Origin of the sequence: Pseudomonas fluorescens (assembly GCF_003732425.1) — a bacterium.
GTDB lineage: Bacteria > Pseudomonadota > Gammaproteobacteria > Pseudomonadales > Pseudomonadaceae > Aquipseudomonas > Aquipseudomonas fluorescens_BE.
Genome location: NZ_MOBX01000014.1, coordinates 757,207 through 872,013 on the forward strand (window position 1 = coordinate 757,207; position 114,807 = coordinate 872,013).

At 58.4% G+C, this 114,807-nt stretch carries 103 protein-coding genes (1 of these 103 only partly in view); 57 read left to right on the forward strand and 46 right to left on the reverse strand.

Going from position 1 to position 114,807, the window contains the following annotated elements:
• Nucleotides 1–2,026, forward strand: partial view of a glycosyltransferase gene (locus BK670_RS20670; protein ID WP_123452436.1) — the 3' portion only. It extends 1,475 nt beyond the left edge of the window; the window shows 2,026 of its 3,501 coding nt (coding positions 1,476–3,501); its start codon lies off the left edge, out of view; the stop codon is at nucleotides 2,024–2,026.
• Nucleotides 2,027–2,143: 117 nt separating this feature from the next.
• On the opposite strand, the gene BK670_RS20675 is transcribed toward BK670_RS20670, so the two are convergent.
• A complete protein-coding gene (locus tag BK670_RS20675) occupies nucleotides 2,144–2,335 on the reverse strand; it encodes a YegP family protein (RefSeq protein WP_095119102.1) in 192 nt (63 codons plus the stop codon).
• Nucleotides 2,336–2,613: 278 nt separating this feature from the next.
• Between BK670_RS20675 and BK670_RS20680 the strand changes: the two genes are divergently transcribed.
• From BK670_RS20680 to BK670_RS20705, 6 genes are all read left to right on the forward strand, one after another.
• Nucleotides 2,614–3,579 (forward strand): glycosyltransferase family 2 protein, encoded by a 966-nt coding sequence (locus BK670_RS20680; protein ID WP_123452438.1) that lies wholly within the window; start codon nucleotides 2,614–2,616, stop codon nucleotides 3,577–3,579.
• 3 nt (nucleotides 3,580–3,582) lie between these two features.
• The gene (locus BK670_RS20685; RefSeq protein ID WP_123452440.1) at nucleotides 3,583–4,293 is read left to right on the forward strand and encodes a class I SAM-dependent methyltransferase; all 711 of its coding nucleotides are present in this window, start codon (nucleotides 3,583–3,585) and stop codon (nucleotides 4,291–4,293) included.
• Complete coding sequence (locus tag BK670_RS20690) at nucleotides 4,290–4,676, forward strand: GtrA family protein (protein ID WP_123452442.1); 387 nt, start codon at nucleotides 4,290–4,292, stop codon at nucleotides 4,674–4,676. The genes BK670_RS20685 and BK670_RS20690 overlap by 4 nt, the downstream gene beginning before the upstream one ends.
• Nucleotides 4,673–6,778: a DUF6311 domain-containing protein gene (locus BK670_RS20695; RefSeq protein WP_123452444.1), complete on the forward strand. Its 2,106-nt coding sequence runs from the start codon at nucleotides 4,673–4,675 to the stop codon at nucleotides 6,776–6,778. Before BK670_RS20690 ends, BK670_RS20695 begins: the two co-directional genes overlap by 4 nt.
• 93 nt (nucleotides 6,779–6,871) lie before the next feature.
• Nucleotides 6,872–7,792, forward strand: a complete 921-nt coding sequence (locus BK670_RS20700) for a LysR substrate-binding domain-containing protein (protein ID WP_034153162.1) — start codon at nucleotides 6,872–6,874, stop codon at nucleotides 7,790–7,792.
• A gap of 165 nt (nucleotides 7,793–7,957) precedes the next feature.
• Entirely contained in the window at nucleotides 7,958–8,323 is a 366-nt protein-coding gene (locus BK670_RS20705) for a 5-carboxymethyl-2-hydroxymuconate Delta-isomerase (protein ID WP_123452446.1), read from the forward strand.
• Nucleotides 8,324–8,326: 3 nt separating this feature from the next.
• On the opposite strand, the gene BK670_RS20710 is transcribed toward BK670_RS20705, so the two are convergent.
• Both BK670_RS20710 and BK670_RS20715 read right to left on the reverse strand, forming a co-directional pair.
• Entirely contained in the window at nucleotides 8,327–9,262 is a 936-nt protein-coding gene (locus BK670_RS20710) for a LysR family transcriptional regulator (protein WP_123452448.1), read from the reverse strand.
• A 185-nt stretch (nucleotides 9,263–9,447) separates the two neighbouring features.
• Nucleotides 9,448–10,632, reverse strand: coding sequence for a cyanate transporter (locus BK670_RS20715; protein WP_123452450.1), 1,185 nt, complete (start codon nucleotides 10,630–10,632; stop codon nucleotides 9,448–9,450).
• A gap of 412 nt (nucleotides 10,633–11,044) precedes the next feature.
• On the opposite strand from BK670_RS20715, the gene BK670_RS20720 reads away from it, so the two are divergent.
• The 4 genes from BK670_RS20720 (at nucleotide 11,045) to BK670_RS20735 (ending at nucleotide 15,318) form a co-directional block, all read left to right on the forward strand.
• Entirely contained in the window at nucleotides 11,045–12,694 is a 1,650-nt protein-coding gene (locus BK670_RS20720; RefSeq protein ID WP_123452452.1) for a phosphoethanolamine transferase, read from the forward strand.
• A gap of 163 nt (nucleotides 12,695–12,857) precedes the next feature.
• On the forward strand, nucleotides 12,858–13,991 hold the full coding sequence (rnd, locus tag BK670_RS20725) for a ribonuclease D (RefSeq protein ID WP_123452454.1): 1,134 nt from the start codon (nucleotides 12,858–12,860) through the stop codon (nucleotides 13,989–13,991).
• Nucleotides 13,988–14,281, forward strand: coding sequence for a YcgL domain-containing protein (locus tag BK670_RS20730; protein ID WP_122608866.1), 294 nt, complete (start codon nucleotides 13,988–13,990; stop codon nucleotides 14,279–14,281). The genes rnd and BK670_RS20730 overlap by 4 nt, the downstream gene beginning before the upstream one ends.
• Before the next feature lie 104 nt (nucleotides 14,282–14,385).
• On the forward strand, nucleotides 14,386–15,318 hold the full coding sequence (locus tag BK670_RS20735; RefSeq protein WP_123452456.1) for a D-2-hydroxyacid dehydrogenase: 933 nt from the start codon (nucleotides 14,386–14,388) through the stop codon (nucleotides 15,316–15,318).
• Between the two features lie 126 nt (nucleotides 15,319–15,444).
• Here the strand turns inward: BK670_RS20735 and BK670_RS20740 are convergent, their stop codons facing one another.
• Nucleotides 15,445–16,038 carry a nitroreductase family protein gene (locus BK670_RS20740; RefSeq protein ID WP_123452458.1) on the reverse strand — a complete coding sequence of 198 codons (594 nt, stop codon included), beginning with the start codon at nucleotides 16,036–16,038 and terminating at the stop codon, nucleotides 15,445–15,447.
• A gap of 279 nt (nucleotides 16,039–16,317) precedes the next feature.
• On the opposite strand from BK670_RS20740, the gene BK670_RS20745 reads away from it, so the two are divergent.
• Together BK670_RS20745 and BK670_RS20750 are read left to right on the forward strand one after the other, a co-directional pair.
• Nucleotides 16,318–16,767 (forward strand): YcgN family cysteine cluster protein, encoded by a 450-nt coding sequence (locus tag BK670_RS20745; protein ID WP_003222605.1) that lies wholly within the window; start codon nucleotides 16,318–16,320, stop codon nucleotides 16,765–16,767.
• A gap of 35 nt (nucleotides 16,768–16,802) precedes the next feature.
• A complete protein-coding gene (locus BK670_RS20750; RefSeq protein WP_123452460.1) occupies nucleotides 16,803–18,032 on the forward strand; it encodes a hypothetical protein in 1,230 nt (409 codons plus the stop codon).
• Between the two features lie 95 nt (nucleotides 18,033–18,127).
• Here BK670_RS20750 and BK670_RS20755 read toward each other — a convergent pair whose 3' ends face one another.
• From BK670_RS20755 to BK670_RS20770, 4 genes are all read right to left on the reverse strand, one after another.
• Nucleotides 18,128–18,505 carry a YgaP family membrane protein gene (locus BK670_RS20755; RefSeq protein WP_093438222.1) on the reverse strand — a complete coding sequence of 126 codons (378 nt, stop codon included), beginning with the start codon at nucleotides 18,503–18,505 and terminating at the stop codon, nucleotides 18,128–18,130.
• A gap of 81 nt (nucleotides 18,506–18,586) precedes the next feature.
• On the reverse strand, nucleotides 18,587–19,057 hold the full coding sequence (locus BK670_RS20760; protein WP_007911337.1) for an RNA methyltransferase: 471 nt from the start codon (nucleotides 19,055–19,057) through the stop codon (nucleotides 18,587–18,589).
• A 131-nt stretch (nucleotides 19,058–19,188) separates the two neighbouring features.
• Nucleotides 19,189–19,560 carry a YajD family HNH nuclease gene (locus tag BK670_RS20765; protein WP_007911336.1) on the reverse strand — a complete coding sequence of 124 codons (372 nt, stop codon included), beginning with the start codon at nucleotides 19,558–19,560 and terminating at the stop codon, nucleotides 19,189–19,191.
• Between the two features lie 48 nt (nucleotides 19,561–19,608).
• Nucleotides 19,609–20,295 carry a spermidine synthase gene (locus BK670_RS20770; RefSeq protein ID WP_123452462.1) on the reverse strand — a complete coding sequence of 229 codons (687 nt, stop codon included), beginning with the start codon at nucleotides 20,293–20,295 and terminating at the stop codon, nucleotides 19,609–19,611.
• 79 nt (nucleotides 20,296–20,374) lie between these two features.
• Here BK670_RS20770 and BK670_RS20775 point away from each other — a divergent pair, with 79 nt between their 5' ends.
• Complete coding sequence (locus BK670_RS20775; protein ID WP_123452464.1) at nucleotides 20,375–20,659, forward strand: hypothetical protein; 285 nt, start codon at nucleotides 20,375–20,377, stop codon at nucleotides 20,657–20,659.
• Here BK670_RS20775 and BK670_RS20780 read toward each other — a convergent pair.
• A complete protein-coding gene (locus BK670_RS20780; protein WP_123452466.1) occupies nucleotides 20,656–21,129 on the reverse strand; it encodes a cyclic nucleotide-binding domain-containing protein in 474 nt (157 codons plus the stop codon). The two genes, BK670_RS20775 and BK670_RS20780, sit on opposite strands and share 4 nt — an antisense overlap.
• 199 nt (nucleotides 21,130–21,328) lie before the next feature.
• Complete coding sequence (locus BK670_RS20785) at nucleotides 21,329–23,383, reverse strand: S9 family peptidase (protein WP_123452468.1); 2,055 nt, start codon at nucleotides 23,381–23,383, stop codon at nucleotides 21,329–21,331.
• A 226-nt stretch (nucleotides 23,384–23,609) separates the two neighbouring features.
• Between BK670_RS20785 and BK670_RS20795 the strand changes: the two genes are divergently transcribed.
• The 3 genes from BK670_RS20795 to BK670_RS20805 are packed head-to-tail and all read left to right on the forward strand — an operon-like array spanning nucleotide 23,610 to nucleotide 25,454.
• Nucleotides 23,610–24,107 (forward strand): MFS transporter, encoded by a 498-nt coding sequence (locus BK670_RS20795; RefSeq protein ID WP_123452470.1) that lies wholly within the window; start codon nucleotides 23,610–23,612, stop codon nucleotides 24,105–24,107.
• A 15-nt stretch (nucleotides 24,108–24,122) separates the two neighbouring features.
• Entirely contained in the window at nucleotides 24,123–24,899 is a 777-nt protein-coding gene (locus BK670_RS20800) for a class II glutamine amidotransferase (RefSeq protein ID WP_007911322.1), read from the forward strand.
• A gap of 12 nt (nucleotides 24,900–24,911) precedes the next feature.
• Nucleotides 24,912–25,454, forward strand: a complete 543-nt coding sequence (locus BK670_RS20805; protein ID WP_123452472.1) for a DUF2937 family protein — start codon at nucleotides 24,912–24,914, stop codon at nucleotides 25,452–25,454.
• 158 nt (nucleotides 25,455–25,612) lie between these two features.
• Here the strand turns inward: BK670_RS20805 and BK670_RS20810 are convergent, their stop codons facing one another.
• Nucleotides 25,613–26,527: a LysR family transcriptional regulator gene (locus BK670_RS20810; RefSeq protein WP_123452474.1), complete on the reverse strand. Its 915-nt coding sequence runs from the start codon at nucleotides 26,525–26,527 to the stop codon at nucleotides 25,613–25,615.
• A gap of 158 nt (nucleotides 26,528–26,685) precedes the next feature.
• On the opposite strand from BK670_RS20810, the gene BK670_RS20815 reads away from it, so the two are divergent.
• The 4 genes from BK670_RS20815 (at nucleotide 26,686) to BK670_RS20830 (ending at nucleotide 30,408) form a co-directional block, all read left to right on the forward strand.
• The gene (locus BK670_RS20815) at nucleotides 26,686–27,972 is read left to right on the forward strand and encodes an MFS transporter (RefSeq protein ID WP_064119655.1); all 1,287 of its coding nucleotides are present in this window, start codon (nucleotides 26,686–26,688) and stop codon (nucleotides 27,970–27,972) included.
• A gap of 62 nt (nucleotides 27,973–28,034) precedes the next feature.
• Nucleotides 28,035–28,787, forward strand: coding sequence for a 5-oxoprolinase subunit PxpA (locus BK670_RS20820; RefSeq protein ID WP_123452476.1), 753 nt, complete (start codon nucleotides 28,035–28,037; stop codon nucleotides 28,785–28,787).
• Nucleotides 28,784–29,488 carry a 5-oxoprolinase subunit B family protein gene (locus BK670_RS20825; RefSeq protein WP_123452478.1) on the forward strand — a complete coding sequence of 235 codons (705 nt, stop codon included), beginning with the start codon at nucleotides 28,784–28,786 and terminating at the stop codon, nucleotides 29,486–29,488. The genes BK670_RS20820 and BK670_RS20825 overlap by 4 nt, the downstream gene beginning before the upstream one ends.
• On the forward strand, nucleotides 29,485–30,408 hold the full coding sequence (locus BK670_RS20830; RefSeq protein WP_123452480.1) for a 5-oxoprolinase subunit C family protein: 924 nt from the start codon (nucleotides 29,485–29,487) through the stop codon (nucleotides 30,406–30,408). Before BK670_RS20825 ends, BK670_RS20830 begins: the two co-directional genes overlap by 4 nt.
• Before the next feature lie 106 nt (nucleotides 30,409–30,514).
• Here the strand turns inward: BK670_RS20830 and BK670_RS20835 are convergent, their stop codons facing one another.
• From BK670_RS20835 to BK670_RS20845, 3 genes are all read right to left on the reverse strand, one after another.
• The gene (locus tag BK670_RS20835; protein WP_007956512.1) at nucleotides 30,515–31,693 is read right to left on the reverse strand and encodes a vWA domain-containing protein; all 1,179 of its coding nucleotides are present in this window, start codon (nucleotides 31,691–31,693) and stop codon (nucleotides 30,515–30,517) included.
• Between the two features lie 12 nt (nucleotides 31,694–31,705).
• Nucleotides 31,706–32,551 (reverse strand): AAA family ATPase, encoded by an 846-nt coding sequence (locus tag BK670_RS20840; RefSeq protein ID WP_123452482.1) that lies wholly within the window; start codon nucleotides 32,549–32,551, stop codon nucleotides 31,706–31,708.
• Between the two features lie 205 nt (nucleotides 32,552–32,756).
• Nucleotides 32,757–33,833 (reverse strand): DUF748 domain-containing protein, encoded by a 1,077-nt coding sequence (locus BK670_RS20845; RefSeq protein ID WP_123452485.1) that lies wholly within the window; start codon nucleotides 33,831–33,833, stop codon nucleotides 32,757–32,759.
• A 127-nt stretch (nucleotides 33,834–33,960) separates the two neighbouring features.
• Here BK670_RS20845 and cysK point away from each other — a divergent pair, with 127 nt between their 5' ends.
• A complete protein-coding gene (cysK, locus tag BK670_RS20850; RefSeq protein WP_007911289.1) occupies nucleotides 33,961–34,935 on the forward strand; it encodes a cysteine synthase A in 975 nt (324 codons plus the stop codon).
• A 182-nt stretch (nucleotides 34,936–35,117) separates the two neighbouring features.
• Nucleotides 35,118–36,056: an aspartyl/asparaginyl beta-hydroxylase domain-containing protein gene (locus BK670_RS20855; RefSeq protein ID WP_123452487.1), complete on the forward strand. Its 939-nt coding sequence runs from the start codon at nucleotides 35,118–35,120 to the stop codon at nucleotides 36,054–36,056.
• Nucleotides 36,057–36,113: 57 nt separating this feature from the next.
• Here the strand turns inward: BK670_RS20855 and BK670_RS20860 are convergent, their stop codons facing one another.
• Together BK670_RS20860 and BK670_RS20865 are read right to left on the reverse strand one after the other, a co-directional pair.
• Nucleotides 36,114–36,314: a hypothetical protein gene (locus tag BK670_RS20860; protein WP_148047035.1), complete on the reverse strand. Its 201-nt coding sequence runs from the start codon at nucleotides 36,312–36,314 to the stop codon at nucleotides 36,114–36,116.
• A 4-nt stretch (nucleotides 36,315–36,318) separates the two neighbouring features.
• Complete coding sequence (locus tag BK670_RS20865) at nucleotides 36,319–36,837, reverse strand: hypothetical protein (RefSeq protein ID WP_123452491.1); 519 nt, start codon at nucleotides 36,835–36,837, stop codon at nucleotides 36,319–36,321.
• Nucleotides 36,838–37,027: 190 nt separating this feature from the next.
• On the opposite strand from BK670_RS20865, the gene BK670_RS29670 reads away from it, so the two are divergent.
• Complete coding sequence (locus BK670_RS29670; protein WP_162835961.1) at nucleotides 37,028–37,192, forward strand: hypothetical protein; 165 nt, start codon at nucleotides 37,028–37,030, stop codon at nucleotides 37,190–37,192.
• A 95-nt stretch (nucleotides 37,193–37,287) separates the two neighbouring features.
• Complete coding sequence (locus BK670_RS20870) at nucleotides 37,288–38,151, forward strand: DMT family transporter (RefSeq protein WP_123452494.1); 864 nt, start codon at nucleotides 37,288–37,290, stop codon at nucleotides 38,149–38,151.
• A gap of 88 nt (nucleotides 38,152–38,239) precedes the next feature.
• Here the strand turns inward: BK670_RS20870 and BK670_RS20875 are convergent, their stop codons facing one another.
• Nucleotides 38,240–39,148 carry a DMT family transporter gene (locus tag BK670_RS20875; protein WP_123452496.1) on the reverse strand — a complete coding sequence of 303 codons (909 nt, stop codon included), beginning with the start codon at nucleotides 39,146–39,148 and terminating at the stop codon, nucleotides 38,240–38,242.
• Between the two features lie 85 nt (nucleotides 39,149–39,233).
• Nucleotides 39,234–40,859 (reverse strand): methyl-accepting chemotaxis protein, encoded by a 1,626-nt coding sequence (locus BK670_RS20880; protein WP_123452498.1) that lies wholly within the window; start codon nucleotides 40,857–40,859, stop codon nucleotides 39,234–39,236.
• A 396-nt stretch (nucleotides 40,860–41,255) separates the two neighbouring features.
• Between BK670_RS20880 and aceK the strand changes: the two genes are divergently transcribed.
• From aceK to BK670_RS20905, 5 genes are all read left to right on the forward strand, one after another.
• Nucleotides 41,256–42,977, forward strand: coding sequence for a bifunctional isocitrate dehydrogenase kinase/phosphatase (gene aceK / locus BK670_RS20885; protein ID WP_123452500.1), 1,722 nt, complete (start codon nucleotides 41,256–41,258; stop codon nucleotides 42,975–42,977).
• A gap of 289 nt (nucleotides 42,978–43,266) precedes the next feature.
• Entirely contained in the window at nucleotides 43,267–47,178 is a 3,912-nt protein-coding gene (gene hrpA, locus BK670_RS20890; protein ID WP_123452502.1) for an ATP-dependent RNA helicase HrpA, read from the forward strand.
• A 329-nt stretch (nucleotides 47,179–47,507) separates the two neighbouring features.
• The gene (locus tag BK670_RS20895) at nucleotides 47,508–48,629 is read left to right on the forward strand and encodes a beta-ketoacyl-ACP synthase III (RefSeq protein WP_123452504.1); all 1,122 of its coding nucleotides are present in this window, start codon (nucleotides 47,508–47,510) and stop codon (nucleotides 48,627–48,629) included.
• Between the two features lie 137 nt (nucleotides 48,630–48,766).
• Nucleotides 48,767–49,378 (forward strand): RNA polymerase sigma factor, encoded by a 612-nt coding sequence (locus tag BK670_RS20900; protein WP_123452506.1) that lies wholly within the window; start codon nucleotides 48,767–48,769, stop codon nucleotides 49,376–49,378.
• Nucleotides 49,372–49,611, forward strand: coding sequence for an anti-sigma factor family protein (locus BK670_RS20905; RefSeq protein WP_123452508.1), 240 nt, complete (start codon nucleotides 49,372–49,374; stop codon nucleotides 49,609–49,611). The genes BK670_RS20900 and BK670_RS20905 overlap by 7 nt, the downstream gene beginning before the upstream one ends.
• Before the next feature lie 271 nt (nucleotides 49,612–49,882).
• On the opposite strand, the gene BK670_RS20910 is transcribed toward BK670_RS20905, so the two are convergent.
• A complete protein-coding gene (locus BK670_RS20910) occupies nucleotides 49,883–51,205 on the reverse strand; it encodes a putative porin (RefSeq protein ID WP_123452510.1) in 1,323 nt (440 codons plus the stop codon).
• Nucleotides 51,206–51,488: 283 nt separating this feature from the next.
• Here BK670_RS20910 and BK670_RS20915 point away from each other — a divergent pair, with 283 nt between their 5' ends.
• Nucleotides 51,489–52,613: a GNAT family N-acetyltransferase gene (locus tag BK670_RS20915; protein WP_123452512.1), complete on the forward strand. Its 1,125-nt coding sequence runs from the start codon at nucleotides 51,489–51,491 to the stop codon at nucleotides 52,611–52,613.
• A 103-nt stretch (nucleotides 52,614–52,716) separates the two neighbouring features.
• Here BK670_RS20915 and aqpZ read toward each other — a convergent pair whose 3' ends face one another.
• The 5 genes from aqpZ to BK670_RS20945 form a co-directional block, all read right to left on the reverse strand.
• Nucleotides 52,717–53,412, reverse strand: coding sequence for an aquaporin Z (gene aqpZ, locus BK670_RS20925; protein WP_123452514.1), 696 nt, complete (start codon nucleotides 53,410–53,412; stop codon nucleotides 52,717–52,719).
• Between the two features lie 353 nt (nucleotides 53,413–53,765).
• A complete protein-coding gene (locus BK670_RS20930; protein ID WP_123452516.1) occupies nucleotides 53,766–55,598 on the reverse strand; it encodes an ABC transporter ATP-binding protein in 1,833 nt (610 codons plus the stop codon).
• Nucleotides 55,599–55,686: 88 nt separating this feature from the next.
• Nucleotides 55,687–56,250 carry a peptidylprolyl isomerase gene (locus BK670_RS20935; protein ID WP_122608913.1) on the reverse strand — a complete coding sequence of 188 codons (564 nt, stop codon included), beginning with the start codon at nucleotides 56,248–56,250 and terminating at the stop codon, nucleotides 55,687–55,689.
• 3 nt (nucleotides 56,251–56,253) lie between these two features.
• The gene (locus BK670_RS20940; protein ID WP_123452518.1) at nucleotides 56,254–57,057 is read right to left on the reverse strand and encodes an alpha/beta fold hydrolase; all 804 of its coding nucleotides are present in this window, start codon (nucleotides 57,055–57,057) and stop codon (nucleotides 56,254–56,256) included.
• A 14-nt stretch (nucleotides 57,058–57,071) separates the two neighbouring features.
• A complete protein-coding gene (locus tag BK670_RS20945) occupies nucleotides 57,072–57,995 on the reverse strand; it encodes a PA3225 family LysR-type transcriptional regulator (RefSeq protein ID WP_123452520.1) in 924 nt (307 codons plus the stop codon).
• A 49-nt stretch (nucleotides 57,996–58,044) separates the two neighbouring features.
• Between BK670_RS20945 and BK670_RS20950 the strand changes: the two genes are divergently transcribed.
• The 4 genes from BK670_RS20950 to BK670_RS20965 all read left to right on the forward strand — a co-directional run bounded on the left by BK670_RS20950 (nucleotide 58,045) and on the right by BK670_RS20965 (nucleotide 60,906).
• Nucleotides 58,045–58,359 carry a 3-phosphoglycerate kinase gene (locus BK670_RS20950; RefSeq protein ID WP_123452522.1) on the forward strand — a complete coding sequence of 105 codons (315 nt, stop codon included), beginning with the start codon at nucleotides 58,045–58,047 and terminating at the stop codon, nucleotides 58,357–58,359.
• A 230-nt stretch (nucleotides 58,360–58,589) separates the two neighbouring features.
• Nucleotides 58,590–59,189, forward strand: a complete 600-nt coding sequence (locus BK670_RS20955; RefSeq protein WP_123452525.1) for an FMN-dependent NADH-azoreductase — start codon at nucleotides 58,590–58,592, stop codon at nucleotides 59,187–59,189.
• A gap of 319 nt (nucleotides 59,190–59,508) precedes the next feature.
• Nucleotides 59,509–59,931, forward strand: a complete 423-nt coding sequence (locus tag BK670_RS20960) for a hypothetical protein (RefSeq protein WP_123452527.1) — start codon at nucleotides 59,509–59,511, stop codon at nucleotides 59,929–59,931.
• A gap of 117 nt (nucleotides 59,932–60,048) precedes the next feature.
• Nucleotides 60,049–60,906, forward strand: coding sequence for a carboxylate/amino acid/amine transporter (locus tag BK670_RS20965; RefSeq protein ID WP_123452529.1), 858 nt, complete (start codon nucleotides 60,049–60,051; stop codon nucleotides 60,904–60,906).
• A gap of 90 nt (nucleotides 60,907–60,996) precedes the next feature.
• Here the strand turns inward: BK670_RS20965 and BK670_RS20970 are convergent, their stop codons facing one another.
• A complete protein-coding gene (locus BK670_RS20970; RefSeq protein ID WP_123452531.1) occupies nucleotides 60,997–62,295 on the reverse strand; it encodes a mechanosensitive ion channel family protein in 1,299 nt (432 codons plus the stop codon).
• A gap of 295 nt (nucleotides 62,296–62,590) precedes the next feature.
• Between BK670_RS20970 and BK670_RS29675 the strand changes: the two genes are divergently transcribed.
• From BK670_RS29675 to BK670_RS21020, 10 genes are all read left to right on the forward strand, one after another.
• Nucleotides 62,591–62,758 (forward strand): hypothetical protein, encoded by a 168-nt coding sequence (locus tag BK670_RS29675; RefSeq protein WP_185036803.1) that lies wholly within the window; start codon nucleotides 62,591–62,593, stop codon nucleotides 62,756–62,758.
• 66 nt (nucleotides 62,759–62,824) lie between these two features.
• A complete protein-coding gene (locus BK670_RS20975; protein ID WP_185036804.1) occupies nucleotides 62,825–64,345 on the forward strand; it encodes a M3 family metallopeptidase in 1,521 nt (506 codons plus the stop codon).
• 40 nt (nucleotides 64,346–64,385) lie between these two features.
• Nucleotides 64,386–65,618, forward strand: a complete 1,233-nt coding sequence (locus BK670_RS20980; protein ID WP_123452535.1) for a tetratricopeptide repeat protein — start codon at nucleotides 64,386–64,388, stop codon at nucleotides 65,616–65,618.
• Between the two features lie 19 nt (nucleotides 65,619–65,637).
• Entirely contained in the window at nucleotides 65,638–66,015 is a 378-nt protein-coding gene (locus BK670_RS20985) for a VOC family protein (protein WP_123452537.1), read from the forward strand.
• Nucleotides 66,016–66,023: 8 nt separating this feature from the next.
• Nucleotides 66,024–67,373: an MATE family efflux transporter gene (locus tag BK670_RS20990; protein WP_123452549.1), complete on the forward strand. Its 1,350-nt coding sequence runs from the start codon at nucleotides 66,024–66,026 to the stop codon at nucleotides 67,371–67,373.
• A gap of 13 nt (nucleotides 67,374–67,386) precedes the next feature.
• Nucleotides 67,387–68,541: an outer membrane protein assembly factor BamB family protein gene (locus BK670_RS20995; RefSeq protein WP_123452551.1), complete on the forward strand. Its 1,155-nt coding sequence runs from the start codon at nucleotides 67,387–67,389 to the stop codon at nucleotides 68,539–68,541.
• Nucleotides 68,542–68,712: 171 nt separating this feature from the next.
• Nucleotides 68,713–69,981 carry an arginase family protein gene (locus BK670_RS21005; RefSeq protein WP_123452555.1) on the forward strand — a complete coding sequence of 423 codons (1,269 nt, stop codon included), beginning with the start codon at nucleotides 68,713–68,715 and terminating at the stop codon, nucleotides 69,979–69,981.
• Nucleotides 69,974–70,666 (forward strand): O-methyltransferase, encoded by a 693-nt coding sequence (locus BK670_RS21010; RefSeq protein ID WP_123452557.1) that lies wholly within the window; start codon nucleotides 69,974–69,976, stop codon nucleotides 70,664–70,666. The genes BK670_RS21005 and BK670_RS21010 overlap by 8 nt, the downstream gene beginning before the upstream one ends.
• Before the next feature lie 17 nt (nucleotides 70,667–70,683).
• On the forward strand, nucleotides 70,684–71,598 hold the full coding sequence (locus BK670_RS21015; protein ID WP_185036805.1) for a cupin-like domain-containing protein: 915 nt from the start codon (nucleotides 70,684–70,686) through the stop codon (nucleotides 71,596–71,598).
• A 131-nt stretch (nucleotides 71,599–71,729) separates the two neighbouring features.
• Entirely contained in the window at nucleotides 71,730–73,070 is a 1,341-nt protein-coding gene (locus BK670_RS21020; RefSeq protein ID WP_103306179.1) for a DEAD/DEAH box helicase, read from the forward strand.
• Between the two features lie 55 nt (nucleotides 73,071–73,125).
• Here the strand turns inward: BK670_RS21020 and BK670_RS21025 are convergent, their stop codons facing one another.
• From BK670_RS21025 to BK670_RS21040, 4 genes are all read right to left on the reverse strand, one after another.
• A complete protein-coding gene (locus BK670_RS21025) occupies nucleotides 73,126–73,725 on the reverse strand; it encodes a hypothetical protein (RefSeq protein WP_123452561.1) in 600 nt (199 codons plus the stop codon).
• A gap of 12 nt (nucleotides 73,726–73,737) precedes the next feature.
• On the reverse strand, nucleotides 73,738–74,322 hold the full coding sequence (locus BK670_RS21030; protein ID WP_123452563.1) for a papain-like cysteine protease family protein: 585 nt from the start codon (nucleotides 74,320–74,322) through the stop codon (nucleotides 73,738–73,740).
• Nucleotides 74,323–74,577: 255 nt separating this feature from the next.
• Entirely contained in the window at nucleotides 74,578–74,853 is a 276-nt protein-coding gene (locus BK670_RS21035) for a hypothetical protein (RefSeq protein ID WP_123452565.1), read from the reverse strand.
• Between the two features lie 74 nt (nucleotides 74,854–74,927).
• Nucleotides 74,928–75,662: a DUF899 domain-containing protein gene (locus BK670_RS21040; protein WP_123452567.1), complete on the reverse strand. Its 735-nt coding sequence runs from the start codon at nucleotides 75,660–75,662 to the stop codon at nucleotides 74,928–74,930.
• Between the two features lie 175 nt (nucleotides 75,663–75,837).
• Here BK670_RS21040 and BK670_RS21045 point away from each other — a divergent pair, with 175 nt between their 5' ends.
• Complete coding sequence (locus tag BK670_RS21045) at nucleotides 75,838–76,230, forward strand: transcriptional regulator (protein WP_123452569.1); 393 nt, start codon at nucleotides 75,838–75,840, stop codon at nucleotides 76,228–76,230.
• A gap of 122 nt (nucleotides 76,231–76,352) precedes the next feature.
• On the opposite strand, the gene BK670_RS21050 is transcribed toward BK670_RS21045, so the two are convergent.
• The 3 genes from BK670_RS21050 to BK670_RS21060 form a co-directional block, all read right to left on the reverse strand.
• Nucleotides 76,353–77,222 carry a DUF6279 family lipoprotein gene (locus tag BK670_RS21050; protein WP_123452571.1) on the reverse strand — a complete coding sequence of 290 codons (870 nt, stop codon included), beginning with the start codon at nucleotides 77,220–77,222 and terminating at the stop codon, nucleotides 76,353–76,355.
• A gap of 79 nt (nucleotides 77,223–77,301) precedes the next feature.
• Nucleotides 77,302–78,018: a TorF family putative porin gene (locus BK670_RS21055; protein ID WP_123452573.1), complete on the reverse strand. Its 717-nt coding sequence runs from the start codon at nucleotides 78,016–78,018 to the stop codon at nucleotides 77,302–77,304.
• A gap of 207 nt (nucleotides 78,019–78,225) precedes the next feature.
• The gene (locus tag BK670_RS21060; RefSeq protein WP_016985943.1) at nucleotides 78,226–78,414 is read right to left on the reverse strand and encodes a hypothetical protein; all 189 of its coding nucleotides are present in this window, start codon (nucleotides 78,412–78,414) and stop codon (nucleotides 78,226–78,228) included.
• Between the two features lie 340 nt (nucleotides 78,415–78,754).
• On the opposite strand from BK670_RS21060, the gene BK670_RS21065 reads away from it, so the two are divergent.
• The 3 genes from BK670_RS21065 to BK670_RS21075 all read left to right on the forward strand — a co-directional run bounded on the left by BK670_RS21065 (nucleotide 78,755) and on the right by BK670_RS21075 (nucleotide 81,274).
• Nucleotides 78,755–79,591: a CvfB family protein gene (locus BK670_RS21065; RefSeq protein WP_123452575.1), complete on the forward strand. Its 837-nt coding sequence runs from the start codon at nucleotides 78,755–78,757 to the stop codon at nucleotides 79,589–79,591.
• A gap of 103 nt (nucleotides 79,592–79,694) precedes the next feature.
• Nucleotides 79,695–80,093 carry a DUF2177 family protein gene (locus tag BK670_RS21070; RefSeq protein ID WP_123452577.1) on the forward strand — a complete coding sequence of 133 codons (399 nt, stop codon included), beginning with the start codon at nucleotides 79,695–79,697 and terminating at the stop codon, nucleotides 80,091–80,093.
• 248 nt (nucleotides 80,094–80,341) lie between these two features.
• Nucleotides 80,342–81,274, forward strand: a complete 933-nt coding sequence (locus BK670_RS21075) for a DMT family transporter (RefSeq protein WP_123452579.1) — start codon at nucleotides 80,342–80,344, stop codon at nucleotides 81,272–81,274.
• Here BK670_RS21075 and BK670_RS21080 read toward each other — a convergent pair.
• Nucleotides 81,219–82,400 carry an MFS transporter gene (locus BK670_RS21080; RefSeq protein ID WP_123452582.1) on the reverse strand — a complete coding sequence of 394 codons (1,182 nt, stop codon included), beginning with the start codon at nucleotides 82,398–82,400 and terminating at the stop codon, nucleotides 81,219–81,221. The two genes, BK670_RS21075 and BK670_RS21080, sit on opposite strands and share 56 nt — an antisense overlap.
• A gap of 104 nt (nucleotides 82,401–82,504) precedes the next feature.
• On the opposite strand from BK670_RS21080, the gene ptrR reads away from it, so the two are divergent.
• Nucleotides 82,505–83,398, forward strand: a complete 894-nt coding sequence (gene ptrR / locus BK670_RS21085; RefSeq protein WP_123452584.1) for a putrescine utilization regulator PtrR — start codon at nucleotides 82,505–82,507, stop codon at nucleotides 83,396–83,398.
• A 142-nt stretch (nucleotides 83,399–83,540) separates the two neighbouring features.
• Nucleotides 83,541–83,669: a PA1414 family protein gene (locus BK670_RS30000; RefSeq protein WP_007914492.1), complete on the forward strand. Its 129-nt coding sequence runs from the start codon at nucleotides 83,541–83,543 to the stop codon at nucleotides 83,667–83,669.
• 104 nt (nucleotides 83,670–83,773) lie between these two features.
• Here BK670_RS30000 and BK670_RS21090 read toward each other — a convergent pair whose 3' ends face one another.
• The 6 genes from BK670_RS21090 to speB all read right to left on the reverse strand — a co-directional run bounded on the left by BK670_RS21090 (nucleotide 83,774) and on the right by speB (nucleotide 89,388).
• Entirely contained in the window at nucleotides 83,774–84,022 is a 249-nt protein-coding gene (locus BK670_RS21090; RefSeq protein ID WP_123452586.1) for an acyl carrier protein, read from the reverse strand.
• Between the two features lie 43 nt (nucleotides 84,023–84,065).
• Nucleotides 84,066–84,791, reverse strand: coding sequence for an MBL fold metallo-hydrolase (locus BK670_RS21095; protein ID WP_123452588.1), 726 nt, complete (start codon nucleotides 84,789–84,791; stop codon nucleotides 84,066–84,068).
• A gap of 86 nt (nucleotides 84,792–84,877) precedes the next feature.
• Nucleotides 84,878–86,257 carry a sodium:solute symporter family protein gene (locus BK670_RS21100; protein ID WP_123452591.1) on the reverse strand — a complete coding sequence of 460 codons (1,380 nt, stop codon included), beginning with the start codon at nucleotides 86,255–86,257 and terminating at the stop codon, nucleotides 84,878–84,880.
• A 186-nt stretch (nucleotides 86,258–86,443) separates the two neighbouring features.
• Complete coding sequence (locus BK670_RS21105) at nucleotides 86,444–87,949, reverse strand: purine-cytosine permease family protein (RefSeq protein WP_123452593.1); 1,506 nt, start codon at nucleotides 87,947–87,949, stop codon at nucleotides 86,444–86,446.
• Between the two features lie 55 nt (nucleotides 87,950–88,004).
• Nucleotides 88,005–88,427 (reverse strand): YybH family protein, encoded by a 423-nt coding sequence (locus tag BK670_RS21110; protein ID WP_123452595.1) that lies wholly within the window; start codon nucleotides 88,425–88,427, stop codon nucleotides 88,005–88,007.
• A 10-nt stretch (nucleotides 88,428–88,437) separates the two neighbouring features.
• Nucleotides 88,438–89,388, reverse strand: coding sequence for an agmatinase (gene speB / locus BK670_RS21115; RefSeq protein WP_003222717.1), 951 nt, complete (start codon nucleotides 89,386–89,388; stop codon nucleotides 88,438–88,440).
• Between the two features lie 367 nt (nucleotides 89,389–89,755).
• Here speB and BK670_RS21120 point away from each other — a divergent pair, with 367 nt between their 5' ends.
• A complete protein-coding gene (locus BK670_RS21120; RefSeq protein WP_007956593.1) occupies nucleotides 89,756–90,649 on the forward strand; it encodes a LysR family transcriptional regulator in 894 nt (297 codons plus the stop codon).
• 18 nt (nucleotides 90,650–90,667) lie between these two features.
• Entirely contained in the window at nucleotides 90,668–91,264 is a 597-nt protein-coding gene (locus BK670_RS21125; protein ID WP_123452598.1) for a tRNA-uridine aminocarboxypropyltransferase, read from the forward strand.
• A gap of 147 nt (nucleotides 91,265–91,411) precedes the next feature.
• Here BK670_RS21125 and BK670_RS21130 read toward each other — a convergent pair whose 3' ends face one another.
• The 3 genes from BK670_RS21130 to BK670_RS21140 form a co-directional block, all read right to left on the reverse strand.
• Complete coding sequence (locus BK670_RS21130; RefSeq protein ID WP_123452600.1) at nucleotides 91,412–92,770, reverse strand: HlyD family type I secretion periplasmic adaptor subunit; 1,359 nt, start codon at nucleotides 92,768–92,770, stop codon at nucleotides 91,412–91,414.
• A 160-nt stretch (nucleotides 92,771–92,930) separates the two neighbouring features.
• The gene (locus tag BK670_RS21135) at nucleotides 92,931–95,090 is read right to left on the reverse strand and encodes a type I secretion system permease/ATPase (RefSeq protein ID WP_123452602.1); all 2,160 of its coding nucleotides are present in this window, start codon (nucleotides 95,088–95,090) and stop codon (nucleotides 92,931–92,933) included.
• 149 nt (nucleotides 95,091–95,239) lie between these two features.
• Nucleotides 95,240–96,598 (reverse strand): TolC family outer membrane protein, encoded by a 1,359-nt coding sequence (locus BK670_RS21140; protein WP_123452603.1) that lies wholly within the window; start codon nucleotides 96,596–96,598, stop codon nucleotides 95,240–95,242.
• 533 nt (nucleotides 96,599–97,131) lie between these two features.
• On the opposite strand from BK670_RS21140, the gene BK670_RS21145 reads away from it, so the two are divergent.
• On the forward strand, nucleotides 97,132–105,732 hold the full coding sequence (locus tag BK670_RS21145; RefSeq protein ID WP_123452605.1) for a retention module-containing protein: 8,601 nt from the start codon (nucleotides 97,132–97,134) through the stop codon (nucleotides 105,730–105,732).
• 360 nt (nucleotides 105,733–106,092) lie between these two features.
• Here the strand turns inward: BK670_RS21145 and BK670_RS21150 are convergent, their stop codons facing one another.
• From BK670_RS21150 to BK670_RS21165, 4 genes are all read right to left on the reverse strand, one after another.
• Complete coding sequence (locus BK670_RS21150; protein WP_123452607.1) at nucleotides 106,093–107,571, reverse strand: hypothetical protein; 1,479 nt, start codon at nucleotides 107,569–107,571, stop codon at nucleotides 106,093–106,095.
• A gap of 375 nt (nucleotides 107,572–107,946) precedes the next feature.
• Nucleotides 107,947–108,306, reverse strand: a complete 360-nt coding sequence (locus tag BK670_RS21155; protein ID WP_042558150.1) for a DUF6124 family protein — start codon at nucleotides 108,304–108,306, stop codon at nucleotides 107,947–107,949.
• A gap of 407 nt (nucleotides 108,307–108,713) precedes the next feature.
• Nucleotides 108,714–109,109: a YbaN family protein gene (locus BK670_RS21160; RefSeq protein ID WP_123452609.1), complete on the reverse strand. Its 396-nt coding sequence runs from the start codon at nucleotides 109,107–109,109 to the stop codon at nucleotides 108,714–108,716.
• A gap of 10 nt (nucleotides 109,110–109,119) precedes the next feature.
• Nucleotides 109,120–109,707: a UPF0149 family protein gene (locus BK670_RS21165; RefSeq protein ID WP_016984205.1), complete on the reverse strand. Its 588-nt coding sequence runs from the start codon at nucleotides 109,705–109,707 to the stop codon at nucleotides 109,120–109,122.
• Nucleotides 109,708–110,105: 398 nt separating this feature from the next.
• Here BK670_RS21165 and recQ point away from each other — a divergent pair, with 398 nt between their 5' ends.
• The 3 genes from recQ to BK670_RS21180 all read left to right on the forward strand — a co-directional run bounded on the left by recQ (nucleotide 110,106) and on the right by BK670_RS21180 (nucleotide 114,699).
• Nucleotides 110,106–112,235 (forward strand): DNA helicase RecQ, encoded by a 2,130-nt coding sequence (gene recQ / locus BK670_RS21170; RefSeq protein WP_123452611.1) that lies wholly within the window; start codon nucleotides 110,106–110,108, stop codon nucleotides 112,233–112,235.
• A gap of 132 nt (nucleotides 112,236–112,367) precedes the next feature.
• Nucleotides 112,368–112,802 (forward strand): MarR family transcriptional regulator, encoded by a 435-nt coding sequence (locus BK670_RS21175; RefSeq protein ID WP_016984207.1) that lies wholly within the window; start codon nucleotides 112,368–112,370, stop codon nucleotides 112,800–112,802.
• 127 nt (nucleotides 112,803–112,929) lie between these two features.
• Complete coding sequence (locus tag BK670_RS21180) at nucleotides 112,930–114,699, forward strand: motility hub landmark protein FimV (protein WP_123452849.1); 1,770 nt, start codon at nucleotides 112,930–112,932, stop codon at nucleotides 114,697–114,699.
• Nucleotides 114,700–114,807 lie beyond the last annotated feature (108 nt).

A 114,807-nucleotide genomic window follows, 5' to 3' on the forward strand; every position in this document is an offset into this window, starting at 1 on the left:
GGTGCACCAGGCAATCAATTTCCCCCAGTGGCTCGGTGAGCCCGAAGTCATCGCGAACTCCGCAGCCATCGTCGCGGCGCATTTGCAGCGCCTGGGCGTGGCTCATGAGCTGCAGGCCGGACCTTTGCCTATGGCCAACCGTGTGGTCTACCAACATGCGGAACAGCCGCTGGTCTCGATCCTTATTCCTACCAAGGACTGCTTGCCGATGCTGCTGCGCTGCATCGAAAGCATCATGGAGAAAACCAGCTATACGAATTACGAACTGATCATTGTCGACAACAACAGCGAAACCGCCGAAGCCCGGGACTGGTTCAACGGTATGGAGCTGTTGAACAATCCCAAGGTGCGCATCCTGCGTTATCCGCACCCGTTCAACTATTCGGCGATCAATAATTTTGCTGCCAGCCATGCCCGCGGCGATTACCTGGTGCTGCTCAACAATGACACGGCGATCATTGATGGCGACTGGCTTGGTGCACTGCTTCATCACGCCCAGCGGCCAGAAGTGGGGATAGTGGGCGCCAAACTGCTATTCCTCGACGGGACGGTTCAGCATGCAGGCGTGGTACTCGGGTTACGTGGCGTTGCAGACCACCCGTTTATCGGCGATTCAATGCAGTCCAACGGCTACCTTCACCGCTTGCATCTTGATCAGAACTACAGCGCGGTCACCGCCGCCTGCCTGATGATCAGCGCCGAGCTGTACCAGCAAGTGGGTGGAATGGACGAGGTCGGCCTGGCCGTTTCCTTTAACGATGTGGATCTGTGCCTGAAAGTCGGTGAGGCCGGGCGGTTGATTGTCTGGACGCCTTACGCGGTGCTCGTTCACGAAGCCAGCGTGAGCCAGAACAACGTCGACACGACCAAGGAAGAAGCCAAGCGCAAACGGTTCAAGGGCGAGCAGTCGGTGATGTACCAGCGTTGGCTTACGCAAATCGCCAACGATCCGGCCTACAACCGCAACCTGACCCTGGAGGGCAGCGGCTTCTCCTCCAAATACCGCACCGATACTGACTGGCACCCGTTTGCCAGTCGTGAGTTGCCTCACGTGCTGTGCCACCCCCTCGACTCTTTCGGCAGCGGACACTACCGCGTGCGTCAGCCTTTCGCTGCCCTGAAAGCCGCGCAGATGATCGGCGGAGCGGTGAGCGATGAGGGACTGCAACCGACAGCACTGGAGCGCATGGCGCCGGACACGATCATTTTCCAGGGGCAGCTCACAACGCCTCATCTGGAATACATGCAGGACACCAAGGCATTCTCCAGAGCCTTCAAGGTTTACGAGCTGGACGACTATATTCTTGACGTGCCAGTTGGCAATTTGAACCACGAATTGCTGCCTAAAGACATCACCAAACGCTTGAAGAAAGCCGTAGGGCTGTGCGATCGGTTGGTGGTATCGACCGAGCCGCTGGCCAATGCACTGAAGGGGTTCAACGCTGACATTCGGGTAGTGGAAAACCGTCTGCCGGGCCACTGGTGGAGCGGCCTGACCGGCCATCGCCAACAGGGTCGCAAGCCTCGAGTCGGCTGGGCCGGCGGCTCGAGTCACAGCGCCGACCTGCAAGTCCTTGCCGAAGTGGTTCGTGCGCTGGAGGGGGAAGTTGAATGGGTGTTCATGGGGATGTGCCCACCGGCACTGCGGCCCTATGTCCATGAATTCCATAGGGGGGTGAGTATTGAAAAATACCCGCAAAGAGTGGCCGGTTTGAACCTGGACCTGGCTTTGGCACCTCTGAAAGACAACTTTTTCAACGCCTGCAAAAGCAATTTGCGCTTGTTGGAATATGGCGCTTGTGGTTTCCCCGTGATCTGCTCGGACATCCCTTGTTATCGTGGTGACTTCCCGGTGACAAGGGTCAGTAACAGATCGCAAGACTGGATTGCCGCTATTCGCGAACATCTGGCTGAACCCGATGCCAGCGCCAAGGCTGGCGAGGCCCTGCGCAGCGTTGTACTCGATCACTGGATGCTCAAGGACGAACATCTGTTGGCGTGGCGAAACGCCTGGCTAGCGGACTGAACAAGAAGCCAGCGTTGCGCGCTACTTCTTCAATGTCTTTCGATACCAGCCCGAAAAAAAGCCTCACAGCCTTAAAGCTGTGGGGCTTTTTCATATCTGCAGGATCGTGCTGAGCGGCTAGATCTCCTTGATCGGTGTCTCCCCCTGCACAGCCTTGATCAACCCGATCACATGCAAACAATCCGCCTTGTTCACATACGACTCGCCACTGGCGATGGTCTCGTGGTTACCCGCCCGCAATCTCCAGCGCCATTGTCCTTTGCCGGTGCTCGGGGTGCCTCTGGATTGCCTGTAAATCTCGAAATACATTCAGTTCGCTCCATGCGATTTTATTTGTGCGACAGCCTGTGTGGCGCATGGTCGCAAGCCTAGCGCAGACGGTTTTTTTGGCTATCGGACATTTGTTTCCAATCGTTCGCGGATGTTTCTGAAGGGCGCGGCCCAGAGCGCGGCAATAGGCCTGTGGATTGGCCAATATGACGCCGTCTGATCCTTGCAAGCCCGTTGACGCTGCTGCTTAATACGGGACGGCTCATGGCGTCGAATATCGTTCGGCGACTGACAAACACTATAAAAAGAGCACTCCCTTGACTGAGCACGGAACGCAACAGGCCGGGCAGGTAACGTTATCGCTGGTGATCCCCGTTTTTAACGAGGAGGACAGCCTTGACACGTTTCTGCGGCGCATCAATGAAGTCTTTCAGACGCAGGCGTTGATCGATCTTGAGCTGGTGTTCGTCAACGACGGCAGCACCGATGCCACGCTCGAACGTCTGCTCGATCAGCAGCGGCACGATGCGCGCCTGCGTATCGTCGACCTGAGCCGTAACTTCGGCAAAGAAGCAGCGTTGTCCGCCGGTTTGCAGATCGCGACCGGGCAGGTCGTGGTGCCAATTGACGCCGATTTGCAGGACCCGCCGGAGGTCATTCTGCAGATGATCGAGCGCTGGCGAGAAGGTTTTGAAGTGGTGCTCGGTCACCGCATCAGCCGTCGCAGCGACACTTGGGCCAAGCAGACGTCGGCGCACTGGTTCTATCGTTTGCACAACAAGATTGCCGAGCAGCCTTTACCCGAGAATGTCGGCGATTTCCGCCTGATGGATCGCTGCGTGGTCAATGCGTTGCTGACCTTGCCCGAATCCCGGCGCTTCATGAAAGGCCTGTTCGCCTGGGTCGGCTTTCGCACTACCCACGTCGATTACGAGCGCCCGGAGCGCGTAGCGGGGCAGAGCAAGTTCAATGGCTGGCGCCTGTGGAACTTCGCGCTGGAGGGCATCACCAGTTTCAGTACCGAGCCGCTGCGGATCTGGACGTATGTCGGCGCGCTGGTGTCGCTGGTGTCTTTCGCCTTCGCCATGTTCATTGTCGTGCGCACGTTGATCCACGGTGTCGACATGCCCGGTTATGCCTCGCTGATGGTGGCGGTGACTTTTCTCGGCGGGCTGCAATTGATCGGTATCGGCGTACTCGGCGAGTACCTGGGCCGCACGTATATCGAATCCAAACGCCGGCCGGTTTTTCTGGTGCGTCGCGTCTACGACTCCAAGGACTGACTCATGGATCTCAAGGAAACCGACATCCTCGGCGACAGCATTAACGAGCATTGGTATTACTGCTCGAAAGCCGCAGCCACCCGGCGTTTGCTGGGTGATGCGCCGATCAGCCGAATCCTTGATGTCGGCGCCGGTTCGGGGTTTTTCTCCCACCATTTGCTGACGCATACCGATGCCCGCGAAGCGTGGTGCGTGGATATCAGCTATCCCGCCGACTCCAGTGCGACCACCGCTGGCAAACCGGTGCACTACCGCCGCGGGATCGAAACCATCGATGCCGATCTGGTGTTATTGATGGACGTGCTGGAACACGTCGATGACGATCTCGGCCTGCTCAAAATGTATGTCGATAAAGTGCCGTCGGGCAGCCGATTCCTGATGACGGTGCCGGCGTTCCAGTTCTTGTGGAGTGGTCATGATGACTTCCTTGAGCACAAGCGCCGCTACACCCTGGCGCAGTTCGAAACCCTGGCGCGGGATGCCGGTTTGACGGTGCAGCGCGGCGCTTATTATTTCGGTGCAGTGTTCCCGCTGGCGGCGGCGTTGCGCTTGCTACCGCAAGGCGCGCACGCTCAAGCGCCGCGTTCGCAGCTCAAGCGTCATCATCCGCTGGTCAACAGCACGCTGAAAACCCTGTGCCGCCTGGAACTGCCGTTGATGGGCATGAACCGTCTGGCGGGTTTGAGTGTTTTCGTGCTGGCGCAAAAACCGTGACTTCAACCGAAAAATCAGCGCTGGTTAAGCGCGGTTTGCGCTTTGCTGTGACCGGTTTGTTTGTCACGGCTTTGCATGCGCTGGTGGCGGTGCTGTTCATCAATTTCATCAGCCAGCAGCCACCGCTCGCCAATGGCGTGGCGTTCATCGTGGCGACGGTGATGTCCTACGTGATCAATACCACCTGGAGTTTCTCGGCACGTTTGCATGGCAGAACGTTACTGCGTTTTCTGCTGGTGTCGGCGTGCGGGTTTCTATTGGCGATGCTGGTCGCCTGGGTGGCGCAGATGGCCGGGTTGAATTATCTGTTGGGGATCGTCGCCGTGGCACTGACGATACCGGCATTCACTTTTGTCTTGCATAACTTCTGGACGTATCGATGAAGCTCTCCGCAACATATCGGGCGACTGCGTTGCTGCCTGTGCTTTTGGGAATTCTGGCGTTTTTCATTGTGGTCGGCCCGCGTGCCCTGAATCCGATGAATATTGCATGGTTGGGTGATGGCGATCCCGCGACCCACTATCAGGGCTGGGTTTTTTTCAGGCATTCGCCGTGGACATTTCCGCTCGGGCTCAATCCTTCCTACGGGCTGGAATTGAGCAACGGGGTGATTTTCTCCGATTCCAATCCGCTGTTTGCCTTGTTGTTCAAACCGTTTTCGGCGCTGCTGCCTGAGCCATTCCAGTATTTCGGGCTGTGGCTGCTGACGTGTTTCGTTCTGCAGAGCTGGTTTGCCTGGAAACTGATCGGCTTGTTCAGTCGCGATGTTGCGTTGCGACTGGTAGGCGCCGGGCTGTTTTTGTTTGTTCCGGCGATGATTATCCGCATGGGCGTGCATTTGTCTCTCGGTGGACATTTTCTGGTATTGGCGGCGCTTTACCTGGCACTGCGCCCTTTTACGCCAAAACGCTGCCTGGCTTGGGGCGCGCTGCTGGGGGCGGCAGCACTGGTGCATGCTTATCTGCTGGCGATGATTGCTTTGATCTGGCTCGCAGACCTCGCGGCCAAAGCGTTGCAGCGACGCCTGACTCCGGGCAAAGCGATGATCGAGTTGATTGGCCTGTTTGCGCTGGTCAGTATCTGTTGCTGGCAGGCCGGATATTTCAGTGTCGGGGACGGCGGACTGGCGCTGATGGGGTATGGCCTGTTTCGGGCCAATGTCTTGACCTTTTTCGATGCCGGTGTGTGGTCCTACGCCTTGCAGGACATGCCCGGGGTCTTGGGGGATGGTGACGGGTTCGCGTTTCTGGGGCTAGGGATGCTTTTTTTGGGCATTTGCGCGTTGGTGCCGGTGCTGCAGGGGGCGACCGACCTTGGGGCCAAGTCTCGCCGCTATCCACTGTTGCTCCTCGCCTTGGCGGGGCTGGCGATTTTCGCCATTTCCAACAATATCGGTGTGGGGCCATTTGAATTGCAGATTCCGCTACCGGATGCGGTGGTTGCCGTGGCCACTGTTTTTCGCGGCTCGGGACGAATGATCTGGCCGATCATGTACATGGCCATATTGCTCATTCTGTATGTGGTGGTACGCGGGCATGCGTCGCGCACCGCGCTGATGTTGTTGAGCATTGCCCTGGTCATTCAGGTAGTCGATACGCGTGCGGGTTGGGCAGTGTCGCGCAATCTCTTCATGACCACGCCGTCACCAAAATGGAAAACGCCCCTCGTCGATCCTTTCTGGGAGCAAGCCGCGAAGCAGTATCAAGCGGTGCGCTGGCTGCGCCCGCAGAATTACTCGCCGTACTGGATGACCCTGGCCAACTACGCCGGCACCCATCACCTGGCGACAAACGCCGTCTATCTTGGCCGGGTCAGCACCGGGGCCACGGAAGCAGCGCAGGCCCAGGCGGACCAGATGGTCAGTGCTGGACGCTATGCTCCAGACACCTTGTACGTGCTGGATAATCGCACCTTGCTGGAAGCAGCCTTGACCTTGAACCGCGATACCGATGTGCTCGCACGGATTGACGGCTTGAACGTTTTGGCGCCGGGATGGAAGCGTTGTGCCGAATGCGCGCCGATATCGGCACCTGATCCGTTGTCGTTGATTGCGCAGCTCAAGGCGGGCGAACGAGTGGAATTCAATGCCACCAGTCTTGCGACGGTTTATCTGGGCAAAGGGTGGTCGCTCAGCGAGCCGTGGGGGACGTGGTCTGACGGGACGGAGTCGCAAATCGTTCTGCGGCCCCTGGCTCCGGTGCATTCCTTGTCGCTGGAAACCACTGCATTGCTCGCGCCCACACATGCCGAGCAATCTCTGGAAATTTTCGTCAACGATGTACGCGTGCTGTCGACGCGGCTGATCAAGCCTGAGGCGAACCAAATCAACATCGATCTGCCCGCCGATGTGCGAGAGTTGGTGGCGCGTCAAGGTGTACTGAATATCCGTTTCAAATACGCCAACGCCATCAGTCCCGGGGAGCTTGGCATGAGCAAGGACACGCGTAAGCTTGCCATCGGCATACAGGCGCTGACGGTGAATTGATCCGACATTGTTTTTTTGTCTGTGCAAAGGCCCATAGACGTTGTCCGTGGGCCTTTCTACACTGCCGGTATTCCGGGGGGCAGGGGGCAATGGATGAACCGCAATGAACTTCGCAAGGCCGACATCAACCTGATGGTGGTGTTTGAGACCTTGATGCTCGAACGCAATGTGACCCGCGCGGCCGAGAAGCTGTTTCTCGGCCAGCCGACCATCAGCTCGGCGCTCAATCGCTTGCGCACCATGCTCAATGATCCGCTGTTCATCCGCGTCGGCCATCGCATGGAACCGACGGCCCGTGCCGAAGATATTTTCCGCCACCTCAAGCCTGCGCTGGATTCGTTGTCGGTCGCACTGAGCCTGACCCGCGATTTCGACCCGGCCGTGAGCACCATGACTTTCCGCATCGGCTTGTCCGATGACGTCGAGTTCGGTCTGCTGCCGCCGCTGCTGCGTGCGCTGCGTCAGGAAGCGCCGAACGTGGTGTTCGTGGTGCAACACGTCGATTACTGGCGTATCCCCGATCTGCTCGCGGCGGGTGATATCACGGTCGGCATCAGCCAGACCCGTGGTTTGCCGGCCAATGCCAAGCGCAAACTGCTGCGGCACATCCAGCCGAGCATCCTGCGCGCCGACGCCAGCGATACACCGCTGACGCTGGATGAATATTGCGCACGTCCTCACGTACTGGTTTCGCACACGGCCAACGTCAGTGGTTTTGCCGATGAGTGGCTGGCCGAACTGGGTCGTACCCGTCAGGTGGTGCTGTCGGTGCCGCAATACAGCGCGTTGCCGGCGCTGCTGGCCGGCACCGACCTGATCGCCAGTCTGCCGGATTACACGGCGGCGGCCATGGCTACATCCGGATTACTGTTCAAGGAACCGTTCCCGTTCAAGACGCCGACGCTGGACCTGTCGATGGTCTGGCTCAGCCACGTGGACAGCGATCCGGCGGAGCGCTGGTTGCGTTCGCGGCTGGAGCAGTTCATGAGCGAACGACCGCTGACTTCGTCCTGAGCCACAACACCGTGTAGAAGCTGCGGCACGCTGCGATCTTTTGATCTTCAAATCTCAAGATCAAAAAATCGCAGCCTCGTTTCACTCGACAGCTCCTACAGGGATTAGTGATGAGCTGCATGTGCTATATGTACGACCTTTCTGCCAACTGACTGGGGACCTGCAATGCCACACCTGCACATGGAGTACACCGCCAACCTGCCGCAGTTGAACGCCGACGTCGCGTTGATGCGGCTCAATAACGCCCTGGTGGGCTCCGGTCAGTTCGCCGCTGAGTTCGATATCAAGAGTCGCGCAGTGAAAGTCGAGACCTTCAAGGTCGGAACCGCCATGGCCGAGCGCGCCTTCGTCTATGTGAAGCTGGCGCTGCTCAGTGGACGCTCGCCGCAGGTCAAGAAGCAGTTGTCAGAAAGCCTGTTGGCAGTCTTGCAGGACCTGTGCGAATGGCCGGCCGGTGTCGAGGTGCAGTTGTGTGTCGAACTGGTCGACATGGATCGCGAGTCCTACAGCAAAACCGCCATTGGCGTGTAGGACTCAGACCGCTTCGAGTTCGCGGCACACCTTGACCACCTGCTCGCGCAACCACAGGTTGGCGCTGTCCTGATCCACGCTTTGGCTCCACTGCATGTCGAGGGTGAACCCCGGCAGGCCGTTCGGCGCCTCACAGTGATTGAACACGGCCTCGTTGGTCAGCAAGCGCTGGATGCGGCGGGGCAGGGTGAGGATGAAGTCGGTCCCCGTGATCATTTTCAACGCCGCGCTGTAGCTGTTCGAGCGCGCGACGATCTGACGCTTCTGCGCCTGCCGCGCCAGCCAGCCATCGACCATGTTGGTGGTCGACGTCCATGGAGTCGGGAACACGTGTCGGCGTTCGGTAAAGGCCTGCAGGCTCAGGCGCGGTTCCAGTGGTGTGGCGCGTTTGTCGAAGACGCAGACCAGATCGTCCTCCAGCAGCATTTGTGATTTCAGGTCAGCGTGATGGCGATGGAAGTTGGGGCCGAAGCTGATCACCAGATCGAGGCTGCCGTCACGCAGCTCATCCGCCGGGACGTCGGTCTCGAACTTGTGCATGTTGACCATTACCGGCAAATCATCGAAGTCGAAACGCTTCAACAGGCGCGGCAGGATCAGTTGCTCGAAGTATTCCGGGGCGCAGATATTGAAGGTGACGGCTTGTCGGGTCGGGTCGAACGTGGGGGCGCCGGCGTGACACAGGTTGATGCTTTCGAGGATTTTCTGCACATGGCCGTACATGGTGCTGGCCTTGTACGTCGGACGCATGCCGGTGCGGGTGTTGATAAACAGTTCGTCTTCGAAACTGGTGCGCAGTTTTTTCAAGCAGTAACTGACCGTGGACTGGCTGACGAACAGGGTTTCTGACACATCGGTGACGCTGCTCTGCTCATAAACAGCGATAAACACCATGAGATCCTGCATGTCGAGCTTTCGAAGCAAGTTACTGTTCAGCATCCGTTCTGTCTCGCTGTGCTCCTTGCGCTGAATCCGCGCAAACGTGTGCGAATGATCCTAACGGAACGATGGTGCCAGGACAAAGCCCTATAGGACGTTTCACAGTCAGTTGTGGGACAGAAAGTTTTACGAACACGACGTCACGGGGCAAACCGCAGAAAGATGGCCAGAGGCCTTTAGCCCGCTCAGGAAAAGTACCTTGCGTAATGCCGGGGATCGAAGCGCCACACCATCAACAGCATCACCACCATTACCGCCGTCAACGACCACCACGCCCACTCGAAGCTACCGAGTTGATCGCGAATCATCCCGGCCATCAGCGGCGAGAGGCCAGCAATCAGATAGCCGATGCCCTGCACGAAGGCGGTCAGGCCGCCCGCGCGTTGCGGGTTGTCGAGGTGATCGAGCGAGACAATCAGGCTCATCGGAAACAGACCGCCAATGCCCAACCCTAACAGGCACGGCCACAGCAGGCTGAATTGTTGCGGGCTGAGAATCAGGCCGCAAAAGCCACCGATGATCAGCGTCAGCAGCGCCATCAGAATCAAGCGTCGATCGCGGCTGCGATTGGCGATAGCAGGAACCACCAGGCCGGAAATCACCTCCATGGCCGTCAGAAAACCTAACAGCAGCCCGGCGTTTTGTTCGCTCCAGCCTTTTTCCACGTAGTACGGCGCGAGCCAGGCGAGTACACAGGTGTAGGACGCGGTTCCCAGACCAAAGAAGATGGCCAGTAACCAGGCGCGGGAATTGGTGAAGAACCAATCTTTGCCGGTTGTCGCCGTCACCGTGGAGGACAGCTGACGGCGTTGCGACCACCAGAACAGCAGCGCGATGAATGCCAGGATCGCCCAGATGGCCAAGCCGCTGCGCCAGCTCCCGGTTTGCCACATCACCAGCGGTGCGAACGAGGCTGCAATGGCCGCCCCAGCCATGATCGATGTGACATATAAACCCATGCACAGCGCGACATTGTCGGCGAAGCGCGCCTTGATCAGCGCCGGCATCAACGCCTGAATCAGTGCAATGCCGAGGCCGGCCAGCACCGCGCTGACGATCAACTGGGGGGCCGAGTCGACAAATAGCCGTGACAACGTCGCCAAGCCGATGATCAGCAAGGACAGCAACACCGTCCGTTGCTCGCCGAGCCGCTGACTGATGCCAATACCGAAAAACATCGCCAGCCCCATCGCCATTACCGGCAGCATGGTCAGCAGCGACGCGACGCTGAAGCTCAGCGGGATGTCAGCGCGAATGGCCGACAGTAACGGGCCGACTGCGGCCATCGACGGGCGTAGATTGAGGGCGACCAGCATGATCGCGAGGATTAACCAGACAGCGGGGCGAGCGGTGGCGCGGACGTTTTCCATCATCAGACCTTTGGGCGGGACGGATGATTAAGCGCGGAGCGTTCTGGTCCGGGCAAACCAGAAAATCCACAGTGGTATTTAAAAACTCGATACCCCCGTCCCCCTGTGGGAGCGAGCCTGCTCGCGAAAGCGGATTGTCTGTGAACCAAAATGTTGAATGTGACGGCCTCTTCGCGAGCAGGCTCGCTCCCACAATGAACCGCCGTATTGTTTTTCTGAATCAAACCTGAACCATTCTCAAATACTTCACAAGTTTCATCGCATTGCTGAAAGCCAACTAATCGTTGGCGTCTTTTTCACAAAAAATTGATGGTTGCCTGCTTAAAGTTTGTCGTGCCTAAGTTAATGAAATTTTCACAATTGAATGTTCTGTCATTGACCGAGGCTCTTCTTTTCAGGAATCGCCCCTTCTATGTTGAAGTTAAAAGCCGTGCGCCCGGAATGGGTGACGTTGATTGCCAGTGCCTTTCTTTTAATTGGCTGCAATGTTGTCCTCTGGCAGCACCTGTTCGAGATCACCGCCGCTGATGGCAAGGGCATCGCCATGCGCGTGGCGTTCGGGGTGATGATTCTCGCGGCATTCAACATCGTGCTGACGGTCCTCGCTTTCCGTCCGGTGCTCAAACCGCTGTTGACCGTGATATTTCTGATCAGCGCCGGTGTGGCTTATTTCATGAGTCAATATGGCGTCATGATCGATGCCGGCATGTTGCGCAACTTTGCCGAAACTAATGCAACGGAAGTGCGAGATCTGCTCTCGTTGAAGTTGTTTGCTTATATTCTTTTGCTCGGAATGTTGCCGTCCTGGTTGTTGTGGAAAGTTCCAGTCAACTATCGTCGTTGGCACCGTGAGTTAATCAGCAAAGTTATAGTCGGTGTTGCTTCGGTGGCGGTGATTGGCGGGGTGGCACTGGCCAACTATCAGGGTTTGTCGTCGCTGTTTCGCAATCACCACGAAATTCGCCTGATGCTGGTGCCCAGCAACTACATCGGTGCTTCGGCGGGTTATCTACGTGAACAAGTTGTCTCGGCGCGGCAGCCCTTCATCAAGATCGGCGAGGACGCCGAGCGCAATCCGGATGTGAAACTTCAACCGCGTAAATCCCTGACTGTGCTGGTGGTGGGTGAAAGTGCTCGCGCGGAGAACTTCGGCATCCTCGGTTACCACCGTGACACCACGCCGACACTCGACAAGGAAGCCGGGCTGATCGCCTTCACTGACGTGCATTCCTGCGGCACAGAAACGGCGGTATCGGTTCCGTGCATGTTCTCCAACATGGGCCGCAAGGATTACGACGCCAGTAAGGCCAAGAATGAAGAAGGCCTGCTCGATGTGCTCAAGCGTGCCGGTATCGACGTGATCTGGCGCGACAACCAGTCCGGCTGTAAAGGCACCTGTGATCGAGTGACCCTGCAAGATGTCAGCAACCTGAAAGACCCGGCGCTGTGTGCCAACAGCGAGTGCCGCGATGAGATTCTGCTGCAGGGGCTGCAAAGCTTTATCGATCATCTGGACAAGGACACCGTGCTGGTTTTGCACCAGATGGGCAGTCACGGCCCGGAATACTTCAAACGCTACCCGAAGGAATACGAGCACTTCACCCCGGTGTGTGAAAGTAACGCACTGAACAATTGCAGTCGCGAAAGTATCGTCAACGGCTACGACAATACGCTGGTGTATACCGACCATGTGCTGTCGAGCCTCATTGATGTATTGCGCAGCAATCAGGACAAAGTCGATACCGCCATGTTGTATCTGTCGGACCACGGCGAGTCACTCGGCGAGTACAACTTGTTCCTGCATGGAACGCCTTACATGCTGGCGCCTGAACAACAAAAGCATGTAGCGATGCTGGCGTGGTTCTCCGACAACTATCAGAAGGCTTATTCGGTCGACACGCATTGCCTGCAGATGAGCCGCGACAAACCGCTGAGCCAGGACAACCTGTTCCACTCGATGCTTGGCCTGCTCGAGGTCAAGAGCAAGGTCTATCAGCCGGATCTGGACATGTTTGCCGGTTGCCGTGGCGCGGTGATTGACGGCGTGCTGGCCAAGGACTGAGCCCCATCGGCTCCGTCGCTCTGATGCGACGGAGCCGTCTGTTTCCTCTGTCAGACTATTCTTGCTCTTTGGCAGGACATTTCGTTACAGCTCTTGTCCTTCGCAGGCGCGTAAATCGCCAGTGGCGATATATACTGCGCGCCATTCTTCAAGGGAGAGCCGTGTGGCCATCGATATTCACTGGATTCGCGACAACGAAAGCCTCGCGCAGTTTTGCGCCGAGTGGCAGCAGCTGCCGTTCGTTGCCCTCGACACCGAATTCATGCGGGTCGACACCTTCTACCCGATTGCCGGCCTGTTGCAGGTGGGCGACGGCAAACGCGCCTACCTGATCGATCCGCTGACCATCAACGCCTGGCAACCGCTGGCCGCATTGCTGGAAAACCCGGCGGTGCTGAAAGTACTGCACGCTTGCAGTGAAGACCTCGAAGTGCTGTTGCGCCTGACCGGCAGCCTGCCGGCGCCGATGTTCGACACGCAACTGGCCGCCGCTTACCTGAACCTCGGGTTCTCGATGGGCTATTCGCGACTGGTGCAGGAAGTGCTCGGCATTGAACTGCCGAAGGGCGAGACCCGTTCCGACTGGTTGCAGCGTCCGCTGTCCGACACGCAAATCAGCTATGCCGCCGAAGATGCCGTGCATCTGGCGGAGGTTTTCGTACAGCTGCGGCCGAAACTGTCTGACGACAAATTCGCCTGGGTGCTGGAGGACGGCGCTGAACTGGTCGCCAACCTGCGCCGCGAAACCGACCCGTACGAGGTCTATCGCGAGGCCAAACTGGCGTGGAAACTCTCGCGTGCGCAACTGGCGGTCCTGCGCGAGCTGTGCGCCTGGCGTGAAAAGGAAGCCCGCGCCCGCGATCTGCCACGCAACCGCATCGTCCGCGAGCATTCGCTGTGGCCGCTGGCCCGCACACAACCGGACAACCTCGCGGCGTTGGGCAAGATCGAAGACATGCACCCGCGTACCGTGCGTCAGGACGGCCAATTTCTGCTTGATCTGATCAAGCGCTCTGGCAGTGTGGGGCCTGATCAATGGCCACCCGCCGTACCGGAGCCGTTGCCGATCGAAGCCGCTGCATTGATCAAACAACTGCGCGCATTGGGCCAGGCTGAGGCCGAGCGTCTGGGCATTGCCCCGGAACTGATGCTGCGCAAGAAAACCCTCGAAGCCCTGGTCAAAAGCGGCTTTCCCGAGGGTCCTTACCAATTGCCTGAGTCGTTGCGTGGCTGGCGCCGCGAACTCATGGGTCAGAAGCTGCTCGACAGCCTGGCCACCGCCGGAGAACAGCCTTGAAACGTATTTGTTCCATCTACCAAAGCTCCAAGCGCAGCGGCATGTACCTTTATGTGCTCAAAAGTGATGCGCTGGAGCGTGTGCCGGAGGCGCTGATGCTGGCGTTCGGCAAGCCGAAGCATGCCTTCGACCTGGTGCTGTCGCCCGAGCGCAAACTGGCCAGCGAGGACATCGTCGTGGTCCTGGAAAACCTCGACAAGCAGGGCTACCACTTGCAAATGCCGCCGGCCGAGGACGAGTACATCGAGCACTTGCCCGAAGAGTTGCTGCGACGCAACGACCCGGTCTGATCTGCGAGGCTCTGTTCTGAGTCTCGGTTTACCCTGGAACTGTTTTTACCGCGATGGCCGGCCGAATCCGGCGGCCGTCTGCACGGTTTGCGAAAGGTTTGAAGATGCGCGTTCTGATTGCCGAACACGACCACGCGATATACGCCCGGCTGCTGCGTCAGGCAGCACCCGAGCTTGAAGTACTGACCAGCGGTGATTCCGCCGAACTGGCCCGTCAGGCGGCTGATTGCCCGGTGTGGCTGGGCCAGCCGGATCTGCTGGCGACCCTGTTGCGCCAGGGCCATCAACCGCAATGGCTGCAATCGACCTGGGCCGGCATTACGCCGCTGCTCGCTGACGGCTTGCGCCGCGATTATCGCCTGACCCGGGCGGTGGGGATTTTCGGTCAGGTGATGGCCGAGTACGTGCTGACCTACATCCTCGGCCATGAGCGCGAAGTGCTGGCGCGACTGGTCAGCCAGGTCGAGCGCAAGTGGGACAACCGCAGCGGCCAGAGCCTGGTCGGGCGCAAAGTGCTGATCGTCGGTACTGGTGACATCGGCCAGAGCGTGGCGCAGTTCCTGCTGCCGTTTGGCATCGAGCTGTATGGCATCGCCAGTAGCGCCCGTGCGCAGGCGCCGTTTGTCGAAGTCGGTTCGATGGCCGATCTGCCACGGCTGGTGGGCGAGGTGGATTACGTGGTCAATCTGCTGCCGAACACCGAACACACCCACGATATCTACGACGCGGCGCTGTTCAAGCAATTCAAGCCGACCGGGTTGTTCATCAACGCCGGACGCGGTGTCGCGGTGGTCGATGCCGATCTGGTGGACGCGTTGAAGGAAGGCCATCTGGCGGGTGCGGTGATCGACGTTTGCCGTCAGGAACCACTGCCGCAACGCCATCCATTCTGGACCGCGTGGGGCTTGCTGCTGACCGGGCACAGCTCGGCACCGACGTCGCCGGCGCTGATGGTGCAGTTGTTTGTCGAGAACCTGAAGGCGTATCAGGCGAGCGAGGCGTTGCGCGGGGAAGTGGATTTCAGTCGCGGCTACTGACACACCGCATTAAAAAAATGTAGGAGTGAGCCTGCTCGCGATAGCGGTGTGTCAGACAGCATTAATGTCGACTGACACGGCCTCATCGCGAGCAGGCTCACTCCTACACTTGGTTTTGCGGTGTGCTTAGAGGGTGAAGTCGCCTTCCGCCGCCAATTCATTCAGCGGGCGGCGCGGGCTCGGCTCTTCACGAGCCTGCAGGTTTTCAGCCAGCGTGGCCTTGTCACCGAGCTTGCCAACGGCCACCGCCGCATGCAGCGCGTAACCTTCAGGAATGTTCAGCTCTTTGCGAGTCAATTCCTGATCGAACCCGGCCATGCCGTGGGTGTGCCAGCCACTGATGCTCGCTTGCAGCGCCAGATGGCCCCACGCCGAACCGGTGTCGAAGGTGTGCCACAGCGCCGGCGTTTCTTCACTGGCGCCCGGTGCGGTGAAGGTGGTTTTCGAAATCACGATCACCAGTGCCGAGGCATGCTGCGCCCAGCTCCGGTTGAATTCGTTGAGCAGGCCCAGATAGCGCTGCCAGTTTGGCGTATCGCGACGCGCATAAAGGAAACGCCAAGGCTGCGAGTTGTAAGCCGAGGGTGCCCAGCGTGCCGCTTCGAAGAAGCTCAGCAGGGTTTCTTCCGGGATCGCTTCGCCAGTGAAGGCGCGTGGCGACCAGCGGTCGGTGAATTGCGGGTGAATGGCGTAATCGGCAACGCGAGGGTTGGCACTCATCAAGAGATTCCTTGTTACGTTTGAGTCAGAGATTCGAATGAAAACCCGGCGGGATCAGTTGCGCTGAACGATGGGGTTTTCCGAGCCTGAGGGTTCACCACAATGCAACGCGGTCGAGCGTCAATGGCTTGCGGGCAAGGCTCCTTGCGACTGGCAAAGCTACGCGCCGCCACAAAAACTGACAAGTCCTGCGCAACCGGCAGTCGCCAGCGCTTGGCCCACAAGGCCTTGGGCACTAGACTGGCGGCCTTTTCACCACCTGATGTTGATGCTTGAGCCATGGCCGCCAAAGTCGAACCGTTCTGGAAACGCAAAACCCTCGATCAACTCGATCACGAGGAATGGGAATCGCTGTGCGACGGCTGTGGTCTGTGCTGCCTGCAAAAGCTCGAGGATGAAGAGGACAACAGCGTTTATTACACGCGCATCGCCTGCAAACTGCTGGACTTGAAAACCTGCCAGTGCAGCGATTACCCGAACCGCATCAAGTTCGTCCCGGATTGCATTCAGCTCACCCCGGGCCAGGCCGAAGAGTTCAAATGGCTGCCGCCGACCTGCGGGTATCGACTGGTCAGCGAGGGCAAGGATCTGCCGTTGTGGCATCACTTGGTGTGTGGCGATCGCGACGCGGTGCACCACGAGCGGATCTCACAATCAGGGCGCATGCTCGCCGAGGGCAGCGTGCCGGAGGATGACTGGGAAGATCACCTGATTTTCCGCGCGGGCTGAACATCTGCGGACTCAAGCTTGACCAAGGAGTGTGTATGGCTGTCGGATTGCAGCGAGCATTGATGATGGCGCTGCTGACGCTGAGCGCGCCGGTGTGGGCGGCGAAGAAAGTCGATCTGGATTATCACGTGCGCCTGTTGCCGCAAAGCGATCAGGCCGAGGTGCGCCTGACCCTGGCCAAAGGCGAGGCGGTGCGCAGTCTCGATTTCGACCTTGGCGACGGCAGCCATTACAGCGACTTCAAGGCCGACGGCCAATGGCTGCTGACCCCGGGCAAAAACGCACGGGGCGTCTGGCGCCCGACCAGTGACAAAGCCACCCTGACTTACCGCGTGCGCATCAGCCACGGGCGCAAGAACGGCAGCTTCGACACACGTATGACCCCGAACTGGGCATTGATACGTGGCGATGAACTGGTGCCGCCAGCCAAACTCGATCAGCAGGACGGCACCGAGCTGGTCGCGCGCCTGCAAGTCGAATTGCCAGATGGCTGGAAAAGCATCGAAACCGCCTGGCCGCGGATCGGCAAAAACAAATTCCGCATCGACAACCCGTCACGCCTGTTTGATCGTCCGACGGGCTGGATGCTCGCCGGCCATCTCGGCAGCCGCCGTACGCGCCTGGGCGAAACCGAAGTCACCGTGGCCTCGCCGCAAGGGCAGGGCATGCGCCGGATGGACGTGCTGACCTTGCTGACATTCGTCTGGCCACAGGTGCAGGCGGTTTATCCACGCCATCCCGCGAAACTGTTGATCGTCGGCGCCAATGACCCGATGTGGCGTGGCAGCCTCGGCGCGCATGAATCCATCTACGTGAACACGCGATTGCCGCTGGTCAGCGAAAGCGGCAGCAGCGCGCTGGTACGTGAACTGGCGCAGGTGTTTGGGCGGATTAACGACGAGCAGCGCAGCGACTGGATCAGCGAGGGGTTTGCCGAGTATTACGCCATTGAACTGGTGCGCCGTGCCGGCGGCATGAGCGATGAGCGTTATCAGGCGTTACAGGCGAAACTGGCCAAGGACGGCCAGAAAGTCACGACGTTGCGCGGCGAACAGATCAGCCCGGCGCAGGTGGCGAAAGCGGTGGTGCTATTGCAGGAACTGGATGGCGAGATTCGTTTGAAGACGCGCAACAAACGCTCGCTGGATGACGTGTTGCGCGGGGCGATGCATTTGGGAACGGTGAGCACCAAGGAATTTGTGCAACTGGCCGAGAGCGTTCTCGGTGAGTCCTCCAAAGTCCTTGATACCGCGTTGCTACAGTAAAGATCAAAAGATCGCAGCCTTCGGCAGCTCCTACCTTTGGAATGCGTTTTCCCTGTAGGAGCTGCCGAAGGCTGCGATCTTTTGCTTTTAAGCGATCAAACCCCGGCTTTGGGCGATTTCACCGAATCATTGCCGGTCACGGTGGCGGTGCTGGTCGCCGCTTCCGCATTGGCCTTGAGCTTGCTCAACTCCTCCCCGGCCCGCTCGATCTTCGCCCGCACATTGTTCATGTCCTGACGACTCTTTTCGATCAGGCTTTTCATCGAGCTGTGCCCGGTAATCCCGCGCGCCATGGCCACACCGCCAATCGCCACCTGAATCAACCCGAACACCCCGCCACGGCGCAGGCCCTTGCCGACCATGATCACGCCACCGGCCAATGAGCCGATGCGCTCCCAGCCTTCGACGTTCTGCTCGGAACGGCTCTGGAACGGGGTGGATTCGATACGTTCGACGCGTTTGAGCTCGGTCATGATCTTTCTCCAGGCAATGAGTAATGGATAAACAAGCTGACTGCCAGAGCGGTCAGCTCGTTCCATCGGATGTGCGACGCTTCAGCGGAATTTCGGCCCGGAGCGGGTGTTCAGACCCTTGGCCATGCGATCGTAGAGCACGACGTTGACTGTGGCGGCAAGGTTCATGCAGCCGGTAGTCGGGATGTACACGACGTCTTCGCACCAGTCGCGGATCTCTTTATCGAGCGAGCCGTCTTCAGGGCCGAAGATGTACAGGGCGCGATCCGGATGGGTGTATTCCGGCAGCGGGCGAGCGCCCTCGACCAATTCCACGGCGACGGGCACGCAGTTGAGCGGGAGGATCTTTTTCAGATCATCAATGCCGATCAGCGGGATGTCGTAGTGCACGCGTTTGGTGTCAGTGACGAAGTCGGCGGCACGTTCATAACGCTTGCCGGTGTAGAACACCGAGGCCACGCCATAGCAGCCTGCGGCGCGCATCACCGAACCGACGTTTTCCGGTGATTTGGGGTTATACAAACCAATGCAGCTGTACCGTTTGTCTGCCACGAGCGGGGTGCCTTCGGGAAAAAGAGCGCGATTATACGGGGATAAGATCAAAAGATCGCAGCCTTCGGCAGCTCCTACAGTTGGATGGCGTACACCCTGTAGGAGCTGCCGAAGGCTGCGATCTTTTGCTTTTAGTCTTCTTTTTTCATCAACCCGGCCAGGGCGGCAAACGGGTTGTGCGTGGCCTTGGCGATCTTCGGCGTGCTCAGCGAGCCTTCGCTGAAATACTGCTGATCGGTGTACCGCGAGTGTTCGTTGTCATGGCAATACAGGCACAACAATTCCCAGTTCGAGCCATCCTGCGGGTTGTTGTCGTGGTTGTGGTCGCGGTGGTGCACGGTCAGTTCGCTCAGGCGCTTGCCGGAAAACTCCCGGGTGCAGCGGCCACAGACGTGCGGGTACATCTTCAGGGCTTTGTCGCGGTAGCCCATTTCCTTGTCGCGCTGGTTGTCGGCGAGGATGCGATCCAGCTTCGACGTATTGGTTGGGGTGGACGAACTCATGGGTTCACCTTTGTAAAAGACTGATGACGGTTATGTGCAGAGTTTAGCTCAGCCCTTGAGCTTCTCGGCAATCCATATCGTGTGGCGCGTGCCCTTGTTGCCGTGGGCGAAGACCTGGACTTCTTCTGCCTTGAAGCCAGCCTTCTTCAATTTGTCGGAAAACTGCCGGTCAGCACTGGCCGACCACACGGCGAGCACGCCTTTGGGACGCAGGGCCTTGGCACAGGCATTCAGACCAGCGGCGGAGTACAGCCAGCTGTTGGCCTTCTGCGTCAGGCCTTCGGGGCCGTTGTCGACGTCGAGCATGATCGCGTCGAAACCGTTCGGCTCACTTTGCAGCACATTGGCCACATCGTCCTGGCGGATCACCGTGCGTGGATCAAGCAGTGGCCGACCGGACTTTTCCCCGAGCGGGCCACGGTTCCACTCAACTACCCCAGGCACCAGCTCAGCGACCACTACTTCAGCGGTCTTGCCCAGATGCTTCAGCGCGGAGGCGAGGGTGAAGCCCATGCCCAGGCCACCGATCAACACCCGCGAATCCGGCCGGCCGACGACCTTGCGGCAAGGGATCTCGGCCAGCGCATCTTCGGAGCCATGCATGCGTGTGTTCATCAATTGCCCGCCGTCGCCGCCCTGGATCTTGATGACGAAGTCCTCGCCATACTCGAAAAGGCACAGGGCACCGCCGCTTTCAGGGATTGGGGTGGTGTCGAGCAGAACGAAACGTTTCATGGAAATCTCTACAAGGGGGAAGGCAAGCAGGCGCGTTGGGAGTAGCCTGAGCGCAGACTAAGGCCAAACGGAGCCCTTGATGAAGCGCACCATTCTAACGGTCATTGCCCTGGCCGCGCTCTCGATTACTGCAGTGCAGGCGCAGCAGGCCATTCCGGTCAGCCCGGCGCCGCAACCCGGCTCGCCCGGCACCGCGACACCGACGCCGTATCCGCAGATCACGCCAATCAACATTCCCAAGTCCGGTGCCGGCAGTGGCAGCCCGCCGCTGGTGCCGATCGAAATGCCCAGCCCGCCGAGCAAGGATCAACCGGTGCCGGGCATCGAGCCGAGCGGCACCAAGGCGAAAACGCCCGGGGGTTAAACCTGTTGCGCCGCCAGTTGGCCGTCGGCCATGCGCAGACGTTTCGACAGGGAAACGGCGAGGGCGCGGATGATCTTCGCGGCGATCTTCGGCGCGTCGTTGAGCATTTTTTCCAGTGAGTCTTTGCCGAGGTTGAGCAGTTGGCAATGGCTCGCGGCGATGCAGGTGGCAGAACGCCGTTCGCCGTCGAGCACGGCCATTTCGCCGAACGCCCGACCACTGCGCAGGGTGGCCATGGTAATGACCTGACCATCGGCGCCGGTTTTTTGCACGGCGACCTGGCCGGTGTGGATGATGCACATGAAACTGCCGGCGTCGCCCTCGCGGAAAATCGCCTCGCCTTCGGCCACGGTGCTGATGCTGAAGTAGCCGGCAGCGGCCGCAAAGTCAGCCAGTTGCAATTGATCGAACAGGCCGCAGTCCATCAGCCAGTCGCGGATTTCGTTGTTCAGGAAGGTCGGTTCTGACATGTCGTCACGGTCTTTTTGTTTTCACTGTTTCAGGCTTCACACTTCCCAGGTAGGAGCTGCCGAAGGCTGCGATCTGTTGATCTTGCCTTTGAAAAAATCAAAATCAAAAGATCGCAGCCTTCGGCAGCTCCTACAGGGGATCTGTGTGGTATGGGCCTCTCGGGTCTGGAATTAAGACCCGAGTGGCCGACGGAGTTCCTCAGACCAGGCCCAAAACCTTGAACACAAATGCATATTCGAGCGCTACGTCACGTAATCCCTGATAACGCCCGCTCATTCCGCCGTGCCCGGCCCCCAATTCAGTCTTGAGCAGCAGCACATTGTTGTCGGTCTTGGTCGCGCGCAATTTCGCCACCCACTTGGCCGCTTCCCAGTACTGCACGCGGCTGTCGTTGTAGCCGGCGATCACCAGTGTCGCCGGATAATTCTGTGCGCTGACGTTTTCGTACGGTGCGTAAGCCTTGATCCGCTCGTAAACCTCCGGCTCTTCGGGATTGCCCCACTCGTCGTACTCGGTGACGGTCAGCGGTAGATCCGGGTCGAGCATGGTGTTGAGCACGTCGACGAATGGGACTTCAGCGATCGCCACGCCGAACAGATCCGGACGCTGGTTAAGCACGGCACCAATCAGCAAACCACCAGCGCTGCCGCCACTGATCGCCAGTTTGTCGGCAGTGGTGATGCCGTTGAGGATCAAGAACTCGGCGCAGGCAATGAAGTCGCTGAAGGTGTTGTGCTTGTGCTCCTGCTTGCCGGCGCGATACCAGGCTTCGCCCAACTCACCGCCGCCACGCACGTGTGCAATGGCGAAGGCCATGCCGCGATCCAAAAGGCTCAGGCGCGCGTGGGAGAACCACGGATCAAGGCTTGAGCCGTAAGCGCCGTAACCGTACAGATACAGCGGCACCGCTTTGCCGACCATTTCACGTTTCATCACCAGACTGATTGGCACTTGCGTGCCGTCCGGTGCAGTCGCCCATAGGCGCTGGCTGACGTAGGCGTCGGCGTCGAACGGGCCGAGTACCGGGGTTTCTTTCAACACCGTTTGCTCGCCGCTGGCGAGGATCAGTTGGCGCACCTGCGCCGGGCGGTTCAACGCCTCGTAGCGCAGGCGAATGCGGTCGCTCTCAAATTCCAGGCTGTTTTGCACATAGAGGCTGTAGGCCGCGTCCGGCAATTGCACGCGATAAGGCGTCAGTCCGTGTGGGTGAACTTCGATGATCGGCAAGCCACCTTCGCGCAGGCTCAGGGTCATCGCCTCGCTGTTCAGGCTGACTCCATCGAGCATCACTGTATCGCTGTGGGGGATCAGGTTTTGCCACTCGGTTTCAGTCGGCGCGGTGCCGGTGTCCGGCGCCTGATACAGGGCGTAATTGATGCCGTCACGGTTGGTGCGGATAAACCACGTCCACACGCCATCGAGCAGGCCGTGATCGACATCGTATTCATGATCCTCGACCCGTGGCGCCAGGCAGGTGAACGGCAGGTGCGGCTGGTTGGCGTCGAGCGCCCAGACTTCGCTGGTGGTCTTGCTGCCCAGCGACAACAGCAATTGCTGCTCGGAGCTGGAACGGTAGCAGTGCAGGAAGAAACGCCCATCCGCCTCGTGGAACACTTCTTCGGCAGCGGTGCCGTCGAGGCGATAGCGGAACAGTTTGTGCGGGCGATGGGTGTCATCGAGTACACCAAAAAACAGGGTCAGGCTGTCATTGGCCCAGGTCATGCTGCCGTCGCAGTCTTCGAATTCCAGTTCGCTGACTTTGTCGTTGGCCAGTTCCTTGACGAACAGCGTGTAGATCTCATCGCCCGAGGCGTCGACGCTGTAGGCCAGGCGCTGGTGGTCCGGGCTGATACTGAAAGCGCCCAGTGAGAAGAAACCACCATTGGCCAGCACATTCGGGTCGAGCAGCAGTTGTTCGCGGCTTTCGTCGAGGGTCAGGCTGTCGTCCGCCGGACGCGGGCAGCGGTAGTGCCGGGCGTATTCGTCGCCCGCCGTGGTGCGCGTGTAATACAGGTATGGCCCCCAAGGCGAGGGCAGGGACAGGTCAGTTTCAAGAATCCGGCCCTTGATCTCTTCGAACAGGCTTTCACGCAGCTCGGCCTGATCGGCGGTTTGCGCTTCCTGGTAGGCGTTTTCGGCCTTGAGGTAATCGAGCACCACGTCGGTGTCGCGCTCCTGCAGCCAGGCATACGGGTCGGCGCCGGCAGCCTTGTGGGCGATCGGGGCACTGATGACGTTGGCGGATTGGGGCATGGAAGGCTCTCGGACAATGTACGGAAATAGGGTTTTCGCAGCTCTTGAAACCGTCGCAGACCCTGTAGGAGTGAGCCTGCTCGCGATAAGGCCGGCACATTCAACATCAATGTTGCCAGGCTGTCCGTCATCGCGAGCAGGCTCACTCCCACAGGTCGCATGTCTATTGGGACAAGCCTGACGGGCGAAAAGTCGTTACTATAAGCGCCTCTTTGCCTGCCTTGCCATGGACACCATGACCGAGAACGACTATCTGATCGCCTGGGGCCTCTACGCCTTTGCCGCTGTGGGCTGCCTGTTGGTATGGATGCGCCTGACCACCTGGATGTGGCGCTGGTTGCGCGAACCGCTGCGGGTGTTGATGGCGGTGTTGCTGTTCAGCCCGACCATCATTGATCCGGTGAAAGCCAAAGTTGCGCCGTCCATCGCCATTACTGCGCTGGATCTGGCCTTCAAGGTCGGCAACAACGCCTGGCGAGCGGTCTCCGATCTGTTTATGTACGGCATGATCGCGTTCGGCATCTACCTGATTTTCGTGCTGATCCGCTTCCCGATCGAGCGTGCCTCGCGCGCGCGCCGTGAACAGGCGGAAGCAGCCAAAGCCGCCGCTCGCGCCGATGATCGCGATGACGATCAACCGTTTGGCGGCGCCGGCGATGACCGCTATGGCCGTCCCCCTCTGCCGAATAATCCGCAGCGTACGCGGGTCGAGCCGCGCCTGTAACCCGAGAGTCCGCACATGTGTGAATTACTGGGCATGAGTGCCAACGTGCCGACCGATATCGTGTTCAGCTTCACCGGCCTGATGCAGCGCGGCGGTCGCACCGGCCCGCACCGCGACGGCTGGGGTATCGCCTTTTATGAAGGCCGTGGCTTGCGTCTGTTTCAGGATCCAGCGGCGAGTTGCGAGTCGGAAGTTGCCAATCTGGTGCAGCGTTATCCGATCAAGAGCGAAGTGGTCATCGGCCACATCCGCCAGGCCAACGTCGGCAAAGTCTGCCTGTCCAACACTCACCCGTTCGTCCGCGAACTGTGGGGGCGCAACTGGTGTTTCGCGCACAACGGCCAGCTCGCCGACTTCACCCCGATCAAGAGTTTCTACCGCCCGGTCGGTGATACCGACAGCGAAGCGGCGTTCTGCGATCTGCTCAACCGCGTGCGTGCAGCTTTTCCGGAGCCGGTCGATATAGAAGAACTGCTGCCGGATCTGGTCGCCGCGTGCGCCGAATACCGCAGCAAAGGCGTATTCAACTGCCTGCTCAGCGATGGCGACTGGCTGTTCTGCTATTGCTCGACCAAACTCGCACAGATCACCCGCCGCGCACCGTTCGGCCCGGCGCGCCTGAAGGACGTCGATGTCATCGTCGATTTCCAGGCCGAAACCACGCCCAACGACGTGGTCACGGTGATCGCCACCGAGCCTTTGACCGAAAACGAAACCTGGACCCGCTACGAACCGGGCCAATGGAGCCTGTGGCGACGCGGCGAATGCGTCAGTCAGGGCAAGACCGAATAAGGATTGCACCTCATGTTGCTCAGTTATGTACGGCTGGTGTTGTTTGCGGCGGGCCTGTTGATCGGTGTCCAGGTGCCGGGGTTCATCAACGATTACGCCAAACGTGTCGAGGCGCACCTGATCGAGGCGCAGACCGGTCTGCGCGGTTTTCAGGGCACGGCCGAGCAGTTTTTCAAGGGGGATATGCAGGCGCTGGTGGCGCATTATCGCGCCAGTGAAGACCCGATATTCCGCAGCGATGCCGACAGCCTGAACACTTTGCTCAATCGTCAGGTTGCGCTGGATAAACAGTTCCAGGCGATGCAGGGCCCGTGGTACATCCGCTTCCTGCAAGTGGTGCTGGCCGCCGACCCGGATATTCGCAAGGAAACCTGGAGTGGCTACAGCTATCAGATCCTGCTGACCCCGGAAGCCATGATCTGGGGCATGAGCGGTGCGCTGTTGTTGTCGTTCGGTATCGAGTGCCTGTTCCGTTTGATCGACTGGGTGGTTCTCGGTGGCCGCCGCCTGCGCCAGAGCCGACCGATCGAAGACCGCGACGTGCGCGGCCTCTAAGACTTTCACAGGGTCCTGTGGTGAGAGGCTTTTGTGGCGAGGGGATTTATCCCCGTTCGGCTGCGCAGCAGTCGTAATCCGCTACATGCGTTAATTCAGAAAGAATGCAGGGGAGCGCTTCGCACTCCAGCGGGAGCAAGCTCCCTCGCCACAAAGTGTCAGTCAGTGAGGGTGATGTAGTCCTTGCCGACTTTGTGCGCATACCCCGCCAACACCTGCTGACACAACGTCACAATCTCCTCGACCCACTCAACCCCCACCCGCCACGACACCACCACCTGCAGGTTCGGCGGTCGCTGATCGATGTCGAGCAAGGTCAACTCGCCCCGCGCCAATTCCTCAGCCACTAACACGGGTGGCAGCACGCCAATACCAAACCCATCGCGCAGCAACCGCGTGATCGCCGACACCGAATTCACACAATTGAGCCGTGGCGTCAGCACGCCGTTGGCCTGCATCAATGCGAGGAGGTCCTGATGCGGCCGGGAGTTTTTCGAGTAGGTGATGATCCGTTCCTGGGCCAGTTCGGCAAGGTCAGCGTAATCGCGGTTGTAGATTGAGTTACTGGCCACAATCCAGCCCAACGGATGACTGGCCAGCTCCAGACTGCGCACGCTTTCATGGCGGATCAGGTCGGTTTGCAGAACGATGTCGAGAAAACCTTTTTGCAGCTGATCGCAGAGGTTCAACGAGGTATCCGCCACCAGTTCGATTTCCACTCGCGGATACAGATCGGTCATCTGTGCCACCAACGGGCTGAGCCAAGTGTGAATCACCGTGTCCATCACGCCGATACGTACACGGCCGACCTTGCTTGAGCGGGTCTCGATCGATTGCTTGAGTGCAGACATCGTGTCGAGCATCTGCTCGGCATACTCCAGCACTTTCAGACCTTCGGGCGTCAGGCTGACACCGCGCGAATCGCGCAGAAACAGCTTCACCCCCAGCTCGCCTTCCAGCACCGCAATGCGGCTGGAAATCGACGCCTGAGTGGTGAACAGCTTGTCGGCGGTCAGGCGAAAACTCTTCAGTCGGGCGACCCAGACAAAGGTCTCGAGAAACTTCAGGTTCATGGGCAAGGCTCGGGTGACAAATTTTTCTTATGGCTAAGGCGGGTTTTTATTCGTTGGACGCAGCAGGGCCGCGCGACGAAAAATCGACGCATCCGGTCCCCACGATAGGCGTCGTCGGGGCTACGAACAAGACCAATAAAAACCTGCGGAGATAAGCCATGCGTGCTCCCGACACCCTAGAAGTACCCAAGGCAACGGCGCGTCCGGGGCCGTTCGATTGGTATCGCAACATCAACCAGCAGGAGCGCCGCACGTTCTGGAGCTGCAAGATCGGCTACGGTCTGGACGGCATGGACACGCAGATGCTCAGCTTCGTCGTGCCGACGCTGATTGCGATGTGGGGCATCACCACCGGCGAAGCGGGGCTGATTCATACCAGCACGCTGATCGCTTCAGCCATCGGCGGTTGGGTCGCCGGGATTCTCTCTGACCGCATCGGTCGCGTGCGCACTCTGCAACTCACCGTGTTGTGGTTCGCCTTCTTCACGTTCCTCTGCGGCTTCGCGCAAAACTACGAACAATTGCTGATCGCGCGCACGTTGATGGGCTTCGGTTTCGGCGGCGAATGGACCGCCGGTGCGGTACTGATCGGCGAGGTGATCCGCGCCAAGGACCGTGGCAAAGCGGTGGGCATGGTGCAATCCGGTTGGGCACTGGGTTGGGGGCTGACGGCGATTCTGTACGCGCTGTTGTTCTCGGTGTTGCCGCCGGAAGACGCCTGGCGCGCACTGTTCATCCTCGGCATCGTGCCGGCGATTTTTGTGATTTTCGTCCGTCGTCTGGTCAAGGATCCGGAGATCTATCGCGAGGCCAAAGCCCAACAAACGCCGGAGACTCAGTCGAAGTTCTACGAGATCTTCGCCCCCGGCATGCTCTTCACCACGTTGCGCGCTTCACTGCTGACCACCGGTGCGCTGGGCGGCTATTACGCGATCACTTCCTGGCTACCGACCTTTCTGAAAAACGAACGCGGCTTGAGCGTACTCGGCACGGGTGGTTATCTGGCGATGGTGATTGTCGGCTCCTACGTCGGCTATGTGATCAGCGCTTATCTCACCGACCTGCTGGGGCGTAAGAAGAACTTCATCCTCTTCGCGGTCGGCTCGTTCACCATCGTTCTGCTTTATACGCAACTGCCAGTGAGCAACGGCGTGATGCTGTGGCTGGGCTTCCCGCTAGGCTTCTTTGCTTCGGGGATTTTCAGCGGTATGGGCGCGTTTCTGACTGAACTGTTTCCTACGCGAATCCGCGGTTCGGGGCAGGGCTTCTGCTACAACATCGGCCGCGCGCTGGCAGCCTTGTTTCCGCTGCTGATCGGCCTGCTCAGCCAGAAAGTACCGTTGAGCGTCGGCATTGGCGCATTTGCAGCGGTGTCTTACGGCGTGGTGATTATCGCGGCGTTGAGCCTGCCGGAAACCCGCGGCAAGCAACTCGATGCGCAGTAACTGATAACCTGCGCAGCAAAGTCCTACAGATAAAAAGAAAAGCACCTACAGGAGTGTTCACCGTGAGCCGCCTGCTATTGAATTGCGACATTGGCGAGAGCTTCGGCAGCTGGACCATGGGTCTGGACGCCGAGGTCATGCCCTTCATCGATTGCGCCAACGTGGCCTGTGGTTTCCACGCCGGCGATCCGAGCATCATGCGCAAGACCGTCAGCCTGGCCCTGAGCCACGGCGTGCAAATCGGCGCACACCCGGCCTATCAGGATCTGGTCGGTTTCGGCCGCCGCTCGATGGCGTACTCCGCGCAAGAGCTGCAGGACATCCTGCATTACCAGATCGGTGCCCTCGACGGCATTTGCAAAGCCCAGGGCGGGCGCGTCAGTTACGTCAAACCCCATGGCGCGATGTACAACGACATGATGGCCAACCCGGCGCAATTGCGTGCGGTGGTGCAGGCGGTGGCCGCTTACGATCGCAGCCTGCCGTTGATGCTGATGGCCACACGCGACAACTCGACAGCGCAGCAGATCGGCGATGAGTATGGCGTGACCCTGTGGTTCGAAGCCTTTGCCGATCGCGCTTACGACAGCGCCGGCAAACTGGTTTCACGGCAACTGCCGGGCGCGGTGCATCACGACCCGGAAAAAATCATCGAGCAAGCCCTGACCATTGCCCGTGGCGACAACCTCACCGCCAGCGACGGCAGCGCCTTGCTTCTGCACGCCAATACCCTCTGCGTACACGGCGACAATGCCAGTTCAGTAGCCGCCGTGCAGCGCATTCGCGAGGCCTTGAATCAGCAGCGTGCCTCATGAACCCAAGGGTTGAAGTGGTGGCACTGGATTGTCTGATGCTGCGTCTGTTCGATGAAATCGCCGAAGCCAACATGCCGTGGATGCTCGCTGCCAGTGAGCGTTTGCGTGCGGCATTCGGCAAGCAACTGATTGATCTGGTGCCGTCTTACACGACGTTGATGGTGCACTACGATCTGACTGCACTGAGCCCGAACCAGGCGCGGGAATTGATCGCCGAAGCGTTGATCGACCTGTCGCCGAATGCGCGAGCCGCTGGCCAGTGCCATGTGCTGCCGGTCTGGTATGACTTGAGCGTCGGCCCTGAGTTGAGCCTGCTCGCCGAGCGCAGCGGTCTGGCGCTGGCGGAGGTGATCCGGCGGCACAGTGCGCGGGAGTATCAGGTGTTCGCCCTCGGTTTTGCCCCGGGCTTCGCCTTCATGGGACTGGTCGAAGAGGTTCTGGCCGCGCCACGTCTGAACACACCCCGCAAGAAAGTCGCTGCCGGCAGCGTCGGCATTGCCGAGCGGCAAACGGCGGCCTACCCGGTGGTATCCCCCGGTGGCTGGAACCTGATTGGCCGCACCCCGGCAAAACTGTTCGACCGCGATCGCGATGGCTACAGCCTGATGCAACCGGGTGACACGGTGCGATTCGAAGCGGTCAGTCATGCCGAGTTCATCAATCTGGGCGGCGATGACACGCCACTGGAGGTGCAGGCATGAGCCGACTGAGGATTGAGGCAAGTACGCCGCTGTGTCTGTTGCAGGACGCGGGACGTTTTGGCGTGCGGCATCTGGGCGTGACTCAGGGCGGGTCGGCAGACTGGTGCTCGATGAGCTGGGCCAATTGGTTGTTAGGCAACGGCTTGGATGTGCCGGTGATCGAAATCACCCTCGGCGGATTTACCGTCATCGCGGAGGACGACTGCTTGCTGGCGCTGGCGGGGGCGAATCTTGGAGCGCAGATTGACGGGCAGCCGTTGGCGCCGTGGTGCAGTTTCAAATTGAGCAAAGGGCAGAAGTTGCAGTTCACGCAGCCTTTGCTCGGCGCCCGGGCATACCTGGCGGCGCCCGGTGGCTTCGAAGCGCCGAAGGTGTTGGGCAGTAGCGCCACGGTTGTGCGTGAAGAACTCGGTGGGCTGGACGGCATGGGCCTGCCGTTGGTCAAGGGCGCGACGCTGAGTTATCGCGGTGAATCGCTGTTGGTTCGCGAGGTGCCTTTGGGTTTACGACCGGATTTGAAATCGACCGCGCCTCTGGATCTGGTGCTTGGTGCACAGATCGGCGAGTTCAGCGGACAGAGTCTGTTTGACGTGTTCAACAGCGCCTGGATGCTGGACAGCCGCGCTGATCGCATGGGTATTCGCTTGCTGGGCAAGGCGTTGCAGTATCAGGGCCAGCCGATGATTTCCGAAGGGATTCCGTTGGGCGCGGTGCAGGTACCGCCGGACGGGCAGCCGATTGTGCTGCTCAATGATCGGCAGACGATTGGCGGGTATCCACGGTTAGGGGCGTTGACGCCGCTGGCACTGGCACGGTTGGCGCAGTGTCTGCCGGGGGCGCAGGTGCGGTTGCGGCCGGTGGTGCAAGACGCCGCGCACCGTGAGCATCTCGAATATCTGCAGCGTTTTCTGAGTAGCTAAAAGCTTCGCCGGAACGCCGCCCGGAGCAGGCTCGCTCCCACAATTGAAATACATTCCAATGTGGGAGCGAGCCTGCTCGCGAAGGGGCCATTACTGACAAAACAGATTATTTGGACAAAAAGCGCATCCCTTCCTCAAGCCCGCGCAACGTCAACGGATACATCTGATCCTCGATCAAATCGCGCACGATATTGGTCGATGAGGTATAGCCCCAGGTGTCTTTCGGGTACGGGTTGATCCAGATGAGCTTCTTGTACTTCTCCATGAAACGCTGCATCCACACGTAACCCGGCTCTTCGTTCCAGTGTTCGACGCTGCCGCCGGCCTGGGTGATTTCATAAGGCGCCATGGCGGCGTCACCGATGAAGATCACTTTGTAGTCGGCGCCGTACTTGTGCAGCAGGTCTTGGGTCGAGGTACGTTCGGAGGTACGGCGCATGTTGTTCTTCCACACCGATTCATAAATGAAGTTGTGGAAGTAGAAATACTCCAGATGCTTGAACTCGGTCTTGCAGGCCGAGAACAACTCCTCGCAGATCTTCACATGGGCGTCCATCGAGCCGCCGATGTCGAAGAGCAACAACAGCTTCACCGTGTTGCGTCGTTCCGGGCGCATCTGGATGTTCAGCAGACCGGCATCCTTGGCGGTATGGTCGATGGTGCCGTCGATATCCAGTTCTTCCGCTGCGCCCTGACGGGCGAATTTGCGCAGGCGGCGCAGGGCCACTTTGATGTTGCGCGTGCCCAGCTCCACCGAATCATCGAGGTTCTTGTACTCGCGCTGATCCCAGACCTTCACCGCTTTGCCCTGGCGTTTGCCGGCATCGCCGACCCGAATCCCTTCCGGGTTGAAGCCGCCGGAGCCGAACGGACTGGTGCCGCCGGTGCCGATCCACTTGTTGCCGCCGGCGTGGCGTTCCTTCTGTTCTTCCAGGCGCTTCTTGAATTCTTCGATGAGCTTGTCCAGACCGCCGAGGGACTGGATCTGCGCGCGTTCCTCGTCAGTCAGCGAACGCTCGAATTCCTTGCGCAACCAGTCTTCGGGAATCAGCGCCTGCAAGTGATCGTCGAGTTTTTCCAGGCCATTGAAGTAGGCGCCGAACGCACGGTCGAACTTGTCGAAATGGCGTTCGTCCTTCACCAGAATCGCCCGCGACAAGTAATAGAACTCGTCCATGTCGGCGAAGGTCACGCGCTGTTTCAGCGCGTTGATCAGGTCGAGCAGTTCGCGCACCGACACCGGCACCTTGGCGGCGCGCATTTCATTGAACAGGTTGAGCAACATGGCATCAGCCTCTTAGCGGGTGCCGCGCCGGCTCATGAACGCCAGGCGCTCAAGCAGTTGCACGTCCTGTTCGTTCTTCACCAGCGCACCGGCCAGCGGCGGAATCGCTTTGGTCGGATCACGTTCGCGCAGCACCGCTTCGCCGATGTTGTCGGCCATCAGCAGCTTCAGCCAGTCGACCAGCTCCGAGGTCGACGGCTTCTTCTTCAGACCCGGTACCTTGCGCACGTCGAAGAACACGTCCAGCGCTTCGCTGACCAGATCCTTCTTGATGTCCGGGTAGTGCACGTCGACGATTTTCTGCAGGGTGGTGCGGTCGGGGAAGGCGATGTAGTGGAAGAAGCAGCGGCGCAGGAAAGCGTCCGGCAGCTCTTTCTCGTTGTTGGAGGTAATGATGATGATCGGACGTTTCTTGGCCTTGATGGTCTCGTCGATTTCGTAAACGTAGAACTCCATCTTGTCGAGTTCTTGCAGCAAGTCGTTGGGGAACTCGATGTCGGCCTTGTCGATTTCGTCGATCAGCAGAATGACCCGCTCCTCGGACTCGAACGCCTCCCAGAGCTTGCCCTTCTTCAAGTAGTTGCGCACGTCGTGGACTTTTTCGTTGCCCAATTGCGAATCGCGCAGACGGCTGACCGCATCGTACTCGTAGAGACCCTGATGGGCCTTGGTGGTGGACTTGATGTGCCAGGTGATCAACCTGGCGCCGAACGATTCGGCCAGTTGCTCGGCGAGCATGGTCTTGCCGGTGCCCGGCTCGCCCTTGACCAGCAGCGGCCGCTCCAGGGTGATAGCGGCGTTGACCGCCAGCTTCAGGTCATCGGTGGCGACGTAGGCCTGGGTGCCTTCGAACTTCATCTGCTAATCCTCGAACGGTAACGCCGACCTGACGGGCAGGGCGGGGGCGAAATAATCGAATGCCCGACTATAACGCGCGGCCCGGTCGACTGTGAACGCAGACGGCTTATTCAGTCTCTGAATGGGGCGTCACATGGTGACTCGGTCTCGGCCTGACGCCAGACAACACGGTTGTGGCGAGGGAATGGGTCTCCCATTAAAAAAACTAACCCGCATCCGGCTTCGGCCGTTCATACCGCGCATTGAATGCCTGTATGAAACCATTGCGCAAAATCTGCAAAAACGCTTCGAATGCGCTGATATTTTGCTGATGTACGTTGCCGCTGAGTTCGACCTTGGTGGCGAACTGGTTTTTCGCCTGATTCTTCAGCACGGTTTCCGAGCCGCCGACGATGGCCTCCCAGACCGAGCGGAAGATGCTCTTGTTCTTGTTTTCCACGTCCTGCTGCCAGTTGAACACTTCGACGTCACGCAGCAGTGGTTTGATGTAGCCGTTGACTTGGGCTTTTTTGGCCTGTGCTTCGATCACCACATCACCGTGGCCGGCGTTGAAGTCGAACTTGCCGTAGGCCGAGGCGAAGTCGTTCATGCTTTTGAGTTCGATGTCTTTGGCGCGCAGGCGGAACTGGAAGTCTTCGAAGTTGCTTAGCGGGTCGAACGTGGCAGTGGTTTCCAGCGGCGCATGACCCAGCAACAGCGCCTTGCCTTCGAAGCGGGCATCGCGTTTGCCCTGTTTGTCGACCACGTTGGTCAGGTTATAGATGCTGGCTTCGACGTTGGTGGCATTCATGTTGACCGGTGGCTTGGAATTGAAATTGCGGAAACTGATTTTGCCTTCGTGAATCTGGACCTCGTCGAGGGTAATCGGCAGCAATTTGCCCAGTTGTGCGCGCCAGTCGGTGCCTTGACCGGTTTGAGAGTTCTGCTTGTTAGCACCACCGTCGACGAAGTTGACTTCAGGTTTGACGAATTTCACTTGTGCGACGACGGCATGGTCGTACCACAGCGAATGCCAACTGACCGCCAGATCGATCAGCGGTGCATTGACGAACGGTACCGGTACCTTGCCGTCGACCTTGACGATCTTTAGCCCATTGATCTTGTAGGCGCCGCGCCAAAGGGCCAGATCGACATCAGTGATCTGGCCTCGGTAGTCACCCATGTCTGCCAGTTTGCCGTTCAGGTAGTCGCGCACCATGTAAGGCAAAGCGATGTGCAGCGCGATCAGCAGCACAACGACGACGGCGAAAATCCCTAGTGGCCAACTGTAGCGACGCTTCATGACGGCAATTCCCTGACGATGTAAGCGATTGACTGTTACGTCGCGCAGTCGTTCGACCCGACTGGACTGCGCCAGGCAACAGGCATACCTTGGAAGGCTGAATTCAACGCTGCATAAGGACCCAGCCATGAGCCGTATTTTCGCTGACAACGCCCATTCCATCGGTAATACGCCGCTGGTGCAGATCAACCGCATCGCACCGCGTGGCGTGACCATTCTGGCCAAGATCGAGGGGCGCAACCCCGGTTATTCGGTCAAGTGCCGGATCGGCGCCAACATGATCTGGGACGCCGAAAGCAGCGGCAAACTCAAGCCGGGCATGACCATTGTCGAACCTACGTCGGGCAACACGGGGATCGGCCTGGCGTTCGTCGCTGCGGCCCGTGGTTACAAATTGATGCTGACCATGCCGGCCTCAATGAGTATCGAGCGCCGCAAGGTTCTCAAGGCTCTGGGCGCCGAATTGGTGTTGACCGAGCCGGCCAAGGGCATGAAAGGCGCGATCGAGAAAGCTGCCGAAATCGTCGCCAGCGATGCCGACAAATATTTCATGCCGGCGCAGTTCGATAACCCGGCCAACCCGGCGATTCACGAAAAGACCACCGGTCCTGAAATCTGGAACGACACCGACGGCGCCGTCGACGTACTCGTGGCGGGCGTCGGCACCGGCGGAACCATCACGGGCGTTTCGCGGTATATCAAGAATACCCAGGGCAAACCGATTCTCTCGGTGGCCGTGGAGCCAATGTCGTCACCCGTGATCACCCAGGCGTTGGCGGGTGAAGAGATCAAACCAAGCCCGCACAAAATTCAGGGGATCGGTGCTGGCTTTGTGCCGAAGAACCTGGATCTGTCGATGGTTGACCGGGTCGAGCAGGTCACCGACGAAGAGTCCAAGGCCATGGCCCTGCGGTTGATGCAGGAAGAAGGGATTTTGTGCGGTATTTCCTGCGGTGCGGCGATGGCGGTGGCGGTGCGTCTGGCCGAGACGCCAGAAATGCAGGGCAAGACCATCGTCGTGATTCTGCCGGACTCCGGCGAGCGTTATCTGTCGAGCATGTTGTTCAGCGATCTGTTCACTGAGCAGGAGACTCAGCAGTAATCCAGTTGATTCAGATCAGCCGGGGTTCAGGATGGTTATGCTAATAAATGCTTTGTTGCGCAATTCTTAACACTGAATCTTGTAAGGCGGGTTTTGCCCGAGGCCGGTAGTGTTTATCATGGCCGGCTGCCATGCCGGGTAAAGGGCATTGCGCAGCGTTGTTTTTATTCAAGGAGTCGTTGATGACCTTTTCGTTAGCCGCCAAGGTGTCGGTGTTGCTGCTGTTTGTGGGCAGCATCCTCTATGTGCATTTGCGCGGCAAGGCGCGTTTGCCGGTTCTGCGCCAGTTCGTCAACCACTCGGCGCTGTTCGCCCCGTACAACGCCCTGATGTACCTGTTCTCCGGTGTGCCGTCCAAGCCCTATCTGGATCGCAGCAAGTTTCCGGAACTGGACGTGCTGCGCGACAATTGGGAAACCATTCGCGACGAGGCCATGCATCTGTTCGACGAGGGTTATATTCGCGCGGCAGAAAAGAACAACGACGCCGGTTTCGGCTCGTTCTTCAAGAAGGGCTGGAAGCGTTTCTACCTCAAGTGGTACGACAAACCACTGCCGTCGGCTGAAACCCTGTGCCCGAAAACCGTGGCGCTGGTCAGTGCGATTCCCAACGTCAAAGGCGCGATGTTCGCGCTGTTGCCGGGTGGCAGCCACTTGAACCCGCACCGTGATCCGTTCGCCGGCTCCCTGCGTTACCACCTCGGCTTATCGACGCCGAACTCCGACGATTGCCGGATCTTCGTTGATGGTCAGGTCTACGCCTGGCGTGACGGCGAAGACGTGATGTTCGACGAGACCTACGTGCATTGGGTCAAGAATGAAACCGAGCAGACTCGGGTAATCCTGTTCTGCGACGTCGAGCGTCCGCTGAGCAACCGCTTGATGACCCGCATCAACCGCTCCATCAGCGCCTGGCTCGGCCGCGCCACCGCACCGCAGAACCTTGATGACGAGCGCGTCGGCGGTATCAACCAGGCCTACGCCTGGAGCAAGAGCTTCAGCGACAAGTTCAGTGGCGTGGTCAAACAGTGGAAACGCCGTCATCCGAAGGCCTACCGCGTGATGCGGCCGGTGTTGGCGGTGGTGGTGTTGACGTTGTTGGGGTATTGGCTGTTTGGTTGAGGCTGGATCAGGCAATAAAAAACCGCTCCTTGTGAGCGGTTTTTTATTGTCTGCGAATCAGCGTCGTCCAGCGAGAACGTTGGGTTCATCCACGTCAATGCCATCGACCAGAACTTGCAGAAACCGTTGCTGGTTGGTGGATAACACGAAATCACCCAGCTTTTCATCGGCTTTGCGTGATCGCTTCCTTGAGGGGGCTTTTTTAACAACCTTACGCATTTTTTTGCCCTCGCTGATCATTAATTGAACAGTTTTCACAATACTAATCCTCCACTGCGAGCACAAGGCGGCCATCCAAATCAAATGTGAAGCCGAGCTGTCTATATTTCGGAATGGCTCCTTGCATGGGCTCCTGAACTTCAATCAATCTGCTGCCAATAATTTGGGCAAATTCGTCAATGGCCAACATCGCCAACGCCGCGATACGGTTTTTAAGTGGATGCGCTTCCCCTGGTCTTCCCTCTAGCCGCACGATTCGAATTCGCTGACGGCTATTGTTTGGAATGACAAAACACAGCCCGCAAAGCTCTTGTTCAAACCAGATCGCGACATCGAGAGACAAGGGTTCTCGGGTCTTCCAGGTGACGACCTCTCCCCAGGAAAAATGCGGGTTATCCCAAAGCTCAAAAGCATTTATTGCCTGAGTATCGATGGGTTCGAAGCGTACTTTCGAAAAGTCTGCTCCCTCATGAAAAAGCATTCTCTTGGTGGTGATACTAGCCGCCTTTCTAGCCTCTGACCGATACAACTGATACCGCAAATACGTCCGTTCTCTTGGCATATGATTTCGAGCATTCCATGTCTCCCCATCGATAGGTGTAGCCGTTGCTCAACAGCCTATTCAGCTCTCATGCATCCGTCGCTACTGGCCCTTTGTCCAAATCATTGCAATCCATGTCGCCCGCTGGTTATAGTCGGCGCACGTGAGTCGTATGCCTCACCCTCCAACCCTTCAAAAAAGATCTGCGCCAATGCCTGCATCCCTCATCAACGCGGTAGTCGATTCAGCGGTCAACGCTGGCGTCGTGCCGTGCGGGAATCAGCAGCCCAAGCAGATCAGTCATTACCCTCCACCTGTCAGTAGCACGCCGGTGTGCGCAGTCGTATCACCGCCGGGCGTTGGCGTTTCGGGCTGATTGGCAGTTTTTGCTGACCCCTGCGCCCGCCAGAAAAACCTACTGAATTTCAGCTTCGGCTGAGTTGGCTTCTTGCCTGACTACAGGTGGTATTCATGTTTGTCCTGTCGAAAAAATCCGCGCTCGCGGCGATGTCCACGAGCCTGTTCGTTCTGCTGTGGAGCAGCGGCGCGATCTTCTCCAAATGGGGCCTGGCCCATGCTTCACCGTTTGCCTTTCTGCTGATTCGCTTTGCGATCGCCTTGTGCGGATTGGTACTGCTGGCGCCGTTGCTCAAACTGAAGTTGCCCAAGGACGGCAAACCAATGCTTTATGCGATCGCCACCGGCGTGGTGTTGTTAGGGGCTTATCAGATTTTCTATCTGCTGGCACTGAACAGCAAAGTCACCCCGGGGGTGATGGCGACCATCATGGGTGTGCAGCCGATTCTCACGGTGGTGTTGATGGAACGGCAACGCTCGGCGAGCCGGATGTTCGGGCTGGCGCTGGGGCTGGCGGGTCTGATCATGGTGGTTTACCAAGGCATCGGTCTGGCCGGGATGTCCTGGGCGGGAATGTTGTTCGGGTTGCTGGCGCTGGCGAGCATGACGCTTGGCTCGATCATGCAGAAGCGCATCACGGAAAATCCCCTCGGCACACTGCCGGTGCAGTATCTGGCCGGGCTGTTGCTGTGCGGGATTTTCGTACCGTTCCAGCCGTTCCACTTTGAGCACAGCACAGGTTTTATCGTGCCGGTGTTGTGGATGGGGCTGGTGGTCTCAGTGCTGGCGACGCTGTTGCTGTATCGGCTGATCGCACGGGGCAATCTGGTCAACGTCACCAGTCTGTTTTACCTGGTGCCAGCGGTGACGGCGGTGATGGACTATTTGATTTTCGGCAATCGTCTGGCGGTGTTGAGTGTGCTGGGGATGCTGTTGATCATTGTCGGTCTGGCGTTTGTATTCCGTAAAACCGACTAGCTGACAGGCGGGCTCACTCCCACATTGGAATGCATTCCCCTGTAGGAGTGAGCCTGCTCGCGATAGCCATTTCAGCAGCGCCAGACGTCTAACGGGCTGTCACCTGAGAAGGTTTCACCGCCGCCGGCTTCAACACCAGCCACAACGCCGCCGCAATCAACACCCCGCCATAAATGTGCGCCATCGACAGCGGCTCATCCAGCAGCAACGCGCCCCACAGCACGCCGAACGGCGGAATCATAAAGGTCACCGTCATCGATTTCACCGGCCCGATCGAACTGAGCAGGCGGAAATAAATGATGTAGGCGAACGCCGTGCAACCGAGGCCCAGGCCCAGCAGCGACAGCCAGACATTCCAGCCGCCCCAACTGACCGGCGGCGCGGTAATCACGCTGTAGGTAAACAGCGGCAACAGGAACAACGTCGCGCCGAGCATGCTGCCCAGCGCCGACAGACGGCTGTCCAGCCCGCCGGCCTGATCCAGCCAGCGCCGCGCGAGGAAACCGGCAAAACCATAGCAAGTGGTCGCGAGCAAACAGGCGAGGGCGCCCATCAACAGGTGCAAGTCGAACGCCACAGGGCCGGCGCGGGTCAGCACGCCAACGCCGAACAGGCCGAGGAACACCCCACCCAGCTTGGCAGCAGTGAGTTTTTCACTGAAGAACAACCCGCCAATCAGCACGCCCATCAACGGCGTGGTGGCATTGAAAATCGCCGAGTAACCGGCCGGCAACACCTGGGCCGCAACGGAGTACAGCGTCGCCGGAATACCCGAATTGATCACGCCCAGCAGCATCACGGTTTTCAGTTTGCCTTTGAAATCCCAGCGCACGCGCATCAGCCCGAGGATCACCAGCAGGCCAACGGCCGCAATCGAGACGCGAAAGAATCCGGTCGGGATCGTGCCGACCACCGGTGCAATAATGCGCATGAACAGAAAACTCGCGCCCCAGATGGCCGCCAGCGACAACATACGGAAAATATCGACAGGGCTCACGGCGGGTCTCCTTCCTTGATCGGGACGAGAGTGTTGCCGAGCGCCCTGACGAAGGCAACCGCTATTCGGGCATGCAACTGTCCGTTCAGATCACAAAGCGTGTCACCAGGCCGTTAAGGTCGACGGCCAGACGCGACAGTTCCTGGCTTGCGGCCGAGGTCTGGGTGGCGCCGGCGGCGGTTTGAGTCGAGAGGTCGCGGATGGTCACCAGATTCTGATCGACTTCACGCGCCACCAAGGCCTGTTGTTCGGCAGCGCTGGCGATCACCAGATTGCGTTGGTTGATCTGCGAGATCGACGCGGTGATCTTCTCCAGCGCATGACCTGCGCTGTTGGCGCGGCGTAACGTCTGTCCGGCCTGCTCGGCACTGCTCTGCAACGCACCCACTGTTGCCCCGGTGCCTTGCTGGATGCTGCTGATCATCAGCTCGATTTCTTCGGTGGAATTCTGCGTGCGTTGTGCCAGCGAACGCACTTCATCGGCGACCACCGCGAAACCGCGCCCGGCTTCACCGGCGCGTGCCGCTTCGATCGCCGCATTGAGCGCCAGCAGATTGGTCTGCCCGGCAATCCCGCGAATCACTTCCAGCACTTTGCTGATGTCTTGTGCCTGCGTGGCCAGGCCCTCGGCTTGTGCAGAAGCGCCGAGTACGGCGTCGACCAATTCCTGAATCGAACTGATGGTTTCGCTGACTTGGACATGACCGTGCTTGCTGTCCTCGTTCGACGCGGCAGACGCCTCGGCGCTGGACACCGCGTTGGCCGCGACTTCGTCCACCGCCGTGCTCATCTCGGTGACCGCGGTGGCGGCTTGTTCGATCTGATCGTTCTGCTGTTGCAGGCCTCGGGTGCTTTGCTCCATCACCGAACTCATTTCCTCGGCTGCGGAAGCCAATTGCTGCGCCGATTCGCTGATGCCGCGAATGGTCGAGCGCAGATTGCCCTGCATCTCGGCCAAGGCGTCGAGCAGATGCGCAGCCTCATCTTTACCGCTGCTGACGATCTGGCCGCTGAGGTCTCCGGCGGCAATGCGCCGCGCCACATCCAGTGCCTGATTGATCGGGGTGGTGATGCTGCGCGTCAACTGCCAGGCCAGCAGCAATGTGGCAATCAGGGCCACCACGATGATGGTCGCGACAATCCACAATGCCCGTTGGTACATGGCTGCGGCGGCATCGGCGGCGGCGTCGGCACCTTGCTGATTGAACGCGATCATCTGCTCGAGGGTTTTGTCGAGTAGCGCTCCCTGTGGTGCCAGTTCATTGTTAAGGCGCGTGTAGGCCTGTTCACTTTGCCCGGCGTCGATCTGGCCGATGATCTGTTCGAGGATGCTCATGTACTTGGCGGTGTTGGCATTCAAGCCGTCGAGCATCAGCCGTTCTTTCTCGCTGGTGAGCAGGGCTTTGTGATCGGCAAGGCGCTTGAGCAATTCTTCGCGCTGCGCCTTGATGATGCCTTTGCTTCTGTCGCGCACGGCAGGCTGGGTGCTGGTGATCAGGCGCAAGGATTCGAGGCGAATGCTGGCGATGTTCGCCGCCGCGTCATGAATACTCTCGATGCTCGGCATCCATGATTCTTCAATCACTGCTGCACTCTCGCGCAGGGTTTTCATCTGGCCCAGACCGAACAGGCCGACCACCACCAGCAGACCGGCCAAAACAGCAAAGCTCAAACTGGCGCGCAAACCTATGCGCAGATTCCGGATAGACATCAGTGTGCTCCTTGATCTTTTAGGGGGAGGTCGTCCTCGTCAGCGAGGATCTTGTTATGAGGGGGTGATGGCGGGGTGTATATCAAAGTGCCACTATTTTGGTAAGACCAATCTGGAGTTGTCGCTGGCGGTCCGCTCAGGCGCAGCAAAGCCGCGGACTAGAAGTGTCTGTCAGGTATTGGATTGGAAGACCAGAGAATTCGCGGGCTGGGGCAGGGCGGCAAGAAGGACCGCTGAGGTGATTAACTGACCGAACGGTCGATTAAAAAAACTTTGCTAAAAACTGTGCCGCTTTACAACTCTGACGTGGATTTGGCAGAAATTGCACTTCACCTGCGGCCGCTTCCGTGGCTAAGCTCAGGCACAGATTTCCCCACGCACGCCGAGGTCTCATCTATGCCGCAGCCATGGCCAGCCACCGACATCGCCCGCATGATCCTCGATGGCTTTGACGATTACCGCGAGCATTTCCGGCGGATCACCGACGGCGCCCGGGAGCGTTTCGAGCAGGCGCGCTGGCAGGAGACGCAAACGGCGTCGGCGGCGCGGATCAATCTCTACGAAGAAAAGGTCGGCGAAACCATCGCTCGCCTGGGCGAATACTTCGATGATGAAACGCTGATGAACGTCAGCTGCTGGCCACTGGTGAAAAGTGCCTACATCAGCGTCATCGACCTGCGCTTCGACGATGAACTGTCCGAGACCTGGTACAACTCGATTTTCTGCGGGCTGTTCAGCCACGACCTGATCAGCGACGGCTGCATGTTCATCCACACCACCCGCCCGAGCCTGCGCCGCGCCCGCGCTGCGCAAACCCGCACGTACAAACCGCAGGGGCAGTTGTCGGGGATGCTGGCGAGCATTTTTGCCGACTACCGTTTCAGCGAGGATTACGCCGATCTGCCGGGGGACTTGCTCAGGCTCGAAGCGCAACTGCGCGAGAACCTGCCAGACTGGGTGTGCAAGGATCCGGAACTCAGCGTCGAGCTGTTTTCCTCGGTGCTGTACCGCAACAAGGGCGCCTACCTGGTCGGGCGCATCTACACCCGCGACGAGCAATGGCCGTTGGTGATTCCGCTGTTACATCGCGAGGGACGCGGGATTCAGATCGACGCGCTGATCACCGACGAAGCGGATGTGTCGATCATCTTCTCGTTCACCCGTTCCTATTTCATGGTCGACGTGCCGGTGCCGGCCGAGTTCATCGGTTTCCTGCGACGCATTCTGCCGGGCAAGCACATCGCCGAGCTGTACACCTCAATCGGCTTCTACAAGCACGGCAAATCCGAGTTCTACCGAGCGCTGATCAATCATCTGGCCAACACCGACGACCAGTTCATCATGGCCCCGGGTGTACGCGGCATGGTCATGAGCGTGTTCACCCTGCCGGGTTTCAACACCGTGTTCAAGATCATCAAGGACCGTTTCTCGCCGTCGAAAAACGTCGATCGCGCGACGGTGATCGAGAAGTACCGATTGGTGAAAAGCGTCGACCGGGTCGGGCGCATGGCCGATACCCAAGAGTTCGCCGATTTTCGTTTTCCGCTGAGCAAGTTCGATCCGGCGTGCCTGGAGGAATTGCTCGAAGTGGCGCCATCGACGGTGTCGGTCGAGGGCGACACGGTGCTGATCCGTCACTGCTGGACCGAGCGGCGCATGACCCCGCTCAACCTGTATCTGGAAAACGCCAACGATGCGCAGGTGCGCGAGGCGCTGGAGGATTACGGCCTGGCGATCAAGCAACTGGCGGCGGCGAACATCTTTCCCGGTGACATGTTGCTGAAAAACTTCGGCGTCACTCGACACGGGCGCGTGGTGTTCTACGACTACGACGAAATCTGCTTCCTGACCGAAGCCAACTTCCGCCACATCCCCGCACCGCGCACGCCGGAGGACGAAATGGCTTCCGAACCGTGGTATTCGATCGGGCCGCTGGATGTATTTCCCGAGGAGTTTCCACCGTTTCTGTTTGCCGATTCGGGGCAGCGCAAGTTGTTCGATCAGTTGCATGGCGAGTTGTATAACGCCGATTACTGGAAGAGCCTGCAGGAGGCGATTCGGGCGGGGAAAGTCATTGATGTCTTCCCATACCGTCGCAAAGGCCTCGACAACGAGTAGCTCTTTTAAAAGCCCCTCACCCCAGCCCTCCCGAAACGTCGGACCGCCCATAGGGAGAGGGAGCTGACCGAGGTGTCTTGGGTCAAACGCCGACCTGAAAGAGCTCGGCGATTATGGATTCGGCAAAGCTCTTTCAGGTCGATGTACCTTTGAAGCATCCCCCAATCGGTCCCCTCTCCCTTTGGGAGAGGGCTAGGGTGAGGGTCGCAATCCCCCTGACACGCCACAACCCCCCCAAATCTGCGACAATCCGCCCCCTGCATAAATAGACGACCGAATTGCCTACCCGATGACCGACGAATCGCCCTCCATCGACAAACTGCTGAAAAACCTCGATCACGCCATGCTCGCCGACCGTCACCGGCTGCGGCGGCAGTTGCTTGAGCTGCGCAAGAAACCCGACGAGGCCAAACTGGCCCAGTGGGTGACGCGCATGCAGGCGTCCTGTGATCAGGTGCTGGCGCGCCGTGCCAGCCTGCCGGTGATTCGTTACGACGACAGCCTGCCGATCGCCGCCAAGCGCGACGAAATCAAAAAGGCGCTGGAGCAGCATCAGGTGCTGATCATCGCCGGCGAAACCGGTTCGGGCAAAACCACGCAGTTACCGAAGATCTGTCTGGAAATCGGTCGCGGTCAGCACGGTCTGATCGGCCACACCCAGCCACGCCGAATCGCTGCACGCAGCGTTGCCAGCCGCGTTGCCGAAGAACTCGGCACGCCGCTCGGTTCGCTGGTCGGCTATCAGGTGCGCTTCGAAGATCAAAGCGATGCCAACACCCTGATCAAGTTGATGACCGACGGCATCCTGCTGGCGGAAACCCAGAACGATCGCTACCTCGAACGCTATGACACGATCATCGTCGACGAAGCCCACGAGCGCAGCCTCAATATCGACTTCCTGCTCGGCTACCTGAAAACCCTGCTGCCGCGTCGCCCGGACCTGAAAGTCATCATCACCTCGGCGACCATCGATCTGGAGCGCTTCTCCAGGCACTTCGATGATGCGCCGATTGTCGAGGTATCCGGCCGTACCTTCCCGGTGGACACCTGGTATCGCCCGCTGACGCTGGAGCAGGACGAGGAGGGCAACCGTGTCGAGGATGACCTAACCGTCGATCAAGCGATCCTCGCCACTCTCGACGAAATCGCTGCTTATGAGCGCAGCGAACGCCGCAGTCCGGGAGACGTGCTGGTGTTCCTGCCCGGCGAGCGTGAAATCCGTGACGCCGCCGACATGCTGCGCAAGGCCCAACTCAAACACACGGAAATTCTGCCGCTGTATGCGCGCCTGTCACCGGCCGAACAGCAACGGATTTTCCAGTCGCACCCGGGTCGACGCGTGGTGCTGGCGACCAACGTCGCCGAAACCTCGCTGACCGTGCCGGGCATCCGTTACGTGATCGACAGCGGCACCGCACGCATCAGTCGTTACAGCTACCGCGCCAAGGTGCAGCGCCTGCCGATCGAGGCGATTTCCCAGGCCAGCGCCAACCAGCGTAAAGGCCGTTGCGGTCGGGTCGAGCCGGGCATTTGCATTCGGCTGTACAGCGAAGAAGATTTTAACGGGCGCCCAGAGTTCACCGATCCGGAGATTCTGCGCACCAACCTCGCCGCTGTGATTCTGCAGATGCTGCATCTGCGTCTCGGCGAGATCACTGCATTCCCGTTCATCGAGCCGCCGGATGGCAAGGCAATCAGCGATGGTTTCAACCTGCTGCAGGAACTCTCGGCGGTCGATCGCAACAGCCAGCTGACGCCGTTGGGTCGCCAATTGGCGCGCTTGCCGGTGGATCCGCGCATGGGCCGCATGCTGCTCGAAGCGGCCAGGCTCGGCAGCCTGCAGGAAGTGCTGATCGTCGCCAGTGCCATGTCGATTCAGGATCCGCGCGAGCGGCCGCCGGAACGTCAGCAGGCTGCCGATCAGGCCCACGCGCAATGGAAAGACACCGACTCGGACTTCGCCGGTTTAGTGAATCTGTGGCGCGGGTTTGAAGAGCAGCGCCAGGCGCTGACGGCCAGTCCGTTGCGCAACTGGTGCCGGAAGAATTTCCTCAACTATCTGCGTCTGCGCGAGTGGCGCGACTCCCATCGCCAGTTGAGCCTGATCTGCCGCGACATGCAGTTGAGCCTCAACAAAGAGCCGGCGGATTATCCGAAACTGCACAAAGCGGTGCTGGTCGGCTTGCTCAGCCAGATCGGTCAGAAAACCGAGGACGGTGATTACCTCGGCGCGCGTCAGCGACGCTTCTGGATTCACCCGTCGTCGGGCATCGGCAAGAAGCGTCCGCAATGGCTGATGACCGCCGAGCTGGTGGAAACCACCAAACTCTACGCGCGCATGGTCGCCAAGATCGACGCCGACTGGATCGAGCCGCTGGCCGGGCATCTGATCAAGAAAAACCACTTCGAACCGCACTGGGAAAAGAAGCGCGGCCAGGTCGTGGCCTACGAGCAGATCACTCTGTTCGGGCTGATCGTGGTCGGTCGCCGGCCGGTGCATTACGGCCCGGTGGACCCGGTGGTTTCTCGCGAATTGTTTATCCGCGAAGGCCTGGTGCGTGGCGAGATTCAATCGAAAGCCAAATGCCTGACGGCCAACAAACAGTTGCTCGAACAGCTCGACGAACTGGAGGCCAAGGCCCGTCGTCGCGACATTCTCGCCGACGAAGAAACCCTGTACGCGTTCTATGACGCGCGCTTGCCGGCAGAGATTCACCAGACCGCAACCTTCGACAGTTGGTACCGCATCAACAGCCAGAAGGATCCGCAGCTGTTGATCATGCGCGAGGAAGACGTGCTGGCCCGCGAGGCCAGTGAAGTCACCGCGCGGGATTATCCGGACACCCTGCACATCGGCGATCTGGAACTGGCGCTGACCTATCACTTCGAACCCAATCATCCGCGCGACGGCGTGACCCTGCGCGTGCCGGCACCGCTGCTGCCGATGCTGCCACCGGAACGCCTGGAATGGCTGGTGCCGGGGATGATCGAGGCCAAGTGCATCGCCCTCGTGCGCAACTTGCCGAAAGCCTTGCGCAAGAACTTCGTGCCGGTGCCGGACTTCATCAAAGCTGCGCTTCAACGCATGACCTTTGCCGAGGGTTCGTTGCCGCAAGCGCTGGGTCGCGAACTGTTGCGCATGACCGGCGCGCGGGTCAGCGACGAGGCGTGGGCCGAAGCTGAGCAAGGCGTGGAGGGGCATCTGCGGATGAACCTGGAGATTGTCGATGGCCAAGGCAAATTCCTCGGCGAAGGCCGCGATCTGGCCGAACTGACGGCGCGGTTTGCCGAAGCCAGTCAGGCCGCGCTGGCGGTGCCGCAGAGTGCGAAAAGTCAGCAACCGGTGGAGGCCAAGGTCTTCGCCCCGGTGGCGGAAAAAACCCAACAGAAGATCGCCGGGCTGTCGATGACGGTATACCCGGCGCTGGTTGAAGAGGGCGGTACGGTCAAGGAAGGGCGCTTCTCGACTCCGGCCGAGGCCGAATTCCAGCATCGTCGCGCCTTGCAGCGTTTGTTGATGCAGCAACTGGCCGAGCCGGCCAAGTTCCTGCGCGGCAAGCTGCCGGGGCAGACCGAGCTGGGCTTGCTCTACCGCGAGTTGGGCCGCGTCGATGCGCTGGTCGAAGACATTCTGCTGGCCAGCCTCGACAGCTGCATCCTTGAAGGTGAAGACCCGTTGCCCCGCGACGGCGCCGGATTGGCGGCATTGGCCGAGCGCAAACGCGGCAACTGGACCGAACACGCTGAGCGCGTGGCGCGCCTGACCCTGGAGGTTCTCAAGCTCTGGCATGGCCTGCAAAAGCGCTTCAAGGGCAAGATTGATCTGGCCCAGGCTGTGGCGCTGAACGACATCAAGCAGCAAATCGGCAATCTGGTGTATCCGGGGTTTGTCCGCGAGACGCCGATGCAGTGGCTTAAAGAGCTGCCGCGTTACCTGAAAGCGGTCGAGCAGCGTTTCGAAAAACTCGGCGCGCAGGTGCAGAAGGATCGCGTCTGGAGCGGCGAACTCGCCGGCCTCTGGGCGCAATACCAGACTCGCGCGGCGAAACATGCCCAGGAAGGCAAACGCGATCCGCAGCTTGAGCTGTATCGCTGGTGGCTGGAGGAATACCGGGTGTCGCTGTTCGCCCAGCAGCTGGGGACGAAAGTGCCGATTTCCGACAAGCGCCTGAACAAGCAGTGGACCCAGGTAGAGCCCTGACCTGGAGACCTACACAATCCCCCCTGTGGGAGCGAGCCTGCTCGCGAAGGCGGTGTGTCAGGTAAGAATGTGCTGACTGACACCGCACCTTCGCGAGCAGGCTCGCTCCCACAGGGGATTGGTGTTGATTTTGAGAAAGGCGCCAAAAGCCTGCGTTTATGGCAAACTTCGCGACCATAAACGCCGGTTTCGCGACCCAGAGCCTTTGGCCGTGTCGCGCGACGGAATAAAGCGATGCCAGGTTTGCGTCCCCCGGATGGGAATAGACCCTTTGTGTGTTGGTACGACGGTTCCAGCACTTTCTGCCTGAACAGATTAGAGAAACGACCATGCATAACGTCGTCATCAGCGGCACCGGCCTGTACACCCCGGCCAACAGCATCTCCAACGAAGAGCTGGTGCAGTCTTTCAATACCTACGTCGCCCAGTTCAACGCCGACAACGCCGAGGCCATTGCCAGCGGCGAAGTCCAGGCCCTGACCGAATCCAGCGCCGCGTTCATCGAAAAAGCCTCGGGCATCAAGAGCCGCTTTGTCATGGACAAGGACGGTATCCTCGATCCGCAACGTATGGCCCCGCGTTTGCCGGAGCGTTCCAACGACGAATGGTCGGTGCTCTGCCAGATGGCCATCGGCGCTGCCGAACAAGCCTTGCAGCGTGCTGGCAAAACTGCCGCTGATATCGACGGCGTGATCGTTGCCTGCTCCAACCTGCAGCGCGCCTACCCGGCCATCGCCATCGAAGTCCAGGAAGCCTTGGGCATTCAGGGGTTTGGTTTCGACATGAACGTGGCCTGTTCTTCGGCGACTTTCGGCATTCAGGCAGCGGCCAACAGCGTGCAACTGGGTCAGGCCCGGGCGATCCTGATGGTCAACCCGGAAGTCTGCACCGGGCATCTGAACTTCCGTGACCGCGACAGCCACTTCATCTTCGGCGACGCCGCGACAGCGGTGATCATCGAGCGCGCTGACACCGCGACGTCCAAGCACCAGTTCGACGTGGTCAGCACCAAACTGCTGACCAAGTTCTCCAACAATATCCGCAACAACTTCGGCTTCCTCAACCGCGCGGCGGAAGAGGGCATCGGTGCCCGCGACAAGCTATTCGTGCAGGAAGGCCGCAAGGTGTTCAAGGATGTCTGCCCAATGGTTGCCGAGCTGATTGGCGATCACCTGGAAGAGAACAAGCTCAACGTCGGCGACGTGAAGCGCTTCTGGCTGCATCAGGCCAACCTGAGCATGAACCACCTGATCGTGCGCAAGTTGCTGGGTCGCGAAGCCACCGAAGAAGAAGCTCCGGTGATTCTCGACACCTACGCCAACACCAGCTCCGCGGGTTCGGTGATTGCTTTCCACAAGTATCAGGACGATCTGGCGAGCGGTTCGCTGGCGGTGTTGAGTTCGTTCGGTGCCGGCTATTCGATCGGCAGCGTGATTCTGCGCAAGCGTTGAAAATTGGTTTAATTTCCTCTTAATCGCGCCGACCTTTCCTACATCCGAATCGGCTCAAACGCTGTAATTTTTCGCAAATGGCGGCAGGTGAAGACCTGCCGCATTCATTTTCGGAGTCGGAACAAGGGGATTGATGGATGGCGGCTGACGATACCGAACTGCTTGCGCGCCTGCTGGCGGGTGAGCAAAAGGCTTTCAAGGAACTGGTGACGACGTACCAGAGCGCCATGCGTGCTGTGGCGTATGCGATTGTCGGCCAGCGTCATGTCGAAGAAGTGGTGCAGGATGCCTGGCTATCGGTGGTGCGCCACATTGCCAGTTTCGAGGGGCGCTCCAGTCTCAAGACCTGGCTGCTGACCATCACGGCCAACGCCGCCAAAAGCCGTTATAAACAGAATCGTCGCGAAGTGTTGATGGATGATCTTCCGTCGCCCCATGGCACGATCGACGATGACCGTTTCTCTCCCGCTGATGGCCATTGGCTGGTCGCCCCGTTCGCCTGGCACCAGGACACCCCCGAAGCCCTGCTCACTGAAGGCGAATTGCGCGAATGCCTGGAGCACACGCTGCTGAGCCTGTCGGAGCTGCAAAGCAGCGTTTTGCTGTTGCGCGAACGTCAGGGCCTGGAGCTGGAGGAGATCTGTAATCTTCTGGAGATCTCGCTCTCCAATGTCCGTGTGCTGCTGCATCGTGCGCGGCTGAAAGTCTTCGCAACCGTGGAGCATTTTGAGGAGACCGGGGAATGCTGACCTGTAAGGAACAAGTGGCGCGCTCCAGCGATTATCTCGATGACCAATTGAGCTTTGGGGAAAAGTGGATGGTGCGTCATCATCTGATGTTTTGTCCGAACTGTCGGCGTTTCATTCGTCAGATGCGTTTGATGCAAGCCACTTTGAAGGCACTGCCGGAGCCACCGGCAGAAGGCGTCGAAGAGCTGGCCGAACGCCTGGCCGAGCAACGACGAAAAGTTAATCCCCAGTAGGAGCTGTCGAGTGAAACGAGGCTGCGATCTTTTGATCTTGTTTTCAGGATCAAGATCAAAAGATCGTCCGATCGCGGCCCGAGCCTCCGGCAGCTCCTACAGGGGGTTTTTGCATCTTGCAGAAATAACCCAGTGCGGGGGAAGCGAACGGATGATGGGGATCGCCCCGCCCGCACCAGGCTATAAGAGAATCAGCTGCAAGCGCCAAGTCTCAAGCTGCAAGTAATGCTTTGACTTGCAGCTTGAGGCTCGAAGCTTGCAACTGCTGTTTTTAGAACTTGGCTTCTGCGTCCAGTTGCAGGGTGTTGGCGTCAGCGTCACGCTGGGTACGGCTGGCGAAGTCGGCCTTGGTCAGGAAGTACGTGGCGCCAATGGCGAAGTTCTTGTCGATGTCGTAGCCAACCTTGAACTTGTGGCCGCGCGAACCGGTGGTGCCGTTGGCGAAGTCGGAGTCGGTGAAGGCGCCGACCACGGCGTTGCGCTGCACGTCACGATAGTTGTAATCGAGGTTCAGGCCGAAGACTTTCGACTTGGCACCAACCAGCCACGCGGTGTCCTGATCGGTCACGGCGTCGTTGTTCTTCACGTACTGACCGTAGAACGACAACGGCATTGGCAGACCGCCGATGTCGACCTGGCTGAAACCTTCATACAGACGGAATTCGTTGTTGGCCGAGTTGCCGTTGACCGCCAGGGCGCACGGTGTGGAAGTCCCGGTGCAGCGACTGTCTTCGTCGTTCTGGTAGGCATAGACGCTACCGCCCAGAGTCACTTTCAGGTTGTCGGTGATGTTGAAGCGGCTACCCAACTGGCCAGCGGTCAGACGCAGGTCGTGACGGAATTGCACGCCATCGCCGTCAACGTTGTCCTTGAGGTTGTAGTTACCCAGGCTGCCGAACAGTTCGGCGCTGCTGCCCAATGGATATTTGTAGGTAACGGCCAGACCTTCCGGGTTGATGTCGCTGTCCCAGATCACGTCGCCCATGCTGACCCACGGTTGCAGCATCTTGCCGCCGATAATGTGCAGGTTCTTGATCTGGTCAGGGTGGTAGTCGATGTAACCGAGATCCAGCCAGATCTGCTTCTTGTCGAAGTAGTTGTCCTGATCCTGGTTGGTCGAACGGGCATCGTCGCCGCCGCCGGTGGCGATACGGATACCGGTGTCGACTTGCGGGTTGATCTCGGTGTAGGCACCCAGACGGGCACGGATGCGTTGACGATCCTTGTCGCGGCCGCCGTTGTTCGGCTCGCCGTCGATCTTGATGGTTTCCTGACGGATACGCACGTCGCCCTTGAACTGGGTCTTGGCCGCCCAGGCGAGTTTCTGGTCGAAGACGCTTTGTTCGTTGGTTTTCTTCGCAACAGCGGCGACTTGTTCGTTGGTCTCTTGCTGCGCCTGCTGCGCGATTTGCTGAGCCTTCTGATCCTTGGCCAGTTCAGTTTGCAGCTCGATGTACTGCGCCTGGGAAATGGAACCGTTAGCCTTGAGCATGTCGAGCAGTTTGGCGTCGACTGCAGCACTGGCCGGAACACTCATGGCCAGCAACAAGCCACCGCACAGGGCCGCCGCAGTTTTCGTGGAAGCAAGACGCATAGCAATCTCCGAAGATGAGAGGGGATGGCACAACCATCCGGGGCACAACCGACGGTTCGAATGTCGGAAAACAGTGTCCGGGTAGAACCCGGCGCTCTAAAAACAGGCGCCAGTATCGCGATGGTTTATGACAGAGCAGTGGCACAGTGATGGCAGGTTGATGACGATATCGATTCGCCCTGAACTATTGATCTAGAGCGCTGTCGGCCGATTGCGGGTGTGCAATGCCACGCAATCGGCGATACTCGCCGGGCGCCGAAGTCCTGCTGTGGAGAGCTTGTTGATGCCGTTGCAACGCCTGCAAAACCTGTCGAAAATCGCGCCGGCCACCTGGGATGCGCTGGTGCCTGAAAGCCAGCCATTTCTGCGCCATGCCTTTCTCAGTGCGCTGGAAGACAGCGGCAGCGTGGGCCCCCACACTGGCTGGCAGCCTGAGCATCTGCTGCACATCGAAGATGACCGACTGATCGCCGCGCTACCCGGTTATCGCAAGTGGCATTCCTACGGCGAGTACGTGTTCGATCACGGTTGGGCCGACGCCTGCGCCCGTGCCGGCATTGATTACTACCCCAAGCTGTTGAGCGCCGTGCCGTTCAGTCCGGTCAGCGGCCCGCGTTTATTGGCGGCCAGGGTCGAAGACGGTTTCGAGCTGCTCAAGAGCCTGCCCGGCTATCTGGAGATCGAAGGGCTTTCCAGCGCGCACATCAACTTCACCGACGCCTTCACCGACGCTGCAATGGCCGAGCAACCGGGCTGGCTGCAACGCATTGGCTGTCAATATCACTGGCAGAATCGCGGGTATCGCGACTTTCAGGATTTCCTCGACGTGCTCAGTTCGCGCAAGCGCAAACAGATGCGCAAGGAACGCGAGCAGGTGGCGGGGCAGGGATTTGCGTTTGAATGGCTGGAGGGGCGCGAACTGGACGAGGCGCAGTGGGATTTTGTCTACGCCTGCTATGCCAACACGTATGCGGTACGGCGTCAGGCACCGTACCTGACGCGGGAGTTTTTCAGTCTGCTGGCCGAGCGCATGCCCGAGGCGATCCGCGTGGTATTGGCTAAACAAGGCTCAAGGCCGGTGGCGATGGCCTTCAGTCTGGTCGGTGGCGACAGTTTCTACGGGCGCTATTGGGGCTGTCTGGCGGAGTTTGATCGGTTGCACTTCGAGACGTGTTTTTATCAGGGCATGGATTATGCGATCGCGCAGGGGTACCAGCGTTTCGATGCCGGAGCTCAGGGCGAGCACAAGCTGATTCGTGGCTTTGAGCCGGTGATTACGCACTCATGGCATTACTTGCGCCATCCGGGGTTGAAAGCGGCGGTGAAGGATTTCCTGAAACAGGAACGCGCCGGCATCCTCGCCTATGCCGAGGAAGCGAAAACAGCCTTGCCCTACCGCCAGACATAAATCTCCTGTAGGAGCTGCCGAAGGCTGCGATCTTTTGATTTTTGAAAGCAAGATCAAAAGATCGCAGCCTTCGGCAGCTCCTACAGGGAGATCATCGCAGGTTTCAGGTTTCCTCTTTGCCCAACCAGCGATAGATGCCGCCACCGACCACCGCGCCAATCAACGGCGCGACCCAGAACATCCACAACTGCGCGATCGCCCAGCCGCCGACCATCAGTGCCGGTCCCGTGCTACGGGCCGGGTTCACCGACGTGTTGGTGACGGGAATCGAGATCAGGTGAATCAGCGTCAGGGCCAGGCCGATGGCGATTGGTGCCAGCCCCGGTGGCGCGCGCCTGTCGGTCGCTCCCAGAATGATGATCACAAACATTGCCGTCATCACCAGCTCGGTCACAAACCCCGCCGCCATCGAATATTTGCCCGGCGAATGCTCGCCATATCCGTTGGAAGCAAGGCCGGCGGCGATATCGAAACCCTCCTTGCCGCTGGCGATGTGCGCGATCAGCGCCGCCGCGAGAATCGCGCCGAGCACCTGCGCGATGATGTAGGCGGGCAACTCTTTGGCCGGAAACCGACCGCCGACGAACAGACCGACCGAGACGGCCGGGTTGAGGTGACATCCGCTGATGTGACCGATGGCGAATGCCATGGTCAGCACCGTCAGACCAAACGCCAGGGCCACCCCCAGCACCCCGATTCCCAACGGTGAAGACGCGGCGATCACCGCGCTACCGCAACCACCCAATACTAACCAGAACGTACCCAACAACTCAGTGACTGAACGTTTGAACAGCGACATGAGAGGCGTCCTTGATAGCCCTGCTATCGAGACTGCATCGCGTTGTGCATCCCTGCAGATTTACGACAGGTTCCGTGCCGGAACCTTGGCTGAGTACAGCAGGCTTTCTGCGGATTTCCAGCAGCCACAAAAAAACCGCCAGCGCCCGTGGTTGGCGGGCTGTGGCGGTTTCTTGGAGGACAAGCATTGTGTGGCGAGGGAGCTTGCTCGCGCTGGACAGCGAAGCTGTCCCAAAACCATCCACACCGGTAGTGTCAGACTTTCACGGTTGGCGGGTTTCGCGACTGCTGCGCAGCCGAGCGGGAGCAAGCTCCCTCGCCACAAAAGCTCACAGGTTCGGGCGTTGATTGTGGTCAGTCGATGCCGACAAACCCTCCGGTCTGGTGCGCCCAAAGCCGTGCATACAGACCGCGATGGGCCAGCAGTTCAGCATGGGTGCCGCTCTCGGCAATCTTGCCGTTCTCCAGCACCACCAAGCGATCCATCCGCGCGATGGTCGAGAGTCGGTGCGCAATCGCAATCACGGTTTTGCCCTGCATCAGGGTTTCCAGGCTTTCCTGAATCGCCGCTTCAACTTCCGAGTCCAGTGCCGAGGTCGCTTCGTCCATGATCAGGATCGGCGCGTCCTTGAGCAACACTCGCGCTATCGCGATGCGCTGGCGCTGGCCACCGGACAGTTTCACCCCGCGCTCGCCAACATGCGCATCGAAGCCTGTGCGACCCTCAGCGTCCGACAACAGTGGAATGAATTCATCGGCGCGGGCCTTGTGCACCGCGTCCCATAATTCTGCGTCGGTCGCGTCGGGTTTGCCGTACAGCAAGTTGTCGCGGATCGAACGGTGCAGCAACGATGTGTCTTGGGTGATCATGCCGATCCGTGCGCGCAGGCTTTCCTGGCCGACTTCGGCGATGTTCTGGCCATCAATCAGAATCCGCCCACCCTCGACGTCGTACAGGCGCAGCAACAGATTGACCAGCGTCGATTTGCCGGCGCCGGACGGCCCGATCAAACCGATTTTTTCACCCGGTTTGATGTTCAGATTGAGGTCGCCGATGATCCCGCGCTTCTTGCCGTAGTGAAAATCCACGTGCTCGAAACGCACTTCGCCACGGGCCACGTGCAGCGGTTTGGCCTGCTCGTGATCGGTGACGCTGACCGGTTGCGAGATGGTGCGCAGACCGTCCTGAACCATGCCGATGTTTTCGAAAATGCCGGTGACTACCCACATGATCCAGCCGGACATGTTGACGATGCGAATCACCAGACCGGTAGCCAATGCAATCGCACCGACGCTGATCAGTGACTGCGTCCACAGCCACAGCGCCAGCGCCGTGGTGCCGACGATCAGCAAGCCGTTCATGGCGGTGATCACCACGTCCATGCTGGTGACGACGCGGCCGGCCATTTGTGCTTTGACGGTCTGTTCTTCGATGGCTTCCTTGGCGTAGTGCTGTTCGAAATTGGTGTGGGCAAACAGCTTCAGTGTGGCGATGTTGGTGTAGCCGTCGACGATGCGGCCCATTAGTTTCGAGCGCGCGTCGGAAGCTTCCACCGAGCGATCTTTCACGCGGGGTACGAAGTAATACAGTGCGCCGATGTAGGCGACGATCCACGTCAACAGCGGCATCATCAGGCGCCAGTCGGCCTCGGCGAACAACACCAGCGAACTGATCGCATAGATCACCACGTGCCACAGCGCATCCACCGCTTGCACCGCTGAGTCACGCAGCGAGTTGCCGGTCTGCATGATGCGCTGAGCGATGCGCCCGGCGAAGTCGTTCTGGAAGAAATTCAGGCTCTGCTTGAGGACGTAGCTGTGGTTCTGCCAGCGGATCATGCTGGTCATGCCGGGGCTCAAGGTCTGATGCACCAGTAGATCGTGCAGACCGAAAAAGATTGGCCGCAGGACCAGGGCAACCACCAGCATCCACGTCAGTTCGAGGGCGTGGTCGCTGAAGAAATTCGGGTTCGGTGTGCCTTGGGCCAGGTCGATGATGCGGCTCAGGTAACTGAACAGCGCCACTTCGATCAGCGCGGCGAACAGGCCAACGACGAGCAGGGCGGCAAAGCTTGGCCAGACCTGCTTGAGGTAATAGGTATAGAAGGGGAGAACTCGGTCCGGCGGAGACGCCGTCGGGGCCTCACGGAATATGTCGATCAGTTGTTCGAAACGGCGATAGAGCATCAGATAACCGCCCGGAGCACGGGCTCTCCTTTTATCGGTGTGAGCGGCGCGGGATCAGGCCGGCGCCGCTCGATACGCCCTGTACAGCTTAGTCGATGACTTTGGCCGACTTGATGATCACAGGGTCGACAGGCACGTTTTGCATGCCGCTTTTGGTGGTGGTTTGCGAGTTGACGATGATGTCGACCACATCCATGCCTTTGACCACTTTGGCGAACACCGCGTAACCGGCGTCACGGCCCGGATCGAGGAACGCGTTGTCAGCCACGTTGATGAAGAACTGGCTGGTGGCCGAGTCAGGATTGGAGGTGCGCGCCATCGACAATGTGCCGCGAACGTTGTGCAGGCCATTGCTGGCTTCGTTCTTGATCGGTGCCTTGGTGTCTTTCTGTTGCATCTGTTGGGTGAAGCCACCGCCCTGAGCCATGAAGCCCGGGATCACGCGGTGGAAAATGGTGTTGGTGTAGAAACCACTGTTGACGTAATCGAGAAAGTTCTTGGTGCTGATCGGGGCCTTGACTGGATCCAGTTCGATTTCGATCTGGCCGTTGGTGGTGTCCAGCAGCACATGCGGTGCCTTGGCCGGCGTGGCAGCCATCAGGTTGGCGGCAAACAGCACAGTACCAGCGGCGAGGGCGAGTTTTTTCAACATGGGTCAGTGATCCTGAGATTGAATATCGGCTGCGGCGAGGAACTCCAGCAGCGTTTGATTGAAGCGTTCGGGTTGATCGAGCGGGGTGGCGTGGCGCGAATCGGCGATCACCACCAGCCGCGCATTCGGCAGCAGTTTTACATAGGTTTCTTTCAGTGCCACCGGTGTGTAGTCACGGTCGGCGCTGATGACGAGGGTTGGACAGGTCACTCGGGAAAGTCGTTCCTGAACGCCCCAGCCAACAATCGCATCGAAGCTGGCGAGATAAGCACGTTTGTCGTTTTTTGCCCAGCGTTCAGCCATTTTCTGCCGCAGATCGGCCTGGTCCGGCTTGGGGAAAAGTTTGCCACCCAGCGCCTTGCCAATGGTGGCCAGGCTCAGCACACGCATCAGGCTCCAGCGCTTGAACCACTGCCAATAGTCGTCGCGGCTACGCAATTTGACCTCGGGCGCGCTGTTGACGATGGTCAGGCTCTTGAGCATCTGCGGTTGATCGACGCCCAGCTGAAAACCGATCATGCCGCCCATGGATAAACCAACATAGTGCACCGGGCCGAGTTGCAAATGCTCGATCAGTGCGACCAGGTCGGCGCTGAACCCGGCAATGCTGTAGCGCTCGCGGGGTTTGTCCGAGCGGCCGTGGCCGCGAATGTCCGGGACGATCACCCGGTAATGCGCGGCCAGCGCCGGGATCTGCATTTCCCAGTCCAGCGTGCTCGAACCGAGCCCGTGGACCAGCAGCAACGGCGTACCGTGGCCATATTCCTCGTAGTGCAGGTTGCAACCTTCGTGCTCGAAATACGCCATCGGTGAACTCCGTGTCAGGCTTGTTCGGGGGCGGCGAACGGTGCGTCCAGCGGCAAAGTGTCGAAGGTGCGCAGCAGTTCGATGAGGATTTGCGTGGCCGGGCCCAGCGGTTTGTCCTTGTTTGAATACAGGTAGAAACTCGGGTTGCGGCTGCCGCCCTGATCCAACGGTAGCAGCTTGAGCGAACCTTCCTTCAGTTCCCGTTCGATCATGTGCCGCGGCAGCCAGGCGAACCCCAGGCCGCTGCTGACAAACGTGGCGGCGGTGGCAAGACTGCCGACGGTCCAGCGCTGCTCGGCGCCGAGCCAGCCGACGTCCCGTGGTTGCTGGCGACCTGAATCGCGGATGACCACTTGCATCTGGGTTTCCAGATCCTGAAAGCTCAGTTCGCGGTTGAGACGATGCAGGGTGTGGTCGGGGTGAGCGACGGCGACAAACTCGACATCGCTCAACTCCGTTCCGAGGTAGCCGGGGATACCCATGCCGGTGATGGCCAGATCGGCCACGCCTTCGAGCAGCACTTCCTCGACCCCCGACAACACTTCTTCACGCAGACGCACCCGGCAGCCACGGCTTTGCGGCATGAACGCGGTCAATGCCCGCACGATGCGCGCACTCGGATACGCCGCGTCCACCACCAGCCGCACTTCCGCTTCCCAGCCTTGCTCCATGTGATGGGCGAGGTCTTCCAGTTGGCTGGCCTGTTTCACCAGCTGCCGCGAACGACGCAACAACACGCCACCGGCTTCGGTGAGCACGGCTTTACGCCCGTCGATGCGCAGCAACGGCACGCCGAGCTGGTCCTGCATGCGGGCGACGGTGTAACTCACCGATGATTGCGAACGGTGCAAGGCCTCGGCGGCCTGGGCGAAGCCGCCGTGGTCGACCACGGCCTGCAATGTTCGCCATTGATCAAGGGTCACGCGGGGCGCTTTCATCAATAGCTCCTCTTGTCCTAAGCTGGCGGTCCCTCATGGAGACTGCCGAATGAAAAAATTCTGTTGTGTGTTGCTGGCACTGCTGCCGCTGACGGCGTTTGCGTATCCGATCGACGTGGAAAAAGATCTCAATGACCTGAAGATCGACTTCGAGACTTTCGCCACCGATAACGACATCGGCTCGATTCGAGTGGCCAACTACGGCGATGTCGATGCAGTCTGCAAGGCCGTGTTCAGCAACGGTCCGGAAGCACCGCGCACCCGCACCATCGAAGTGCCGGCCGGCAAACATAAAAACGCCACGGCCAAGTTCACCCGCGAGATCATCAAGCTGCGCATCAAGCTGACCTGTACACCGAAATAACACCGATCCGCTGTAGGAGTGAGCCTGCTCGCGATAACGGTGTGTCAGCTACATCTGTGTTAACTGAAACACCGTTATCGCGAGCAGGCTCACTCCTACAGGAGCATGGTTCAGCATCTAAACGAATTATTCGATGCTTTGCAGCAATTATTTGCGCTTTTTCATCGATTCGACTCTGTTTAACCTTCACTCCATCGACCTACAACATTCTCGGATGGAGGCTACACAGCATGTCCCGCGTTCTGATCATCGAAAGCAGCGCCCGCCAGCAAGGTTCGGTTTCCCGTCAACTGACCCAGACCTTCATCAGTCAGTGGAAAGCGGCGCATCCCAACGATCAGATCACCGTGCGTGACCTCGCTGTGAATCCCGTGCCGCATTTGGATATCAATCTGTTGGGTGGCTGGATGAAGCCTGCCGATCAGCGCAACGCCAACGAGCAATCGTCGCTGGACCGTTCCAACGAATTGACCGATGAATTGCTCGCCGCCGACGTGTTGGTGATGGCTGCACCGATGTACAACTTCGCCATCCCGAGCACTCTTAAAGCCTGGCTCGACCACGTGTTGCGTGCCGGCGTGACCTTCAAGTACACCGAAACCGGCCCGCAAGGCCTGCTCAGCGGCAAACGTGCCTATGTGCTGACGGCTCGCGGCGGCATCTACGCCGGCGGCCCGGCGGATCATCAGGAACCGTACCTGCGTCAGGTCATGGGTTTCATCGGTATCCACGACGTGACCTTCATTCACGCCGAAGGCATGAACCTGGGTGGCGACTTCCAGGAGAAGGGTCTGAATCAGGCCAACGCCAAACTGGCCTCGGTCGCTTGATATGTTAATCGCCAGATAATCGCCGATTGTTTTAGTGACCTGGCGCAACCCCTTCAAGGCTTTACGCGCATCGAACCTCCCTTTGCACTTGTTGCTCCTGAGTGCTGTAGCCCGATCGAACGCATTAGCGAGATCGGGCTTTTTTTGTGTGCCGTTTCATCAAAAACACAAAAACAGAATCTTCCTACGTGATTCTCAGGTTGTCTGTCGGAAGGGGCATCCTTAGGCTTTTGCCTCAGCTGAACAGTCAGCGATCAGGTGGGCACCGCCCGGCGAGCTACGCGTCGGCGCACCTGATACATCAGACAGGGAGATCACGATGCTCAAGAAAATCATTGCCGCTATCGCATTCATTTCAGCGCCTGCCTGGGCGAGCCCGCCGCCGTTCACCGGCACCGATTACAGCGGGGTGTATGAATGCAAGGGTACGGACAGCCACATTGGCGAGTTCAAAGGCACGGTTGATATGCAACTCAATGCCAGGCAAAGCACGGGGCATTACGGCGCATACACCTTCAAGCTGACCCTGGCGGACAAATCCGTGTACGACGGCTTTGCTGCGGCCAACGCAGATTCATTGGCGATTTACTTTGCTCACACGGATGCCGCCTTGAAAGATTACGGTGTCGGCATTGCCAGGATGACCGCAGGTTCTGACGGCAAACTGGCCTTCAGCAAATACTATTACGGCCCTGAATACGAAGGCGGCGGCCACGGCATGGAACACTGCGTCAAAGGCTGATATTCCCTGATTCCGTGGGAACGGCCAAGGGCGTTCCCACGCAGCCAGTCGTTGCGCAGGGTTCGCGATCAGCCGTAAAACCCGCTATCGTCGCCGCCATTCGATTTCGAGGCGAGCATGGGCTATCTACTTTTTGTCACGCTGATCCAGGCGTTTTCCTTCAGTCTGATCGGCGAATACCTCGCCAGTCATGTCGACAGTTACTTCGCGGTGCTGGTGCGTGTGGTGTTGGCCGGGCTGGTGTTTATTCCGCTGACCCGCTGGCGCTCGGTGGAGCCGGCGTTCATGCGCGGCATGCTGCTGATCGGCGCGTTGCAGTTCGGCGTGACCTACGTTTGTCTGTACCTGAGCTTCCGGGTACTGACGGTGCCGGAAGTGTTGTTGTTCACCATCCTCACGCCGCTGCACGTGACCCTGATCGAAGACGCGCTGAACCGCCGCTTTAACCCATGGGCACTGATCGCCGCGCTGGTCGCAGTGGGCGGGGCAGCCGTGATTCGCTTCGACAGCATCAGTCCGGACTTCTTCATGGGTTTTCTGCTGCTGCAACTGGCCAACTTCACCTACGCCGCCGGGCAGGTGCTGTACAAGCATCTGGTGGCGAAGCACCCGAGCGATCTGCCGCATTACCGCCGTTTCGGCTTCTTTTATCTCGGCGCGCTGGCGGTGGTGCTGCCTGCATTCCTGATGTTCGGCAAAGCCAGCTTTCTCCCGGAAGCACCGCTGCAGTGGGGCGTGTTGCTGTTCCTTGGGCTGGTTTCGACCGCGCTGGGCATGTACTGGTGGAACAAGGGTGCGTGCATGGTCAACGGTGGCACGCTGGCGGTGATGAACAACCTGCATGTGCCGGTGGGGTTGCTGCTGAACTTGCTGATCTGGAATCAGCATGAAGAACTTGGAAGATTGTTCCTCGGTGGCAGCGTCATCCTTGCCGCCGTATGGATTAGTCGACTGGGCATCAGACGTACCGCATAACCCGTGTAGGAGCTGCCGCAGGCTGCGATCTTTTGATCTTTAAGGTCAAAAGATCGCAGCCTGCGGCAGCTCCTACACGGGAATTTTGGGTTACATCAGGTGTTTCTGTGGCTCGGGAATGCTGGCCGCTCCGAGCACCGCCGGCAGCAATCCCGATCGCAAATCCCCACCACTCGGTTGCTGATACAGGCTCAAGCCAAACTCCGGCAGCACCGCCAGCAGATAATCGAAAATATCCCCCTGAATCCGCTCGTAATCGGCCCACGCCGTGGTGCGGGTGAAGCAGTAGATCTCCAGCGGAATGCCCTGTGCGGTGGTCTGCATCTGCCGGACCATGCAGGTCATGTTCGGCTGAATCTCCGGGTGACTCTTCAGATACGCCAGTGCATAGGCGCGGAAGGTGCCGATGTTGGTCATCCGACGACGGTTGGCCGACATCGCCGCGACATTACCCTGTGCTTCGTTCCACGCCTTGAGCTCGGCTTTCTTGCGGCTCATGTAGTCGGTCAGCAAGTGCACCTGCGAGAGCTTTTCTTCTTCGTCATCGCGGATGAAACGCACGCCGCTGGCATCGATAAACAGGCTGCGTTTGATTCGTCGACCGCCGGATTGCTGCATGCCGCGCCAGTTCTTGAACGACTCGGACATCAGCCGCCAGGTCGGAATCGAGACGATGGTCTTGTCGAAGTTCTGCACCTTGACCGTGTGCAGGGTGATGTCGACCACATCGCCGTCGGCGCCGACTTGTGGCATTTCGATCCAGTCACCGACCCGCAGCATGTCGTTGCTGGTCAGTTGCACACTGGCGACAAACGACAGCAGTGTGTCTTTGTAGACCAACAGAATCACTGCCGACATCGCACCCAGACCGGAGAGCAGCAACAGCGGCGAACGGTCGATCAATGTGGCGACGATGATGATTGCGCCAAACACGTACAAAACCATTTTCGCCAGTTGCACGTAGCCTTTGATCGAGCGCGTGCGCGCGTGTTCGGTGCGCGCATAGATGTCGAGCAGGGCATTGAGCAGGGCGCTTACCGCCAGCAGCAGGAACAGAATGGTGAACGACAACGCTACGTTGCCGAGAAAGGTCATCGCGGTTTTGCTCAGTTCCGGCACCAGGTGCAGGCCGAACTGGATCACCAGCGATGGCGTCATCTGCGCCAGACGCTGAAACACCTTGTTGTGGCGAAAGTCGTTGATCCAGTGCAGCGCCGGTTGGCGCCCAAGCATGCGGCTGGCGTGGAGGATCAGGTAACGCGCCACTCGTCCGAGCACCAGTGCGATCACCAATAATACGGTCAGCGCGAGGCCGGCTTGCAAGAGCGGGTGCTGTTCGAGGGTGCCCCAGAGGTCCTGGGCGTTGAGCCAGAGCTGTTTGATATCCATGAGAGCAACGATTCTTCTGTAAGACGCGATGGGCGATTAGAGCATTGAACCGTCTGGAACGTGTATTGCGAAGGAAATTCTGCTGCATTTTCGAGCACGAAGCTCTGAATGAGTGCGTGTAAAGAAAATGGACAATTTTCCGTTACGAACGTGAGCCGAAGCAGAAGCCGGAAAAAATGTCAGTTAATTCAGGGCAGTAACTGTTCTTCAAAATGGCGCATTTGAGTTGGCATGGCTAATGCTACGGAGATCGCGCAAGTGATTGCAGCTTGCAAACTAACTCAAGGAGAAAGTTATGATCAAATACGAAAGCACGGAGTTTGCGAAAGTGTCGGCCTACTTTCGTTCGGCACTGATTACCCAATTGTTCGAAGAACCAGTGGATGAAGATCTTCTTTTAAATATTGAGGAAGAAATCTGTATCGATGCTGAACTTGAAGCGCTGTTGGCAGAAGTCGCTTAACTAGCAGGTTTGGAATCAGGCGGAGGGAGGCGCCTCCCTCCGCTTTAATGGACAAGGATGGCTAGGATGCTGGTATTCGCCTACACAACTGTTAGCGAATCGGCCGTGCAACTTTTGAAGTGCATGGACGTTTTCTCGAGTCACCTGCGATTGGCGGGCAAAGACAAGCCTGTCGTGCATGCACAGCGTTCACTGCCTATTTATCTTGCGCTCAGAGCTAGCTATAACCTGCATGCGTGGTTGACGGGAAGCCTGTCTTCAACCGCTGATCTCGTTAGAGCTAGGACACTGCTTGAAACTGCTGAAGAAATATTGCCGGCGCTTGATGGTGGGTCTTCACGATTGTGCAATTCGGAGTTGGCCATGACCACCCGTTTGCAGGGCGTGCATGGGGCGAAGTTTCCTGCTCTAAGAGCCTTCGAAGATCAAACGTTGAATTCATTTGCTCATGCGACCAACAAGGAAAAACTGCGACTGCTGGTCCAGCTGAAAAAGATACGAGACCAACAGGCCAAGCTGGCAGGTTTCGAAAACTATATAGAAGTTCGGCAACGCTTTGACCTTTCCATTGATACGCCCGGTGCTATTTCATTTTTGACCCATTTGAATGACGGGGCAACTTCGTTATGCACCAATGCCCGAGATGAAAGAGATCGGTGCGACCCTTCAACAAAAAATCGATCGATAGTGTTTGATAATATTTTGCCAATCACCGGTGTCCGGCGATTATTGGAAATTATCGTGCGTGATGAATTTGGTCTGGACCTGGTATCACTGAACGCCGATTGCGATTCTACCCGCGAACTTATGCTTTTCGAGTTGTGCAGTACTTGCGAAGTAATAGGTTATGTACTGTTCGATTTAAGAGTAAAGGAGCCAGGTTTTTCAGGAAATCGTACGCTCCCCATTACACAGCGGGCATCTGTCGAAGATTCAATTCAGTTGCCCATTGTCTTGTGTTCGTGTGAGGTAAATAGTGCAGGAGGAAAAATTTCTTACGGTGCGCTTCTGTCCATTTTTCACGAGTTTGGTCATGCCCTGGATCACGTGCTGGATAAAAAAGAAGGGCTGAGCGCTAGGCCTGTAGATGAGCTCGAAGTCGCCAGTCGCTATGTGGAACATATATTGCGAAAGAGTATGAGTAATGGTGCATTTGAGTCTGTTTTTCCGAAAGTGATGAACGAATCTCTGAAGGCATCGATAAAACTTATGTTGCGCAATCAGTTTCTGATTCAGACACCTGTCGAGTTGTTGTTTTCATTGTTCGAATTGAAGCTGTATCAATCAAATGATGTGAGTCGTGTAGAGGATGTTGCGTCGTTATTCAACAAGGCTCAAGCAAAAATAACATGTGCCCATGATGTCTCTTTTGAAACGATGCTCGGACGCTTCAGTATGGCGAGCGTGGCAAAATATCAATGTGCGAATTATGCCTATCTATGGTCGCATTCTTTTATTGCAGAGTCATCGAGCCTCGCCGCCGCTGAGTGCCGAGACGGTGGACTTCACGGCAGGCTTACCGAATATCAATGCCGCGACTCAAGAACGCGCTCTGCGAGGCTCATAAAAACACTATCGACTCTTTAGTTAGAGTCTCGGATTTATCCATTTTCAAAAGGAGTCTGGTATGGATGAAGATAATCTTGTTGTCCAATCTTTTCGTGAGAATTCTTTTTATAAGATGATGACTGGAGTCGCCCTTCCAGACGCGCTGGACAAGTCGGAAAGCATATTGAACCGGGCTTGCAGTTGGTCCTACACCACTGCGAATTTTGATGAATCAGGCTATCGGTATGTTCAGATATTCGAACCCGGCGTTTTGAGCGAAGTTAAGGCTATCAAGCAAAGTATGAAACAAGACTCCAATACCGCGGCGCTGGAACGGTCTGGAGTCGGTCATATTGCAACGCTCGATTGGTTGAAAGAAAATCTACAGCATGCCTCGTCCATTCAAAGGTTGAATCTCGCTACAGCCTATGCAAGTTTTTGCCGGGTAAGCGAAGCGGCGAACGTAATTGAAACCTTGCAGGACATGCCCAGGACCAGTGACGGAGATCTGCAGTTCGAATATTTAATGCTGAAGTTTGTTGTCAGCAATCGCCTGCAGGATCGCGCGAGTGTTCGTATCGTCATGCAACAGTTATTGGCCATGGCCAACAGTGGGAAAATGACACCTGTGCAGATAATCGAGGTGTCCTCTCAGACCACTGTCTGGTTTCATAAAACCGGTGAGATCGAGAAGGACGTCTATGAGTGGTTTTTCAAAAAAAGCAATGACATTGTAAGAAATCCAAAGTCGCAAATTCCTGATGGGATCAAGTCCTCCTGGTACCGTGCCGTTGCAATGATCCCTGCCGAAAAAGGCAATCTGGATGCTACGCGGGAACTCATGGGGCGCGCGAAGGACTATGCGCGAAAAGCAAACGCTGAGATAACCAATCCGTATTTGTTGAATGAGCTTAAAACTTATTATGAGTCCTCGGTTAAGGAGCATCTCTACGTTTCAAAAGATTTTGAAAAAGCAGAGGCAGCGGGATTGGCGCTGTTAAAACTGGATCCCGCATGGTCTCCAAACTGGGCGGAAGTCGCTCAGGTTTACATGGAACTAAAGCACTATGATATGGCTCGACAGTTATTGAACAAAGCCATCCAGTTAGGTCCGCCCTATGTTCTTTACTTTCACTACTTGCTGGCTGAGTGTGAGTGTCAGTCGGGGGATATTGATGGAGGACTGCAACGCTACAGAAATATAGTGGAGGTTGACGGTTCAAACCGTTCTTCGGCACTTTCTGGTTTGTACTGGGCGACAAAACACAAGCATGCACAAGTCGGCTTTTTTAATTCGTTGCGTCGGGCTTGAATAAAAGGAGTTGGAATACATGAACATGGTGGGGATAGATCATGTACAAATTGAGGCCAAGGATCTCGAGGAAACCATCAGCTTCTGGAAGAGTGTTCTTGGGTTCGAGACGATCGACCTGGGCCTTCGGCTAGGTATGCGTTGGGTAATCCTGAAGAATCCCGGGAATCACTATATCAGTATTCATGAGAGTCGCTCCGTAGATAACAAACCAGGACCCAGAATTACGCATTTTGGTATTGTTGTAGACGATTTCGAAGGCTTCAGAGACTTACTCAAAACCAAGGGTGTCAGGGTAGATGCCATCAACGTCTATGACAAATCCCGCTCCTATTATTTTTACGATCCCAACAACCATAAGGTAGAAGTTTCCGAAGTGTGGGGGGGAGGGCTTTGACCACTCGAATGCACACGGTGTTTTCTGCGCAGGAATTCTACGGCTATGCCTTGATCATTGGCATCGCCAGTTCCATGCAAATGATCTGGAGTGTCTCTGATCTCTGGGTTGTAGGTGGAAAATCGACTACCTACGTAGCTGCGTTGGGACTCGTAGATGTCATCTTTGCGATAGTAACCGCGTTCGCCTACGGTATTATCGATATACATGCTTCTCAAGTGTCAAAGGCCGAAGGCCGAAACCAGTTTGTTCAGGACTATCCAGGACTTATGTTATCAGCGGTGCTGGCTGTTCTAATCAGCTGGGTTCCTGTTCAGGCGGGGGGGCTTTTTTTTGTAGACGTGTTGACTGCACTAGGTCAGTCGGCTGAAGTTCTAGCGTTGGGCGAGTCAAATTATCATGCACGTACCGATGTTTATGTGCTCTCAATATTATATGTACTTATTCCGCTGGCATTAAGAATACGTGGCTATCGCAAACTATCGCTAATACTTCTGTTTGCAAGTTTTGTAATTAAGCTGGTTCTTAATGCAAATATTTACAGCGTATTTGGTGAGTTGGCTGATAACTATCTGGAGAAAGCGGTTGTTTATACTTCCGCATGGGCGCAACTGTTTACTATCGTTGTAGGTGGTGCCTGTCTGGTGGCGATGGTGGTGAGCAACGCGGATAGACAGTTTGAGTTTAAGGTCTTCAGGCACTCGTTGATTGATATGCTGATCCATACACCGAAAATTGCCGCCTGGAATGTCAATGATTTCGTCTCCAGCGCGGTCGTTACACTGGTGTTCGGTCGACTGGGTGTCGATTATCTGGCAGCGGCAAATGTGGCAGCGAAAATCACGGGACTGTTTTATAGGGTACCTCAAGCACTGTCTGAGTCAGCACTTGTTTTCTATGGTTATGTTTTGGATAAAACAGTGGAAGACCGGAAGCACACCGCTGGATACAGTTTGCTATGTAGCGTCGCGCCAGTTCTGCCAATCAGTATAGTGTTGTTTCTTTGTGCGGATTATATTATCGATTTGTTATCGCCTGGTTTAGCGGGGGAGGTTAAATCAATAGCTGATTTCTTGATTAAAGTTCACATGGTTGTTGCATTGTTTTATGTATTGCAACACGTATGCTCGCAGTTTCTCGTGGGCGAGAGGCAAACGGGTTTTCTATTGGTGTCATCGTTGATAAGTACTTGGTTTCTGGTTGTTCCAGGCGTTATGTTGATTGCGCACGCCGGGATGGCCGGAGAGAAGATTATCATCTTCGAAAGACTTTCGATCGTACTCTTGGGGATGATAAACATGATTTTCTTTGCTCGCTTGCTTAATTCATCACGCAGGTTTCGTATTTCATTAACCTGAAAGGTAGATATGAATGGCCGCTTTCCGACATGATCCTTCCATTAGAGTTTGCCGCTCCAGCATTATCAATAACGTGGATTGGTCAGTCGAACCAGTGATTACAGCCTATCGGGAGTTTTCTTATAATAACAAGCGGTTGGGCCAGGTGATTCGCGTTGCCTTGCATTCGACACCGGTGCTAATTGAAGGTGTAGGGCTGATTGCATGCAGTGATGATGGTTTTATCAGATTCATCAAACTGTCGTTGGATGAAGTATTCTGGGAGCTCAGGGTCGCCGCTTCAATTTATTCCTCCCCTATCTACTTGAACGATAAAAAAGCGATTCTGGTCTGCACCACCGGAGGGTCCGTACTGGCCATTTCGTTAATGGGAAAGTTGTTGTGGAAGACCTCGGTGGAGTTTCCGATTTACGCGGGAGCGATTCGGTCGGGAAGCAGTATTTTTGTCGGCGTTTTCAATTACAGTCTTTATTGCCTGGATGTCGATACGGGAAGAATTCAGTTTCAATACCAACTTCCAGCACCCAGAGGTGCGCGCGTCGGGGGTATCGCTGCTTTCCGTGATCCCTATGCGACACCTTGTGTTGCCAACGACCTTGTCATTGCGGTGTGCGGTGAATCTGTGGTCTGTGTCTCTCCTGAGGGGACGCTGGTTTGGTCAGTTCGATTTCAAGGGAGTATCAGGTCCTCTCCAGCTTTCTGCAGTGAATTCAATACACTCGTTATTGCTTCAGTGGATGGCAGGATTACATTGCTTGATGGCGGTAGCGGCAAGCTGCTCAAGGAATTCAACTGCTCGGCCAAGATCGTAAACAGTCCTGCGATTTCCAAGGGAATAGCGTGTGTAGGCGATGAGTCCGGAAAAGTCTATGCAATCGACATCAGGATGAAAGAAGTCAAGTGGGTTTATGAAGTTGGCGCTGCTCTGGGGTACGCATCTGTCACATTAACCCCCGCCGATGATTTTGTATTTTTGAGTGAGCGGGGAAATGCCGTTTGTGTTTCTCGTGACGAAGGTCGGTTTCTTTGGGAGACGAGTCAGAATCTCCAACTAACAGATCATGAACGATGTATGCATGTAACACCCATAATTTCCCAGCAGGGACAAATGTATTGTGCGTCGTACTCAGGATATCTATATCGCTTTGATTTTGTTGCCATGGAATGATTATGACGAACAGGACTATCAAGCTTGACCAGAATCTTGGCAGATTCTTCGCTGAACAGAAAATGCGAAGAAAGGTAGTGGGGTTGGCGTTAACTGGAGAATTGGTACTCGACGGTGTTGATGTCAATACATTGAAGCGTATAGTCCAGGAACTGCGTCGGGGGGATACAGATGAATCTCGCAGGCAGTGAGTTATCCGTGCCAGGCGTGCGATTGTCGAGATACGTTGATCCGATAAGCAGTGTCGAGGATGGGATATGGGTTAACCGTTTTGATCATGTCAGTATTGGTCTCGGACCTCTAACGATTTCAATAATCGATGATATTCTGGGAAGTTCCAGTTTTGTCTTTGATAGCATTGCTCACTACTTTGTTTACTATGAACTTGTGGATGTCGGTTTTTTTATACCATTGACTGTCGTGGATGAAGACGCTTACCTGTCTCGCTTGCGTCCGTTAAAAAAATCAATTTCTTTCTTCAATTTTCCATTCTGTTTTCATCACGATATACCGCTTGATGCACAGGGGGTGGTGCTGGGTTTGCCGTGTCACGCAGGATCCTACACCGCAGGGGCTGCCAATGGCCCGGCACTGTTGAGAAAAGCTTCCAGGCGACACTTTTGGCGCACCGGAAATATCGACGACGCATTCACCCTGGACGGCGCTGCTCATCCTGCTGCTGAACTCCGTTGGTATGACGTTGGCGATATGAATTTAAAGGGAGTGACGCTGGCGACCTGGCTCGAATATGTAGAATCCATTGTTGGTGGTTTTCCTCCAAATGTCATTCCTCTAATCCTCGGTGGTGATCACTCGCTCAGTTTTGCGAGTATCAAGGCGACGAAGAATAAACTTCAAAAGCCACTGTGCGTCATTCAGTTTGATCATCATTTGGATATTGATTTGCAAGGATTCTCTTCTGGATATGGTGCTCGATATTCAAAGTCGATTGATCACAGCAATTTTGTATCGCATCTGCATGAATTTGATCCCGATATCCACTTTGTGCATATAGGCGTCAATCATTATCAGTGTGCTGGTAAAGGCGGGAGAGACGTGGCTTTAAAGTATTTGAAAGGGCTCGGTACGCAAGTTTCCAATCTTCAAATGTTAAATCTGAGCAACGAAAGAATTCTAAAGTTGATTCCTCCAGATCATGATGTCTATATCAGCTTTGATGTCGATGTCATTTCCATGCTGGAGTTGCGAACCACGGGCAATCCTGCGCCTCTGGGTATTTCTTTCGGTCGTGCCATTTCTCTGCTCGTTGAAGTGCTTGATAGATATCGTGTAGTGGGTGTGGATATTATGGAGTTTGGTTACCCAGACCCATTCATTGATGCGAATTCCGAACTGGAAGCAGATCGGGTTGCTTATGTTATTGCGGAAATTCTAAAACACATCCTGCCACTTGATCAGAAAAGGAATTTGTATGAGTGAGGATTTTGCTTTCCCGGCAGCGGATAAAAAATTTTCTCTGGAAAGGGCGCGTATTTCTGCTTATGTAGAGCAGTTGTTGTCTCCGGTACCAGCCGACCTACAGGGCATCCTGGCGAATGCAATGAATGATGAATCAATTCCGCCGCTTCAAGTATCCCCCATGGATGCACGGCATCTTCAATTGCTCAGTACGATAGTTCAGCCACAGAAAATTCTTGAAATCGGTACCTTGTTTGGATTTTCAGCCTATTTTCTTTCGCTTGGACTTGCGCCAGGTGGGCGTCTTTACACAATTGAAATCGATGAGCGGCTTGCGGGTATTGCCAAAGATAACCTGAGATCGCTGGGAAAAGCCGGCGTGGTGGAAGTCATCACAGGGGACGCATGTGAACGTTTGGTTCAGCTAGAAGCCAACGGACCATTCGATATTGTTTTCATTGATGGAGACAAGGTTTCATACCCTCATTATTTGAAGTGGGCAGCGAAAAATCTAAGAAGTGGCGGTCTGTTGATCGCTGATAATACATTCGCGTGGGGCTATATTGCTGATCCCGAATGTCCAGAGGAAATCAGGGCGGAAGTGGTTGCGCTGCGAAAATTCAATTACGTTATCGCTCATTCGCCGATGTTTCTCACTACAGTACTTCCTACTGCAGAAGGTCTGACTGTCGCCGTGCGTCGGTAATGAATCTGGAGCATTGTATGCAGGATATTTCCCGTCTCGTTTCGCCTTCCCTGGAAGAGTTTTATTTTTCATGTGTGATCAAGAATAACCCGGCTCTGATGTCGGGACTTGGAGAGACATGTGGTGCATTGAATCATTGGAGCTTCGATTTTTTTTCACGCAAATACGGTGAACGCATCGTCAGTGCGACGGACTCTGCGGGTGTTACGCATCGGATCTCAATGTCTGATTTGATTCAAGGTCTCAAGGATGAGCATAGTGCCGGGTTGTATTTGCGCAGTCTTAAAATAACCTCACTGGACAGTGGCTTGCTCAGTGATATACCGCTGCTGCCGCACTTCTCGTTCGATCTTCTGCAAGGTGCTGAAAGTACCCGGGATTTTCTCAAGGAAATATTCATCGGTCCCGTCGGGTCGGGTACCCGTTTGCATGCCGATCTTTGGCACAGTCATTCATGGATGCTTTTGGTGGCCGGTTTGAAGGAATGGACACTTGTCAGTCCTTCGGAGTTACTCAAGGCAGGACTTGAAAAAAAAGTTAGGCTGAAGAGTTTCGTGGATAACCTGGACAGTGAGTTGAAGGAAGTCGAGTACTTCAAGTTTCTGCAAAAGCCTGGCGAATTTGTTTATGTTCCATCAGGCTGGTGGCACTCCGTGAGGAATGTCGAATGTTCAATTGGTGTTTCTTTTAATTTTGTCGATGCTAATTCATTGCCAGCGGCGTACGCGGGTACGCAGGAAAGAGCCTCGATGTTTGACGAGCTATTGGAGAAAGCTGTTGGGGCACTGGAACAGAAGAAAGCGCAGACGGAATTATCCAGAGTTGAACTTCATATGCGTTCAAAATACCTCTCTTTTGTAAATTCGAGAATTGAAGCTCTGGAAAATAAGCGTGTAGAGCTTTACGGGTTGCGAGAGATTTTGGCGCGCTGACACCTTCTGGACGGCGCATCGGCGGTGAAAAAAATGCTAAATGCGACCGTTCGCACAAAGAAACTCGGCCTGAGCGCTCGAAACCGGTAACCTATGCAGCTGTTTTTTTGCATATCTTCGAGGTAGCACCCGTGTTTTCCCAATTCGCCCTGCACGAACGCCTGCTTAAAGCTGTGGCCGAGCTGAAATTTGTCGAGCCAACGCCTGTGCAAGCCGCGGCCATCCCGCTGGCGCTCCAAGGGCGTGATCTGCGGGTGACGGCGCAAACCGGTAGCGGCAAAACCGCCGCTTTCGTTCTGCCAATCCTCAATCGCCTGATCGGCCCGGCCAAGGTTCGCGTCAGCATCAAGACGCTGATCCTGCTGCCGACCCGCGAGCTGGCCCAGCAGACGCTGAAGGAAGTTGAACGCTTTTCGCAGTTCACGTTCATCAAGTCCGGCCTGATCACCGGCGGTGAAGACTTCAAGGTCCAGGCGGCGATGCTGCGCAAAGTGCCGGACATCCTCATCGGCACCCCGGGCCGGATGATCGAGCAACTCAACGCCGGCAACCTCGACCTGAAAGAAGTCGAAGTGCTGGTGCTCGACGAAGCCGACCGCATGCTCGACATGGGCTTCGCCGAAGACGTGCAGCGTCTGGTCGATGAATGCCCGAACCGTCAGCAGACCATGCTGTTCTCCGCCACCACCGGCGGTTCCGGCCTGCGCGAGATGATCGCCAAGGTGCTGAACAATCCTGAGCACTTGCAGCTCAACGCGGTCAGCCAGCTGAACTCGACGACCCGTCAGCAGATCATCACCGCTGACCATAACCAGCACAAAGAACAGATCGTCAACTGGTTGCTGGCCAACGAGACCTACCAGAAGGCCATCGTGTTCACCAACACCCGCGCCATGGCCGACCGCATCTACGGCCGCCTCGTGGCTCAGGAATACAAAGCGTTCGTGCTGCACGGCGAGAAAGATCAGAAGGATCGCAAACTGGCGATCGACCGTCTGAAGCAGGGCGGTGTGAAGATTTTGGTTGCTACCGACGTCGCCGCCCGTGGTCTGGACGTGGATGGCCTGGATCTGGTGATCAACTTCGACATGCCACGCAGTGGCGACGAATACGTGCACCGCATCGGTCGTACCGGTCGTGCTGGCAACGACGGTCTGGCGATCTCGCTGATCTGCCACGGCGACTGGAACCTGATGTCGAGCATCGAGCGCTACCTGAAACAGAGCTTCGAGCGCCGCACCATCAAGGAAGTCAAAGGCACCTACGGCGGGCCGAAAAAGGTCAAGGCCTCGGGCAAAGCCGTTGGTGTGAAGAAGAAAAAGACCGACGCCAAGGGCGACAAGAAAAAAACTGCCGCCAAGACGCCGACCAAGCGCAAGAGCGTCAACCGTCCGAAGCCGGACTCGTTGGTGAGCAGCGACGGCATGGCTCCGCTCAAGCGTCGCAAGCCAGCAGAGCCTGCGGCTGAGTAAGGCGTTTCAAGCGCGCATAAAAAACCCGGACAGTGTCCGGGTTTTTTTTCGTCCATCAGTTGCCGAGTTGGCCGCTGGTGTCGGCATCAAAGCGCCGTTTGGCCTGATCAGCCGCCGGTTTCAATGCTGCGAGCAAGGCTGACTCGCTGTACAACCGCGTGACCGCCAGCTCCTTCGGCGTCGGCTCGATCGGGATCAGCACGTCCTCACCGTCGGCGTGCAGCCAGATTGCGACAACGTGCAGTGCCGAGACAAACAGCACGCGCAACTCGACGGTCTTGCCCTGCAGTTGCGGCGCCTGTTCCGCCAGTTTCAGCGCAGCCACCGTCGCGGCGGCGAGATTGCCGTGGTTCAGCGAGGCAAACTCGACATGCCCGCGCACCTCGGCCAATTGCGCATCGGCAATCGTCACGCCATCGGCAAACACCAGGTAATGCCAGTCACCGAGGCGCGCATCTTTCAGGCCTTTGCCGCGGCTCAAGTCGTCCAGGCTCAGCGAGTAGCCACGATACGCCTCGCTGAGGCTGATTTTCGCAGGTACTGCATTGGCGAACTGGCGATTGGCGCCGAACCCCTGGGTTTGCAGCGCGGCTTGCAGTGCCGGGCGTAAGGTTTGTACGCCGTTGGAAGGCGCCTTTGGATAAGTCAGTTGCATGATGTCGCCCTCCTAGTTTTTTACGGTGAAGTAGGTGTGAGTCCAGTTGCCGCCGCCGTTGTAGGCTCGCGGAAACGCGTTCAGCGCACGGGTCGAATAGCCGTAGATCGAGTCCGCGACCAACACGTAATCGCCGTTGGTGCCGTAGATCGTCAGGAAGTGCGCGCCGCCGCCGTACCAGGCGCAGCGCAGACCGACCGGGCGGCCCATGCGGATCTGGTTCTGGATGGCCGACATCTGCAGCGACCCCTGATTCATGCCGTTGTAGCTGCGGGTGGTTTGCAGGGCTGAGTCCAGATAGCCGTAGACGTTGCACGGCCCCGGCTGATTGCAGCAATTGCGATCGAGCTGGGTACTGGCCACGCCGCACTGAGTCCAGTTACCGGTGCCGTAGTAGTTACCGACCGAGGCGGACACGGCGGCCCAGCACCAGTTGGTCTGGGTCTGTTTCTGCATATTGAAGTTGAGGCTGCCGGCGGCCAGAGCGCTGAGCTGTTCAGCGGCCTCGACCTCGACGAGTTGCGGGTCGAGCAGATGGCCAGTCAGGCACCTTGGCAAAGATTCGCCGGTGAATTGCGTTGCTTCTGCGGTTAACATTTTTCAATCACTCCATGAGTGAAAACAAGCGTCCAGCTTGTGTGGTATTGCGGTGTTGCAGAGCGATCGGGGTTAAAGGTTGGCCATGTTCCATGGCGGGCGCCGATCTCCTTGCTCGAGGTAACCTTAGTCGTAATATGCATTAACGCAATAAAATAAATGCACCAGTGCATTATTAGGATCAAAAGATCGCAGCCTTCGGCAGCTCCTACACCGATCCTTGTAGGAGCTGCCGAAGGCTGCGATCTTTCGCTTTTAGCTTTCCGCTTTTTTCTCAGCCGTACCCAACTCTTTCAACCGCTGATCAATCAACTGGCACTTGTCCGGCAGATCGGCACTCGCCGTACCCAAGTCCATCTTCTGTAACTCGGCGTTGATCTCCTTGGCTTTGGCTGGATTCTGCTCGGTGAGCTTGGCGACTTCCTTGGCCAGTTGCTCGCGTTTGGCAGTGGCTTCTTCCGGAGTGCAAGCCCAAACGGGGAGGGCACAGGCGAGTGTGGCGGCGAGGGTGAACTTGATCAGGGTTTTCATCGGGGCAGGCCTCAGTTCCGGGTAAGGCGGGTTAACCGGTTGAGGCCTGGAACGGGAGGAAAGTTCATTGCTCTTCACTTAGAGTGGCAGCAACTCGACGTGGAACCGCCCTCATAACGATCATGATGCCGAACCCATTCCATTATCTCGTCCTCATTGCGACCCTTGGGGGTCAGATCGAGGTAGTTGTAAGCGCCGACCAACATGTCCAAGCCGCGCGCATAAGTGGAGTAGGTGTGAAAGATGTCACCCTTTGCATCCCGATAAAAAACGCTGAGCCCCGGCATTTCCTCTTCGGCACTGTCCGTCTTTTCGTAGTTGTACGTAGCCTTTCCCGCCGCGACCTCTTCAGCCCGGGCACAAACACCGAAGTCGTAGTTGAAGTCGCAACCCTCTGACGACACCCAGGCAAACTTCCAGCCCATCCGCTGTTTAAAGTCTTGAAACTCGTTGAATGGCGCATGCGAGACCGCAACCACCGCAATATCGTGATGCGCCAGATGCAGGTTGGCGCCATCAATGTGGTCACTGAGGAACGAGCAACCCTGGCAACCTTCATCCCAGTCCTTGGCAAACATGAAGTGGTAAATCACCAATTGGCTGTGTTTGCCAAACAGGTCCGCCAGCTTCAATTCGCCGTTCGGCCCCTGGAAGTGGTAGTCCTTTTCAACCTTGACCCAAGGCAGCGCGCGGCGTTCAGCGCTGAGGCGGTCGCGTTCCTTGGTGAAGGCTTTTTCGTGGACAAGGTGCTGCTTGCGGGCGGCGAGCCATTCTTCGCGCGATACCACCGGATGATTCTTAACGTTCATGATGATTTCTCCTGCGGGGTTGAAACCGTCTGTTTCAGACTAGTCGTTTAACCTTCGGGGAAATCGACAGACCGCCGGTCGGTCGCTGCGGGAAATGCGGCTGAACGGCTGGGAACGGCTCCGGTCACAACCTATGAACGCGCCATAAATCATGCGCACCGGAGGTTGAATCAGGATGACGACTTATAACTGGGATTTGATTGAACGCTTGCTGCACGAAGTGCAGAACAGCGCCGGCCACAGTTTTGCCCCTAGGGCCTACGCCGAAGACTATGCGGCGGAGAAAGCCAGCTCCGGCGAGCCGATCGAAAATCTGGATCATCTGAAAACGCTGGCTTGCGACTATGAAAGGTTGTTGCTTCTGCGCGGCTACATCGCACCGCGTCCGGATGAGGAGGGCAGCACGGGAAACAATTTTGTTCTGACGCCTCGCGGTTCCAGCTTGTTGAGCCTGATCGACAGCAGCATTCCCGGCAATGATCACCCGCGTCAGGTGCTGGATGAGCAGGAGGATGCGCTGGCTGAGGCGACCTTTGATGAAGTGGCGTCTAAAGCCCAGATCGCCTGAGTTCACGCAGATCCTCCTGTAGGAGTGAGCCTGCTCGCGATAGCGGTCTTCCCGTCAACATTGATGTCACTGGAAGTCCGCTATCGCGAGCAGGCTCACTCCTACATTTAAATGCGTAATACTCAGGTTTTTTGCGCGGCCTTCAGGCATTTGAGGTTGTTGAAATCTTTGCGTACGCCCTCAATCTTTTTCAACAACCGCTGACGCTGTTGCGGCGTGCTTTCGGCCATCAAGTCCACCGCCAGTGCACGTCCCTGCGCTTCTGTAGCGGCGAAGGCCTTGCGGTAATCCGTTGTCCATAAACTCTCGCGATTGACCAGAAGCGTCTCAATTCTCTGTGGGAATTCGGGGCTTTTGCGTTGTGCGACGGCGGCACTGAATTGCTTCTGCCAATGGGCGCGATTGGCGATCCATTGCGTGTACTGATCGCCCAGGGCGGTCGACCACGCCATTACCCGTTGTTCTTGAGTGGCGCTCAATGGCCCCAGCCAGTCGTTCAGACGTTTGACCATTCGCGCGCCACGCTCGGCAATTTGTTGATCAAGCGGTGGTTTCAGGTATTCCTGCTGACGCTTGCGCAAATCCTTGGCAAACGCGTCATTCATCTCGGCGACCTGTTTGTCATCCAGCCCCTGCAGCAACTCGATCGCCGACGGGGTGATCTCTCGAGCGGTTTCGGCAATGGCCTGCTTGGCTTCCGTAGTGCGCGCCTGTAACGCGGCATCGGTGACCTGATTGGTTTCGACCATGGTCTGCAGGCGATCAAGCCAGTCCAGATAACCCGGCAGTTGCGTGGTGCAATGCCAGTTCAAGTGATCCTTGAGCCGCTCGTTGAACCAGTCCTTTTGCTCACCGTTCATGTCCAGGTAGTCGCTGAGCGTCCACGGAATGATCACGTCGAGGTTGCGGTAGGCCAGGCCAACGCGGCTGCAGGCGCCGAGGGCGAGGGTGAAGATCAGTAGCGCGGCGATGTGTTTGAACCAGCGAGACATGGGCGAATCCTTGCGTGAGCCTCGCTTCGAAGAGGCGGATTCCTATGTGAACGCAGAATGAACCTGGCAGTTCAGCCGATCAATAGAACGCGCGCACAGCCTTGAGGGTGACGAGGCCGTCGCACTCGCTGTTGTGCCCGGAGTAGGCCGAACAATCGCTGCCGCTCAGGCTGGAGTCGCTGTAGATCAGATCGAGGTCGACGCCCATGAACGGTCGGGACAATTTCACCGACCAATCGGTAAAACTGCCGACATAACCACCGTCAACGGCCACGGGCGTGTTCAGTTGGTGGGTGGTGTATTTCATGCTGACGCCGATGCCGAATGGCTGGTTGCCGCCAAGGTCGGCAAACAAGGTGTTGTTCTGTTTATCCGAGTCGTTGCTGAAAGCCACGCCGAAACGACTGCCGAGCAAGGTCAGGCCACCGAACAGCTCTTGGCTGTCGAGGGTGTCAAGCTTGGGGTAGCTGTAGTGGATCATCCCGACTTCATAGCCGAGGGTCTGATCGAAAGGTTGTTTAAAGCCGACGTAGGAGTCGATTTCGAGGTTCTTGCCCGGGGAGATGCCCATGCTCGGTGCGTACTGGCCGACATAGAGGCCGCTGTCGTGGCTCAGGTCGAGGCCGCCATGGAAGGAACCGATTGCCGCCGGTTTTACCAGCCCTTGAGCCATGCTACGCGTGGGCGTGGTGCCGAGTTTGAGATCAAAATCGCCGAGTTCACGCTGGAAAATCTGCGCGTGCGCGGTCGCACTGGCCAGAAGGCCTACAAGCAATAAACAGGATGTTTTGCGCATGCGTCACTCCATGAACAGCGAGCGCAGGAAGGCGAGCCTGCTGAAACGCTTGATCTAGACGCGTGCAAGGATACCGGCGAATGATCGGCATTGAAGGCCGTTCGTCGATTTACCAGGAATTTTGTTTAAAACGGAGGGGGTGTTACGCGGTGCCAGTCCAGACGCTTCGAAGCTCAAAGCGCCTCTGGACGGGTGTAAAACCGGGTATTACTTCTTGCCCAGGCTGATCTGCTTGGACGGGCCGAATGTCTGGCCACTGACGCCTTTGGCAATTTGCTGGATCTCGCCACCAGACTTGAGGAACGCTGCGATCTGATCGTTGATCGATTCGCTGGTTTCAACGGCTGGAGCTGGCTTTGCTTTGCTGGTGGATGCTTTTACACGCATGGCGGCCATTAACCTGTAGAAAAGTAACTCGGCCAGGCATCGTACAGGAATAACTTGACAATTGCTTGGTAAATATCCCCGGGAATAACCAACCTCATTACTGCATTATTCTCGATTAAATGTTCGAAATATTCGGCTAACCTGCTGTTTTAAATAAGAACATTCAGGTGGTGCGGCATTGAAATGTGCACCCGCGAGCGCTTGTGCCTGCCTGACGAGCGGCACTTAAGCCCTGGCGCGAGCAAGGAAAATCAAGGCGTTGCACAGATTTTCGACGCGCGCGGATCTGCCGCCCGACGGCCTCGACAAAAACGGGTAGAATGCCGCCCACGCAATGAGGGTTCTGGAAATGGCTTTAGTCGGGCGTTACAACAGTTTGCAAGTGGTTAAACACACTAACTTCGGTTTATATCTGGATGGCGGTGCCGATGGCGAGATTCTTTTGCCTAATCGTTATATTCCGAAAGATATTCCCAGCGAAGATGAAGATTGGCTCAACGTATTTGTTTATCTGGACAGCGAAGACAAACTTCTCGCTACCACAGAAAAACCAAAAGTTCAGGTCGGTGAATTTGCCAGTCTGAAAGTCGTTGAAGTCAACAGCATCGGTGTGTTCCTCGATTGGGGGCTGCCGAAGGATCTGTTGCTGCCGTATTCCGAAGAAAAACGCCAGATGACCGCCGGCGAATACTGCGTAGTGCACGTCTACCTCGACAAGCACACCCGCCGTATCACCGCCACTGCGCGCCTGGATCGCTACCTCGACAAGACCCCGGCCAACTACAGCCAAGGCCAGGAAGTTGATTTGCTGGTTGCCGAAGCCACCGACATGGGCTTCAAGGCGATCATCAACAACAAGCACTGGGGTTTGATCCACAAGAATGAAATCTTCAAGTTCATGCGCGCCGGCATGCTCGAGAAGGGCTACATCAAGGAAGTCCGTGCCGACGGCAAGATCGCCCTGAGCCTGCAGCCGGTTGGCCAGGAAGCAGCGAGCAGCCTGAACTCGAAGATCCTCGCCAAGTTGCGTGACAACAGCGGCACATTGCCGGTCAGCGACAAGAGCGATCCGGCGCTGATCAGCAGCCTGTTCGGCGTCAGCAAAGGCAACTTCAAGAAGGCCATCGGTGCGCTGTACAAAGAAGGCAAGATCGTTATTCACGCCGATCGCATTGAACTAACCTGAGACACCGCTGGCCCCATGTAGGAGCTGCCGAAGGCTGCGATCTTTTGACTTTGAAGACCAACAGATCGCAGCCTTCGGCAGCTCCTACATGAGGGCGGGTGTGATGAAGAAAACTCTGGTTGCATATGTTGCGACGCTGATTGCGTTCCTGCTGCTCGACGGTATCTGGCTCGGCCTGTTGATGGCGCCGACCTATCGCGAACTGCTCGGTCCGCTGATGCTCGAAAAACCGTTGCTGTTACCGGCAACGGTTTTTTATTGCCTGTATGTTTTTGGCTGCGTGGTGTTTGTGGTGTTGCCGGCGGCGACCTGGCAGTGGGCGGCGAAGCGGGGCGCGTTGTTGGGGCTGGTGGCGTACGGCACCTATGACCTGACCAATTGGGCGACATTGCGCGGCTGGTCGGTGCAGGTGACGCTGATGGATTGGGCGTGGGGGGCGTTTGCTACTGCGGTGGCTTGTAGCGTTGGTTTTTTGTTGGCGAGGCGGTTGGGCAAGGTCTGATTCGAAATGTAGGTAAGCAATGCCGGCCTCTTCGCGAGCAGGCTCGCTCCCACAGGGGAACGCACTCCAAAGTGGGAGCGAGCCTGCTCGCGAATGGCGGCGCAGCCGCCAGCCATTCACCGCTGGCGCCGCTGAAGCACAAAGTGTCTTTTCCAGACGGCTTTTTCCGCCCGACTCATTGATAATCCTCGACACTGTTTTCTGACCATTGGATGGCCTGCCATGTTCTGTGTATTCGAGGTGTTGCGGTGAGTGTCGAGCGGCGCAATGCCGACAGATTTGCCCTACAAGTGATGATCGGCCTGTGCCTGATCTGGGGCGTGCAGCAGGTGATGATCAAGTGGGCCGCAGCGGACATCGCGCCGGTGATGCAAGCGGCGGGGCGCTCGGGAATTTCCGCGTTGCTGGTCGGCTTGCTGATCTGCTGGAAGGGCGGCTGGGGTCAGGTCGGCAACACCTGGCGCGGTGGTTTGCTGGCCGGTGCGCTGTTTGGTCTGGAGTTCTTTTTCATCGCCGAAGGCCTGCAACTGACCACTGCTGCGCACATGTCGGTGTTCCTCTACACCGCGCCGATTTTCACCGCGCTGGGTGTGCATTTTTTGTTGGCCAGTGAGCGACTGCGGCCGTTGCAGTGGCTGGGCATTCTGCTCGCGTTTATCGGCATCGCAATTGCCTTTGCCGGTGGCGTGTCATGGGACAACCTCGACCGCCGTATGCTGCTCGGCGATGCCTTTGGTGTTCTGGCCGGTGCCTGTTGGGGCGCGACCACGGTGGTGGTGCGCGCTTCGCGTCTGTCGGAAGCGCCAGTGACGCTGACCCTGTTCTATCAGTTGATCGTCGGCTTCCTCGGCCTGCTGCTGATCGCGCTGTTCAGCGGCCAGATCACTCATGTCAGCCTGACCCCCGTGGCGGTGGCCAGCGTGTTGTTCCAAGGCCTGGTGGTGTCGTTCTTCAGTTACCTGATCTGGTTCTGGCTACTGCGCCGATATCTGGCGGCCAACCTCGCGGTGTTCTCGTTCATGACGCCGCTGTTCGGCGTGACCTTTGGCGTGTTGCTGCTCGGCGAACAGTTGACTGTGAACTTCGTCATCGGTGCTGTGCTGGTGTTGCTCGGTATCACTTTTGTCAGCGCCGAGCAGTGGCTGCGTCGGCGTTTGCGCAACGCGCTGGGCCAGCGCTAGTCGATTGCATCGCCAGACCGCCGGCCATCAACAAACCGCTGCCGGCGATGACCAATGCCGGCTGCAAACCGCCGCTGAAATGGCTGCTCAATGCCGCCAGCAGCGGGCCGCTCAGTTGACCGACGGCGAAGCAGGCGGTGAGCATGCCGGCGTTGCGCTGAGTGGCGTGCGGTGCCAATTCTCGCGAGCGCTGCATGACCAGTTGCATGCAAGCCAGAAATGGCGTGCCGCACAGGATCACCCCCAACGCGAGGCCAATGCCGTTGCCCAGCAGGCAAGCGAACACACCGAGCGCTTGCAACCACAGCGTCGCCAACAACCAGTGACGAGTGGTTTCGGCATCGTGGCGCCGCAAGCTCACCAGCAACACCCCGAGCGCGGCGGCCAGACCGAAGCACGGCCAGAACAGATCGGCCAGCCATTGCCCGTGAAACTGCGCATTGGCCATTTGTGACAGGAAGGTCGCCGGAATGATGTAACCGACGCCGTACAGCGCGTAAATCACCGCCAATCGGCCGATGCCCCGATTCGATGGACTGACCGCCGCCACAGCAACTGTAGCCGTTGCGACCGGCGTTGGCAGCAGTCGCCATACGCCCAACATCATCACCAACGCAGCCGCCGCATAGATCAGCCACAACGTTGCGGATGTCTGGTTCAACAGATGTGAGACCAGCGCCAACAATCCTGTCAGAAAGATCCCCAGACCCGGTCCCGCAAAAACAAGTGCGCCCAGCCGTGGCCGACCTGCCGCTGTTGCCAGCGGCTGACTCAACGAAGTGATCATCACCAGCACCCACGCGCTCGCCACACCGGTGCCGAAGCGCAGCACGAGGTGTGACCAGAACCCATTGGCCCAGAACGACGCCAGGGTCAGCAGTACACACAACCACAAGCCACCGTGCAGGCGCCGCTGAGCCTGCTGCGGACGATGCGCGAACATCGCGTCCACCGCGCCGAGCAGGTAACCGAGGTAGTTGGCCGCCGCAATCAGACCGGCGGCCGTCAGGTCAATCTGGCCTTCGCTGAGCAGGTGTGGCATTTGCGGGGTGAGGGCGAAACGCCCGATGCCCATGGCCATCATCAAGGCCACGAAGCAGGCGGATAATCGAATAGGTGGCGACATGGTCGGGATTCCGTTGAAGGATCAATGACCGTCAGGCTAGGACTGATTGACTTTCTTTAAAATTGAATAATAGTGAGTAACTTGTTCTGTTATGGAGAAAGGTTGTGGAGTTCAGCCAACTGCGGATCTTTCAGGCCGTGGCCGAGGAGGGCTCGATCACCCGCGCGGCCGAACGCCTGCACCGGGTGCCATCGAATCTGTCGACCCGGCTTAAACAACTTGAAGAGCAACTGGGTGTCGAGCTTTTCGTCCGTGAGCGTCAGCGTTTGCAGTTGTCGCCTGCAGGAAAAGTCTTGCTGGACTACACTGGCAAACTCTTCGCCCTGCGCGATCAGGCCAGTGCGGCAGTGATGGGCGGCAAACCCGCCGGTGACTTCGCTCTCGGCACCATGTACAGCACGGCGGCGATCCACCTGCCGGCGCTGCTGGCGCAGTATCACAAGCGCTATCCGGCGGTGAATCTGCAAGTGCAGTCCGCGCCGAGCGGGGAGTTGCTGGAAGGGTTGCTCACCGGGCGCCTTGATGCCGCGTTGGTCGATGGCCCGCTGGAACTGGCCGGGCTCGACGGCGTGCCGTTGTGCGAGGAGCGGCTGGTGCTGATCACTGAAATCGATCATCCGCCGGTGCGCAGCGCACGGGATGTCGAAGGGCGGTCGGTGTTCACCTTTCGTCGCGGTTGTTCCTATCGCATGCGTCTGGAGGCGTGGTTTTCCCATTACCACGCGACGATGGGCCGGGCGATGGAGATCGAGTCCTATCAGGGCATGCTCGCCTGCGTGATTGCCGGCAGTGGTGTGGCGCTGATGTCAGAGTCGATGCTCGCCAGTCTGCCGGGGCGCGACAGCGTCGCGGTGCATCCGTTGGCCGAGCCATTCGTGGGTGCGACAACATGGCTCATGTGGCGCAAGGGCATGGTCGGCGCCAACCTCAACGCATGGATCGAGGTGCAGCAGGCTGTCTATCCTGCGGCTCCGATCGAAACCCGAGAAACAGCCTGAACCAAAGGCGGCGAACTCTGTTCAATTCAGTAACAGATCATTGCGGATTTGGCCGAGCATTGCGTAGGACTTCGGACTATTATCAGTGCGAAGCGACCTCAGAATTCCGGTCGCTCAGCACCACCCTGAAGGGGGCATGACGATGAAAGAGAAAATTCAAAACTGGCTGCACGACTTGGGTGTTGCCCTCGGCTTGATCGAACCGCCTCTGCAACCTGTTCCGATCCGCACCGATGACGAGCAGCGCCGCCGTCAACAACGGCGCCGGTAACGCCCCCGATCCGAGATCAAGGATTCAAGATCAAGAGATCGCAGCCTTCGGCAGCTCCTACATAAAATGGTGTAGGAGCTGCCGAAGGCTGCGATCTTTTGCTTTTAGTGACGGCTGATCTCCAGCAAAAACCGGCTCAAGTCATTCGCCGTCTTCGCGGTCTTGAGCATGCGATCTTCTTCGGCGGTGAACGCTGTCAGTCCGAATTCATCTTCCAGATGAAAGATCAGATCCTCGATATCGGCTTTCTCCAGGCCCAGTTGCACCAGACTGGTGTTGTCGGTGAATTCGCGGGTTTCCAGCAGGCGCCGGATATATCGGTGCACCGCGGCACGCACGGCAGCTCTTCTCATGGCAGATATTTCTGGTTTTTATTCTGTTTGAGTGAAGCAGGCTTCAGGCGTGGCCGCGCAACCACTCGTCAATCATCGAACGCAAATGCTCCCCGGAAAAACTGCCGAAATGCCCGCCATGCACGGTGCGGATCGGCAACGCCTGCAAACGCCTCAGACTGCTGGCGTAATCCTGCAGATCAGAGTGGTAGGCGTCTTCGATCAGCGGCCCGTCGTAGATGATGTCGCCGCTGAACAGGGTCTCAGTCGCCGCTTCATAGAGGCTGATCCCGCCCGGTGAATGCCCTGGTGTGTGCAGCACTTGCAGCGTGCGGTTGCCCAGATCGAGTACATCACCGTCTTCGACAAACCCGGTGGCCGGCGCAGCTTTGACCCGGTATTCGGCGTAGCACAACGGGCAATCCGGGTGCGCTTCGAACATGTCGTCACCGACGAAAGCGCGGCTCAAATCATTCTCGCCATCCGGCGCGGCCAGAATGTCCGCTTCGGCCGGATGCACCAGCCGTTCAGCAAATTCGTGATGCCCGGCGATATGGTCGAAATGGCAATGACTGGCCACTGCCACTAACGGCCGCTCGGTGATCCACGGCAATTGTTCGCGCAGGCTGACCAGCCCCGAACCACTGTCCAGCAGCAGATCTTTGTCGCGGCCCTGAACGTGCCACAGGTTGCAGCGGTAGAACGGGCGGATATACGGCTCATGAATCAGCCGAATGCCGTCACTCAGGTGCTGCACTTCAAACCACTGATCACGAGAAACTATTTTCATCAGCACTTTTCTCCAGGCGTAAAAAAACGGGTGTGGCAACCGACGCCACACCCGTCGAAGAAAGCATCAAGCCGTTACATCAAAGCTTAGATGGCACTGGCCACGGTCGCCGGGCGAGGGGAGACCAGGCTGACCACCACAAAACTCACCAGACCCACAGCCAGGCTGTAGTAGATCGGCGTGTTCGCATCCAGGCCGTCCTTGAACATGAACAGCAGTGCCGTGGCGAAGCCCAGGCCCATGCTGGCGATAGCGCCTGCGGTGGTTGCGCGTTTCCAGAAAATCGCACCGATCAGCGGAACCAGCATGCCGCCCACCAACAGGTTGTAGGCGAGGGTCAGGGCGCTGATTACATCGTTCACCACCAGCGCGATACCGAGAACCACGACACCGGTCAGCAGGGTGAACAAGCGGTTGATGCCCAGGCTCGACTGTTTGCCGCCGCGCAGTTTCGGCAGCAGGTCTTCAGTCAGCGTGGTGGCCGCGGCGAGCAGGCCGGCGCTGGCGGTGGACATCATTGCCGCGAGTGCCGCAGCGATCACCAGACCACGGATGCCGTCCGGCAGCGACAGTTTGACGATAGCGGCGAAGGCGTTGTTGACGTTGTCCAGATCCGGGATCAGTACGTGCGCGGCCATGCCGATCAGCGCGCAGGCCAGACCGTAGAGAATGCAGTAGATGCCCGCGATGCTGCCGGCGTATTGCGCGACTTTGGCGGTCTTGACAGTGAACACCCGTTGCCAGATGTCCTGACCGATCAGAATGCCGAAAAAGTAGATCATGAAGTAGGTGATGATCGTGTCCCAGCCGATGGTGGTGAAGCTGAAGGCGGTCGCCGGCAGTTTCAGCACCAGCTCATCCCAACCACCGACGCGGTACAGGCAGATCGGCAACAGAATGAACATCAGGCCCACGGTCTTGATGATGAACTGGACGATGTCGGTCAGGGTCAGCGACCACATACCGCCGATCGCCGAGTAGATCACCACCACGCCACCACCGACGAGTACCGAAACCCAGAATGGCAGGTCAAACAGCACTTGCAGGACGGTGCCGATCGCCAGGATCGAGGTCACGCCGATCATCAGTGCATAGGCCAGCATGATCGCCGCGCTCGCCGAGCGGGCCATCGGGTTGTAGCGTTTTTCCAGGACCTGGGTAACGGTGTAGATCTTCAGTTTCAGCAGCGGTTTGGCGAGGAACAGGTTCAGCGCAACGATGCCGCAACCCAGTGCCGCGCACAGCCAGAAACCGGAGATGCCATGCACGTAGCCCAGACGCACGGTGCCGACGGTGGACGCGCCACCGAGTACGGTCGCGGCCATGGTGCCCATGTACAGGCTTGGGCCGAGATTACGCCCGGCAACGAGAAAGTCCTCGTTGGTCTTGGCCTTGCGCATGCCGAAGTAGCCGAGCAAGAGCATGCCGGCGGCGTAGATGAGGACGACGAATAAATCCAAAGCCATGATGGCGTGTCTCCGATTGTCTTTTTTATGTGGAACGCTGAATCAGCTGTTTTTCTGTGGCGAGGGAGCTTGCTCCCGCTGGGTCGCGAAGCGGCCCTCAATAGCTTCATTGCGACTGCTGCGCAGTCGAGCGGGAGCAAGCTCCCTCGCCACAAAAACTCCAATCCTTCAAATTTTCTGTGTGGATCAGGCGGCCTGACGCAGTTCAGGTTTTTCTATGACTTGGCTACGGGCATCCTTCGGGCCGAACACTTCGCGCGGTTCCGGGAACAGGCTCAGCAGCGTCAGGTACACCACCGAAGCCAGACCGAGGGTCACCGGCAAACTGATGTCGATGCCGCCGGCCATTTCACCCAGCGGACCAACGAATTGCCCCGGCAGATTCACAAAGCACAAGCCAACCGCTGCGCTCGGAATCCACGCCCCCAGACCGCGCCAGTTCCAGCCATGCGTGAACCAGTAGCGTCCGCCCTGTTCGCCACGGGTGAACACTTGCAGGTCATCCGGGCAGTAGAAGCCGCGACGCACCAGCAGGCCGATGATCATGATCACCATCCACGGCGTGGTGCAGGTAATGATCAGCACGGCGAAGGTCGACACGCTCTGCACCAGATTCGCCGCAAAGCGACCGATGAAGATGAAAGCAATCGACAGCACGCCGATCAGCAGCGTCGCTTTCACACGCGACAGCACGCGCGGGAACACGCTGGACATGTCCAGCCCGGTGCCATACAGCGAGGTGGTGCCGGTGGACATGCCGCCGATCACCGCAATCAGGCACACCGGCAGGAAGAACCAGCTCGGTGACACTGCCAGCAAACCACCGACATAGTTGTTCGCCGCGATGTAGTCCGGCGCCTTGATCGCGACGATGGTCGCGGTGGTCAGGCCGAACAGGAACGGGATGAAGGTAGCGATCTGCGACAGCACCACGGCGGCCATGATCCGTTGCTTGGAGGTTTCACGCGGGATGTAGCGCGACCAGTCGCCGAGGAACGCACCGAAGGAAATCGGGTTGCTCATCGCCACCAGCGCAGCGCCGATGAACGCGGCCCAGAAACCCGGTTGACCGAGGTTCACCGTGCCGGCGTAGTTGACGTCGAAAGGACCGGCGAAGGCGAAGATGCCCAGCAGGAACAACAGGCTGGCGCTCCACACCGCGATCTTGTTCACCCACAGCAGAAAGCGGAAGCCGTAGATGCACACGGTCAGCACCAGAATCGCGAACAGACCATAGGCCAGGCCCAAAGTCAGGTCGGTTTCCGGCAGACCGATCAGGCGTTTCGCACCGCCGATCAGCGCATCGCCCGAACTCCACACCGAGAGCGAGAAAAACGCGATAGCGGTCAACAGCGATAGGAACGAACCGACGATCCGCCCGTGCACGCCGAAGTGCGCACCGGACGACACGGCATTGTTGGTGCCGTTGAGCGGACCGAACAGGCCCATCGGGGCGAGGATCAGCGAACCCAGCAGCACGCCCGAGACAATGGCCCAGACGCCGGCCTGAAACGACAGGCCGAACAGCACCGGGAAACTGCCGAGCACGGCGGTGGCAAAGGTATTCGAACCACCGAAGATCATCCGGAACAAATCCGTCGGGCCTGCGCTGCGTTCGTGGTCCGGGATCTGTTCGACCCCGTGGGTTTCAATTTGCGTAAGGCTTTGGTCGTTGTTGTTGTTGTTATTCATGATCTGCTCCGATCATAAAGGCGCGCTCATCGTGCGTGAGCGTCACCTGTTTTGGCTAAGGGGATGGCAGCCCTTCCGGCATTGCGGACAAATGTTCGTGGCAGGCCAGCCAATGGCCTTGTTGTTCTAGGCTCGACGTTTGTTTCTTGAAAACAATCGTCTCGCGCTCCTGGCTGAAGTGTTGCTCCCCTTGCATGCGCAGCTCGGTGGCCACGTCATGGATGAAAATCGCCACGTCACCCTGCAGGCTGACGAAGGCGTTGCTTGAGGTGCACGCCAGCACCTCGAAGCCATCCTCGGCGCGCCAGTTGTCCCACAAGGCCTGATAGGCATCGCGCGACAGCAGCGGCTGTTCGAGGGTGTAGAAGACGAAGCTGGCATCGGCGCTGAACGCGCCGAAGTAGGCTTCGCGATCGTTACGGGCGAAGGCAGCCACCAGTTCGGCGGCCGCTCGCAAAACCTGATCACGTTCGTTCATGACCCGATCCTCAGCGATGGACCACGCCAGGCAGTACGCAGAGCATTTCGTACAGCAGGTTGGCGGCCAGCAGCGAGGTGTTGCCGGTGGTGTCGTAAGCGGGCGAGACTTCTACCAGATCGCAACCGATCAGGTCGAGGCCCTGGCAGCCACGGACGATTTCAATTGCCTGAATGGTCGTCAGACCACCGATTTCCGGGGTGCCGGTGCCCGGTGCCCAGGCCGGGTCGATGCCGTCGATGTCGAAGCTCAGGTACACCGGACCGCCACCAACTTTTTCGCGCACTTCGGCCATCAGCGGGGCCAGCGACTTGTGCCAGCACTCTTCGGCCTGCACCACGCGGAAGCCCTGATCGCGGCTCCAGTTGAAGTCGTCAGCGGTGTAACCCTGCGCGCGCAGACCAATCTGCACGACGCGGTCGCAGTCCAGCAGGCCTTCTTCGACGGCGCGACGGAAGGTCGTGCCGTGGGCAATCTTCTCGCCGAACATGTGATCGTTGACGTCAGCGTGGGCATCGATGTGCACCAGACCGACCTTGCCGTGCTTTTTATGAATCGCCCGCAGAATCGGCAGGGTGATGGTGTGGTCGCCACCCAGGGTCATCGGGATCACGTTGTGCTCGAGGATGTTGTCGTAGGCTTCTTCGATGATGCGTACGGCGTCGAGCAGGTTGAAGGTGTTGATTGCCACGTCACCGATATCGGCGACCGATAGCGAGTCGAACGGCGCAGCGCCGGTGGCCATGTTGTACGGGCGGATCATCACCGATTCGGTGCGGATGTCGCGTGGCCCGAAGCGGGTGCCGGGGCGCAGCGAAGTGCCGATGTCCAGAGGCACGCCAACGAAGGCAGCGTCCAGGCCGGCAGCGGTCGGTACATGGGGGAGTCGGAGCATGGTGGCGATGCCGCCGAAGCGCGGCATTTCGTTGCCGCCCAGTGGTTGGTGAAGAATCTTGTCCACGGGTAGGGCCTCATCGTCATTGTTTTATTTATGTCGGCGCACCGTTGAGCACAGGTTCGGACGCCGCTGTGGGGCCGATGATGCGAAATGTAGTGCGGCGGAAGAATCGCTACGGACAAAAACTTAGTTCAGATTTTTCTAAACTAATGGTGGGGCGCGAGATAGACTCTTCGGCCATGTATTGATGGCCCTGTGGCGAGGGAGCTTGCTCCCGCTGGGTGGCGAAGCCGCCCCAAAACCACACGACTCGGTACACCTGATTAACTGTATTTGCCGCGTTTGCGACTGCTTCGCAGCCGAGCGGGAGCAAGCAGCCTCGCCACAGGGATGTGTGCGCCGCCCATGACCTGCGTATCTGGAGTACTTGATGGCCAACGCTTTACCCGACCTGAAACTATTGCGCATCTTCGTCAGTGTCGTGCGGCATCAGGGTTTTGCCAACGCGCAGCAGGAACTCAACCTGTCGACCTCGGCGATCAGCACCTACATGAGCCAGCTCGAAGCCGCGCTCGGCCTGGTGCTGTGTCATCGCGGGCGCGGCGGCTTCAGCCTGACCAGCAAGGGTGAGCTGTTCCATCAGGAAACCCTGCGCCTGCTCGCCGAGCTCGAAGGTTTCGAGCAATACGCCGCTGCGCTCAAGGGCGAATTGCGCGGCACGCTCAACCTTGGCGTGATCGACTCCACCGTCAGTGACAAGGCTTTGCCGTTCGCCGAAGCCATCGGCGCCTACAGCCAGGAACACCCGGCGGTGCATTTGCATTTGTCGGTGATGAGCCCGTACGAACTGCAACTCGGTGTGCAGGACAACCGCCTCGATCTGGCCATCGGTGCGTTTTCCACGCGCATGAGCGGCCTGGTCTACATGCCGCTGTACCGCGAGCAGCACTGGTTGTATTGCAGCAGCCGCCATCCGTTGTTCAACGAGCGGCGGATTCCCGAGCAAGTCATCACTCAGCAACGCATGGTCGGTCGCGGGTACTGGAGCCAGGCGGAACTGGCGCGTCATGGTTTCAAACACAGCGCCGCCACCGTGGAAAGTATGGAGGCGCAGCTGATTCTGGTGTTGTCCGGCGCCTACATTGGCTACTTGCCGGAGCATTACGCTCAGGCTTGGGCCGACAAAGGTGATTTGCGCGTATTGCTGCCGGCGACGTTCGGTTATCAGGCGCCGTTTTCGATGATCATGCGCCGTGGTCGTAGCCGCGAGCCATTGATTCAGACCTTCCGTGATTTGCTCAAAGCACAGCTCAATCAGGCGTAGCTTGTAGGAAACAGAAGTATGTCCAGACCCCAATGCCCGCGCTGCCTGCGCCCCCAAACCCATTGCCTGTGCCCGCTGATCCCGAGCCTCGACAGCCGTACGCGGGTGTTGCTCTTGCAGCATCCGAGTGAGGTCAACCACGCGCTTAATACTGCGCGGCTGGCGGCGCTGGGCTTGAGCAATGCCGAGCTGATCGTTGGCGAAGTGTTTGAGGATTTGCCGGCGCTGCTCAATCAGCCAGGGTATCGGGTGCGGTTGTTGTTTCCGGCTGATGATGCGCAACCGATGCAGGCTTACGCTGAGTCCGATGAACCGTTGTTGCTGGTGGTGCCGGATGGGACCTGGCGCAAGGCGCGCAAGATGTTGCACCTCAATCCGCTGCTGGCGGCGTTGCCGCGGGTGACGCTGGCTGAGGGCGGCGTGTCGCGCTATCGCTTGCGCAAGGCGCCGGGGCCGGGGGCGTTGTCGACCATCGAGGCAATCGTGCAGGCGTTGCAGACGCTGGAGCCGTCGGCGTCATTTGAACCGTTGCTCAAGCCGTTCGAAGCGTTGATTGAAGGGCAGATTGCGGCGATGGGTGCAGAGACGTTTCAGCGTAATCATGGCGATAGATAGTCATCGTTTGTGCCGGCTTCTTCGCGAGCAGGCTCGCTCCCACATTTGATCGGAGGTACACACAAACGCTGTGTTCACAACAAATCCCCTTGTGGGAGCGAGCCTGCTCGCGAATGCGTCAGATCAATCTACGCAATTTCGCAGTGTCTAGCGTTCGCGCATCGCCTCGGTCCGCGCTTTCAGCACGGGTTTGAGCAGGTAATCCAGGACACTCTTTTCCCCGGTAATAATGTCCACCGTCGCCACCATCCCCGGGATGATCAGCAGCGGTTTCACATCCCCGCCCAGATGGTTTTTATCGGTGCGCACCTGAATCAGGTAGAAGCTGTTGCCCTTGTCATCGGTAATCGTGTCCGCACCGATCAACTCCAGCTTGGCGCTCAGCCCACCGTAAATCGTGTAGTCATACGCACTGAACTTGACCATGGCTTTCTGGCCCGGATGCAGGAACGCGACATCCTGCGGGCGCACTTTTGCTTCGATCAGCAAGTTGTCTTCCAGCGGCACGATTTCAACCATGTCGCTGCCCGGTTGCACAACGCCACCGATGGTGTTGACCTTCAATTGCTTGATCACCCCGTGCACCGGCGAGGTCACGGTGGTGCGGGTGACGCGGTCGTCGATGGCGATGCTGGTGGCGGTGATTTTCGACAGATCGGTGCGTTTCTCGTTCAGCTCTTTGGCCGCTTCCGAGCGGAAGGTTTGCTCCGACTCATCGATCTTGCTGCGGATCTCGGCAATTGCCGATTCGGCGCGGGGAATCGCCAGCGTGGTGGCGTTCAGCGAGCCACGGATTTCCACGGCACTGCGTTTCAGCCGGAGGATTTCCACGGGTGACACCGCACCGGTTTTTACCAGCGGTTCGGACATGTTCATCTCTTGCTGCAACAGCGCCAGGCTGGAACTGAACTGGCCCTGTTTGGAACGAAACTCGGCGAGTTCCTGAGTCTTCTGCCGCAGTTGTTCGCTAAGCGTGCGCTGCTCGCTGGCCAGTCGGCGTTGGCGCTGTTCGTACAGCGAACGTTCGTCTTCGGCGACTTGCGGTGCCTTGGCTATCACCTCTGCAGAGAGCTTGAACGGCCGACCTTCGGCCTCCGCCGACAGCCGTTCGACCTGCGCCGTCAAGGCATAACGATCAGCCTCGCTCTCGCCCTTATTCGAGCGAAAGCGTGTGTCATCCAGACGCAGCAGGGTGTCGCCCTTGTTCACCATCTGCCCTTCGCGGACGAAAATTTCGGTGACGATCCCGCCTTCAAGGTTCTGGATCACCTGAATCTTGCTCGACGGAATTGCCTTGCCTTCGCCCATGGTCACTTCTTCGAGCACGGCGAATTTGGCCCAGACCACCGCGCTGATCAGCAGCGCTGCCGCCAGCCACACGGTGATTCGCGACCAGCGCGGTGAGTCCTGCAAGGAAGCACCGGCGGTTTCCGGCATGAATTCGGCTTCGGCGCTTTTGCCGAAACTGTCGAAGTAGCCGCGTTCTTTCGAAGATGAAGCTGACATGCGGCGATACCTCTCAATCAAGACAAACCAAGTCAACGCGAACCTGTGGCGAGGGCGCTTGCTCCCGCTTGGGTGCGCAGCGCCCACAAAAGCTTTGGGGCTGCTGCGCAACCCAGCGGGAGCAAGCTCCCTCGCCACAGGTGGTGTATTGGCAACGCATCTAAACCGCCGCCGAGCCGACACGGCCCTTGCGCAGTGCATCGATGACCGCTTCTTTCGGGCCGTCGGCGACGACCCGGCCGTTGTCCAGCACCAGCAAGCGGTCCACCAGACTCAGCATTGAAGTGCGGTGGGTGACCAGCAGCAGCGTCTTGCCTTGCACCCAGCCGTGCAGCTTCTGCCGCAGGAGGTCTTCACTGCTGTTGTCCATGGCACTGGTGGGTTCGTCGAGCAGCATGATCGGCGGGTCAAGCAACAGTGACCGCGCCAGCAACACCGCCTGACGCTGGCCACCAGAAAGCAATTGCCCGCGTTCCCCAACCGGCCGGTCGAAGCCTTGCGGATGCTGACGCGCAAGTTCGGTAACGCCGGTCAGTTCGGCGACTTCGAGCATCCGCGAATCGCTGATGTAACGTGCGCCGAGGGTCAGGTTGTCGCGCAGGCTGCCGGCCAGCAGCGGCAGGTCGTGGGCGACGTAGCCGATTTGCTGGCGCAGGTCTGCCACGTCGAGTTGGCGCAGGTCGAGGCCATCGAGCAGCAACTGGCCTTCCTCGGGTTCATAGAAGCCCATGACCAATCGCGCCAAGGTGCTTTTACCCGAACCACTGCGGCCGATGATGCCGACCCGTTCACCGGGTTTCAGGCTGAAGCTGACATTGCTCAGTGCCGGCGCATTCTGGCCGTTGTAATGAAAGGTCACGCCGCTGACGTCGAGCGCGCCTTGCAGTTGTGTGCGCTCCAGCGGCCGCTGCTTGCCGTCGCGTTCCTGCGGCAGGGCCATCAGCGCATCGGTGCTTTTCATGGTCAGCTGCGCTTGCTGATAGCGGGTGATCAGCCCGGCAATCTGCCCCAGCGGCGCAAGTACACGGCTGCCGAGCATGTAACTGGCGACCAGCGCACCGACGCTGAGGTTGCCGGCGATGATGCTGTAGACCCCGGCAACAATCGTCGCCATCCCGGAAAACTGTTGAATGAACAACGTACCGTTGGTGGCCAGCGCCGACAGGTTGCGCGCATGGCTGTCGAGGCGGGTGAGGGCGCCGTGGGTGCTTTCCCATTTGTGCTGGCGCTCGCTTTCGGCGCTGCAGGCCTTGAGGGTTTCCAGGCCACCGAGGGTTTCGATCAGCACTGCCTGGCGTTCGGCACCGAGGCTCAGGCTCTTCTGCACGGTGTCACGCAGGCGCACCTGGATGATCATGGCGAAGACAATGGTAATGGGGAACGCCAGCAGCGGAATCACCACCAGCCAGCCGCCGAGCAGGCCGATCACCACCAGCATCAGCACCACGAAGGGCAGGTCGATCAGGCTGGTCAGGGTCACCGCCGTGAGAAATTCACGCAGGCCTTGAAAGTCATGAATGCTCTGGGCGAAACCGCCGATGGTTGCCGGCCGCGCCTTCATCGACATACCGGTGATGCGTTCGAATAACGTCGCGGAAAGGATCACATCAGTTTTCTTGCCGGCCGTGTCGAGCAAGTGCGCGCGCACCACCCGCAACACCAGTTCGAAACCGGTGCCGATCAACAGTCCGATCGACAGCACCCACAAAGTCGAGGTGGCCTGATTCGGCACCACGCGGTCGTAGGTCTGCATGACGAACAACGGCACCATCAGGCCTAACAGGTTGATCAGGAAACTGGCGAGAATCGCATCGCTGTAGAGCCATTTCGACAGTTTCAGGGTGTCACGAAACCATGCATGCACCCGTGGCACCAGCGGCGAGCGCAGGTCTTCGAGTTCGTGGCGCGGACGGGCGAACAAGGCCTGGCCGCTGTAGTGTTCGGCGAGTTCTTCACGGCTGATCCATTGCTCGCCGCCATCGGCTTCACTGGGCAGAATCAGCGCTTTGCCGTCATCGCTGAAACGCCGCAACACGGCGGTGCGGCCGTCGTTGAGCAGCAGCAGAATCGGTAGGTTGAGCGGTGAGATGTCTTTCAGATCACGGCGCAGAATCCGTGCCTGCAACCCGGCCCGGGCGGCAGCGCGGGGCAGCAGGTCGAGGCTCAGGCGCTGCTTGTTCAGGGGCAGCCCGGCACTCAGGCTGGCGCGACTCACCGTCGCGCCATGCAGTTTGCAGAGGATCAACAGACCGTCGAGTAACGGATCATCGAAGCTCAGCCGCGGATCGACCCCGGAATGGCCGGGTTCCATGCTGGTCATATTGATCGCCTCTTAAGACTTGCCCAAAACCTGTGGCGAGGGAGCTTGCTCCCGCCGGGCTGCGCAGCAGCCCCATGGAACTAACGGTATCGGCAATGTGAGCGCTGCGCACTCAAGCGGGAGCAAGCTCCCTCGCCACAAAGTTTTGCTTACTTCAGCTCGGGCAGGCGCGCTTCGTTTTTCACTTCGGTTGCCGCAATCGCATCGGCCGGCAGCACCACCCGTTGTTTACTCAGCAACTGGCCCATGTTCGCCAGCACGCGGTACATCGAATACTCCTCGGTGTAGCGGATTTCGGTGTAACGACGGTTGGCGTTGTAGAGCTCGTTTTCACTGTCGAGCAAGTCGAGCAGGGTGCGTTGGCCGAGGCCGAACTGATCCTGATACGCGGCGCGCACGCGTTTGGTGGTTTCGGCGTATTCGCGAGCAGTCGGGGTCTGCTTCTTCGCGTTTTCCATGGCGTTCCAGGCCAGGCGAATGTTCTCGTTGAGCTGACGCAGGGCGTTGTTGCGGATGTCCATGGCCTGATTGATCTGGTGTGCATCGGAGGCCAGTCGCGCCTTGTCGCTGCCGCCACGGAACAGGTTGTAGTTCATCACCACGCCCACCCGCCATTCGTTGTCGTGGCCTTCATCGCCTTGCACGTTGTTATTCGCGCCGACGGCGGCTTCGGCATCGAAGCGTGGGTAGAACGGCGATTTGGCGACTTCGTACTGGCTCTCGGCCGACTGCACATCAGCCTGGGCGGATTTCAGATACGGGTTGTTGTCGACCATGCTCTGCTGGGCTTCACGCAATTCGGTCGGCAGTTCGCCACGGGTCGAGGCCGGCGTTTCCAGCTCGTCGGGCATGCGCCCGACCACGCTGTAGAAGTTGGCTTCGGCGTCAGACAGATCGACTTCGGCGGTGTCGAGGTTGTTCTGCGCCAACGCCTTACGCGCAACCGATTGATCGGAGTCGGCGGTGCTGCCGACGCCGCGTTCGGTGCGCAGGCCGATCTGATCGTTAACCCGCAAATGCGCTTGCAGGTTGTTGCGGGCCAGTGTCACCAACTCGCGGCGCTTGAGCACTTCGAGGTAGACCTCGATGGTGCGCAGGGCCAGATCTTGCGCGGTGCCTTGCGCGTAGTAAGCGCGCGAATTGGAGACGCCTTTGGTGCGCTCGACTTCGTTGGCGGTGTTGAAGCCGTCGAACAGCATCTGCCGCAGGCGCAGCTCGGACTGGGTGTAATTGAGGATTTCGGTATTGTGATTACCGAAGGCCCGGGTGTTGGTGTTGTCGCTGTAGCCACGGCCATAGGCGGCGTTCAAATCGACGGACGGATAGAAGCCGCCCTTGGCGACTTTGACTTGCTCATCAGCAGACAGGCGGGCGTCCACGCGCGAGGCCAGTTCCGGATGAGTGGCGATGGTGCTTTGAATCGCCTCGGTGAGGTTCATGGCCTGAGCTTGAGAAGTGCAAGCCATGGCCAGCAAAACCGCGCTGCAGAGGGGGGTTAGAACGCGCATGGGTGCATCTCCCTGAGTCCTGATGGTGTGTTACTGTCGCCAAATATTTGACGATATTTTTAGGTGTAGGCGTTTCACTCTTGTAACAACAGAGCTAAGAACATCCTGAAGCGTAGCTAAGAAAAAATTTTCATAAGGCTTATGCCGAAAAAAACTTATGCGCTTTGTAAAAACCGGCACATTGTTCAGCATGAAAGCCTTTGTTTTATGCGCTTTAGGGAGTGCAAAAAGGCTTGAGGAAAGTTCCATTCACTTTGCGACATACGGCGAAGTACTGCTGAAGGGGAGGGACGCGTAGCGGCTGATGGGCGACAGATTTTTGTCACTCGAGTGATTCACCACCGTTACGTAGCGTTAGTAGGCGTATGGCTTTGATCAGGATCCGGAAGTGCTTGATAGCACTGATGTTTCCGGCAATAAGCCACCTGCGAAACGAACTGTTGAAGGTGCGAGCGTCGCCTCCAACAACCCGATTGAGCCATGGGCTGCTTCGCTTACCAGTGCCGACGGTGGTCGGCAGCGGAGGATTTCACATGGCAACGCTCATCGGGATAGTCACCAAAGTCATTGGCCAGGTTTTCGCCCAGTCAGCCGACGGCACTAAACGCGCACTGGTTGAGGGGGATCGCCTGTTTCTCGGCGATCAACTGATCACCGGCGCAGAAGGCGCCGTCGCCGTTCATCTGCAAAACGGCCAGGAACTAACCCTGGGCCGTGACAGCAGCCTGACCATGACCGGCCAATTGCTGGCCGATCAAGCGGCGCACGTGAATGCGCCAGAGGCGGTGACCCCGAGCGAAGCGCAACTGACTGACGTTGAGCAAATCCAGAAAGCCATCGCCGCCGGTGATGACCCGAGCAAAAACGCCGAAGCCACTGCCGCCGGCCCGAATGCCCCGGGCGGGGCGCCGGGTGAATTGGGCGGCGGCCACAGTTTTGTCTTGCTGACCGAAGTCGGCGGCCGGGTCGACCCGATCATCGGTTTCCCCACGGCCGGGTTCAACGGCATTCCCGAATTCCCCGAAGAACGTCATAACGCGGTGATCGACAACGGCGACAACACCCCGGCAGTCGTGGTGCCGCCACCGGTCAACAATCCGGTGACCCTCACTGGCCTGAACGTGGCTGGCGGCGAACTCAATCTCAATGAAGCCAATCTGCCCGAGGGTACGGCCGCCAACCCTGGCGCCCTGACGCAGAGCGGCAGTTTCACCGTGTCGGCACCGGACGGTCTGACCAGCCTGAGCATAGGCGGCATCAACCTGATCAACGGCGGTGTAGCGGTCGGATTTCCGCAATCGATCACCACGCAACTGGGCAACACCCTGACCATCACCGGTTACAACCCGGCGACGGGCGTGGTCAGTTACAGCTACACCCTCAACGGCAACGAAAGCCACGCGGCCGGCGACGGTGCGAACAACCTCAGCGAACAGTTCACGGTGATTGCCGGCGACAGCAATGGCGACACCGCGACCGGTACGCTCGACGTCAACATCACCGACGACGTGCCGAAAGCGTTCGATGACAGCAATGGCACGGCGTCGGAAACCCAACTGACGCTGACCGGCAATGTGCTGACCAATGACGTGCAAGGTGCCGACCGTGTGCCCGCCGGACCAGTGACTCCGGGCACCTTCACCGGGACTTACGGCACCTTGGTGCTGAACGCCAACGGCACGTACACCTACACCCTGAACACCAACGACGCGGATTTCAAAAACCTGCACGGCGGCGGCAACGGCACAGAAACCTTCGCCTACACCATTACCGATTCGGATGGCGATACCAGCACCGCCAACCTCGTCCTGCAGATCCACAACAACGACGATCCGGTGGTCATCAATGGCCTGAACGTCGAAGGCGGGGAGCTGACGGTCTACGAGAAAAACCTCAGCGACGGCAGTACACCGGATTCCACCGCGCTGACCCAAAGCGGCACCTTCACCATCACCGCACTCGATGGCGTGACGACACTGACCGTCGGCGGCATCGCTGTCGTTACCAACGGCGTGGCCGCAGGTTTCCCGCAATCGGTCACTACGCCATTGGGCAGCACCCTGACCATCACCGGTTTTAACGCCACCACCGGCGTGGTCAGCTACAGCTACACCCTGGTCGATAACGAAGCCCACCCAACCGCCAACGGCGCGAACAATCTGCCAGAGCAGTTCGCCGTCACCGTGGTCGACGATAACGGCACCACCGCCAATGGCACGCTGGACGTGAACATCGTCGACGATGTTCCCCGTGCGGTTGACGACGCCAATGGCACCGCCTCGGAAACCTTACTGACCCTGACCGGCAACGTCCTGACCAACGACGTGCAAGGCGCGGATCGCGTACCCACCGGTCCCGTTACGCCGGGCACGTTCAGCGGGACTTACGGCACCCTGGTGCTCAACGCTGACGGCACTTACACCTACACGCTGAACACCAACGATGCCGACTTCAAAAACCTGCACGGCGGCGGCAACGGCACAGAAACCTTCGCCTATACCATCACCGATGCGGATGGTGATACCAGCACCGCCAACCTCGTCCTGCAGATCCACAACAACGACGATCCCGTGGTTATCAGCGGCCTCGATGTCAACGGCGGCGAACTCACCGTTTACGAGAAAAACCTCGGCGATGGCAGTGCACCCGATTCCACCGCGCTGACGCAGAACGGCACCTTCACCATCACCGCACTCGATGGCGTGACGACTCTGACTGTCGGCGGCATCGCTGTCGTTACCAACGGCGTGGCCGCAGGTTTCCCTCAATCGGTCACCACACCCTTGGGCAGCACGCTGACGATTACCGGTTTCAACGCCACCACCGGCGTGGTCAGCTACAGCTACACCCTGATCGATAACGAAGCTCATCCAACCGCCAACGGCGCGAACAATCTGCCTGAGCAGTTCGCCGTCACCGTGGTCGATGACAACGGCACCACCGCCAACGCCACCCTCGACGTAAACATCGTCGACGACCTGCCGAAAGCCGTGGATGACAGCAACGCGACGACGGCCTCGGAAAGCCAACTCACGCTGACCGGCAACGTCCTGACCAACGACGTGCAAGGTGCGGATCGCGTACCGACCGGTCCCGTTACGCCGGGCACGTTCAGCGGCACTTACGGCACCTTGGTACTCAACGCCAACGGCACCTACACCTACACCCTGAATACCAACGACGCAGACTTCAAAAACCTGCACGGTGGCGGCAACGGCACGGAAAACTTCGCCTACACCATTACCGATTCGGACGGTGATACCAGCACCGCCAACCTCGTCCTGCAGATCCACAACAACGACGATCCCGTGGTCATCAGCGGCCTCGACGTGAATGGCGGCGAACTCACCGTTTACGAAAAAAACCTCAGCGACGGCAGCGCACCGGATTCCACTGCGCTGACCCAAAGCGGCACCTTCACCATCACCGCACTCGATGGCGTCACAACCCTGACCGTCGGCGGCATCGCTGTCGTCACCAACGGCGTAGCGGCAGGTTTCCCGCAGTCGGTCACCACGCCATTGGGCAGCACTCTGACCATCACCGGTTTTAACGCCACCACCGGCGTGGTCAGCTACAGCTACACCCTGGTCGACAACGAAGCCCACCCAACCGCCAACGGCGCGAACAATCTGCCAGAGCAGTTCGCCGTCACCGTGGTCGATGACAACGGCACCACTGCCAACGCCACCCTCGACGTGAACATCGTCGATGACTTGCCGAAAGCCGTGGATGACAGCAACGCCGGCACCGCGTCGGAAACTCTGCTGACCCTGACCGGCAACGTCCTGACCAACGACGTGCAAGGCGCCGACCGCGTACCGACCGGCCCCGTCACTCCTGGCACGTTCACCGGCACTTACGGCACCCTCGTGCTCAACACCAACGGCACTTACACCTATACGCTGAACACCAACGATGCCGACTTCAAAAATCTGCATGGTGGCGGCAACGGCACGGAAAACTTCGCCTACACCATTACCGATTCGGACGGTGATACCAGCACCGCGAACCTGGTGCTGAACATCCACAACAACGACGATCAGGTCTACCTCAACGGCCTCGACGTCAACGGTGGCGAACTCACCGTTTACGAGAAAAGCCTCAGTGACGGCACCAGCCCCGACACCCCGGCGCTGACCCAGAGCGGCACCTTTACCGTGACGGCCCTCGATGGTCTGCAAACCCTGACCGTGGGCGGCATCAGCGTGGTGAGCGGCGGCGTGGCCGCAGGCTTCCCGCAATCGATTGTCACGCCGCTCGGCAGCACTTTGACGATCACCGGTTACGACCCGGCCACTGGTGTCGTGAGTTACAGCTACACCCTGGTCGATAACGAAACCCATCCGAACGCCAACGGCGCCAACAGCATCACCGAGAACTTCAACGTCGTCGCCACGGACACCGATGGCAGCACGGCCAACGGTCAGATCAACGTCAACATCGTCGATGATTTGCCCAGCGCCCATCCTGACGCCGCCTCGGTGGCGGAGGGCGGCACGGTCAGCGGCAATGTGCTGAACAATGACATCGGCGGCGCCGACGGCCCGGCCGTGACTGGCGCGGTGGTCGGCGTGCGTGCCGGCGCCGACACCTCGACTTCGGCTATCGGCGGCCTCAACAGCAACATCAACGGCACCTACGGTTACCTGACCCTGGACGCCAACGGCAACGCCGTCTACCACAGCAATCCGAATGCGGTGAACGGCCCGGGCGCGGTGGATGTGTTCACCTACACCGTGCGCGATTCCGACGGCGATGAAAGCACCACCACCATCACCATCGATGTCGCCAACAGCAAACTGTATGCAACCAGTGATACCGACGTCACTGTCTACGAGAAGGCGCTGGACCTGACCAAGGACGGCGCGGATCTGGCGCCCGGTACGGTCACCGGCAGCGACCCGACCAGCACCGGCGAAACCGCATCCGGCACCTTGGTCGGTTCGGTCACCGGTGCGGTCGGCGCGATCAGCTATGCCTTGGTCGGCAGTGCCACCGGCAACTACGGGCAGATCGTCCTCAACCCCAACGGCACCTACACCTACACGCTGACCTCACCGGCAAGCACCACGCCGCATGCCGATGACGGCGCCAACACCCTGAGCGAAACCTTCACCTATCAGGCCACCGATTCGCTCGGCAACATCGTCACCAGTACCCTCGTCGTCAGCATCGTCGACGACGTGCCAAAAGCCGTGAACGACAGCAACGCCAACAGCGCTTCGGAAACGCAGCTGACCCTGACCGGCAATGTGCTGACCAACGATGTGCAAGGCGCCGATGTGGTTGCGACCGGACCGAATGCCGGGCCGATCACCGCCGGCACGTTCACCGGCACCTACGGCACGCTGGTGCTTAACGCCAACGGCACGTACACCTACACGCTGAACCCCAACGATGCCGACTTCAAAAACCTGCATGGCGGCGGCAACGGCACCGAGACGTTCACCTATACCCTGACCGATGCCGACGGCGACACCAGCACCGCCAACCTGGTGCTGAACATCCACAACAACGACGATCCGGTGGTGCTCAACGGCCTCGACGTCAATGGCGGCGAACTCACCGTCTACGAGAAAAATCTCAGCGACGGCACCAGCCCCGACACCCCGGCGCTGACCCAGAGCGGCACCTTCACCGTCACCGCGCTCGATGGTCTGCAAACCCTCACCGTCGGTGGCATTGCCGTGGTGACCAACGGTGTCGCCGCAGGCTTCCCGCAATCGGTGGTTTCGCCGCTGGGCAGCACCTTCACCGTCACCGGTTACAACCCGGCGACCGGTGTCGTCAGTTACAGCTACACCCTGGTCGACAACGAAACCCACCCGACCGCTAACGGCGCCAACAGCATTACCGAGAACTTCAACGTGGTGGCCACGGACACCGACGGCAGCACCGCCAACGGCCAGATCAACGTCAACATCATCGATGACCTGCCGACCGCCAAACCTGACACCGGCGCGGTGGCCGAGGGCGGTACGGTCAACGTCAGCGTGCTGGGCAATGACATCAGCGGTGCCGATGGTGCGGCCACGGTGGTCGGTGTGCGTGCCGGCAGCAATACCGGCACCTCGGCCATCGGCGGTCTCAACAGCAACATCAATGGCAACTTCGGTTACCTGACCCTCGATGCGGCCGGCAACGCCGTCTATCACAGCAACCCGAACTCGGTGAGCCCTCCGGGTGCCACCGACACCTTTACTTACACCATCCGCGACAGCGACGGCGATGAAAGCACCACGACCATCACCATCAACGTCGCCGACAGCAAACTGGTGGCGTCGGTCGATCAGGACGTGACGGTGTATGAAAAAGCCCTCGACCTGACCAAGGACGGCGCGGATCTGGCCCCCGGTACGGTCACCGGCAGCGATCCGGGCAACACCGGCGAAACCGCCACCGGCACGCTGGTCGGTGCGGTCACCGGCGGCACGGGCGCAATCACTTACACCTTGGTCGGCAGCGCCACCGGCAGCTACGGGCAGATTCAGCTCAACGCCGACGGTACCTACACTTACACGCTGACCTCGGCACCGAAAACCACACCGAGCGCCAACGACGGGGCGAATACCCTGAGCGAAAGTTTCACATACCAAGCCACTGATGCGCTGGGCAACAGCACCACCAGCACCCTTGTGGTCAACATCGTCGATGACGTACCAAAAGCGGTGGCCTCGGATCGTTCGGTAGCGGCGGTGGAGATCGATTCCAACCTGCTCATCGTCCTCGACATCTCCGGCAGTATGGCCGATGCCTCCGGCGTACCGGGCCTGTCGCGGCTGGACCTGGCCAAGCAGGCGATCAGTGCCTTGCTCGACAAGTACGATGACCTCGGCGATGTCAAAGTCCAGCTCGTCACCTTCAGCAGCAACGCCACTGACAGAACGTCGGTATGGGTCGATGTGGCGACCGCGAAGACGATTCTCGCCGGCCTGTCGGCGGGTGGCGGCACCAACTACGACGCCGCGGTGGCGGTGATGCAAACCGCGTTCAACACCTCGGGCAAACTCACTGGGGCGCAGAACGTCGGTTACTTCTTCTCGGACGGCAAACCCAACGAAGGCGACATCAACGCCGCTGACGAAACCGCGCTGAAAAACTTCCTCGATGCCAACAACATCAAGAACTACGCAATCGGTCTGGGCAGTGGCGTGAGCAACGCCAACCTCGATCCGCTGGCGTACGACGGCATTAGCCACACCAACACCAACGCGGTGGTGGTCACCGATCTCAACCAGCTCAATTCGGTACTGTCGGGCACCGTACAGGGCGCACCGGTCACCGGTTCGTTGCTGGGCGAGGGCGGCACCTTCGGCGCCGATGGCGGCTTCATCAAATCCATCGTGGTCGACGGCACCACGTACACCTACGATCCGAAGGCCAACGGCGGCCAAGGCTCACTGGTGCCAAGCGGCGGCGTCAACCACGGCACTTTCAACACCGTGAACAACACGCTGAGCATCGCCACCAACAACAGCGGCACGCTGCTGATCAACCTCGATACTGGCGAATACACCTACACCTCGCAAAAAACCACCGCCGTGGTGATCACCGAGAACATCGGCTTCACCCTCAGCGACAACGACGGCGACCTCGCCAGCTCGACGCTGACCGTGAAAGTGATCCCCAACGCGCCGCCAGTGGCGGCGGACGACCACGTCATCACCAACGTGCTGTCGAGCAACATCGTCGTGCCGGGCGAACTGTTGCTGGCCAACGACACCGATCCGAACGGCGATACCCTCAACGCGACGCCAACCAGTTTCAACACCGGTTGGATCTCGAAAGCGGCGGACTTCACCGGTACCGGCGCGATCAGCTTCACCGGCACCAATGCCAACACCGCCGCCAACCAGAACCTGGCCAACGTGCGCAATGCGTTCTCGGCCAACGCGGCAACCATGACCGCCGTGCTGGTGGTCAGCGGCTACCTCGGTGGGGTGAGCAACAGCAACGCCAACGATGAAGATCGCATCACCGTCAACCTGCGCCAGGGCGAAACCCTCAACCTGGATCACAACCTGGCGGCCGGTAACGTCAGCATGGAGTACTCGATCAACGGTGGCGCGTACATTGCGCTGGCGGACGGCCAAACCCTCACCGCGACGTCGGACGGCGTCTACCAGATCCATATCACCAACATCACCAACCCCACAGGTGGTAACACCAACGGGTCGGAAAACTACCAACTGACCATGACCCTCAACTACGCCGGGGCGCATGACATCACCCCGGACTACCACGGCACCTATACCGCCAACGACAACCACGGCGGCAGCGACACGGCCGCCGTGACCATCAGCTATCAGGATGGCCACACCCTCACCGGCACGGCGGGGGATGACATTCTGGTGGCCGGCACCGGCAACAACATCCTTAACGCGGGCGATGGCAACGACGTGCTCACCGCAGGTTCCGGCAACAACGAACTGCACGGCGGCGCGGGTAACGACTTGCTCTACAGCGGCCCGGGCAATGATCTGCTCGACGGCGGTACCGGCATCGACACCGCGAGCTATGCGCATGCCACCGCCGCGGTGACGGTGAACCTTGGCCTGCTTGGTGCGCAAAACACCCTTGGCGCCGGGACCGACACCCTGACCGGCATCGAGAACCTCGTCGGTTCGAACTTCAACGACACCCTGACCGGCGACAACAATAACAACGTGATCAACGGTGGCCTCGGTAATGACATCCTCAACGGCGGTGGCGGTGACGATCTGCTGATTGGTGGCATGGGCAACAACACGATGACCGGTGGCGCAGGGGCCGACACCTTCCAGTGGCTCAAGGGCAACAGCGGCCATGACCTGATCACCGACTTCACCCCCGGCACCGACAAGCTAGGCCTGTCGCAACTGCTGCAAGGTGAAAACGGCACCACCGCTTCGCTGGACGACTACCTGCACTTCACCGTCTCCGGCAGCGGCGCCTCGGTGATGACCAGCATCGACGTCAGCGCCATGGCTGGCGCCACGCCGAACCAGACCATCGACCTCGCCGGCGTCAACCTCGCCAGCCATTACGGCGTGACCCCGGGGGCGGGCGGGATGATCGCCAGCGGGCACGACACGGCGACGATCATCAGCGGGATGCTGAATGATCATTCGTTGAAGGTGGATACGGTTTGATCGAGGGCTGAAACGAAAAAAACCCGCCGCCCCGAATGATCGGGACGGCGGGTTTTTCATATCAACCGATGCTCCCGGTTGCGCGGGACAACGGATTTTCATACCGACCGCTGCCCCGATTACTCCGGACTTATCCCCGACCGCCAATCCCTGTAGGAGCTGCCGCAGGCTGCGATCTTTTGATGTTGCTTAACAAACAGGATCAAAAAGTCGCAGCCTGCGGCAGCTCCCGTGACGTTCTGTTTTGCTGTGGCGAGGGGATTTAGCGAAACGTCGCACCTTCCCGATGGGGTGGACAGCAGAGTCGGAATATACGAGTGCTGTGCAGTCGAGCGGGAGTAACCACACGTTCCTCTAACATCACGCGAGCCTTCTTACGATGATGTTGTCGATCTGATAGTCATTTCCTCCATCAGCGCCCGAACCGCTCCCTCGATCCTGATGGCTGAAAATCGAAATAGTCTGATTACCTGTTTTTGATACAGAGAAAGAAGCCACTCTTTCAATCCATTGCCCCGACTTCGGAACTGTTGCAGCGGGAAGAATTGTCTGTCCGGAGTTCAGCGCGACTGAAAAACTGGGTAAGAGGTAAGCGACGGGACCGTTATTGCGTACCTTGATACTGAATGAGTAGGTCCGTCCTGCCGTGAACATGAATGTTTGGCTGAACACTGTCCCCGCAAACCCTGCTGGGCCTATGGCCGTATCATGCTGGAACAGCCCGGCAGTGATCCTTCCATAGCGTCCAGCAGATCCTGTTGCCCAATTACCAGCTGTGCCGTTGGCAAAATCAGTGACAGAGTCTTTCCAAGCATCAGCGTTCACCGTCAATGTCCGAGCGGTCGTTTCAACGCCACTTCCATACAGTGCCTTGATAGTGTAGCGGTGGCCGCCAACCGCTTGAGCAACCAGCGTCTGAGTCCAATTACCAGAGGCGGGAACGCTGATTGTTGCCTTGACTACGCCTTTGTCTCGCAACTCGATCTTTTCTCCCGCTGGCCCTGTGCCGGTGAAAACCAGTGACGTATCCAGCGTAGAGCCGCCATTAGGGATTTCGACGTTACTCGGAGAGCCTTTGACTGAGTCCAGAGTCGGAGCCGGAAGATCAACACGGCTAAGGTGAATGTCCAGTGTCTGCTCAGGTGATTGAGCACGATTTCCCAACTGGTCGATGACGTAGAACTCGGCCACCGCATCGGGGCTGTCACCCGCCTTCTCGAATGTGTCGGTGTACAGTGTGATCGTGATCGGAGCCGGGGCGTCTGGGGCGTCGAATCTGATCACGGTATCGCCAAGCAAAAACTCGATTCGATCGAATGGCCGGCGGTTACTGTAGGTGAACGTGAACAACACGCCTTGCTTTGCCCGAGCGGCATTTACACCATTGGCGATGACGTCGGGTGGAATGCCCAGAACCAGACCTGTCGAAGGACGCAGGTTATACAGCACCCTCAGCTTTCGGGAGGTTTCAGTATTGCCACCTACACGAGTAACTACGTAGTAGAGAATGATGACCCCTTGCAACAAAAACTGGAGTGGCACATATAGAACCACACGCTGATCTTCCTCCCCCGGCGCAATGGTCTTACCTGTGGCGGGACTTGGATTGCCTTCAACGTAGACGTCGATGCGGTCATGGGCTGCTTTGGTCGAGGCAAGCAATTTCAATTCGGACCAAGGATCCGCAAGAATCTCAAGCCCGCGCGAATTGGCACTGGCAAGCGTGCGAGAAACCCCGACGTCAGCGATACCGTCGGGCTTAACTGGCGTCACAGAACCTTGGATGATCAGCGGAAACAGCACAAACAACTGGTTTAAAGCCTTAGACTGGATATCCATAACGCGCTCCTGGATTGACATGAGTATTGCCCAATCGGCATTACCCATCACACACCAGACGGAGACAGCACGCACCTGTCAGATCTGACAGGTGCGTGGACGTTCAAGATGAATGGTCGATCTGAAAGTGGCCGAATTACTGAGTGATCAGTCGTTAACGGTGGTCGGTTTGATCTCGGTTTGAAACGACAAAACCCGCCACCCCGGTTGATGGGGCGGCGGGTTTTTTCTGTCTGATGGTAGGGCGTTGCTCATTCTGGCCCCTTCGCGAGCAGGCTCGCTCCCACATTGGAGTGCGGTTAACTGTGGGAGCGAGCCTGCTCGCGAAAGCGCCAGATCTGACGCCGAATAACTCAGCGGTTGATCACGCCTGCATCAACCCGGCAACTCCAGATTATCGATCACCCGATTCACCGCCAGCTCCCCGAGCATGATCAGTTGCGCGATCCCCAACAGCGTCCTGCGCTGCGACGCGGGTATGAGGTGGGCGAAGTCATGGGCGATGGTTCTGGCTGAGGCGAGTGTTTCGCTGGCATCGGCCAGCAGTTCTTCATTTTTGAAGTCTGCGGTCACGGCGTACATCCGGCGGGTTTTTCGGGGCGGTGGCGTGGAGCCGGGCGGGCAGAGGTAGTGATCGAGGGCGCGGTCGGCGGCTTCGTTGAGCTTTTTCGAGTCGAGGGATTCGTACGGGGAGGTGGGGTCGGTTTCAGGCGGGTTGGGCGTTGGTTTGATCATGGTTAAAGCCTCTAGAGTAGTGAAGCTGCCACCGTTCGCTGCTAACGAAGGAGGTGGCGGCTGTACGCGGGTTAGCAGACCAGGACTCTAGAACCCGGCGCACCGAAGTGCCCCACGCAAAGCCGCCATAACGGCGACGGACTTTGTGCGTCTAGAGAAAACCCGGGCTGCTAAACCCGATCACTGAAAAGTCAGCGACCGAACCACAATAGAACCCGCTCCCAAGGCGCACAAGCCGGCGGATTCTGGCGTAGCTGTAGGCAATTACGCAAGGTCGTGTAGCTTCGGAGAGTGTTTGCATGTCTGGTTTAAACGTGGGTGTTTAAAGTCAAAAGATCGCAGCCTGCGGCAGCTCCTACAGACGATCTTCATGTAGGAGCTGCCGCAGGCTGCGATCTTTTAGCGTTTCAGGATTTGCGCAGGGTTTTCTGCCGCAAGATGTAAAACGTCACCAGCACCGCACTGGTCAACATGAACCCCCGCGCCCATGGCAGTGGCACCAGATAGCACGAGAACAGAATGCTCGCCCACATCAGCCCGATCGCGTAGACCTTGCCCTTGAGCGGAATACCGTTGCCATCGAGGTAATCGCGAATCCACGGCCCAAGGCGCGGATGCTCGACCAGCCAGCGATAAAAACGCGGAGAGCTGCGGGCGAAACACGCGGCTGCGAGCAATAGAAAGGGGGTAGTGGGCAGGACAGGCAGGAAAATCCCGATCACCCCCAATGCGACGCTGAGCCAGCCGATGGCCAGCAGGATGTAGCGCAACATCAGGGGGCGGTTGCCTATGGGGTTGTCCATAGGCCGGATCTTAGTGGTGACGTGGCTTGAGGATCGCCGGTTTTTCGTCTGGTGCCTGGCACAGCAGGTACAGCGCGGTCAGGGCTTCCGGGATCTGTACGATCATGTCGTCCATCAGGTTGGCGTCTTTGGCGATGTCTTCGAACTCTGGCTGTTCGTCGAACAGGCCCGAACCGACCATGATCGGCAGCAACATTTCGCTGACTTCTTCTTCGGCGGTTTCGAACCAGGCGGCTTCACGCAGGAACACGCCTTCCATGAAACCGATGCACCAGCCGCGCAGTTCGGAGTCGTCCGGCTCGTCGCCCAGATCCAGTTCGCATGGCAGTTCGAATTCTTCATCCGAAGCCAGTTGACGGGCGATGTGCGCCTTGAGGCCGATCAGGGTGGCTTCGATCTCTTCGCGCTGGGCGTCGCTGCTGTAATGCGGCTCTTCGGCGAACAGGGCGTCGATCCACTCACGCTCCGGTACGTCTTCTGCGCAGATCGACAGCGCGGTCAGGTAGCCGTGAGCGGCCACGTAATCCAGCGCCTCGTCATGCAGCTCGTCGGCGTCGAGGAAAACTTGCAGGCGGGTCAATTGCTCAGCGAAGGACATTACGGGGCTACCTTGGAGAATAAACAATGCGGGAATTCTAGGCCTTCTTGCGCGCTCAAGCCAGCCGCATGGCAGATTTGCCGCAATTGCCGGACGGCATGCAAACCTTGTGGGAGCGAGCCTGCTCGCGAAAGCGGCGTATCAGGCGCCTTTGTATCGACTGACCCACCGTATTCGCGAGCAGGCTCGCTCCCACATGGGTCGTTGGGAGGCTGCTTACAGAATGTGTCTTATCAGCGGCACCCTGTGCAGGGGAGGGCTCGGGTATACTGCCGCGTTTTGCGATCCCTGCCCGCATCGCGAGTGTCTGGCAATGCGTTCTTACGTTTTGTTTAAGCAGCCCTGGCTGTCCTGAACCAGCCTGTGCAGGGATGTTTCGGTAGATTTTTGGAGTTTTTATGCTCGAACAGGCTCAACGCGTCCTCAAGGACATCTTCGGCTACGACAGTTTCCGTGGCCGTCAGGGTGCAATCATTGAGCGCGTGGCCAGCGGCGGTGATGCGCTGGTGCTGATGCCTACCGGCGGCGGCAAGTCCCTGTGCTTCCAGGTGCCGGCGCTGCTGCGCGAAGGCCTGGCAGTGGTGGTGTCGCCGCTGATCGCGCTGATGGACGATCAGGTCGCCACCCTCGAAGAACTCGGTGTGGCCGCCGCCGCGCTGAACTCCACGTTGAGTGCCGAGCAGCAACGCGATCTTGCCGCGCGAATCAAGCGTGGCGAAGTGAAAATGCTCTATCTGGCGCCCGAGCGTCTGGTGCAGCCACGTATGTTGTCGTTCCTGCAAGGGTTGAACATCGCCCTTTTCGCTATCGACGAAGCCCACTGCGTGTCGCAATGGGGCCACGATTTCCGTCCGGAATACCTGCAATTGGGCCAATTGGCCGAGATGTTCCCCGACGTACCGCGCATCGCGCTGACCGCCACCGCCGACAAGCGTACCCGCGAAGAAATCGTCACCCGCCTGCATCTGCAGAATGCCGAGCGCTTCCTGTCGAGCTTCGATCGCCCGAACATCTTTTACCGCATCGTGCCCAAAGAGCAGCCACGCAAGCAGTTGCTGGCGTTCCTCGCCGAGCGGCGCAGCGATGCAGGCATCGTCTATTGCCTGTCGCGCAAGAAAGTCGAAGAAGTCGCAACGTTTTTGAGCGAGCAGGGCTTCCCGGCGCTGCCGTATCACGCCGGTTTGCCCAATGAGCTACGTGCCTTCAACCAGAAGCGCTTCCTCAACGAGGAAGGCCTGATCATGGTCGCCACCGTGGCGTTCGGCATGGGCATCGACAAGCCCAACGTACGTTTTGTCGCGCACCTCGACCTACCGAAGTCCCTTGAGGCGTATTACCAGGAAACCGGGCGTGGCGGCCGTGACGGCCTGCCAGCGGATGCCTGGATGGCCTACGGTCTGCAAGACGTGGTGATGCTCAAGCAGATGCTGCAAAACTCCGAAGGCGATGAGCGGCACAAGCGTCTGGAGCAGCACAAGCTCGACGCCATGCTGTCGCTGTGTGAAGAAACCCGCTGCCGTCGCCAGACCCTGCTGGCGTACTTCGATGAAGACATGCCCGAGCCGTGCGGCCATTGCGACAACTGTGTCGACGGCGTGCAGACCTGGGACGCCACCGAGCCTGCACGTCAGGCCTTGTCGGCGATTTTCCGTACCGGCCAGCGTTATGGCGTCGGTCATCTGGTCGACGTGCTGCTGGGCAAGGACAACGAAAAAGTCCGCAGCTTCGGCCATCAGCATCTGTCGGTATACGGCGTCGGCAAAGCGTTGAGCGAAAGCGAGTGGCGCTCACTGTTCCGCCAATTGGTCGCGCGGGGCCTGGCGGATGTCGATCACGAAGGTTATGGCGGTCTGCGCCTGAATGACAGTTGCCGGCCATTGCTCAAGGGCGAAGTGACGCTGGAACTGCGCCGTGATCTCAAACCGCAGGTCACCGCCAAAACCGCCAGCAAGAGCCCGGCCAGCCAACTGGTGCGCGGCGAAGAACGCGAACAATGGGAAGCCTTGCGCACCCTGCGGCGCAAGTTGGCCGAAGAGCATGGCGTGCCGCCGTACGTCATCTTCCCCGACTCGACCTTGCTGGAAATGCTCCGCAGCCAGCCAACCTCGCTGGCAGAAATGGCTCGGGTCAGCGGCGTCGGCGCACGCAAGCTGGAGCGCTATGGCGATGCCTTCCTCGAAGTGCTTGGCGGCGAGGCCGAGGCGCCGAAAGTGGTGGCCGATGTGCGCCACGAACTGATCACCCTGGCCCGTGCCGGCATGACCCCGTTGCAGATCGCCGGTCAGTTGCAGTGCTCGGAGAAGAACGTCTACACGATGCTCGCCGAGGCCATTGGCAAGCAGCAGTTGTCGCTGGAACAGGCGTTGGATTTACCGGAAGAGTTGATGGGCGAAGTGCAGGACGCGTTCCTCGATGGCGAAGGCGAGTTGCCGTCGGTCGCCGAAGTCGCCGAGCTGTTTGCCGGTCGTGTACCGGAGGGCGTGCTTTACTGCGTGCGGGCCGCGCTGCAATCTGAATTCGAGATGTGAGGCGACGTTTGCGCCAAGCCTCATACAGTTGTACCGATTCAGTACAGACCGCCACTTGCCTATAACTGCAGCTCATGCTTAGCTGGCTAATAATTAGATTTTCTTTATTTTCAGTCTAACCGTGAGTGTTTTATGCCGTTAACCGATCAACACCGCTTTGGCATGCAACTGGCCCAGATGTCCCGTGGCTGGCGTGCCGAACTGGACCGCCGACTGGCCGGGCTGGGACTGTCCCAGGCGCGCTGGCTGGTGCTGCTGCATCTGGCGCGTTTTGAAGAAGCACCGACCCAGCGGGAGCTGGCGCAGAGCGTCGGCGTCGAAGGTCCGACCCTTGCTCGCTTGCTCGATAGTCTGGAAAGCCAGGGCCTGGTGCAACGCCAGTCCGTGATGGAAGACCGCCGGGCGAAAAAAATCGTCCTCTGTGCGCCGGCCCTGCCGCTGATCGAACAGATCGAAACCATTGCCACACAATTGCGTCACGAACTGTTCGAAGGCGTCGATGAGGCGGATTTGAAGGTGTGCATGCGGGTTCATGGGCACATTCTGGGCAACCTGGAAAAATCTTGAGGCACATCCACGTGCCGTATCTTTGAGAGATCGCGCTGAGCCGACTATAAGAACTACTGGGCAATATCGTGTTCGTACCGGATGTGCGAACGCATAGAAGTCGGTTTTGCTTATTTAAGGGATGCTCATGCTCGCAAGTCGGCACGTGGTACTGCGCGGTGGCGCCAAATGGCTGCTGGTCGCCGGTGTATTCAGCTATTCGGCCTGGTCGATGGCTTTGGGGCTGGGTGAGATCACTGTTCACTCAGGCCTCAATCAGCCGCTCAAGGCCGACATCGCGTTGGTCGATGTCGGTGGGCTGACGCAAAACGATCTGTCGGTGCGCCTGGCCACGGCGGATGAGTTCGCCGAGGCCGGGGTCGAGCGGGTGTTCTTCCTCAACGACCTCAAGTTCATCCCGATCCTGCATGGCAATCGCCAGATGATCCGGGTGACGTCAAGCAAACCGGTCAACGAACCCTTTCTGAATTTCCTCGTGCAGCTCAATCAGCCCAATGGCCATTTGCTGCGTGAGTACACGGTGTTGATCGATCCACCGGGTTCACCGGGGATCGTGCCGGCCACCGATGAGCCGGATCCGCGAGCGCAATCTTCCGCGTTTCCCACCGTCGAGCCTGTCGTGGCAGCGCCGCAGGCACCTCAAGCCAAGCGCGACAACGTGCCCGTACCAGCGCCTGCAACGCCACCCGCCAACGATGCGCAAACCGAGCAACTGGCTGCCAGCGTGTTACTGAATCAGCAACTACAGAAGACCGTCGACGAACTGAACGCAAGACTGCAGACGCAGGATGTGCAGATTGCCGAGGGCAAGAAGCAGATCACTGACTTGCAAACGCGTTTGGCCGAGCTTCAGAAAGCACCGCCACCGACGGTAGTAACCCCCGCACCTGCTCCGGTTGTGGCACCTGTTGAGTCCACTGCTGACGGTTTGAACTGGCCATTGCTTGGCGGCCTGTTGCTGTTGTTGGGGGCCTTGGCCGGGCTGTTTGTGCACCGTCGACGGCAACAGCCGCAACAGGTTGATCAACCGCTGCCACTGTTGCCGCAGGGCGATGAACCTGACGTAGCTGAAGTCGAAAACGCCGAGTCGGTCAGTGCTCACACCTCAGCCCAGCACCGTGAAGAACCGGCTGCGGGCGACGTACTGGAGGCAGTGGGAATCTATCTGGCCTATGGCCGCCTGGGCGAAGCGGCGGGTTTGCTGCGCGATGCCTTGGACAAGGAGCCGGAGCGCACCGATATCGGTTTGCAATTGCTCGAAGTCCTGGGGCGTCAGGGTGATAGCGCCGCGTATGAACTGCAGGAAAGTCATTTGCGGGAACAGGGTGTGGATGCCCAGAGGTTACAGGACGTTCGTGTTCGACATCCGAAACTGGCGGGTGCCGCACCATTGGCCGCAGCACCGCCGGTCATTGCGGCTGTACCCCTTGTTGCAGCTCAACCGGCACCTGAAGATGAGTTCGAGTTGAATCTGGGCGAGTTGTCGATGGATTCCAGTTGGGATCTGGAAGACAGCCGCACAGCCATCACTGAACCAGCGGTAGACACTTCGGCGCTGGGTTCCAGTCTGCAAGTATTGCCTCAGGACTTTGAATTGCCGGAAGCGGCCAGCGAAGACGCCGAACTCGAGTGGATCCCTGAGCCGGACGCCGGGCCGCTGGATGAAGATTTTCTCAACGAGTTTGCCGATACCGAGCCATCACTGGCGTTGCAACCAATGGACTTGCAGGAACCTGAGCCTCTACCCGACGAAAATTCCGGGAAGCTCGAACAAGCGCAGACCTGCATTGATGACGGTGACATCGACAGCGCGATTGCGCTGCTTAATGAGTTGCTCAAGGAAGGCGATGAGCCGTTGAAGCAAACAGCTCGGACGTTGCTGGCGGGGATTCGCTGAACCCATGATCGATTTGCGGTCGAGCTGATACCGCCTTCGCGAGCAGGCTCGCTCCCACAGTTGGAATGCGTTCCCCTGTGGGAGCGAGCCTGCTCGCGAAGACGGAGT

Excerpts from the sequence above, each read along its gene's own strand:
- BK670_RS20965 (WP_123452529.1), top strand. The coding sequence starts at position 60,049 with ATGGGCTATCTACTTTTTGTCACGCTGATCCAGGCGTTTTCCTTCAGT.
- BK670_RS20905 (WP_123452508.1), top strand. The coding sequence starts at position 49,372 with ATGCTGACCTGTAAGGAACAAGTGGCGCGCTCCAGCGATTATCTCGAT.
- BK670_RS20840 (WP_123452482.1), bottom strand. The coding sequence starts at position 32,551 with ATGAAGTTCGAAGGCACCCAGGCCTACGTCGCCACCGATGACCTGAAG.
- BK670_RS20945 (WP_123452520.1), bottom strand. The coding sequence starts at position 57,995 with ATGAAAGCGCCCCGCGTGACCCTTGATCAATGGCGAACATTGCAGGCC.
- BK670_RS20900 (WP_123452506.1), top strand. The coding sequence starts at position 48,767 with ATGGCGGCTGACGATACCGAACTGCTTGCGCGCCTGCTGGCGGGTGAG.
- BK670_RS20810 (WP_123452474.1), bottom strand. The coding sequence starts at position 26,527 with ATGAACCTGAAGTTTCTCGAGACCTTTGTCTGGGTCGCCCGACTGAAG.
- BK670_RS21145 (WP_123452605.1), top strand. The coding sequence starts at position 97,132 with ATGGCAACGCTCATCGGGATAGTCACCAAAGTCATTGGCCAGGTTTTC.
- BK670_RS20735 (WP_123452456.1), top strand. The coding sequence starts at position 14,386 with ATGCGCGTTCTGATTGCCGAACACGACCACGCGATATACGCCCGGCTG.
- BK670_RS21070 (WP_123452577.1), top strand. The coding sequence starts at position 79,695 with ATGAAGAAAACTCTGGTTGCATATGTTGCGACGCTGATTGCGTTCCTG.
- recQ (WP_123452611.1), top strand. The coding sequence starts at position 110,106 with ATGCTCGAACAGGCTCAACGCGTCCTCAAGGACATCTTCGGCTACGAC.
- BK670_RS21125 (WP_123452598.1), top strand. The coding sequence starts at position 90,668 with ATGTCCAGACCCCAATGCCCGCGCTGCCTGCGCCCCCAAACCCATTGC.
- BK670_RS20915 (WP_123452512.1), top strand. The coding sequence starts at position 51,489 with ATGCCGTTGCAACGCCTGCAAAACCTGTCGAAAATCGCGCCGGCCACC.
- BK670_RS20955 (WP_123452525.1), top strand. The coding sequence starts at position 58,590 with ATGTCCCGCGTTCTGATCATCGAAAGCAGCGCCCGCCAGCAAGGTTCG.
- BK670_RS29675 (WP_185036803.1), top strand. The coding sequence starts at position 62,591 with ATGATCAAATACGAAAGCACGGAGTTTGCGAAAGTGTCGGCCTACTTT.
- BK670_RS21110 (WP_123452595.1), bottom strand. The coding sequence starts at position 88,427 with ATGAACGAACGTGATCAGGTTTTGCGAGCGGCCGCCGAACTGGTGGCT.
- BK670_RS20785 (WP_123452468.1), bottom strand. The coding sequence starts at position 23,383 with ATGCCCCAATCCGCCAACGTCATCAGTGCCCCGATCGCCCACAAGGCT.
- BK670_RS20765 (WP_007911336.1), bottom strand. The coding sequence starts at position 19,560 with ATGAGTTCGTCCACCCCAACCAATACGTCGAAGCTGGATCGCATCCTC.
- BK670_RS20880 (WP_123452498.1), bottom strand. The coding sequence starts at position 40,859 with ATGTCTATCCGGAATCTGCGCATAGGTTTGCGCGCCAGTTTGAGCTTT.
- BK670_RS21060 (WP_016985943.1), bottom strand. The coding sequence starts at position 78,414 with ATGGCCGCCATGCGTGTAAAAGCATCCACCAGCAAAGCAAAGCCAGCT.
- BK670_RS20685 (WP_123452440.1), top strand. The coding sequence starts at position 3,583 with ATGGATCTCAAGGAAACCGACATCCTCGGCGACAGCATTAACGAGCAT.
- cysK (WP_007911289.1), top strand. The coding sequence starts at position 33,961 with ATGAGCCGTATTTTCGCTGACAACGCCCATTCCATCGGTAATACGCCG.
- BK670_RS20975 (WP_185036804.1), top strand. The coding sequence starts at position 62,825 with ATGCTGGTATTCGCCTACACAACTGTTAGCGAATCGGCCGTGCAACTT.
- BK670_RS20800 (WP_007911322.1), top strand. The coding sequence starts at position 24,123 with ATGTGTGAATTACTGGGCATGAGTGCCAACGTGCCGACCGATATCGTG.
- BK670_RS20825 (WP_123452478.1), top strand. The coding sequence starts at position 28,784 with ATGAACCCAAGGGTTGAAGTGGTGGCACTGGATTGTCTGATGCTGCGT.
- BK670_RS20960 (WP_123452527.1), top strand. The coding sequence starts at position 59,509 with ATGCTCAAGAAAATCATTGCCGCTATCGCATTCATTTCAGCGCCTGCC.
- BK670_RS29670 (WP_162835961.1), top strand. The coding sequence starts at position 37,028 with ATGCCTGCATCCCTCATCAACGCGGTAGTCGATTCAGCGGTCAACGCT.
- BK670_RS21010 (WP_123452557.1), top strand. The coding sequence starts at position 69,974 with ATGAGTGAGGATTTTGCTTTCCCGGCAGCGGATAAAAAATTTTCTCTG.
- BK670_RS20980 (WP_123452535.1), top strand. The coding sequence starts at position 64,386 with ATGGATGAAGATAATCTTGTTGTCCAATCTTTTCGTGAGAATTCTTTT.
- BK670_RS21030 (WP_123452563.1), bottom strand. The coding sequence starts at position 74,322 with ATGTTAACCGCAGAAGCAACGCAATTCACCGGCGAATCTTTGCCAAGG.
- BK670_RS20710 (WP_123452448.1), bottom strand. The coding sequence starts at position 9,262 with ATGCTGAACAGTAACTTGCTTCGAAAGCTCGACATGCAGGATCTCATG.
- BK670_RS21140 (WP_123452603.1), bottom strand. The coding sequence starts at position 96,598 with ATGCGCGTTCTAACCCCCCTCTGCAGCGCGGTTTTGCTGGCCATGGCT.
- BK670_RS21040 (WP_123452567.1), bottom strand. The coding sequence starts at position 75,662 with ATGAACGTTAAGAATCATCCGGTGGTATCGCGCGAAGAATGGCTCGCC.
- BK670_RS21025 (WP_123452561.1), bottom strand. The coding sequence starts at position 73,725 with ATGCAACTGACTTATCCAAAGGCGCCTTCCAACGGCGTACAAACCTTA.
- BK670_RS20700 (WP_034153162.1), top strand. The coding sequence starts at position 6,872 with ATGAACCGCAATGAACTTCGCAAGGCCGACATCAACCTGATGGTGGTG.
- BK670_RS20770 (WP_123452462.1), bottom strand. The coding sequence starts at position 20,295 with ATGAAACGTTTCGTTCTGCTCGACACCACCCCAATCCCTGAAAGCGGC.
- BK670_RS21100 (WP_123452591.1), bottom strand. The coding sequence starts at position 86,257 with ATGGCTTTGGATTTATTCGTCGTCCTCATCTACGCCGCCGGCATGCTC.
- BK670_RS21180 (WP_123452849.1), top strand. The coding sequence starts at position 112,930 with ATGCTCGCAAGTCGGCACGTGGTACTGCGCGGTGGCGCCAAATGGCTG.
- BK670_RS20740 (WP_123452458.1), bottom strand. The coding sequence starts at position 16,038 with ATGAGTGCCAACCCTCGCGTTGCCGATTACGCCATTCACCCGCAATTC.
- BK670_RS20780 (WP_123452466.1), bottom strand. The coding sequence starts at position 21,129 with ATGTCAGAACCGACCTTCCTGAACAACGAAATCCGCGACTGGCTGATG.
- BK670_RS21035 (WP_123452565.1), bottom strand. The coding sequence starts at position 74,853 with ATGAAAACCCTGATCAAGTTCACCCTCGCCGCCACACTCGCCTGTGCC.
- BK670_RS20985 (WP_123452537.1), top strand. The coding sequence starts at position 65,638 with ATGAACATGGTGGGGATAGATCATGTACAAATTGAGGCCAAGGATCTC.
- BK670_RS20990 (WP_123452549.1), top strand. The coding sequence starts at position 66,024 with ATGCACACGGTGTTTTCTGCGCAGGAATTCTACGGCTATGCCTTGATC.
- BK670_RS20970 (WP_123452531.1), bottom strand. The coding sequence starts at position 62,295 with ATGGATATCAAACAGCTCTGGCTCAACGCCCAGGACCTCTGGGGCACC.
- BK670_RS21090 (WP_123452586.1), bottom strand. The coding sequence starts at position 84,022 with ATGAGAAGAGCTGCCGTGCGTGCCGCGGTGCACCGATATATCCGGCGC.
- BK670_RS20755 (WP_093438222.1), bottom strand. The coding sequence starts at position 18,505 with ATGACCGAGCTCAAACGCGTCGAACGTATCGAATCCACCCCGTTCCAG.
- BK670_RS21135 (WP_123452602.1), bottom strand. The coding sequence starts at position 95,090 with ATGACCAGCATGGAACCCGGCCATTCCGGGGTCGATCCGCGGCTGAGC.
- BK670_RS20675 (WP_095119102.1), bottom strand. The coding sequence starts at position 2,335 with ATGTATTTCGAGATTTACAGGCAATCCAGAGGCACCCCGAGCACCGGC.
- BK670_RS20715 (WP_123452450.1), bottom strand. The coding sequence starts at position 10,632 with ATGGAAAACGTCCGCGCCACCGCTCGCCCCGCTGTCTGGTTAATCCTC.
- BK670_RS20940 (WP_123452518.1), bottom strand. The coding sequence starts at position 57,057 with ATGGCGTATTTCGAGCACGAAGGTTGCAACCTGCACTACGAGGAATAT.
- BK670_RS20870 (WP_123452494.1), top strand. The coding sequence starts at position 37,288 with ATGTTTGTCCTGTCGAAAAAATCCGCGCTCGCGGCGATGTCCACGAGC.
- BK670_RS20935 (WP_122608913.1), bottom strand. The coding sequence starts at position 56,250 with ATGTTGAAAAAACTCGCCCTCGCCGCTGGTACTGTGCTGTTTGCCGCC.
- BK670_RS20895 (WP_123452504.1), top strand. The coding sequence starts at position 47,508 with ATGCATAACGTCGTCATCAGCGGCACCGGCCTGTACACCCCGGCCAAC.
- BK670_RS21005 (WP_123452555.1), top strand. The coding sequence starts at position 68,713 with ATGAATCTCGCAGGCAGTGAGTTATCCGTGCCAGGCGTGCGATTGTCG.
- BK670_RS20795 (WP_123452470.1), top strand. The coding sequence starts at position 23,610 with ATGGACACCATGACCGAGAACGACTATCTGATCGCCTGGGGCCTCTAC.
- BK670_RS20705 (WP_123452446.1), top strand. The coding sequence starts at position 7,958 with ATGCCACACCTGCACATGGAGTACACCGCCAACCTGCCGCAGTTGAAC.
- BK670_RS21150 (WP_123452607.1), bottom strand. The coding sequence starts at position 107,571 with ATGGATATCCAGTCTAAGGCTTTAAACCAGTTGTTTGTGCTGTTTCCG.
- BK670_RS21160 (WP_123452609.1), bottom strand. The coding sequence starts at position 109,109 with ATGGACAACCCCATAGGCAACCGCCCCCTGATGTTGCGCTACATCCTG.
- BK670_RS21175 (WP_016984207.1), top strand. The coding sequence starts at position 112,368 with ATGCCGTTAACCGATCAACACCGCTTTGGCATGCAACTGGCCCAGATG.
- aqpZ (WP_123452514.1), bottom strand. The coding sequence starts at position 53,412 with ATGTCGCTGTTCAAACGTTCAGTCACTGAGTTGTTGGGTACGTTCTGG.
- BK670_RS20775 (WP_123452464.1), top strand. The coding sequence starts at position 20,375 with ATGAAGCGCACCATTCTAACGGTCATTGCCCTGGCCGCGCTCTCGATT.
- BK670_RS21045 (WP_123452569.1), top strand. The coding sequence starts at position 75,838 with ATGACGACTTATAACTGGGATTTGATTGAACGCTTGCTGCACGAAGTG.
- BK670_RS21165 (WP_016984205.1), bottom strand. The coding sequence starts at position 109,707 with ATGTCCTTCGCTGAGCAATTGACCCGCCTGCAAGTTTTCCTCGACGCC.
- BK670_RS20815 (WP_064119655.1), top strand. The coding sequence starts at position 26,686 with ATGCGTGCTCCCGACACCCTAGAAGTACCCAAGGCAACGGCGCGTCCG.
- BK670_RS21120 (WP_007956593.1), top strand. The coding sequence starts at position 89,756 with ATGGCCAACGCTTTACCCGACCTGAAACTATTGCGCATCTTCGTCAGT.
- BK670_RS20995 (WP_123452551.1), top strand. The coding sequence starts at position 67,387 with ATGGCCGCTTTCCGACATGATCCTTCCATTAGAGTTTGCCGCTCCAGC.
- BK670_RS20720 (WP_123452452.1), top strand. The coding sequence starts at position 11,045 with ATGTTGAAGTTAAAAGCCGTGCGCCCGGAATGGGTGACGTTGATTGCC.
- BK670_RS21155 (WP_042558150.1), bottom strand. The coding sequence starts at position 108,306 with ATGATCAAACCAACGCCCAACCCGCCTGAAACCGACCCCACCTCCCCG.
- BK670_RS30000 (WP_007914492.1), top strand. The coding sequence starts at position 83,541 with ATGAAAGAGAAAATTCAAAACTGGCTGCACGACTTGGGTGTTGCCCTC.
- BK670_RS20805 (WP_123452472.1), top strand. The coding sequence starts at position 24,912 with ATGTTGCTCAGTTATGTACGGCTGGTGTTGTTTGCGGCGGGCCTGTTG.
- BK670_RS21095 (WP_123452588.1), bottom strand. The coding sequence starts at position 84,791 with ATGAAAATAGTTTCTCGTGATCAGTGGTTTGAAGTGCAGCACCTGAGT.
- BK670_RS20695 (WP_123452444.1), top strand. The coding sequence starts at position 4,673 with ATGAAGCTCTCCGCAACATATCGGGCGACTGCGTTGCTGCCTGTGCTT.
- BK670_RS21050 (WP_123452571.1), bottom strand. The coding sequence starts at position 77,222 with ATGTCTCGCTGGTTCAAACACATCGCCGCGCTACTGATCTTCACCCTC.
- BK670_RS20950 (WP_123452522.1), top strand. The coding sequence starts at position 58,045 with ATGAAAAAATTCTGTTGTGTGTTGCTGGCACTGCTGCCGCTGACGGCG.
- BK670_RS20745 (WP_003222605.1), top strand. The coding sequence starts at position 16,318 with ATGGCCGCCAAAGTCGAACCGTTCTGGAAACGCAAAACCCTCGATCAA.
- BK670_RS21015 (WP_185036805.1), top strand. The coding sequence starts at position 70,684 with ATGCAGGATATTTCCCGTCTCGTTTCGCCTTCCCTGGAAGAGTTTTAT.
- BK670_RS21055 (WP_123452573.1), bottom strand. The coding sequence starts at position 78,018 with ATGCGCAAAACATCCTGTTTATTGCTTGTAGGCCTTCTGGCCAGTGCG.
- BK670_RS20865 (WP_123452491.1), bottom strand. The coding sequence starts at position 36,837 with ATGCCAAGAGAACGGACGTATTTGCGGTATCAGTTGTATCGGTCAGAG.
- BK670_RS20750 (WP_123452460.1), top strand. The coding sequence starts at position 16,803 with ATGGCTGTCGGATTGCAGCGAGCATTGATGATGGCGCTGCTGACGCTG.
- BK670_RS20910 (WP_123452510.1), bottom strand. The coding sequence starts at position 51,205 with ATGCGTCTTGCTTCCACGAAAACTGCGGCGGCCCTGTGCGGTGGCTTG.
- BK670_RS20830 (WP_123452480.1), top strand. The coding sequence starts at position 29,485 with ATGAGCCGACTGAGGATTGAGGCAAGTACGCCGCTGTGTCTGTTGCAG.
- BK670_RS21105 (WP_123452593.1), bottom strand. The coding sequence starts at position 87,949 with ATGAATAACAACAACAACAACGACCAAAGCCTTACGCAAATTGAAACC.
- BK670_RS20930 (WP_123452516.1), bottom strand. The coding sequence starts at position 55,598 with ATGCTCTATCGCCGTTTCGAACAACTGATCGACATATTCCGTGAGGCC.
- BK670_RS20855 (WP_123452487.1), top strand. The coding sequence starts at position 35,118 with ATGACCTTTTCGTTAGCCGCCAAGGTGTCGGTGTTGCTGCTGTTTGTG.
- aceK (WP_123452500.1), top strand. The coding sequence starts at position 41,256 with ATGCCGCAGCCATGGCCAGCCACCGACATCGCCCGCATGATCCTCGAT.
- BK670_RS20835 (WP_007956512.1), bottom strand. The coding sequence starts at position 31,693 with ATGTTGCTCAACCTGTTCAATGAAATGCGCGCCGCCAAGGTGCCGGTG.
- BK670_RS20845 (WP_123452485.1), bottom strand. The coding sequence starts at position 33,833 with ATGAAGCGTCGCTACAGTTGGCCACTAGGGATTTTCGCCGTCGTCGTT.
- BK670_RS21080 (WP_123452582.1), bottom strand. The coding sequence starts at position 82,400 with ATGTCGCCACCTATTCGATTATCCGCCTGCTTCGTGGCCTTGATGATG.
- BK670_RS21065 (WP_123452575.1), top strand. The coding sequence starts at position 78,755 with ATGGCTTTAGTCGGGCGTTACAACAGTTTGCAAGTGGTTAAACACACT.
- BK670_RS21130 (WP_123452600.1), bottom strand. The coding sequence starts at position 92,770 with ATGTCAGCTTCATCTTCGAAAGAACGCGGCTACTTCGACAGTTTCGGC.
- hrpA (WP_123452502.1), top strand. The coding sequence starts at position 43,267 with ATGACCGACGAATCGCCCTCCATCGACAAACTGCTGAAAAACCTCGAT.